We start from the raw sequence: 111,997 nt of genomic DNA, 5'->3' as shown, positions 1-111,997 counted from the left end.
ATGCCCTGCCCCATGGTGCCGGTGCCGACGACGGCAACGGGGCTGCTGAGCTCGAGTGCTGTCATGCTCGCGATCCTCCCGCACGAGGTGTCCGCCGGAGGGTGCGGGGTGCCCGGCGAGAACTTGTCCACAGGTTCGGCGGACCCTCTTGTCCCGACCGATCGTTCGGTTACTCTAGCTCTGTCCGTCTGTTCCTGCCCACTGCCCTGCCCGGCCCGTCGGCTCGACGAAGAGCCGGCACGACGAGGAGTTGGTCCGACATGGCCGCCGAACTCACCGCGCACCAGCTGATCGCCACCCACCGGCCCACCCTTGACCAGGCGCTGGAGACGATCCGCACGCGCGCGTACTGGTCACCGCACCCCGAGCACCCCAAGGCCTATGGAGAGAACGGCAGCCTGAGCCTGCCGGAGGGCAAAGCCGCCTTCGACGCCCTCCTGGGCACCCGCTTCGACCTCGACCAGCCGGGCACGGACGACTGGACCGGCGCGGAAGTCTCGCCGTACGGCCCGGAGTTGGGCATCACGTACCCCCACCCGGACATCGACACCCTGCTCCCCGCGATGCGGGCCGGAATGCGGGCCTGGCGCGAGGCGGGCGCGGAAGTGCGCGCGATGGTCTGTCTGGAGATCCTCAAGCGCATCAGCGCGCGCACGCACGAGCTGGCGCACGCGGTGATGCACACCAGCGGCCAAGCCTTCATGATGGCGTTCCAGGCGGGCGGCCCGCACGCCCAGGACCGCGGCATGGAAGCGGTGGCGTATGCGTACGTGGAGCAGGCGCGCACCCCTGACGCCGCCGAGTGGTCCAAGCCCCAGGGCAAGCGCGACCCGATCGCGCTGGACAAGCGCTTCACGCCCGTGGCGCGCGGCATCGCGCTCCTGATCGGCTGCAACACATTCCCGACGTGGAACGGCTACCCGGGCCTCTTCGCCTCCCTGGCCACCGGCAACCCGGTCCTGGTCAAGCCCCACCCCCGCGCGGTCCTCCCGCTGGCCCTGACCGTCCGCATCGCCCGCGAGGTCCTCGCCGATGCGGGCTTCGACCCGAACCTGGTGTGCCTGGCCACCGAGCGCCCCGGCGAGGGCATCGCCAAGACCCTCGCCGTCCGCCCCGAGATCAAGATCATCGACTACACGGGGTCGACAGCTTTCGGCGACTGGCTGGAGACCAACGCCCGCCAGGCGCAGGTCTACACGGAGAAGGCGGGCGTCAACACGGTCGTCGTCGAGTCGACGGACAACTACAAGGGAATGCTGGCCAACCTGGCCTTCTCCCTGTCCCTGTACAGCGGCCAGATGTGCACGACCCCGCAGAACCTCCTCATCCCGCGCGACGGCATCGCCACGGACGCCGGCACCAAGTCGTACGACGACGTGGTGTCCGACCTCGCCGCGTCGGTGAACGGCCTCCTCGGCGACGACGCCCGGGCGAACGGCATCCTCGGAGCCCTGGTCAACCCCGACGTGAAGGCCCGCCTGGAGGCGGCCGCAGGAATCGGTGAAGTCGCCCTCCCCTCACGGGAGATCGCCAACCCGGAGTTCCCGGACGCCGTGGTCCGCACCCCGGTGATCGTGAAGCTGGACGGCGCGAAGCCGGACGCCGAAGCGGCCTACTTGAGCGAGTGCTTCGGCCCCGTCTCCTTCGCCGTGGCGGTCGACTCGGCGACGGACGCGGTGGAGCTGCTTCGCCGCACGGTGCGCGACAAGGGCGCGATGACGGTCGGCGCGTACACGACGTCGGACGAGGTGTCGGAGGCCGTTGAGGAGACCTGCCTCGAGGAGTGCGCCCAGCTCTCCTTGAACCTCACGGGCGGCGTCTATGTGAACCAGACGGCGGCGTTCTCGGACTTCCACGGCTCGGGCGGCAACCCGGCGGCGAACTCGGCGCTGTGCGACGGCGCGTTCGTGGCCAACCGGTTCCGCGTGGTGGAGGTGCGCAGGGACGCCTGAGGCCCGGCGGCGGGTTCAGGCCTCCGCGCCCGGAGGCCTGCCCGCCGACCAGTGGAAGAGCGTCATCCCCACGCTGGTCGCCAGGTTGTAGCTGGAGACCTGGGGCCGCATCGGCAGGGACACCAAGTGATCGGCGCGGGCTCGCAGTTGTGCGGACAGGCCGCTGCGCTCGGACCCGAAGGCCAGCACGGCGTCGTCCGGCAGCTTCAGACCGCGGATGTCCTCGCCCTCCGCGTCGAGTGCGAACACCGGCCCCGGGGGCAGCTCGGCGACGTCCATCCGCTCGACGGCCGTCGCGAAGTGCAGGCCCGCGCCACCGCGCACGACCGTGGGGTGCCAGGGGTCGAGCGTGCCGGTCGTGACGACCCCGGTCGCCCCGAATCCCGCCGCGAGCCGGATCACCGCCCCGGCGTTCCCCAGATTGCGCGGATCGTCGAGGACGACGACCGGAGCGGTCCTCGGCACCCGCGCCAGCGCCTCCAGATTGGCCGTCCGCGAGGGACGTACCGCGAGCGCGGCCACACCCGTCGGGTGCAGACGCGGCACAAGAGCCCGCAGCTTGTCGTCGGGAACCTGCACGAGGAGCGCGTCGAGGGCGTCCCGCACATCCGGCGCGAGCTCGTCGGCAAGGGTGAGGACGGCGGTCCTGTCGCCGGCCAGCGCCGCCGGGATCCGCGCCCCGAACCGCAGGGCGTGCTTGATGGCGTGAAAGCCGTCGAGCAGCACGGACGTCTCGGCGAGGCCCCGCCAGGCGCGCACGGCATCGCCCGAGCCTGCCACGTCATCCGCGTACGTCCCTGTCATGAAGGGAAGCCTACGCGCGCGTGCTCGGCTGCTTCCGGGGCCGCTTCGGCCTCCGCCACCCGCTGCGCCGGCACCGTGCCACCCCGGGAAAAGACGGCTCCACGCGCGCGTGCCGCCCATCCGCCCATGCGCCGCAGGAACGACGTCGGCAGGAACACCGCGTCGGCCGCGATCATCGCCAGCGAGAAGAACGGAAGACCGAGGATGACCGCGATGACCGCGTGCTCGCAGATCATGGCGGCCAGCAGGACGTTCTTGACCCTTCTGTTGAAGAGGGTGAAGGGGAAGGCCACCTGCACGGCGACCGTTCCGTACGTCACCAGCATGATCATGAGGCCGTGTGACGCGAGCAGATCGGAGAGCGCGGGCCAGGGGGAAAAGGAGTCGAGGCGCAGCGGGTAGTAGACGGCCGTGCCGTCCTGCCAGCGGCTTCCCTGGATCTTGTACCAGCCCGCCGTCGCATAGATCAGACACGCCTCGACCATGATCACGAGCAGTGCGGCGTTGTGCGCGAGCTTGGCGACGACATCGAGCAGCAGCCGCGCCTCGCCGCCGGGCGCGCGCCGTCCGACGGCCCACCACAGTCCCTGGATCAGCCACAGCCCCCAGAAGACAAGGAGCCAGCCGCCGCTGAGCTCCCCCATGAACGTCACCACGGAGAGGCCGAGGCCCAGGACCCACCACAGCACGGGACCGACCCGGTCGACGGGCTCCGCGGGGCCGTCCGCCTCCACGGCCGCACCACCCGCACGCGCGCGTGCTGCGCGCCGGGCGTCCAGGGACCAGACCTGGCCGCAGCGCGTGAAGACCAGATAGGTCGCCATCAGATGGATGACGTTGTCTCCGCCGTCCCCCATGAAGATGGAGCGGTTCTGCAGCGAGAGCACGCCGATCATGAAGAGCACGGACGTCGTACGCGTGCGCCAGCCGAGCAGAAACAGGGCGCTGCTGATGACGGCGACGGCGTAGACGACCTCGAACCAGAGGCGGCCGTCGGACCACATCAAGGCCGTGAAGGCCTCGTTGTTCGCGATGAGCTGCTGGGCCATGTCCCAGTTCCACGGACCGTCGGGCCCGTACAGCTCCTCGCGATGGGGGAACTCACGCAGCAGGAAGAGCAGCCAGGTGGCGGCGAAGCCGATACGGATCACGGCGGTCTGGTAGGGCCCGAGCGCCGATCCACTGACGTGGCCGATACCGCGGGCGAGCTGGGAGCCGAAGCGATGGATCAGGCGTCCTCCGGTCATCGGGCGTCCTCCGGGTCCTTGGCCAACGGCATGTCCTCGGAGATCACGGACGACCACGGAAGCAGGCGGAACGCCGGTTTGGCGGCGACCTTCTCGTCGCTCCACTCCGGGGCCGGCACGTTGGTGGTCCTGGAGCGGACCTGGACGCGCTCGATGGCGTCTCCCTTGCCGATGGACTCCGCACGGTCGACGCGCAGCAGCGCGATGCGGTGGAGGTAGCGCTCGGAGAGCTGACCGCGCAGGCCGCTGGGACGATTCTGCGCGTCGTGCGATCCGACGTAGAAGTCCCAGGCCCTGCGCAGCTCGTTCTGCTGGGTGTGGCTGGGCAGCAGATTGCCGTCGATGGCGGCACTGTCCTGCGCGGAGAGGTCGTACCAGCGGGTGGTCCGGGTGGTCCCCGCCTCCGTGCGGATCTCGGCGCGGGCCTGCACTGCGATGTTCTGCTGCATCGGGTTGGGCGCGAAGAGCTTCCAGTTCTGCTCGAACTCGGGGTAGATCCAGTCGTCGACGACCTCGCCGTGCTGCTTGGTCATCGTGTTCGCGGGGGCGACGTGCAGAAAGAGCATCGCGACGTGGACGCAGACCGTGGCCACGACGATCACCAGCGCGAGGACCGCCGCGATCTGATAGCGCGGCGAGAGCGCGGCGATTCCGGCGGGGGCGCCGGTGGGTGGTGGGGTCGACGGCTCGCTCGCGCTGTTGTCGTTCGCGTCCATGTGGCCCCGATTCCCGATCCCGCACCGTGATGCGTCCGCTGGTCCGCCCGTCCCACGGCTCACTACCGCCCGCTCCGCACCGGAACGGTACTCAGGCCTGCCCGCCAGGCACAGCGTCCGTGAAGTTATCCACAGGGTTGACACCTTATGGCGCTGAGCCGCACCATTGAATTCAACGAACCGAACGATCGGTCGGTAGCTAGCTAGAGGTCGAGGGGACCGCGATGGCGACAGCAGCCGAGCACCAGACGGCCCGGTCCGCTCCGGGCGGGCCCGGGGCGGACGCCGCGAGCACAGCGGCGTACGAGTCCGCGTTCGACGCCGCGGTCGCGGCCGACGAGCGGATCGAGCCCCGCGACTGGATGCCGGACGCCTATCGCGCGTCGCTGGTCAGGCAGATAGCGCAGCACGCCCACTCCGAGATCATCGGCATGCAGCCGGAGGCCAACTGGATCACGCGTGCCCCGTCCCTGCGGCGCAAGGCGATCCTGATGGCCAAGGTGCAGGACGAGGCCGGACACGGCCTGTATCTGTACAGCGCGGCCGAAACGCTCGGCACGGGCCGTGACGAGCTGCTCGACAAGCTGCACTCGGGCCGCCAGAAGTACTCGTCGATCTTCAACTACCCAACTCTGACCTGGGCCGACGTGGGCGCGATCGGCTGGCTGGTGGACGGCGCCGCGATCACCAACCAGGTCCCCCTGTGCCGCTGTTCGTACGGCCCCTATGCCCGCGCGATGGTGCGGATCTGCAAGGAGGAGTCGTTCCACCAGCGTCAGGGGTACGAATCACTGCTCGCCCTCAGCCGCGGCACCGAGGCCCAGCACGCGATGGCCCAGGACGCGGTGAACCGCTGGTGGTGGCCGTCCCTGATGATGTTCGGCCCGCCCGACGACGAGTCGTCGCACTCGGAGCAGTCGATGATCTGGAAGATCAAGCGCCACTCGAACGACGAGCTGCGCCAGCGCTTCGTGGACATCTGTGTCCCCCAGGCCGAGTCCCTCGGCCTCACCCTCCCCGACCCGGATCTGTCCTGGAACGAGGAGCGCGGGCACCACGACTTCGGCCCGATCGACTGGACGGAGTTCTGGGCGGTCCTCAAGGGCAACGGCCCCTGTAACGAACAGCGGATCACCCAGCGCAAGAGCGCTCACGACGAGGGCGCGTGGGTGCGTGAGGCAGCGGCGGCGTTCGCCGCCAAGCACGGGGAGGCGAAGGCATGAGCAGCTCGACCGACTGGCCGCTGTGGGAGGTGTTCGTGCGCTCCCGCCGCGGACTCTCGCACACCCACGCGGGCAGCCTGCACGCGCCGGACGCGGAGATGGCCCTGCGCAACGCCCGCGATCTGTACACGCGCCGCAGCGAAGGCGTCTCGATCTGGGTCGTCCCCTCCACGGAGATCACGGCCTCCTCGCCCGACGAGAAGGACTCATTCTTCGAGCCTGCGGGCGACAAGCCCTACCGCCATCCGACCTTCTACGACATCCCGGAGGGGGTGAAGCACCTGTGACCGCACCCGTTTCCACGACCACCGCCGCCACGGCCATCGCCCTGGGCGACGATGCGCTGGTGCTCTCGCACCGCCTCGGGGAGTGGGCGGGCCACGCTCCCGTCCTCGAGGAAGAGGTCGCCCTCGCGAACATCGCCCTCGACCTGCTCGGCCAGGCCCGCATCCTGCTCTCGATGGCCGGCGACGAGGACGAGCTGGCGTATCTGCGTGAGGAGCGCGCCTTCCGCAACCTCCAGCTGGTCGAGCAGCCGAACGGCGACTTCGCCCACACCATCGCCCGCCAGCTCTGCTTCTCCACGTACCAATCCCTGCTGTACGGGCAGTTGGCGAGCGGGGACGGCGCGTTCGCGCCGCTGGCTGCGAAGGCGGTCAAGGAGGTCGCCTACCACCAGGACCACGCCGAGCAGTGGACGCTGCGGCTCGGCGACGGGACGGCCGAGAGCCATGAGCGCATGCAGCGCGGGCTCGACGCGCTGTGGCGGTTCACCGGGGAGATGTTCCAACCGGTGGAGGGCCTCGGCGAATCCGACGGCGTCAGCTGGGCAGCGTTGCACGAGGGTTGGACGGAATCGGTGACCGCAGTCATCGAGAAGGCGACGCTGACCGTGCCCTCCGGTCCCCAGGAAGGGGCCTGGACGGCGGGCGCGGGCCGCCAGGGTCTGCACACCGAGTCCTTCGGGCGAATGCTCGCCGAGATGCAGCATCTGCACCGCAGCCACCCGGGGGCGTCATGGTGACCACGCCGACCGCAGCCGAGATGCCCACCGCCCTGGAGGAGGAGCTCCTGGCCCTCGCCGGATCGGTGCCCGACCCGGAGTTGCCCGTGCTCTCCCTGGCCGAGCTCGGCGTGCTCCGCGGCGTCCATGTCCGCGCACCGGGCAAGGTCGATGTCGAGCTGACCCCCACCTACACCGGCTGCCCGGCCATAGAGACCATGACCGCCGACATCGAGCAGGTCCTGCACGAGCGCGGGATGGCAGAGGTTTCGGTCCGCACGGTGCTCTCTCCCGCCTGGTCGACGGACGACATCAGCGCCGAAGGCCGCCGCAAGCTGGCAGAGTTCGGCATCGCACCCCCGCGCCCGCACAGCACCGGCGGGCCCGGTACCTCCGGGGGTCCTGTCCCCCTCACCCTCTCGGTCCGCTGCCCGCACTGCGGCTCGACCGACACCGAACTGCTCAGCCGCTTCTCGTCGACGGCCTGCAAGGCGCTGCGCCGGTGCGTCTCCTGCCGTGAACCGTTCGACCACTTCAAGGAGTTGTGATGGCACGCTTCCACCAGCTCCGGGTAACGGCGGTCGACCAGCTCACCGACGACTCCGTGGCGCTGACCTTCGACGTGCCTCCTGGCCTGCGCGAGGAGTATCGCTACGACGCGGGTCAGCACCTGGCCGTGCGCCGCTTCGTCGACGGCAACGAGATCCGGCGCACGTACTCGATCTGCGCACCGGCGCCGGACCCCGAGGTCCCCGAGGGGCCCCGCACCCTGCGCGTCGGGGTGCGGCTCGTCGAGGGCGGCGCCTTCTCGACGTACGCAATGAAGGAAGTCGCCGTCGGCGACGAGCTGGAAGTGATGACCCCGGCCGGCCGCTTCACCCTGGAACCGGCGCCCGGGCGGTACGCGGCGATAGTGGGCGGCAGCGGCATCACACCGGTGCTCTCCATCGTGACGACGCTTCTCGCGCGCGAGCCGGACGCCACGTTCTGTCTCATACGGAGCGACCGCACGGCGGCGTCGACGATGTTCCTCGAAGAGGTCGCCGACCTCAAGGACCGCTGGCCGGACCGGTTCCAGCTGGTGACGGTGCTCTCCCGGGAGGAGCAGCAGTCGGGGCTCGACTCGGGCAGGCTCGACGAGGAGCGGCTCGGCAGCCTGTTGCCGGCGCTGCTGCGCGTCGAGGAGGTCGCGGGTTGGTTCCTCTGCGGTCCGTTCGGTCTGGTGCAGGGTGCGGAGAGAACTCTCCGCGGCCTCGGTGTGGCGCGGCAGCGCATCCACGAGGAGATATTCCACGTGGACGACGGCCTCGCGACCCCGGCCGTCCCCGCCACGGCCCCCGCGCACAGCACCGTGACGGTCACCCTCGACGGACGCTCCGGCACCTGGCCGGTGCGCGACGGGGAGTCCCTGCTCGACACCGTGCTGCGCAACCGCGCGGACGCGCCTTACGCCTGCAAGGGCGGCGTGTGCGGGACCTGCAGGGCCTTCCGGGTATCGGGCGAGGTGCGGATGGACCGCAACTTCGCGCTGGAGCCCGAGGAGACCGACGCCGGCTATGTCCTGGCCTGCCAGTCGCATCCCGCCACGGACACGGTGGAGCTGGACTTCGACCGCTGATTGGCCCCGCTGCGTCTCCGCGCCTTCGCGGCGCCCGGAGTGGTCCCTCACTGTTCCCTTCCCGTAGAACCTGTTCTATCTTGACGACCCGTCAGAAACGACGGCACGTCGGTCGGCCGGTGCGCGGAGGGACAAGCAGTGGACTTCACCTTCACCGAGGAACAGCAGGCGGCCGTCGAGGCGGCGAAGGCGGTCTTCGCCTCCGTCGCACCGGACGGAGTGCCCAGTCCCGCCCTCACTCCGGGAGCCGTGGCCGAGGACTTCGACCGCGCGCTGTGGGCCAAGCTCGCCGACGCCGACCTGCTGAGCCTGCTCCTCGACCCGGAGTACGGCGGCGCGGGCCTGGACGCGATCGCCCTCTGCCTGGTCCTGCGCGAGTCGGCGAAGGTGCTCGCCCGCGTCCCGCTCCTGGAGAGCAGCGCGGCCGCGTACGCCGTACAGACCCATGGCAGCGAGGAGTTGAAGCGGCGCATCCTCGCCCCGGCGGCCCGCGGTGAGCTGGTCCTGATGGTCGCGGCGAGCGGGCGCACGGGGCACGACCCCGCCGAACTCGCCGTCACCGCACGGCGTGACGGCGACGCCTGGCTGCTCGACGGCGTCCAGACGGCCGTGCCCTGGGCACAGAACGCCGACATCGTCGTGGTGCCCGCCCACACGACCGGCGGCCAGTCCCTGCTCGCCCTGATTCCGCGCGCGCACGAGGGCCTCACTCTCGGAGAGCAGGTCTCCACGAGCGGGGAGCGGCTCGGCGAGCTCCGCCTGGACTCCGTGCGGATCGGCGCCGCCGATGTCATCGCGGCGGACGGGGCCTGGGACCGGCTGCGCGATCTGCTCGCCACCGGCACCTGCGCGCTGGCTCTCGGTCTCGGCGAGGGCGTGCTGCGGATGACCGGCGAATACACCAGCAAGCGGGAGCAGTTCGGGTTCCCTGTCGCCACTTTCCAGGCCGTGGCCGTGCAGGCGGCCGACCGCTATATCGACCTGCGCGCGATGGAGGTCACCCTCTGGCAGGCCGCCTGGCGCATCAGCACCGGTGCGAGCGGCGCCCTGCCCGCCACGGGAGACGTGGCCGTCGCGAAGATCTGGGCCTCCGACGGCGTACGGAGGGTGGTGCAGACGGCACAGCATCTGCACGGCGGCTTCGGCTCCGACACCGACTACCCGCTGCACCGCTATCACGCCTGGGCCAAGCAGCTGGAGCTGTCCCTCGGCCCGGCTGCGGCGCACGAGGAGGCCCTGGGCGACCTGCTGGCCGCCCACCCCCTCGGCTGAGGCTTGAGCCGCTGACCAGCCCGGAGGGCTAGATCACTGTGCCCGGCTGGCCCTTCTCGTCGACGACGGGCCGGCCCGAGGCCTCCCAGACCTGCATGCCACCGTCGACGTTCACCGCGTCGATCCCCTGCTGGATGAGGTACATGGCGACCTGCGCCGAGCGTCCGCCGGACCGGCAGATCACGTTGACCGTGCCGTCCTGCGGCGCGGCCTCGGTCAACTCGCCGTAGCGGGCGACGAAGTCGCTCATCGGGATGTGCAGCGCGTCCGCGGCGTGACCCGCCTGCCACTCCTCGTCCTCACGGACGTCCAGCAGAAAGTCACCGCTCGCGAGATCGTCGACGACGACGGTGGGCACCTGAGAACCGAAAACCATGTCCCCGACGCTACCCGAAGCCCCGCGCAGTCGAAGCCCCGCACGGTCAACCGCCTAGGCCGTGAGCCGCGCCAGCTCCGCCTCGCGCTCGGTGACCTGCGCGAGCAGCTGCTCGGCGATCTCGTCGAGCAAGGTGTCCGGGTCGTCCGGCGCCATCCGCAGCATCGAGCCGATCGCGCCCTCCTCCAGCTCACGGGCGACGACGGAGAGCAGCTCCTTGCGCTGGGCGAGCCACTCGAGGCGTGCGTAGAGCTCCTCGCTGCGGCTCGGCCGCTGCGCCTCGGGCACCGGCCCCGCGGCCCACTCCGCGGACAGCTCCCGCAGCAGGGGCTCGTCCCCACGGGCGTACGCGGCATTGACCCGCGTGATGAACTCGTCGCGGCGGGCGCGCTCCTGGTCGTCCTGCGCCAGGTCGGGGTGGGCCTTGCGGACCAGGTCGCGGAAGAGCTTGCGGGCCTCGTCGCTCGGCCGCACCCGCTGCGGCGGCCGCACCGACTGATCGGTCAACATCGCGGCAGCTTCCGGGAAGAGCCCGTCGGTGTCCATCCAGCCGTGGAACAGCTCCTCGACGCCCGGCATCGGCATGACCCGCGCCCGCGCCTCGTCCGCCTTGCGCCGGTCCTCCGGGTCACCGCTGCGGGCCGCCAGGGCCTCGGCGATCTCCGCGTCCAGTTCGTCCAGGCGCGCGTACATCGGGCCGAGCTTCTGGTGGTGCAGCCGGGAGAAGTTCTCCACCTCGACCCGGAACGTCTCGACGGCGATCTCGTACTCGATCAGCGCCTGCTCGGCCGCCCGCACGGCCTTTTCCAGCCGGTCCTCGGGCCGCCCATCGGCCCCTTGCCCCGGCTCCCCGCCAGAAGCCCCCTCAGGAGCTCCGCGGTCGGCATCGGCGGACTCGGGATCAGGTGTCTCAGGCTGCGTCGGCTCGGCTTCCGGGGTCGTCACCTGCCCAGCCTAGGTCACCGCGGAACCGCCCGAGCTGCCACGGGCCGCATCCCCCCGCATCCCTTCCCCGCCCTTCCACTCCCCTCCTCAGCCGTCACGTCCTCACCCGTCACGCCCGAGATCACACGCCCGCCTCCGCGACCACACGCCCCTCCTTGACCGCACGCACCAGCTCCGCGTGATCCGCCTCCGTCCGGTCCGCGTACGCCACCGCGAACCGCGCCACCGCCGCGTCCAGCTCGTCGCCCTTGCCGACGTACCCGGCGATCAGCCGCGGATCGGCGCTGTGCGCATGGGCGCGAGCCAGCAGGGCCCCGGTCATCCGCCCGTAGTCGTCCAGCTGGTCGGCCGCGAGCTCCGCGGGGTCCACGCTGCCCTTGCGGTTCCTGAACTGCCGTACCTGGAAAGGCCGTCCGGACACGGTGGTCCATCCAAGGAGGAAGTCACTCACCACCTGCATCCGCTTCTGCCCGAGCACCACCCTGCGACCCTCGTGCGCGACCTGGGGCACGTCGAAGCCCGCCGCGGGCAGATGCGGGAGCAGCACCGAGGGCCGCGCCTCCTTGACCTGGAGCACCAGCGGCTCGCCCCGGTGGTCGAGCAGCAGCACCACGTACGACCGCAGGCCGACGCTTCCCGTGCCGACGACGCGGAAGGCCACGTCCTGGATCGCGTACCGAGCGAGCAACGGCAGCCGGTCCTCGGCCAGCGTGCCCAGATACGTGCCGAGCGCCGACGTCACTTCGGCGGCCTCCACGTCCGGTATCCGCCGCAGCACCGGAGGAGCGTCTACGAAGCGCCACCCCGCGGGAGAGCCGTCCTCGCCCCCGACCCGCTCCGTGGACTTCGCGGCGAACTTGGCGCTCGTGTTCTGCCGGGCCTTCTCGGAGACCCGCTCCAGGGTGCCGAGGAGGTCCCGGGCGTCCGTGTGCGAGACGAGCTCCTCGTCCGCGATGGCGTTCCACGCGTCGAGCGACGGGAGCTTGGCGAGCAACCGCATCGTGCGGCGATAGGCCCCCACCGCATCGAAGGCCGCCTCCTCGCAGGCGTCCTCACTCGCCCCGGCCTCGCGCCCCGCGAGCACCAGCGAGGCGGCGAGCCGCTTGACGTCCCACTCCCAGGGGCCGTGCGCCGTCTCGTCGAAGTCGTTCAGGTCGATGACCAGCCCGCCGCGCGCGTCCGCGTACAGACCGAAGTTCGCCGCGTGCGCGTCACCGCATATCTGGGCGCCGATCCCGGTCGCGGGGGTGCGCGCGAGGTCGTACGCCATGAGTCCGGCGGACCCGCGCAGGAAGGCGAAGGGCGTCGCGGCCATCCTGCCGATCCGGATGGGCGTCAGCTCGGGCAGCCTGCTGCGGTTGGACTCCTCGACGGCGGCGACCGGGTCGGGCCGCCCTTCGTCCTCGGCGAACCACGCGTGCGAGGCGCGGCTCACCCGCTCCCGCAGCGCCTTGCCCTCCCGCTTGGGCGAGGCCGGTGACGGCCACCGGGCGAACCCGTCCACCTGCGGCAACCTCGCCCCACCGGACCGCACCCCACCGGACCGCACCTCGCCGGACCGCGTCCCACCGGTCTCCGCCACGACCATCGCCATTGCCTCGCCCCCGCATGCCCCGTGTCCAGGCGTCGCCCCCACGGACATCGCCTGGCCAAGACGGTACAGCCGGGCGCCGATCGGCGTCAGAGCCTGTGGATAACCCCCGCCGCGTCCCTCTCCTCCGCCGAGTCGGCACCACTGTCAGCACGGTCACCACGGTAGGGAGCCATGGAGAGCCCGTCCGGCTTGACCGTGACCAGTGCCTGCGGCTTCGGCGCGGTCGAGGTAAGGGCGAGGCGGGGCCAGATCTGCCGGACCGTGGCCAGGATGATGAGGAGTTCGGTCCAGGCGAAGGCCTCGCCGACGCAGTTGCGGCGGCCGGCACCGAAGGCCAGGAACGCACCGCGGGTGGCGGCGTCGGGCCGTCCGGACCAGCGGTCGGGGTCGAAGCGCTCCGGCTCGGGAAAGACCGACGGGTCGTGCTGGTGGAGGTACGGGCTGTAGATCACGTCCGCGCCCTCGGGGATGCTGTGCCCGCCCAGGGTGACCGTGCGCGTCGCGGTTCTGGTGACCAGCCAGGCCGGGCCGTACATCCGCATCGACTCCTGCAGGACGGCGCGGCTGTAGGGGAGCTGGTCGAGGTCCTCGTAACGAAGGGGACGGTCTGCGCAGACCGTGTCCAGTTCCTCGAGCATCCGGCGCCCGACCTCGGGGTTCTTCTCGATCTCCACCAGCGCCCAGGCCAGTGTGGTGCTGGTCGTCTCGATCGCCCCGGTGAGCAGGGTGATGGCCTCGTCCTGGAGCTGGCGCCGGGGCAGCGGACCGGTGTCCGGGTCATCGGCCGTGAGAAGGGTGTCGAAAAGGCCCGTGTCCGCCTGCCCCGCCGCGTGCGGGCACCCCGCCGCCTGAGCGCTTCCCGAGTCCAGGGAGTCCCTTCCCGAGGCCGGGGAGTCGCCGAGGCCCAGTGCGGCGGCCCGGTGGTCGATGGCCTGGTCGATGAGCTCGCGCAGCTGCGCGACCCGCTGGGCGTGCGCGCGGTTGGCGGGCAGCGGCAGCCGGGTGACCCAGCCGGGAAGGATGGTCTGCCGGATGGTCCCCTGCATGATGGGCGGCATCAGCGCGATGAAGTCACGCTGCAGGTGAGCGGGCAGGTCCGCACCGAACAGGGCGGTGAGGAACGCCGCGAGGGTCAGCTCCGTCATGTCGGCGAGCGTGTCCCGGGACTCGCCCTCCGCCCATCCCTCGACGATCTCCCGCACCTGCTCGATCATCGTGTCGCCACGGGTGGCGATGTGCGCCTTGTTGAACATCGGCTGCATGAGACGGCGGTTCTTCATATGGGTGTCGCCGTCGGCGACCGTGGCGAGCCCGTCACCGAAGAACACCTTCAGCGCGTCGATGATCCGCCCGCCCTTGGCGAAGCTCGTCACGTCGGTGACCAGCACTTCCTTGGTGAGGGCCGGGTCGGTGACCACGTAGGCGGGGGTGCGGGCGAGCTGTATTCGCACCACCTGACCGTGCTCGCGCAGCGAGTTCATGAACTCCAACGGCCGCTGCTTCAGTTGAAGACCATGGCCGATCAGGGGAAGCGCTCCGGGGGCGACGGGAGTGGGGGTGGGCGACATCGCGCGTGTACTCCTTGCAGGGGCTGGCAGGGCGCCCGATGCATGCCCACGGCCGATGTGAACGAATCCGCTTGATCGCGATCACTGCGTCACAGCGCCGGCGGCCGATTCCGCTGATGAATCCCGACCTCACAGCAACAGAACCCCGATCGTGAGATAGCTCACCGCCGGGGCCCTGCCGAGTCAACGTCCGGGCCACAGCCCGCCCGTAACGCGAGAAGCGGGCCCCCACCAGGACTTTCATCCTGATGGAGACCCGCTCCACATGGTGCGCGAGGGGGGAGTTGAACCCCCACGCCCTTTCGGGCACTGGAACCTGAATCCAGCGCGTCTGCCTATTCCGCCACCCGCGCATGGGTGTCTGTCTTTGGGCCTCTCACTTGCGGTGCGAGCGCCTGCCGACATCCAGAAGATTAGCACGGTGCCCAGGGTGGATTCACATCCCTATTCGGGGGCACCTGCCCTGGTGGTCCGGACGGATCGCGGGTCGGCCGTCCGACTTCGGCCGGACCCGGCGATGGTCCGCAGCCGGGTGCGGGACACTGGTTTGAGGCCCCCTCTACGATCCCTGATAGAGGAGTCCGGAAGGATCCCGGAACCCTGGTGCGGGCATGCCTTGTGAGAGGCGACACTCATCGACTGGGCGGACAGGGGGAACCAGCCGATTTCCCGGCGCGTGGATACGATCAGTAAGCAGTACCAGGATGACTACGACGGAGGAGGTGCCCCATGGGAGTCATGAAGAAGTTCGAGCAGCGACTCGAAGGTCTGGTCAACGGCACCTTCGCCAAGGTGTTCAAGTCCGAGGTCCAGCCCGTCGAGATCGCCGGCGCTCTGCAGCGCGAGTGCGACAACAACGCGACGATCTGGAACCGCGAGCGGACGGTCGTCCCCAATGACTTCATCGTGGAGCTCAGCGCGCCCGACTTCGAGCGTCTGAGCCCCTACTCGGGGCAGCTCGGCGACGAGCTCTCCGGGATGGTGCGCGAGTACGCCAAGCAGCAGCGCTACAGCTTCATGGGGCCCATCAAGGTCCACCTGGAGAAGGCCGAGGATCTCGACACGGGTCTGTACCGAGTGCGCAGCCGCACGCTCGCGTCCAGCACCTCGCAGACCCCCGAGCGCGCCCCGGCAGCACCCGCAGCACCCTCAGGACCGGGCCCCGCGGACCGCAGACCCCCCGCGGGCGGTGGCTACGGCTACCCGCAGCAGCCCTCCAGCGCTCCCCCCATGCCCGCGGCCCCGCCCCCCGGCGGACGCCAGGGCGGGCCCGCGCCGGTGCCGAACCGCCCCCAGGGGCCCGGCGCCGGGCCGCTTCCGGGTGCGCAGGTGCGGCGCTGGATCGAGATCAACGGCAATCGCCATCAGATCTCCCGCCCGACGCTGGTGCTGGGTCGCAGCACCGACGCCGATGTGCGGATCGACGACCCCGGCGTATCGCGCCGGCACTGTGAGATCCGGACCGGAACGCCCTCGACGATCCAGGATCTCGGGTCTACCAACGGCATCGTGGTAGACGGGCAGCACACCACCCGCGCTACGCTCCGCGACGGCTCGCGGATCGTCGTGGGCCAAACCACCATCGTTTACCGGCAAGCCGAAGGGTGAAGCGGGGGCAATGTCAGAGCTGACCCTGACGGTCATGCGGTTGGGTTTCCTAGCCGTTCTGTGGCTGTTCGTGATCGTGGCCGTCCAGGTCATCCGCAGCGACCTGTTCGGTACGCGTGTCACGCAGCGCGGCTCGCGCCGCGAGAACGCGCGACCGCAACAGGCCGCCCGCCAGCAACAGCAGGCCGCGCCGCCGGCCCAGCGCCAGCAGCAGGGCGGTGGCAGGCAGCGCCGTGGCGCTCCCAGCAAGCTGGTCGTCTCCGAAGGCATCCTCGCGGGCACGACGGTCGCCCTGCAGGGCCAGACGATCAGCCTGGGCCGGGCGCACGATTCGACGATCGTGCTGGACGACGACTACGCGTCCAGCAGGCATGCCAGGATCTACCCGGACCGTGACGGCCAGTGGATCGTCGAGGATCTCGGGTCCACCAACGGCACGTATCTGGACCGGACCCGACTCACCACCCCGACGCCCGTTCCGCTGGGCGCGCCGATCCGCATCGGCAAGACCGTCATCGAGCTGCGGAAGTAGTACGACAATGAGCGAGCGGAGCGAGCGAGCCGAAGCGGCTGTCCAGGGACTGGACGCCGGCGCGCTCCCGACCGGAGGGTGGGCACCGTGCGGATGTACCCGGAGCCGACGGGCGAGGTGCGCATGAGTCTGTCTTTGCGCTTCGCCGCCGGATCGCACAAAGGCATGATCCGGGAGGGGAACGAGGACTCCGGTTACGCCGGTCCGCGTCTCCTCGCGATCGCCGACGGCATGGGGGGCCAGGCCGCGGGCGAGGTCGCGAGCTCCGAGGTGATCTCGACGCTCGTCACCCTCGACGACGACGTACCGGGATCGGACATCCTGACGTCGCTCGGCACGGCCGTGCAGCGCGCCAACGACCAGTTGCGCCTGATGGTCGAGGAGGACCCCCAGCTCGAGGGCATGGGGACGACCCTGACCGCCCTGCTGTGGACGGGGCAGCGCCTCGGCCTCGTACACGTCGGCGACTCGCGTGCGTACCTCCTCCGGGACGGTGTTCTCACGCAGATCACCCAGGACCACACCTGGGTGCAGCGCCTCGTCGACGAGGGCCGGATCACCGAGGAAGAAGCCACCACCCACCCGCAGCGCTCCTTGCTGATGCGCGCGCTTGGCAGTGGCGAGCACGTCGAACCGGACCTCTCGATCCGTGAAGTCCGCGCCGGCGACCGGTACTTGATCTGCTCCGACGGTCTCTCCGGTGTGGTCTCGCACCAGACGATGGAAGACACCCTCGCGAGCTACCAGGGCCCCCAGGAGACCGTGCAGGAGCTGATCCAGCTCGCGCTGCGCGGCGGTGGCCCCGACAACATCACGGTGATCGTCGCCGACGTCCTGGACATCGACAGCGGCGACACCCTCGCGGGCCAGCTGTCCGACACCCCCGTGGTCGTCGGCGCGGTCGCCGAGAACCAGCTCCAGGCGCAGGACGACGGCGCCATGCAGACCCCCGCGGGCCGCGCGTCCGGCCTCGGCCGTCCGGTGCCGCCGCAGCCCTCCGGAGGCGGCTTCGGGCCCCCCGGGAGCGGTGACACGACGGGATACGTTCCCGAAGGGAACTTCGGCGCGTTCAGCGACGAGGACTTCGTGAAGCCCGGCGGCGGCCGCAAGTGGCTCAAGAGATCTCTCTACACGGTGCTGGCCCTCGCGGTCGTCGGAGGCGGCCTCTACGGGGGCTACCGCTGGACGCAGACGCAGTACTACGTAGGCACCAAGGACAAGCACGTCGCGCTCTATCGCGGCATCGACCAGGACCTTGCCTGGGTCAGCCTGTCGAAGGTGGAGAAGGACCACCCCGAGATCGAACTCAAGTACCTGCCGCCGTACCAGCGCAAGCAGGTCGAGGCGACCATCGCCGAGGGCAACCTCGACGACGCCCAGAGCAAGATCGAGGAGCTGGGCCTGCAGGCCTCCGCGTGCGAGAAGGACGCGCAGCGCCGCGAGGCAGAGCGGGAGAACGCCAAGCCCGGCGAGGGCGAGGCGGGCGGCGCGACCGGCCTGGCCGCCAAGGCCCCGACCGACGATCCGACCGACCCGGCGGACCCGGACGGCAAGAACAGCACGACCGACAAGAACAAGTCCAAGACCGCACCGACTCCCACACCCGGCCCCAGCCTCTCCGAGGATGAGAAGAAGCTGGTCCCGCTGTGCGGTAAGCAGTAAGCAGCCGTTGGGGGCCTTTGCACACCATGAGCAGTAGCACTACACACACGTCGACCATCGGCGCGATCGGTGCGCCGAGCCGGCGCAACACCGAGCTCGCGCTCCTTGCGTTCGCTGTCGTCATCCCGCTGTTCGCCTACATCAACGTGGGCCTCGCGCTCGACGGCGAGCTGCCCTCCGGCATGCTCGGCTACGGCTGCGGTCTCGGACTGCTCGCGGCGGTCGGTCACATCGTGGTGCGCAGGTTCGCCGCGTACGCGGACCCGCTGCTGCTGCCGCTCGCGACGCTGCTCAACGGTCTCGGCCTGGTCGTCATCTGGCGCCTGGACCAGTCGGAGAAGCTGCAGCAGCTCGCCAAGGCCGCGACGGGCACCTTCAACCCCTCCGCGCCCAAGCAGCTGATGTTCTCCGCGATCGGCATCGCGCTCTTCGTGGGCGTACTGCTGCTGCTCAAGGACCACCGCGTCCTGCAGCGCTACACGTACATCTCCATGGCCGGGGCGCTCGTCCTGCTGCTGCTTCCGCTCGTGCCGGGCCTCGGCATGAACGTCTTCGGCGCCAGGATCTGGATCAGCGTCGCCGGATTCTCCATCCAGCCCGGTGAGTTCGCGAAGATCGTCATCGCGATCTTCTTCGCCGGCTATCTCATGGTGAAGCGCGACGCCCTCGCCCTGGCGAGCCGCCGCTTCATGGGCCTGTACCTGCCGCGCGGCCGTGACCTCGGTCCGATCGTCGTGGTCTGGGCCATGTCGATCCTGATCCTGGTCTTCGAGACCGACCTCGGTACGTCGCTGCTGTTCTTCGGCATGTTCGTCGTGATGCTGTACGTCGCCACGGAGCGCACCAGCTGGATCGTGTTCGGCCTGGTGATGTCCTCCGTGGGCGCCGTGGGTGTGGCCACCTTCGAGCCGCACGTCAAGCAGCGCGTCGACGGCTGGCTGAACCCGTTCTCCGACACCGTCCTGGCACAGAGCGACCAGATCGCCCAGTCCCTGATGGCGTTCGGCTCCGGCGGCGTGCTCGGCACCGGCCTCGGCCAGGGCCACTCCGACCTGATCGGCTTCGCCGCCAACTCCGACTTCATCCTCGCCACCTTCGGCGAGGAGCTCGGCCTCGCCGGCGTCATGGCGATCCTGCTGATCTACGGTCTGATCGTGGAGCGCGGTGTCCGCACGGCGCTCGCCGCCCGCGACCCGTTCGGCAAGCTTCTGGCGATCGGCCTGTCCGGCGCCTTCGCCATCCAGGTGTTCGTCGTCTCCGGCGGCGTCATGGGCCTGATCCCGCTGACCGGTATGACCATGCCGTTCCTCGCGAACGGCGGTTCCTCCGTGATCGCCAACTGGGCCCTGATCGGCATCCTCATCCGCATCAGCGACACCGCACGCCGTCCCGCCCCGGCGCCCGCCCCGAACCCCGACGCCGAGATGACCCAGGTGGTCCGACCGTGAACAAGCCCCTGCGCCGGATCGCGATCTTCTGCGGGCTCCTCATCCTCGCCCTGCTCGCCCGGGACAACTGGCTGCAGTACGTGCAGGCCAACTCCCTGTCGGAGCACGAGCTGAACCGCCGCGTCCCCATCGAGCGGTACGCCCAGCCGCGCGGCGACATCATCGTCGACGGCAAGGCGATCACCGGGTCCAAGGAGACCAACGGCGACGACTTCAAGTACAAGAGGACGTACAAGAACGGGCCCATGTGGTCCCCCGTCACCGGCTTCGCATCGCAGCGCATCGGCGCCACGCAGATCGAGTCCATCGAGGACGGCATCCTCACCGGCAATGACGACCGGCTCTTCTTCACCCGCAGCCTGGACATGATCACGGGCAAGAAGAAGGAGGGCGGCAACGCCGTCACAACCCTCAACGCCGCCGCGCAGAAGGCCGCGTACGACGGTCTGAAGGGCCGCGGCAAGGGCGCCGTCGCCGCGATCGACCCGTCCACGGGCGCGATCCTGGCGCTGGCCTCCGCTCCTTCGTACGACCCGTCGGACTTCGCGGGCAACACGAACAACGAAGCCGAGCTCTTCCAGAAGCTGGACAAGGACAAAGACCAGCCGATGCTCAACCGCGCGCTGCGCGAGACGTACCCGCCCGGCTCCACCTTCAAGGCGGTCACCGCGGCCGCCGCCCTGGAGCACGATCTGTACGACGACATCGACTCGCCCACCAAGTCCCCGCTGCCCTGGACGATGCCCAACACCCAGACCGAGCTGAAGAACGAGGGCAACATCCCCTGCAAGAACGCCACGCTGCGCGAGGCGCTGCGGGTGTCCTGCAACACCGTCTTCGGCAAGGTCGGCTCGGACCTCGGCAAGGACAAGATGCTCGAGACGGCCGAGAAGTTCGGCTTCAACGAGGAGCAGTTCGTCCCGGTCCGCTCGAACGCCTCCGTCTTCCCCAAGGAGATGGACAAGCCGCAGACCGCGCTCTCCTCCATCGGCCAGTTCGAGACGGCCGCGACGCCGCTGCAGATGGCCATGGTCGCCTCCGCGATCGCCAACGACGGCACGCTCATGGAGCCGTACATGGTCAGCGAGCTGCAGGCGCCGAACCTGGACGTGATCGAGAAGCACGCGCCCAAGAAGATGAGCCAGCCGCTCTCCGAGGAGAACGCGCAGAAGCTCCAGGACATGATGCAGACCGTCGTGAACGACGGCACCGGCACGAACGCCAAGATCCCCGGCGTCACCGTCGGCGGCAAGACGGGTACGGCCCAGCACGGCGTCGACAACAGCGAGAACCCGTACGCCTGGTTCATCAGCTACGCCAAGACCGATTCCGGGTCGCCGGTGGCCGTCGCCGTGGTGGTCGAGGACAGCGCCGCCAGCCGTGACGACATCTCCGGTGGTGGTCTGGCCGCCCCCATCGCCAAGGACGTGATGAAGGCGGTTCTCGACAGCAAGAAGTGACCCCCGTCACGGCCTCTCCACATCAGTGCACGTTGCGATACCGGTCCTGTATCGGGTGACGGTCGCGGCCGGGTCACGTAAGGCGAGCCGGGTACGGTATGCCCGGACAGCACACCGCCGGACCACACAAGGGTGCGGTCGGGACTGACGGAGAGGGCTGGATTAGCTATGGAAGAGCCGCGTCGCCTCGGCGGGCGGTACGAGCTGGGCCAGGTGCTCGGCCGAGGCGGGATGGCGGAGGTTTACCTCGCGCACGACACCCGCCTCGGACGCACCGTGGCGGTGAAGACGCTGCGCGTTGACCTCGCGCGCGACCCGTCATTCCAGGCCCGGTTCCGCCGCGAGGCCCAGTCGGCCGCCTCGCTCAACCATCCTGCGATCGTCGCGGTCTACGACACCGGCGAGGACTACGTGGACGGGGTCTCCATCCCGTACATCGTGATGGAGTACGTCGACGGCTCCACCCTGCGGGAGCTCCTGCACTCCGGGCGCAAGCTGCTGCCCGAGCGCGCCATGGAGATGACGATCGGCATCCTCCAGGCCCTGGAGTACTCGCACCGCAACCAGATCGTCCACCGCGACATCAAGCCCGCGAACGTCATGCTGACGCGCAACGGCCAGGTCAAGGTCATGGACTTCGGCATCGCCCGCGCCATGGGCGACTCCGGGATGACGATGACGCAGACGGCCGCGGTCATCGGCACGGCGCAGTACCTCTCGCCGGAGCAGGCGAAGGGTGAGCAGGTCGACGCCCGCTCGGACCTCTACTCGACGGGCTGCCTGCTCTACGAGCTCCTTACCGTGCGGCCCCCCTTCGTGGGCGACTCCCCGGTCGCGGTGGCCTACCAGCACGTACGCGAGGAGCCGCAGGCCCCGAGCGTCTTCGACGGCGAGATCACGCCCGAGATGGACGCGATCGTCCTGAAGGCCCTCACCAAGGACCCGGACTACCGCTACCAGTCGGCCGACGAGATGCGCGCCGACATCGAGGCCTGCCTCGACGGCCAGCCCGTCGCGGCCACCGCCGCCATGGGCGCGGTCGGCTACGGCGGCGGCCACCCGGACGACCAGCAGACGGCCATGCTCCGCCCGCAGCCCGGCGGCGCCCAGACGTCGATGATGCCGCCGGTCGGCCCGGACGACGGCTACGACGATCATTCACGCCGCCGCCAGAAGAAGAGCAGTACTTCTACGGTGCTGCTGGTGCTGGCGGGGCTGCTTGTCCTTGTCGGCGCGGTCCTGATCGGGAAGTGGGCGTTCACCGGGGGCGGTGGCGGCAGCGATTCGATCAAGGCGCCGAATTTCGTGGGTGAGGAGTTCAAGGAGGCCAAGACGCAGGCCGGAAACGTCGACCTGGAGCTCGCGATCTCGGAGCGCAAGCCCTGCGCGAAGTACCCGAAGGGCGAGATCTGCTCCCAGGACCCGGGCGCCAACGCGACGGTCGACAAGGGCGACACCATCAATGTGGTCGTGTCGACGGGTGCGCCGAAGGTTGCGGTACCGAACGTCATCGGTGACAACATCGAGGACGCCACTGAGGAGCTCGAGGGCCCCAAGTACCGGTTCAAGGTAGTTCCCGAGCGGGTGGAGTCCCCTCGGCCCGTGGGCGAAGTCCTCGATCAGGACCCAGTCCTCGGCACCGAGGTGCAAAAGGGCAGCACGATCACCCTTGAGGTCGCCAAGGCGAAGACGCAGATCCAGGTCCCGGACGTCACCGGCCTCGACTACGAAGCTGCCGAGAAGCGGATCACGGGTGAGGGCCTCGTACCCAAGCGTGAGGACGTCGCCAGTGACAGCGTGGAAGAGGGCAAGGTCATCCAGACTTCCCCGGCTGCCGGCACGAATGTCGACGACGGCTCGACGGTCACCGTCCAGGTGGCCAAGGCCGCCGAGCAGGCCACCGTGCCCGCGCTCACCGGCCAGAAGCTCAAGGACGCCCGTAAGGCCATCGAGGACGCCGATCTGACGGTGGGCACCATCACAGGCCCGCAGGACGACGACGCCCTCGTGGTCCTCTCCCAGCCCACGGCCAATGAGCAGGTCCCGCCGGGCACGGCGATCAACCTGACCACCGCGGGCGGCGACCAGGGCAACGGCGGAGGCAACGGCGGGGAAGACGACGGAGGCGGCCTCTTCGGAGGCGGCACGGGCTTCTCCCGCAGCGAAGAGGACTGAACGCCACCTCTACGTAGGCACCTCGTAGATACGAAAGAGCCCCGGACACCAGTGGTGTCCGGGGCTCTTTCGTACGCGGGTGCTTCGGTACGCGGCGGCTAGTCGGCCAGCTCAGCCGGCGGCGTCCGCTTGTTGTCGACCTTCTCCACACGCTCCAGCTCGCCCCACACGATGTAGCGGTAGTTGGAGGTGTAAACGGGCGTGCACGTCGTCAGGGTGATGTAGCGGCCCGGCTTCTTCGCGCCCGATTCCTTGGGGACCGGGTTCAGGACCTTCACGTTGTACTTCGAGGTCTCGGGGAGGGTCGCGTAGACCTTGTAGACGTACCACTTGTCCCGGGACTCGTAGACGATCGCGTCGCCCTCCTTGATCTTGTCGATCTTGTGGAACTTCGCGCCGTGCCCGTCGCGGTGCGCGGCCAGCGTGAAGTTGCCCTCCTTGTCCTCGGGGAGGGCCGACTTGATCGGGTCTTCGTAGTAGCCCGCGACTCCGTCGTTGAGGGTCTTGTTGCTGGTCCCCTTCTTGACCAGGACCTCGCCGCCGCCCATCGCGGGTACGTGCAGGAAGCCGATGCCGTCCTTGGTGTTCAGGTTCCCGGGGCCGCCCGCCCAGCGGTCGCGGACCCTGTCGCCCTGCTTGTGCGCCTCGCGGTCGGCGACCACGTTCGTCCACCACAGGGAGTAGACGACGAAGAGGCCGAGCACCAGGCCCGCGGTGATGAGGAGTTCACCGAAGACGCTGACCGCCGTGGCGATCGGGCCGCGGCCCCGCGGCCGCGGCGCGGGCGCCTCGGCCTGCTTCTCGTCGTGGTCGGCGTGGTCGGTCGTCGCTGCCACTGGATCTGCCCCGTTCTCACCGTGCTAGTTGACGAGCGCGCTCGGCTTTCCCTTGCTGCGCGGCCGTTCCTCGACCATCTTGCCCCAGACGATCATTCGATACTTACTCGTGAATTCCGGGGTACAGGTGGTCAGTGTGATGTACCGGCCGGGTTTGGTGAAGCCCGAGCCCGGCGGAACGGGGCCGATCACACTCGTGTTGCCGGGACTCGTCTGCGGCAGGATGCTCGCCATCTTGTAGACGAAGTACTTGTCCTGCGTCTCCACGATGATGGGATCGCCCGGTTCGAGCTGATTGATGTAGCGGAACGGTTCGCCGTGGGTGTTGCGGTGCCCGGCGACCGCGAAGTTGCCCTGCTTCGCGTCCGGCATCGGGGTCTTGGTGCCGCCCTCGTTGTAGTGGCCGACCATGCCGCGGTCCAGGACCCCCGCTTTTTCGATGCCCTCGGCAATCGGCACGACCACGTCGAGGCGGGGGATGTGGAGCAGCGCGAAGCCTTGCCCGGGTTCAAAGGCGCCCGGCTTGCCCTTGCCCTTCGCCCACTCCTCCTGGAGGTCGTTGGCGGCGCCGTTGGCCTGCTGGTGGGCGCGGATGTTCGTCCACCACAGCTGGTACGTGACGAAGAGCAGCATCAGGACGCCGATGGTGATGAAGAGTTCGCCGACGCCCCGGCTGATCACCGTGCCCGCGGAGGGCTTCCGCGCGCGCTCGGCGCGACGGGCCTCGACGCGGGAGAGGGGGGCGGCGGACTCGGCTCTGGAGGCGGCCGACGTGGTGCCCTTCTTGGCGGCCTTGCGGCGGGCGGCCCGGCCTCCTGTGGGGCGCTCCGGCTCTCGCTCTGGCTCTGGCTGCGGCTCTGGCTCGACTATTCGCCGAGTGTCCGCCGTGCGCAGGCCCACCGTCTCATCGTCGAGCGGCGGCTGGGGCTGCGGCTGACGCTGCGACTGCGGGGCGTACGCGCCGTACAACTCCTCGTACGTCGGTTCCCGCGCAGGCTCCGGCTCCGGCCGCTGCTGCGCCCCGTACCAGTCACGGGCGTAGCCCTGAGGGTCGTACCACTCCGGCTCAGGGAACTGCGGCTCCGGCTCCGGGGCGGGCTGACCGCTGCGGAACCACGGCGACGGATGCTGCCCCGGCAGCGGATCCGTCAGCGGATCGGCGAGATGGTCGACTGCCGCCGCGAACGCCCCGGGCTCTTCGAACGATCCCTGCTCCTCGTACGACGCGTACTGCTCGTCGTACGGAACTCCGGAGGAATCGCGCTCGGGGCGCAACGCGGTCACGCCGTGGCCCTGCCCACCACCGGGGCAAGACCGCTCGACCGACCGACCGCCCCCTTGTCCCCGCACTCGACCAGCCAGTTGGCGAGCATGCGGTGGCCGTGCTCGGTGAGCACCGACTCGGGGTGGAACTGCACGCCCTCGACCGGCAGTTCACGGTGGCGCAGGCCCATGATGATGCCGTCCTCCGTGCGCGCGGTCACCTCGAGCTCGGCCGGCACCGTGGCCGGTTCGGCGGCGAGCGAGTGATAGCGCGTCGCGATGAACGGCGACGGGAGACCGGCGAAGACACCCTTGCCCTCGTGCACGACCGGGGACGTCTTGCCATGCAGCAACTCCGGCGCACGGTCCACCACTCCGCCGTACGCGACCGCCATCGACTGCATGCCGAGGCAGACGCCGAAGACGGGCACACCGGTGTCGGCGCAGTGGCGCACCATGTCGACGCAGACGCCCGCCTGCTCGGGGGTGCCGGGTCCTGGCGAGAGCAGGACGCCGTCGAAGCCGTCCTGCGCGTGCCGCAGTTCGACCTCGTCGTTGCGCAGGACCTCGCACTCGGCACCCAGCTGGTACAGGTACTGGACGAGGTTGAAGACGAAGCTGTCGTAGTTGTCGACCACGAGGATGCGGGCCGGGCGTCCGTCGATGCTCACTGGCCGTCCACCGTCACATCGTTGAAGGGGAGAAGCGGCTCGGCCCACGGGAAGACGTACTGGAAGAGCACGTAGACCACCGCGAAGACGAGCACCAGCGAAAGCAGTGCCCTTACCCATGCGTTTCCCGGCAGATGCCGCCAGATCCAGCCGTACATGCCGTCCCTTCCGTAGCCGTACGGCACCAGACTAACGGCGCAGTGCCTCCGGTTTCCCGGCCTCGACGGGCTGGGTGGCATCAAGGTGTGCCCAGACGATCAACCGGTGGCTGTGGCCCCACTCTGGCTCACAGGTCGTAAGAGTGAGGTAACGGCCCGGCCCCTTGTACCCGGACTTGCGGGGAACCGGATCGATGACGCCGATGTCGCCGGGCAGCGTCTTCAAGGGCTTGTTGTCGATGCGGTACGTGAACCAGGTCGTGCCGTCGGTCAGCACCACAGGGTCATTGGGGCGCAGCTTCGGGAAGTCCTTGAAGGGGTCTCCGTAAGTGCGGCGGTGGCCCGCCACGGAGAAGTTCCCCTTCTGGCCGAGCTGAGCGGTGTCTCCGTAGTGACCGAGTCCCTTCTTGAGTACGTCGGTGCCCGTGCCCTGGAGCACCGGCTTGTTCCACGTGAAACCAAGCCGCGGGATGTACATCACGGCGAAGGGCTTGCCCTCTTCGTAGGGAGCGGGCTTCTTCGGGGACGCCGAGTCCGAAGACTCATCGTCCGTACGCGTCGGCACCGAACCCTGCGCCCACTGGTCCTGGAGCTTGTCGATCTGGCTGTCCATGGCGTTGTCGGCCTTCACGCCGGTCCAGAACAGGACGTACACCACGAAGAGCACGATCAACGTACCGATGGTGATGCACAGTTCGCTGAACGTCCTCAACAGCACTCGCACCGACACCGGACGGTCCCTCCCCGGGTGCTACTCCACGGGCTTCGCGTAGTGGAGATCCACTGTGCCCGAGTAGCCGGGAAGAGTCACCGCCCCGTCGTCGTCGACTTTCCAGCCGAGGCCGTAGGCATTCACGTACAGCATGTAGTTCTGGATCTCCGGGGAAGCGGAGAGCGCCGTCCTCAGCTTCTCCGGGTCGCCGACCGCGGTCACCTTGTACGGAGGTGAGTAGACGCGGCCCTGGAGGATCAGGGTGTTGCCCACGCAGCGAACGGCGCTGGTGGAGATGAGCCGCTGGTCCATGACCTTGATGCCCTCGGCGCCGCCCTGCCAGAGGGCGTTCACCACGGCCTGCAGGTCCTGCTGGTGGATGACGAGGTCGTTGGGCTGGGGCTCGGGGTAGCCGGGGAGTTTGGCGGTGGCGCCGGGCGGGGCGTCGGTGAGGGTGACGGAGACGGCCTCGCCGCTGACCTTCTTGGTGCCCGCGTTCTTCTCCAGGGCCTTCAGCCGGGCGTCGTCGGCCTTCGTGCCGCCGTTGTCACGCTCCGCGAGCGCCTCGACGTCGTCACGCAGCGAACCGTTGGACTCGTCCAGCTCGCCGTTCTTGTGGCTGCGCTCCTGGATGAGATCGGAGAGCTTCAGGAGGGACGCATCCGTACGGATGTTCGTACCCTTGGCAGTATTGAAGCTGGTGAAGAAGATGAGGCCCGCGAGGGCGAAGACGGCAGCCGTCAGCAACCGGACCGGCCGCCAGCGGGGGCGACGACCCTGACCTGTGGGGGAGTCGGCAGAATTGCTCAACGTACCCTTATCTCCTTCAGCGCCGCGGAAGCACTACGCTAACGGACGCCCGGGGGAGGGCTCAGCTCCCCGTATCGACAGGAGAGACCCTCGTGCCGAAGTCACGGATCCGCAAGAAGGCCGACGATTACACGCCGCCCGCGGCGAAGAAGGCGACCAACATCAAGCTGACCAGCCGTAGCTGGGTGGCCCCGGTGATGCTGGCGATGTTCCTCATCGGGCTCGCCTGGATCGTCGTCTTCTACGTCACCGACGGCAAGCTGCCGATCGAACCGCTGGGCAACTGGAACATCGTGGTCGGCTTCGGCTTCATCGCCGCGGGGTTCGGCGTCTCCACGCAGTGGAAGTAGCGCGGTCCGCGCTGCCTCCGCACCGCATTCCCCGGCGGCGAGAGCAAGCCTTGCCCTGAGTTATCCACAGCGCTATCCACACTGGGGAAAAAGAAAGACGATCTGTGGATAACCCACTCGGTGTTGACGCCGGTGTGACTGCCCGATCGCCATGCAAGCCGCCGCAGGCCCCTTGTCCTTCCTGGGAAAACCCAGGTCAGCGACAAGGGGCACTGTTGTTCCCCACAGCATGCACAAGATCCGCCACACGCTGTGGACAACAGTGAGCGGGACGCACTGGCTCAGACGAGGAACGCACAGGCTCAGACGAGCTGAGCGGTCCTGACGACCACGGCGGCCAGGACCACGAGCAGCACCGCGGCGCAGGTCCCCCACTGCACGAGCGCCCGCCGCTCACGGGGCGCGTGCACCATCCCGTAGGCGATTGCGACACCGGCGACCAGACCGCCGACGTGCGCCTCCCAGGCGATGCCGCTCCAGGTGAAGGTGAACAGCATGTTCAGCGCGAGGAGTGCGATGACCGGGCGCATGTCGTAGTTGAGGCGCCGCATCAGGACGGCGGTCGCGCCGAGCAGACCGAAGATCGCCCCGGATGCGCCGAGCGAGGCCTGGCTCGCGTCCGCGACGACATAGGTCAGGGCGCCGCCGGCCAGGCCGGAGAGCATGTACAGGGCGAGATAGCGGGCGCGGCCGAGCGCCGCCTCCAGCGGACCCCCGAGCCACCACAGGCCCAGCATGTTGAACGCGATGTGCCAGATCTCCTGGTGCGTGAACATCGACGTGACCAGGCGGTACCACTGGCCCTCGGCGACGCCGTCCTCCGCGACGAAGGGGTACGGAGGCCACTCGCCGACCAGGACCAGCTCGTTCACCAGGCGGTCGCCGACGGCGAGGACCGCGATGAACACCGCCACGTTGAGGCCGAGCAGGATCTTGGTGATGAGGCGCGGGTCGGCGGCGATCGAGCCGCCCGCGATCGTACGCGGCTGGTTCGCCGCGGGCGCGTGACCGGTGCCCGAGCCCTCGCGCACGCACTCGGGGCACTGGAAGCCGACCGAAGCGCTGATCATGCACTCCGGACAGATGGGCCGCTCGCAGCGGGTGCAGCTGATGCCTGTCTCGCGGTCCGGGTGCCGGTAGCAACCGGGCAGGTGCTGCGCGTCCCGCGGCCCCTGCGGGCTGCCTGGTGCCTGATCCATGGGGTCCCCTCAATCTCCGTACGAAGGCACAGCGCGCCCACGCGTGCAACGCACCGCCCCGCCCTTCCTTACGGATGGGCGGGGCGGTTTGGTTCCCTGGCGGGTACGCCGAGGTCAGGCGCCGCGGGTCTCGATCACCACGGACTCGATGACCACGTCGCTGACCGGGCGGTCGGTGCGCGGGTTGGTCTGCACCGCCGCGATCTCGTCGACGACCTTCTGGCTCGCCGCGTCCGTGACCTCACCGAAGATCGTGTGCTTGCGGGTCAGCCAGGCGGTCGGCGAGACCGTCACGAAGAACTGCGAGCCGTTGGTGCCGGGACCGGCGTTGGCCATGGCAAGGAGGTACGGCTTGTCGAAGGCGAGGTCGGGGTGGAACTCGTCCGCGAACTCGTAGCCCGGGCCGCCCGTGCCATTGCCCAGCGGGTCGCCGCCCTGGATCATGAAGCCGCTGATCACACGGTGGAAGATCGTGCCGTCGTAGAGCCGGTCCGAGGTCTTCTGACCGGTCTCAGGGTTGACCCACTCACGCTCGCCCTGGGCGAGTTCTACGAAGTTCTTGACCGTCTTCGGCGCGTGGTTGGGGTGCAGGAGCACCTCGATGTCGCCGTGGTTGGTCTTCAGGGTGGCGTAAAGCTGCTCAGCCACGATCTGCCTTCCGTTGTCTTCTGTGACGCTCCGATCCTCGCACGGACCGGATTGCGACGAGTAGCCGCCGACTGGGCGCGCACAGAAGCGATCCGTGGCATTGTCGGCCAAGAAGTCTCCTTGTCCTGATTTGATCAAATTGATCAGATTGATCGAACTTCTCGCTTGACCCGGATGCCCGCCCTCTCATGCCTGAGGGTCACCCGGAAGGCATGATCCCTGAAAGGGTGGAAAGGTGACATACCTATACGCCACCGAGGAGGAGGATCCCGTGACCCGCATCGACAGCGTGCGCGCCGCGACCGGCTCGGCCAAGGACAGCGTCCGGCACGCCGCGGAGGCGGTGGCCCCCTACGCCGGCACGGCCAAGGACCAGGCCGCTCACTACGCCCACGATGTGCGCGTAAGGCTGGCGCCCAAGGTGTCGCAGGCCGCGCATCAGGCCGCCGAACAGGCCCGTGTGCAGTACGACGCCCACCTCGCGCCCCGCGTCGAGCAGGCGCGTACGCATGTGCCGCCGAAGGTCGACCACGCCGCGCACGAGGCCGCCGTCCGTACGCGCAAGGCCGCCAAGCAGACGCGGAAGGCCGCCCGGCAGGCCGCCGAGTACTCGAAGCCGCGGATCGAGAGCGCCGTGGCCGCGGCCCAGCCCGTCCGTGACGAGGCCGCGTCCCGCGGTGCGGCGGCGATCGCCGCGCTGCGCGGTGACATCTCTCCCAAGGAGATCCGGCGTCTTGTCCGCAAGCACGAGCGCCGGGCCCGCGCCGGGCGCCTCGCCAAGGGTGTCGTCGTGTTCGGCCTCCTCGCGGGTGGTGCGATCGCCGCCTGGAAGTGGTGGGACAAGCAGGCCAACCCGGACTGGCTCGTCGAGCCGCCCGCCGCGACAGAGGTCCCGGACAACGCCCCGCTGGCCTCGGTCGACGGAAGCGACCGGCAGTCCCTCGACCCCGAGGTGCAGGCCAAGCAGGCGGAGGCGGAAGCCGCGGAGCGCGACGAAAAGCGCTGATCCGCGCCGCGGAACCGCCGTAAGAAACCGCAGAAACGCCGTAGGGCGGGAACCCCAGCTGGGGTTCCCGCCCTACGGCGTTCGGCTGTGGAGCCTAGGAGATTCGAACTCCTGACATCTGCCTTGCAAAGGCAGCGCTCTACCAACTGAGCTAAGGCCCCGAAAACGATGCGTCAGCCGGAAGGAACTCCCTCCGGTGAGCAACGCAGACCAGAGTACCGGGTCTCCCCCCGGATCTCGCAAAAGGATTGGGGGTCCCGGTGAACGACCACGCTCCGTAAGATGCTCGGCGTGGTTCGCGGCAGCGAACCGCGGTTTATGGGGAAGCGATGGGGAGACGCAATGGACGCCGCACAACAAGAGACAACCGCGAGAGCACGGGAGCTCCAGCGGAACTGGTACGGAGAGCCGCTGGGGGCGCTCTTCCGCCGTCTCATCGATGATCTGGGCCTCAACCAGGCACGCCTCGCCGGCGTCCTCGGTCTGTCGGCGCCCATGCTGTCCCAGCTGATGAGCGGACAGCGCGCCAAGATCGGCAACCCCGCGGTCGTCCAGCGCGTCCAGCTCCTCCAGGAGCTCGCGGGCCAGGTCGCCGACGGCAGTGTGAGCGCCGCGGAGGCGACCGACCGCATGGACGAGATCAAGAAGTCCCAGGGCGGCTCCGTACTGACCAACACCTCCCAGTCGACGACGAGTTCGGGTGCTCCGACGGTCAAGCGCGTGGTGCGCGAGATCCAGTCGCTGCTGCGTTCCGTGGCGGCGGCCGGCGACATCATCGATGCGGCGGACGCCCTCGCCCCGACCCACCCGGAACTGGCAGAGTTCCTCCGGGTGTACGGCGCCGGACGCACCGCGGACGCGGTCGCCCACTACGAGGCGCACCAGAGCTGAGCCGTCGGCCGGGCCACCGGGCGGCCCGGAGGGGGAGCGATGCGCGACCATGGGTGAGGTCTTCGCCGGCCGGTACGAACTGGTCGACCCGATCGGACGTGGGGGAGTCGGCGCGGTCTGGCGCGCCTGGGACCACCGGCGGCGCAGATATGTGGCCGCCAAGGTCCTGCAACAGAGCGACGCGCACACGCTGTTGCGCTTCGTGCGGGAACAGGCGCTCCGGATCGACCACCCCCATGTGCTCGCGCCCGCCAGCTGGGCCGCCGACGACGACAAGGTCCTGTTCACCATGGCCTTGGTCGCCGGCGGCTCGCTGGCGCATCTGGTCGGGGACTACGGCCCGCTGCCGCCCCACCTGTCGTGCACGCTGCTCGACCAACTGCTCGCAGGCCTTGCCGCTGTGCACGACGAGGGGGTCGTGCACCGTGACATCAAGCCCGCCAACATCCTGCTCGAGGCCACCGGAGTCGGGCGTCCGCATCTGCGGCTCTCCGACTTCGGCATCTCGATGCGCCTGGGCGAGCCACGGCTGACCGAGACCAACTATGTGGTGGGCACGCCCGGTTACTTCGCGCCCGAGCAGATGATGGGTGCCGAGCCGGACTTCACCGCCGATCTCTTCGCCGTCGGCCTGGTGGCGCTGTATCTCCTCGAGGGGGCCAGGCCGGACTCCAAGGCGCTGATCGAGCACTTTGCCGCGCACGGCACGCCAGGGGCCCCACAGGGCGTCCCGGAGCCGCTGTGGCAGGTCGTCGCCATGCTGCTGCAGCCGGATCCGCAGGCGCGGTTCCGCACGGCCACCGGTGCGCGCAAGGCGTTGGCCTCGGCCGCCGAGCTGCTTCCCGAGCCGGGGCCCGACGACGAGCTGGTGGAGGTCTTCGACCAACTCGGCCCGCTCCCCCTGGGGTTCGGCCCGGACGGTCCGCTCACGCCGGCCCGCGGCGCGGCGCCACAGCCGGGTCTCGCCCCGTCCCCCGTACCGCCCCCGCACCCTCCTGCGCCGGACACGGGCAGCTCGTCGGGGACCGGAGGTTTCCACCTGCCGCCACCGCCCGATGCCCCGACGCCACCGCCGCAGGCGCCTACGCCGCCGCCGTTCGACCCCACACCGCCGCCTCTCCTCCCCACGCCACCGCCATCGCCACCGGCAGCCGCACCGACTCCGTCGGCGGAGCACGTACTGCTGGGACAGCAGTCGGCATCGCTGGGGCAACAGCCGACACCACAGGAACAGCAGCGGGGACAGCAGCCGGGGCACCAGCCCGGGCAGCAGCTGGGGAAGCAGCCACAGCCCCCGCAAGACCGGCCCCAGTACGCGGCACAGCCTCCGCAGGCGCCCCCACATCAGCCCACGCATCAACCCCCGCACGATCCCTCCCCCCACCAGGCTGCCGCGGCTCAAGACCCCTCACGGGCCATGACGGCCGCGGTGCACGGGACATACGCCCCTACTCATCCATACACCGCTCACGTCCCGCAGGTTCCGCTCCAGAGCCGACCAGTTCCGCAGAGGCGGCCGGGACCACCCGCAAAGGTGGCGATCCCGATGCTGCTCGCCGCACTGGCGTGCTTCGCGGTGGGCATCTGGGCCCTGACCCAGACCTGATGCGCGCCGGGCTCGGCGCCGGGGCTCAGCGCCCCAGCCTCTCCGGCCGCCCCACGCAGCGCTCACACCGCCCCAACTACCAAGCCGGTGGCGGCCCGTACTGCGAAGACGCCCCAGTCCCCGCTCCCGCCCTCGCGGATGAAGCAGCGGCCCGCCGCCGAGCGACCAGCGTCCACACGCCGAGCACGGCGAGCAGCACGGCACCGCCGCCGAATCCCCCGGCGGCGACCAGCTTCATGCCGTCGCCGCCCCCGGCCCCGGCCTCGTCCCCGGCGGCCGTCCTGCCGCTCGCCGCGGCCTCCTCGTCCTGGCCGGAGACGCTGAACTCGTCCGCGGGCCGTGCCGATCCGGCGTAAGCGGGCCCCGCCTTGGCCGCGCCCTTGACGCCGACCCGCAACGTCAGATCCAGCGGGTCCTTGCCGAACTGCCCGGCGACCTGCGGGTTGAGATGGACCGAGAGGTAGTACCAGCCGGCGAACCGCATCCCGGCCACGTCGTCGATGGGCGAATAGCGGTTCTCGTACGCGACCGGGGCCAGCGCTTCCAGCGCGGTGGACTTCTGCTTGCCGTCGTACGCCGTGTCCACGTCGTCGACCCGGGCGCGTACGGGATTGGAGAGCGACATGACGAGCGCCGACGTCACATACTCGTCCCCACCCTCGCTCGAACTGCCCAGCTCGGCACTGGCGGAGACCTGCTGCCCCCAGTCGACAGGCACCCGGTAGAAGAGCGTCTGCCCTGGCTTGATCCGGTCGCCCCAGACTCCCGTCCGCAGCGCCCGGGCGTCGTTGAAGCTCGTGCCGCCCGCACGCCGTTCACGCTCACCGCCCGGTGGCACGGGCGAGGCGGAGTTCCAGGACTCGGGCGGCGTCGTGGGAGCGTCCTTGGTCACACCCGGCTCGGAGACGACGCGGAGCTCCGTGCCCCAACTCTCCGCCGAGGATCCGGGATCGCTGTTCCGCTCGACCACTACGTAGTACGTGCCCGCCGGCTTGCACCGGTTCTCGTCGGGGCCGATCGTCCGCACCGCCCAGGCGGTGATGGGCCGCGGGCTCTGCGACGTACCGAAACGCGCGTCTCCGGAGTCGCAGTCATTGCCGTCCGCGTCCTGCAGGGACACCTCGATGCCGTCCCCGTAGGCGACCTTGGATCCGAGCCCCGGAACAGCGGTGGCCGAGACGTACACGCTCTCCGTGGCGTCGAGTTCGAGCCGGTAGTAGAGCTTGCCCCCGCGCGCGATGGCGCTCTTGTACGTCGATCCTGGCGTCAGTGCCGTACTGCCCGTGCTGCTCGTCGCCCCGTCGACCGCAACGGCCTTGTCGGCGTAGGCGTACGGCGCCGGCGACCCCGCCGCCGCGGCCTGTCCCGGCAGCGCCGCCACCGCGCACAGTGCCGCCCCCGCGGCCAGCGTCGCCCGGCCTCTGCCCAGCCGCCCCATTGGATGCCACCCCTCCCCGGAGACCCAGTCGTCCCGGCGACTCATTCCCGCGCGAAGCCCCGACAATCTTTGCTCACGCAAGGAACGGACTTGCATAAGCAAATCAACATCCCCAGAAGCCCGCCCTCACTGAAATCGGACAGCACAAGGCCCCGGCCGCATCAGCGACCGGGGCCTTGTGAAGAGACTGTTGTCGATACTCACGAACCCGTGGGCACGGAGTCAGTCGCCTCCGTCCACAGATCCTGCTCGGCGCGATCCGCCTGGATCTGGCGGTACACGAGGAGCCCGCCGATGGCGGCCAGTGCGACCAGGAGAAGCTTCTTCACCGCGCGACCTCGTCTTTCTTGACGTAAGGGACCTCTGGAGCCCGACTATACACACCGATCGATACCGATCGGTGACCTGGATCCACCCCAACTGCCGCACCGAACACAGCAGTAGAAACGGACCCGGCCGCTCCGGCCACCTCTCCGGCCCGCTGTGACATTCGCCGCTCCCGGCCTCATTTCAGGCCCCTCCCGGGCCCCTTCCGGGGCCTTTTCGGCCATCCGGGTGGTGTTCATCAGAACATCGACGCGCCACGGGCGTCGGTCCACCACTCTCGGCCCCGCATACACATCATGAGGAAAGTACGCAAATCGCCCGACCCGAAAGTGAGACGCCGTGACCCGCACCAAGGCCATGAAGCTGTGGACCACCCTCATCACCGCCTTCCTCGCGCTCTTCGCCGCGCTGGGATTCACCACGACGGCCACGGCGGCCACGGCGGCCACGGCGCCGGCACAGCAGGCCACGGAATCCTGCGAGACCGCCAGGACCTTCCCCGCAGCACTGGCGGCCCACTGGCTACTCGCGGTCGAACGGTCCTTGCCACCCACGATGAAACAGCGCATCCGCGCCGAGGCACACGGATCGTCTCCCGGCTGCAGGCACCTGACCACGAACGACACCGAGACGGGCCGCGAGACCGAAGCCCAACCACGCGACCTGGCCGCGGAGCCGTAACCCCAACGGCAGCCAAGCCCCTCAGCACCACTGAACCATCAGCACCACAGCCTCACCACAGCACCAAAGACCCCCGGCCGGTTTCAGCCGGGGGTCTTCGCGTCTCCGCGACCGACAAAGCCGGCCAACCTCAGAGTTATGAGGATGACGCGCTTCGTCACGGGGTGTTCCCATCTGACGACCTGGGGCGAACAGATCCGCGACGACAACGCCCGGCTCAACTGCAAGGTCAGCGACACCGCGAAAGACGGCGAGGCCCGCGAGAACCCCGACGGCTCCTACGGGGCCATCAGGTTCCAGGTGTGCCGGACGCGCCCCTTGTGGGACTCGTGCAGCACCGAAGCCGTCTTGAATCTCTGAGCCTGCATGACGGGAACGTGTGGGGACACGTGAGCCACCGAACGCCAAAGACCCCCAGCCGCTATCGACTGGGGGTCTTCGTGTCTGTGGGGCTAACAGGATTTGAACCTGTGGCCTCATCCTTATCAGGGATGCGCTCTAACCAACTGAGCTATAGCCCCGCCGCGCTGCGGTGTGTCCCGCGCGCTGACCTCTGAAGATTAGCGCACGTCCGGGCCAGTCCCAAAATCGATAGCTCCGGGGCCCCGGAACGGGCGACCGGAGGGGCTACTCGTCCTCGGCGAGCGTCAGCTCGACGCCGCCCACGAAGCCCGCGGAGAGGTTGTAGATGAACGCGCCGAGCGTCGCGAGGGCCGTGGCCAGGACGACGTCGATGACCGCGATGATCGTCGTGAACATCAGCACGCGCGGCAGGGACAGGAAGGACTGCAGGTCGAAGCCGTTGGACTCGTTCGAGCCCGTCGCCTCGGAGATCGTGCCGCCCACCGTCGAGAAGACGCCCATGGCGTCCATGACCATCCACAGCACGGCGGCCGCGACGATCGTGCAGATGCCGAGCGCGATGGAGAGCAGGAAGCTGACCTTCATCACCGACCACGGGTCGGCCTTGGCCACCCGCAGCCGCGCCTTGCGCGTACGCGGCGTCGTGCGTGCCCCGGTGCGGGGCCGCCGCACAGAGCCCGTCTGGGAGCCCTGCTGATACGCCTGCGGCGGGTGATACGGCTGGGAAGCCTGCTGCTGGGGCTGACGCTCCCCGGGCAGCGCACCCGCCGCTCCCTGCGCCCCGCCCGCGTACGCACCGTCGTACTGCGCGGACGTAGCGGACTGAGCGGGCTGCGGCCCTCGGGTGTCCGTCACCGTTCCCCCCTGGGATCCATGAGACTCGTCGGAGTCGTGAGAATCAGTGGCAGAGCCACGGACACCGTCTGTACCGGCTGAGCCGGTTCCACTTGCTCCGGCGCCCGTGGCTCCACTCACGATGACTCTCTCCTTGCGCTACTCGGCCGTGGACTCCGTGCCCTCGTCCGTACCGACGGCCGGCTCGCCGTCGGCCGATTCGTCGACGATGTCGCCGTCGACTTCCTCCGCCTCGCGCCCGGCCTCGGCATTACGAGCGATACCGACCACGGCATCGCGCTTGCCCAGGTTGATCAGTTGGACGCCCATGGTGTCACGGCCCGTCTCCCTGACCTCGTTGACTCGCGTACGAATCACACCGCCGCCCAGGGTGATGGCGAGGATCTCGTCGGTCTCCTCCGTCACCAGCGCGCCCACGAGTTCGCCGCGGTCCTCCACGATCTTGGCGGCCTTGATACCGAGGCCGCCGCGACCCTGGACGCGGTACTCGTCGACGTTGGTGCGCTTCGCGTACCCACCGTCGGTTGCGGTGAACACGAACGTACCGGGCCGGACGACATTCATCGAGAGGAGCTGGTCGCCGTCGCGGAAACTCATTCCCTTGACGCCCGAGGTCGCGCGGCCCATGGGACGCAGCGCATCGTCCGTCGCGGTGAATCGGATCGATTGGGCCTTCTTGCTGATCAGCAAGAGATCGTCCTCGGCCGATACGAGCTCGGCCCCGATCAGTTCGTCGTCCGAACCGTCGTCCGTCTCGCGGAGGTTGATGGCAATGACACCACCGGAGCGAGGCGAGTCGTAGTCCTTGAGCGACGTCTTCTTTACGAGGCCGCCCTTTGTGGCGAGCACCAGGTAGGGCGCGGCTTCGTAGTCACGGATCGCCAGGATCTCGGCGATCTGCTCGTCCGGCTGGAAGGCGAGCAGGTTCGCGACGTGCTGGCCGCGGGCGTCGCGTCCGGCGTCGGGGAGTTCGTACGCCTTCGCCCGGTACACCCGGCCCTTGTTGGTGAAGAACAGCAGCCAGTGGTGCGTCGTCGACACGAAGAAGTGGTCGACGATGTCGTCTTCCTTGAGCTTCGTGCCGCGGACGCCCTTGCCGCCGCGCTTCTGCGAGCGGTAGTCGTCCGTCTTGGTGCGCTTGACGTAGCCACCGCGCGTGATCGTGACGACGATGTCCTCTTCGGCGATCAGGTCCTCCATGGACATGTCGCCGTCGAAGGGCACGAGCGCCGAGCGACGGTCCTCGCCGAACTTGTCGACGATCGCCGCGAGCTCGTCGCTGATGATCTGGCGCTGCTTCTCGGGCGAGGCCAGGATCGCGTTGTACTCGTTGATCTTCGCCTGGAGGTCGTCGTGCTCGGCGACGATCTTCTGGCGCTCCAGGGCGGCGAGTCGGCGCAGCTGCATCTCGAGGATGGCGTTGGCCTGGATCTCGTCGATCGAGAGCAGGCCCATCAGGCCCTCGCGCGCGATGTCGACGGTCTGGCTGCCGCGGATGAGCGCGATGACCTCGTCGATCGCGTCCAGCGCCTTGAGCAGGCCGCGCAGGATGTGCGCCCGCTCCTCGGCCTTGCGCAGCCGGAACTTCGTACGCCGGACGATGACCTCGACCTGGTGCGTGACCCAGTGCCGGATGAAGGCATCCAGCGAGAGGGTGCGCGGCACGCCGTCGACCAGGGCCAGCATGTTGGCGCTGAAGTTCGACTGCAGGTCGGTGTGCTTGTAGAGGTTGTTCAGTACGACCTTGGCGACCGCGTCCCGCTTCAGGACGATGACCAGGCGCTGGCCGGTGCGCGACGACGACTCGTCGCGGACGTCGGCGATGCCGCCGACCCTGCCGTCCTTGACCAGGTCGGCGATCTTCTGCGCGAGGTTGTCGGGGTTGGTCTGGTACGGGAGTTCGGTGACCACCAGGCACTGGCGGTTCTGGATCTCCTCGACCGCGACGACCGCGCGCATCGTGATGGAGCCGCGGCCCGTGCGGTACGCCTCCTCGATGCCCTTGCGGCCCACTACTAGTGCGCCGGTCGGGAAATCGGGGCCCTTGATGCGCTCGATCAGAGCGTCGAGCAGCTCCTCGTGCGAGGCCTCGGGGTGCTCGAGCGCCCATTGCGCGCCCGCCGCGACCTCGCGGAGGTTGTGCGGCGGGATGTTGGTGGCCATGCCGACCGCGATGCCCGCCGAGCCGTTGATCAGCAGGTTCGGGAAGCGCGCCGGCAGGACCGTCGGCTCCTGGTTACGGCCGTCGTAGTTGTCCGTGAAGTCGACGGTGTCCTCGTCGATGTCACGGACCATCTCCATGGCCAGCGGCGCCATCTTGCACTCGGTGTAGCGCATGGCGGCCGCCGGGTCGTTGCCCGGAGAGCCGAAGTTGCCGTTGGAGTCCACCAGCGGCATCCGCATCGACCACGGCTGGGCGAGGCGCACCAGGGCGTCGTAGATGGAGGAGTCGCCGTGCGGGTGGTACGTACCCATGACGTCGCCGACGACGCGGGCACACTTGTAGAAGCCCTTCTCGGGGCGGTAGCCGCCGTCGTACATCGCGTACAGGACGCGGCGGTGGACGGGCTTCAGACCGTCGCGTACGTCGGGCAGCGCGCGGGACACGATGACGGACATCGCGTAGTCGAGATACGAGCGCTGCATCTCCGTCTCGAGCCCGACGGGCTCGACACGCATGCCCACGCCGGGGACGGCGGGCTCCGCTTCGGGCGTCACAGGGGTGTTCTCGTCGGCCATTGCTGGTCAAAGTCCTTTCGAGGTGCGGCTTGTACGGGCCGACTCAGATGTCGAGGAAGCGAACGTCCTTGGCATTGCGCTGGATGAACGAGCGCCGTGCCTCGACGTCCTCGCCCATCAGCACCGAGAAGAGGTCATCGGCCTGTGCCGCGTCGTCCAGGGTGACCTGGCCGAGCACGCGGTGCTCCTGGTCCATGGTCGTGACGCGCAGCTCCTCGGCGTTCATCTCGCCGAGGCCCTTGAAGCGCTGGACCGAGTCGTCCCTGACGCGCTTGCCGGCCTGTCGGCCGAGCTCGATCAGGGCGTCGCGCTCGCGGTCCGAGTACGCGTACTGGAAGTCGTCACGGGTCCACTTGATCTTGAAAAGCGGCGGGCGCGAGAGGTACACGTGCCCGGCCTCGACCAGCGGCCGCATGAAGCGGAACAGGAACGTCAGGAGCAGCGTGTTGATGTGCTGACCGTCGACGTCGGCGTCCGCCATCAAGATGATCTTGTGGTAGCGGAGCTTCTCGATGTCGAAGTCCTCGTGCACACCGGTGCCGAACGCCGAGATCAGCGCCTGGACTTCCTGGTTGTGCAGGATCTTGTCGACGCGGGCCTTCTCGACGTTCAGGATCTTGCCTCGGATGGGCAGGATCGCCTGGTACATCGGGTCACGGCCGGACTTCGCCGAACCACCGGCGGAGTCACCCTCGACGATGAAGATCTCGCACTTCGTCGGGTCGTTCGACTGGCAGTCGCTCAGCTTGCCCGGCAGCGACGCCGTCTCCAGGAGCCCCTTGCGGCGGGTCAGGTCGCGCGCCTTGCGGGCGGCGACACGGGCCGTGGCGGCCTGGATGCCCTTGCGGATGATGTCCGCGGCCTCGTTCGGATTGCGGTCGAACCAGTCCGTGAGGTGCTCATGGACGACCTTCTGCACGAAGGTCTTCGCCTCCGTGTTGCCCAGCTTGGTCTTCGTCTGGCCCTCGAACTGGGGCTCGCCCAGCTTCACCGAGATGATCGCGGTCAGACCCTCGCGGATGTCCTCACCCGTGAGGTTGTCGTCCTTCTCGCGGAGCAGCTTCTTGTCACGCGCGTAGCGGTTCACCAGACCCGTCAGCGCGGCCCTGAAGCCCTCTTCGTGCGTACCGCCCTCATGCGTGTGGATCGTGTTCGCGAAGGAGTACACGCCCTCGCTGTACTGCGAGTTCCACTGCATCGCGATCTCGACCGAGAGGAGGCGCTCCTTGTCCTCGGCCTCGACGTCGATGACGGTCGGGTGGATGACCTCGCCCTTACGGGAGTTGAGGTACTTCACGAAGTCGACGATGCCGCCTTCGTAGAAGTACGTCACCGTGCGGGCCTCGGCGGCCTCGTCATCGGTCGCCTCGGCCGAGTCCGCACCCGCGGTCGCCTTCGCCGAATCGCGCTCATCAGTGAGTTTGATAGTCAAACCCTTGTTGAGGAACGCCATCTCCTGGAAGCGCCGTGCCAGCGTCTCGAAGGAGTACTCGGTGGTCTCGAAGATGTCGCCGTCGGCCCAGAAGGTGACCGACGTGCCGGTCTCCTTAGTGGCTTCGTGCCGCTCGAGCGGCGCGGTCGGGGCGCCGCTCTTGTAGTCCTGCGTCCAGCGGTAGCCGTCGGTCTTGATCTCGACGGAGAGCTTGGTCGAGAGCGCGTTCACCACGGAGACACCGACGCCGTGCAGACCACCGGAGACCGCGTAGCCGCCGCCGCCGAACTTGCCGCCCGCGTGGAGCACGGTGAGCACGACCTCGACGGCCGGCTTCTTCTCCACGGGGTGCATGCCGACCGGGATGCCTCGGCCGTTGTCGATCACGCGCACGCCGCCGTCGGCGAGGATCGTGACGTCGATCGTGTCCGCGTGGCCGGCCAAGGCCTCGTCGACGGAGTTGTCGACGACCTCCTGCACCAGGTGGTGCAGGCCACGCTCACCGGTCGAGCCGATGTACATGCCAGGTCGCTTGCGGACCGCGTCCAGACCCTCGAGGACGGTAATCGCGCTGGCGTCGTACGCCGTGGCTGAGGCCTCGGCGGTTCCTGCCAGGGCCTCGGTGGACGGGATGTTCTCGTTGGGGTTGCCGGAATCGGCCACGAAGCGCCCTTTCTGGCACAGCACAAGCCAAGCACCCGGCGGTGGCCGGAGCGGCTGCGTCGTTCAGCGATAGTCAGCGTTGCTCGGTGCGTCCCACAAGTGGGGCGGGATTAGCTTCCAGTCTACCGGTAGCGCCGACAGTGATGGGGGTTTGCCGGTACCTGAGTCCGCATGTGCCGTCCTGAACCGGCCGCGACCGACTCCCCATATGCGGCCCGGGGCTCTAAGAGGCTCACAGCGGCACTCAGCGCTTCGGGGTGTCAACCTTGAGCTACCGCCGGAAACGGCCTCAGCCGTAGGTGTCCCCGGGGCCCGTGCTGCCGGGGGCGCGCAGGGGTCCGAAGCGGCGTGCGGGGCCACCGGGACCGAGCACTTTGATGAGGCGTACGGTGCCGTGCCCCAGGTCCTCGTTGAGGCGCGCGACCAGCTGCGGGGCGAGCAGGCGCAGGTTCGTCGCCCAGGCCGTGGAGTCGCACTGAACGGTCAGGACACGCTCGTTCTCGTCGTACCGCTGGGGTACGCAGTGCTTGGCCAGGTCGTCGCCGACGATCTGCGGCCAGCGGCCCATCACCCCGCCGACCGCGGCCGGCGTCTCCCAGCCGCGCTCGGTGATCAGACGGTTGATCGCGGAACCGAGCGGCAACGGGTCGCGGCCGTCGGCGCGCGCGCCGGAGCGAAGTCCGCCGCGCCGGGCCTGCTTCTTCTGCTGCGCGGCGTCGCCACGCGCGCGTGCCTGTTCCTTGGCGGCACGGAGGGCGACCCGGGCGAGATCGACACCGGACGGCTCGGGCGTCTTCGGCGTGTCCTTCGGCGCGTCCTCGGGGGTGCCCTTGGCGGGCTCTTCGGCGCTCACGCGCGCTCCACCGCGCCGTCCGACACCGTGTACCGCGTGCCGACCAGCACGCCCGGTACGTCGTCGTCCACCGCGGCCGTGACCAGGACCTGCTCGCCCGGCGCCACCAGCTCGGCAAGCCGCTCCCTGCGGCGCGCGTCGAGCTCGGCGAAGACGTCGTCCAGGACGAGCACCGGCTCGTTGCCCTCGGCCCGCAGGAGGTCGTACGAGGCCAGGCGCAGCGCGAGGGCGTACGACCAGGACTCGCCGTGGCTCGCGTACCCCTTGGCCGGGAGCTGGCCCAGCTTCAGGAGGAGGTCGTCGCGGTGCGGGCCGACCAGCGTCACGCCCCGCTCGATCTCCTGCTTGCGGACCTCTTCGAGGGCGGCGATCAGCTGCTCGTACAGGGCGTCGCGGGTGTGGCCATCGCCCGGCGCCGACGGCTTGTACTCCAGCGCGACGGGGCCGCCGCCGGGTGCCAGCTGTTCGTACGCCTTGTCGGTCAGCGGCTGCAGCGTGGCGATCAGGTCGAGCCGCTGTGCAAGCAACTCGGCGCCCGCGCGGGCGAGGTGCTGGTCCCAGACGTCGAGCGTCGACAGGTCCATGGAGCGCCCGCCGTGCCGCCGCGCGAGGGCCGCCGACTTCAGGAGGGTGTTGCGCTGCTTCAGTACGCGGTCGTAGTCGGACCGCACGCCCGCCATGCGCGGGGAGCGCGCCGTGATCAGCTCGTCGAGGAACCGCCGGCGCTCACCGGGGTCGCCCTTGATCAGCGCAAGATCCTCCGGCGCGAAAAGGACCGTACGGACGATCCCCAGCACGTCGCGCGGTCTGACCTGCGAGGACCTGTTGATCCGGGCGCGGTTCGACTTGCCGGGATTGAGTTCAAGCTCGACCAGCTGGGACCGCTCGCCCTGGGTGACAGCGGCCCGGATGACGGCGCGCTCGGCACCCATGCGCACCAGCGGCGCGTCCGACGAGACGCGGTGGCTGCCGAGCGTGGCGAGGTAGCCGACCGCCTCGACGAGGTTCGTCTTGCCCTGGCCGTTGGGTCCCACAAACGCGGTGACGCCCGGATCGAGAGGGACCTCGACCCGGGCGTACGAGCGAAAGTCGGCCAGCGACAGATGCGTGACGTGCATGGTTGGCGCCGACCTCCCCCGGCAAGCCCGGCTTAAGCGCACAGGCTGTGGATTACTTCTTCTCGACCGCGTGGCCGCCGAACTGGTTGCGCAGCGCCGCGATCATCTTCATCTGCGGCGAGTCCTCCTGACGCGAGGCGAAGCGCGCGAAGAGGGACGCGGTGATCGCGGGCAGCGGCACGGCGTTGTCGATCGCCGCCTCCACGGTCCAGCGGCCCTCTCCGGAGTCCTGCGCGAAGCCGCGCAGCTTGTCCAGGTGCTCGTCGTCGTCCAGAGCGTTGACCGCGAGGTCGAGCAGCCAGGAACGGATGACCGTGCCCTCCTGCCAGGAGCGGAAGACCTCACGGACGTCGGTGACCGAGTCCACGGCCTCGAGGAGCTCCCAGCCCTCGGCGTAGGCCTGCATCATCGCGTACTCGATGCCGTTGTGAACCATCTTGGAGAAGTGGCCGGCGCCGACCTTGCCCGCGTGCACCGAGCCGAAGTCGCCCTCGGGCTTGAGGGCGTCGAAGATCGGCTGGACCTTCGCGATGTTCTCGGCGTCGCCGCCGTACATCAGCGCGTAGCCGTTCTCCAGGCCCCAGACGCCGCCGGAGACGCCGCAGTCGACAAAGCCGATGCCCTTGGCGGCGAGCTCCTCGGCGTGCTTCTCGTCGTCCGTCCAGCGGGAGTTCCCGCCGTCCACGACGACGTCGCCGGGCTGCAGCAGCTCGGCCAGCTCGTCGACGGTGGACTGGGTCGCGGCCCCTGCCGGGACCATCACCCACACGACCCGCGGGCCCTTGAGCTTGCCCACAAGCTCATCGAGGCTGTGGACATCCGCGACGTCCGGGTTGCGGTCGTATCCGATGACGGTGTGGCCTGCGCGGCGGATGCGCTCGCGCATGTTGCCGCCCATCTTGCCGAGGCCGACGAGACCGAGCTCCATCAGTGGTTCCTTAAGTAGCGATGTGGCGTGGAGGCACCTTCGTACCCGCGTCCGAGCCTACGCCCGGACCCTCGCTCACACCTGTGGGCTCAGCCGCTCAGACGTACAGGCATGATCAGGTACTTGTACGCCTCGTCAGCCTCGGCATCCAGGGCCGGCTTGCCGCTCAGGAGCGCGGGCTTCGTCGACGTCGTGAACGACAGCTGAGCGACCGGGGAGTCGATCGCGCTCAGGCCGTCGAGCAGGAACGTCGGGTTGAAGGCGATCGAGATGTCGTCCCCGTCGAGCTGGGCGTCGACCCTCTCCACAGCCTGTGCATCGTCGCTGGAACCGGCCTCGAGGATCAGCACGCCCTGCTCGAAGCTGAGCCGCACCGGGGTGTTCCGCTCGGCCACCAGGGCCACACGCTTGACGGCCTCCACGAAGGGGGCGGTCTCGATGACGGCGATGGAGTTGAACTCCGTCGGGAACAGCGTGCGGTACTTCGGCAGGTCGCCCTCGAGCAGCCGCGTCGTCGTGCGCCGCCCGGCCCCCTCGAAACCGATCAGGCCCTCACCGGCACCAGAGCCCGACAGCGCGAGCGTGACCGTGTCACCGCTGGTCAGCGCCTTGGCGGTGTCCTGAAGCGTCTTGGCGGGCACCAGGGCGACCGCGGACGCCTCGGGGTCCTCCGGCTTCCACAGGAACTCGCGGACCGCGAAGCGGTAGCGGTCGGTCGAGGCCAGGGTGACCGTGTCGCCCTCGATCTCGATGCGTACGCCGGTCAGCACCGGAAGCGTGTCGTCGCGGCCGGCCGCGATCGCGACCTGGTTGGCGGCGGCGGCGAAGACCTCACCCGGGACGGTGCCCGTGGCGGTCGGCATCTGCGGCAGCGCGGGGTACTCCTCCACAGGAAGTGTGTGGAGTGTGAATCGCGAGGAGCCACAGACCACCGTGGCCCGCACACCGTCTGTGGAGATCTCCACCGGACGGTTGGGCAGGGCGCGGCAGATGTCGGCGAGCAGTCGGCCGGATACGAGGACCGTGCCCTCCTCGTCGACCTCGGCGTCGACGGACACCCGCGCCGAGACCTCGTAGTCGAAGCTGGAAAGGCTCAGTGCGCCTTCCTCGGCCTTCAGCAGCAGGCCCGCGAGGACAGGCGCCGGTGGCCGGGCCGGGAGGCTGCGCGCCGCCCACGCCACCGCCTCCGCGAGTACGTCGCGTTCCACCCGGATCTTCACTTAGCCGCCCTCCTGCTGTTGCTGGCACTGGGGACCAGTCTGACGCACCGCACTGACAGTGGGTGCCCGTCGGGGTCAAGTCGTGACGAGCGGCGCCGGAGGTCCGGAGAGCAAGTTGTGCACAGGACCCCCTTCCAAGCGAATTCCCCGGTGACTCCAAGTGGGAGTAGTAGTAGGGCCTGTGGAAACCGTGGATAACCGTGAATCCGCAGGTCAGCACCGGTTTTTTATCCACTGCGCCTGTGGGCGGGACCGGTGGACAACCGGGGGTTTCTGTGGACGGGCGGAAGTTACACACACACGATGCACAGGCAAGGGGTACTTCTCCCCAGCACTGTCCCCAGCTTTACCCACCTTCCCCACAGGCCAACCGACCCCCTTGGTGTGACGCCTTTCACTCGGCACGGTGACAGGGCGCGTTGTGTTGCCGAACAGTGGACAGCGGTGTGGAGAAGCTGGGGAAAGCTGGGGACAACCGGCCCGTGCCTGTGGGCGGCCGGTGGACAACGTCATGCACACCCTGTGGACGAGATTTTCATCCACACCCTGTGGAGAGTCTTCGTCCACGAATCCACAGCCACCTGACCTGGCTTGATGATCCCTCAGCAGGTTCCCCTGTGGACATCATCTGGACAACTTCCCGGTCCCCAGGGTGTGGAGGAGAAAAACCCCACAGATCTGTGGAGAACAGGCCTCTCAGCAGCGGAAATCGAACAGGGCGCGTGCCCGGACGGGGTCCACGCGCGCGTGCACAGGCTGCGGACAACGGCGAAGGGCGCCCCGGAATCGTTCCGGAGCGCCCTTCGGGAGCGTGTCTCAGCGGCGCTGAGCGCGTCTGGCAGACCTCTGTCCGCCCTCTGTCAGCCGTTCTTGATGCGGTTGGTGAGCTCGGTGACCTGGTTGTAGATGGAGCGCCGCTCGGCCATCAGCGCGCGGATCTTGCGGTCGGCGTGCATCACGGTCGTGTGGTCGCGGCCGCCGAACTGCGCACCGATCTTGGGAAGCGAGAGATCCGTCAGCTCGCGGCAGAGGTACATCGCGATCTGCCGGGCCGTCACCAGGACGCGGCTGCGGGAGGATCCGCAGAGATCGTCCACCGTCAGGCCAAAGTAGTCGGCGGTCGCCGCCATGATGGCCGGCGCGGTGATCTCCGGAGAGGCGTCCTCGCCCCCAGGGATCAGATCCTTGAGGACGATCTCCGTCAGACCGAGGTCCACAGGCTGTCGATTGAGCGAGGCGAAGGCCGTGACCCGGATCAGCGCGCCCTCGAGCTCACGGATGTTGCGTGAGATGCGGGACGCGATGAACTCGAGGACCTCTGGAGGAGCGTTGAGCTGCTCCTGCACCGCCTTCTTACGAAGGATGGCGATACGCGTCTCCAGCTCGGGCGGCTGGACGTCGGTGATCAATCCCCACTCGAAGCGGTTGCGCAGCCGGTCCTCCAGGGTCACCAGCTGCTTGGGCGGCCGGTCGCTGGAGAGCACGATCTGCTTGTTCGCGTTGTGGAGCGTATTGAAGGTGTGGAAGAACTCCTCCTGCGTCGACTCCTTGCTCGCGAGGAACTGGATGTCGTCGACGAGCAGGATGTCCATTTCGCGGTAGCGCTTGCGGAAGGTGTCGCCCTTGCCGTCGCGGATGGAGTTGATGAACTCGTTGGTGAACTCCTCGGAGCTCACGTACCGCACGCGCGTGCCGGGGTAGAGGCTGCGGGCGTAGTGCCCGATCGCATGCAGAAGATGCGTTTTGCCAAGTCCCGACTCCCCATAGATGAAGAGGGGGTTGTAGGCCTTGGCGGGTGCTTCGGCGACGGCGACCGCGGCCGCGTGTGCGAAGCGGTTCGAGGCACCGATGACGAAGGTGTCGAAGAGGTACTTCGGGTTGAGGCGCGCGGTGGGCTCGCCGGGAGCCGACGCGGGGGCCGGCTGCGCGGCCAGCGGGCCGGGGGCGCCGCCGTGCACACCGTGACCGTTGCTGTGGCCGCCGCCACCCCGGTGACCGGACGGGCCGCCGGAGCCGGGCGCGGACGACGGCTCGGAGAGCTCGTGACGCTCACGCCGGTCGTGGCGGTCCTGCTGGTCCTGCCGGTCGGAGCGGTGCTGTTCGTACGGGGAGTGACTCTGCGGCGGCTGCGTCCGGTAGTCGTGCTGCGGCTGCTGGACCGGCGTCGCGTAGGGATCGCGGTCGGGGAAGCCGAGCCGGGGCTGCTGCCAGCCGTAGTCGTCCTGCTGCTGCGGTGGTTGCGGCCAGGCGCCGGGCGCGGGGCGCTGATAGTCCGGGTACGCGGGACGGGCGGTCGGCAGCTGGTCGGGCCGGGAGCCCTGGGGGTGCTCGTCCTGGTTGCGGCGGCCGTAGCCGTCGTACGCGTCGTGTCCCTGACCGGAGCCCTGGTGCGGCTCGGGCTCTTCGTAACGCTGCTGCTGGGGCTGCTGTTGCTGGCCGGGCTGTTGCTGGGCGGGGGGCGCGGAAGGGCCCACGGGTTCGCCCACCGAGTCGTCGACGGTGATGGCGATGCGGATGGGACGGCCGCACTCGCGGCTCAGCGATTCACTGACGATGGGGGCGAGCCGCCCCTCGAGCACACCCTTGGCAAACTCGTTCGGCACGGCGAGCAGTGCGGTGTCGGCGACCAGTGCCAGCGGCTGGCAGCGCTTGATCCAGCGCTCGTCCTTCGCCTCGACGCCGTGCCCACGCCCTTCCCCCAGCAGCTGTTCCAGCACTCGTGGCCACACTGCGGCAAGATCGGCAGGTACGTCAGCCACAGGGCACGCTCTCTCACGGGGTCCCACGATGGTGTGGTTCTGGGGACCGAAATCGGGATCGGCAGGGAGAAGGGAATGAATCGGAGTTTGGCCACGGTAGTCAGGGCAACGGCTGCGGTTCAAGTTGTTGTCCACAGGCTGTGCACAGTGTCTCTCTCCGACGGCCGGTTTGACCGGATGGCGTAGCCCCGCGTACCGTGACCAGGTCGAGTTGTCGATGGCTGCTGCCGCCTGCCTCCGATGGGCAAAGATCACGATCTGTGATTGTGAAGCGGTGCACTCGGTGCGTATTCGCGAGCTTCTCGTGGGCGCACGGTGACAGCCAGGCGATGTCCCGCCACTACACGATCATTTCTGGAGCCCCCGAGTGAGCAAGCGCACCTTCCAGCCGAACAACCGTCGTCGCGCCAAGACCCACGGCTTCCGCCTGCGGATGCGCACCCGTGCCGGCCGCGCGATTCTCGCGAACCGTCGTGGCAAGGGTCGCGCCAGCCTTTCCGCCTAATCGCATTAGGTCATGACGTCGTGCTGCCTACCGAGCATCGGCTGAGGCGGCGCGAAGACTTCGCGACCGCGGTACGCCGAGGACGCCGGGCCGGACGCCCGCTTCTCGTCGTCCATCTACGTAGCGGTGCAACGGACCCGCACGTGCCTGGGGAGAGCATTCCCCCGACGCGTGCGGGTTTCGTCGTGAGCAAGGCCGTGGGCGGAGCTGTCGTACGCAACGCGGTGAAGCGCAGGCTGCGTCATCTGATGCGTGACCGGGTGGCTCTGCTGCCCCCCGGTAGCCTGGTAGTCGTACGAGCGTTGCCCGGCGCGGGCGACGCCGACCATGCACAGCTGGCCCGAGACCTGGATGCCGCTCTTCAGCGGCTGCTGGGAGGGGGCGCTCGATGAAGTACCCACTGCTGGCTCTGATCAAGCTGTATCAGTGGACGATCAGTCCGCTGCTCGGCCCGGTGTGCAAGTACTACCCGTCGTGCTCCCGCTACGGCTACCTGGCCATCGACCGGCACGGTGCGATCAAGGGAACGGCGCTCACTGCCTGGCGCATCCTGCGGTGCAATCCGTGGTCGCTCGGTGGTGTCGACCACGTCCCGCCGCGCAAGCGTCCGCGGTGGCACGAGATGCTGCGCGCCAAGTGGCGCGAACGCAAGGGCGGGCCCTCCGCCGCTGGCGTGCCCTCCGGGGAGATCTCCCCCCAGACCCCGAGCCCGGCCGCCGAGACCCCGTCCCATGCTCAAGGAGCCTGATTAGTGGACACGATTGCCAGTCTGTTCAGCTTCATCACGACACCCGTTTCCTGGGTCATCGTCCAGTTCCACGCTGTGTACGGGAAGATTTTCGGTCCCGACACGGGCTGGGCCTGGGGCCTGGCCATCGTGTCCCTGGTGATCTTGATCCGTATCTGTCTGATCCCGCTCTTCGTGAAGCAGATCAAGGCGACTCGGGCGATGCAGACGCTGCAGCCCGAGATGAAGAAGATCCAGGAGCGCTACAAGAGCGACAAGCAGCGCCAGTCCGAAGAGATGATGAAGCTGTACAAGGAGTCGGGTACCAACCCGCTCTCCTCGTGCCTTCCCATCCTGGCGCAGTCGCCGTTCTTCTTCGCCCTGTACCACGTGCTCAACAGCATCGCGACCGGCAAGACGATCGGTGTCATCGACGAGGGGCTCCTGGAGAGCGCGCGTAAGGCGCACATCTTCGGTGCCCCGCTCGCCGCGAAGTTCACCGACAGCGCCGACAAGGTCGCCTCGCTCAACGCCTCGCTGACGGACGTCCGCGTCGTCACCGCGATCATGATCATCCTGATGTCGGCGTCGCAGTTCTTCACCCAGCGCCAGCTGATGACGAAGAACGTGGACACGACGGTCAAGACGCCGTTCATGCAGCAGCAGAAGATGCTGATGTACGTCTTCCCGATCATGTTCGCCGTGTTCGGCATCAACTTCCCCGTCGGTGTCCTCGTCTACTGGCTGACCACCAACGTGTGGACCATGGGCCAGCAGATGTTCGTGATCCGCCGGAACCCCACTCCGGGCTCCAAGGCCCAGGCCGCGTTCCTCGAGCGTCTGCAGAAGCAGGTCACGCACCACAAGAAGGTGCGGGGTCGTGGCAACACGAACGTCATCAAGGCGATCGTCGCCAAGGGCCGTGACCGCAACGAGTTCGAGCGCAAGTTCATCAACGGTCTGACCAAGGCGGGTCTCGCGGCCCAGACCGACGGCTCCGTGGTCGAGGGCGAGAGCCCGGTCGCCACCGCGACCGAGGACGGCGCTCCGGCCGCCGGTGGCGGTGCCCCCAAGCGGCAGCAGCCCAAGCGGCAGAGCAAGTCGCAGCGCCAGTCCGCGGCCGCGCACGGCACGGCCAAGTCGGAGGGTGACGCGGACTCGGACGCCAAGACGTCGCTGGAGAAGACCAAGGACGAGCCCGAGGACGCCAAGCCCAAGGCCGGGGGCGGCAAGTCCGGGTCAGGTAACGCACGCCAAGCCAAGTCGGGGCAGCGCAAGGGCCAGCAGCGGCCCAAGCACCCGTCCAAGAAGTAGAAGGAGTCCATCCCGTGACGGAAGGCACCACCGCCCCCGCCGAAGCCGAGGCCGGCGACACTCTCACCCGCCTTGAGCAGGAGGGCGAGATCGCGGCGGACTACCTCGAGGGTCTGCTGGACATCGCCGACCTCGACGGCGACATCGACATGGACGTCGAGGCCGACCGCGCCGCTGTCTCGATCATCAGCGACTCGAACAGCCGCGATCTGCAGAAGCTCGTCGGCCGTGACGGTGAGGTTCTGGAGGCGCTCCAGGAGCTGACGCGTCTCGCGGTGCACCGTGAGACCGGCGACCGCAGCCGGCTGATGCTGGACATCGCGGGCTACCGCGCCAAGAAGCGCGAGGAGCTCTCCGAGCTGGGCGCCAAGGCGGCGGCCGAGGTGAAGAGCTCCGGTGAGCCGGTGAACCTCAAGCCGATGACGCCGTTCGAGCGCAAGGTCGTGCATGATGCGGTCAAGGCCGCCGGTCTGCGCAGCGAGTCGGAGGGCGAGGAGCCGCAGCGCTTCGTCGTCGTGCTTCCCGCCTGATCGCACGTCGTTCTCCCGGCCCCGTCTGTTCGCAGGCGGGGCCGGTCTTTGTCAGCCTGATAGTCAGCCACCCCAGTGCGGTACGGAAGGACGGTCCCCGTGACGGAGGCAGCGGAGCTCCCGCCAGCGCCTGAGCAGGCCCGGGCAGTATTCGGTGAGCGCTTCTCGGACGCGGTCCGATACGCGGAGTTGCTGGCCGACGCGGGAGTGCAGCGCGGCCTGATCGGCCCGCGCGAAGTGCCCCGGCTGTGGGAGCGGCACCTGCTGAACTGTGCGGTGCTCTCCGAGGTCGTGCCCGAGAACGTGACGGTCTGCGATGTCGGCTCGGGCGCGGGACTGCCGGGCATTCCGCTGGCCCTGGTCCGGCCGGATCTGAAGATCACGCTCCTTGAGCCGCTGCTGCGTCGCACGAACTTTCTCACCGAGGTCGTCGAGCTGCTCGGCCTCGATCATGTGACGGTCGTGCGCGGCCGCGCCGAGGAGGTTCTCGGCAAGCTGCCCTCGGTCCATGTGGTGACCGCGCGCGCCGTGGCGCCGCTGGACCGGCTCGCCGCCTGGGGCGTGCCCCTGCTGCGTCCGTACGGAGAGATGCTGCTCCTCAAGGGCGACACCGCCGAGGAAGAGGTCAAGGCCGCGGGGGCCGCTCTGAGCAAGCTCGGCGCGGTGAACACCTCGGTCCTTCACGTCGGAGAGGGCGTCGTGGACCCGCTGTCCACCGTGGTGCGGGTGGAGGTCGGCGAGAGCCCCGGCGGCGTACGCTTCGCCGCCAAGCGGGCCAAGGCGGCGCGCACGGGACGGACCCGGCGTCGTCGCTGATCGATGCCGCTGCCACACGGGGGCGGCTACGTCGTAGTTGATCCGTCCTGACGACGAGCCGTACTCCACAAAACATGCCAAACGTACGCATACCGGGGTGTCGCGGCTGCGGCACCCCGGCTGCCGTGCATCGTGTTTCACGTGAAACGTCGCTCACTGCTGCATGGCATCATCAGTCGCGGCCGCGCTGCTGAACCTCGCGACCGTCGTCCGCTCGGATCCCTCGATAAGGGCACCGAGTTGTCCACAGAGGTGGATTCGTCCACAGAAGACCGGGCCTCGCTGGTTCACGACCCTCAAAGCATGGGAGGCTCTGTTCATTGCGAGCCTGAAGTCGAGGAGAGTGAATCCTTGCGGTCCGACGCCAACATCGCGGGACCGATGACCGATCCGGTCCCCGGTCCCCGTACCGAGTCGGCGGGGGAGGATGTTTCACGTGAAACACCGAGCCCGATGGACGACACCCCTATCGGTCGTGCTGCCCAACTGGCGGTGGAAGCCCTTGGCCGCGCAGGCGAGGGCCTGCCGCGACCTGAGCAGACACGCGTCATGGTGGTCGCCAACCAGAAGGGCGGAGTAGGCAAGACGACGACAACCGTCAATCTCGCCGCTTCGCTCGCTCTGCACGGTGCGCGCGTCCTGGTCATCGACCTCGACCCGCAGGGCAATGCCTCCACGGCTCTGGGGATCGACCACCACGCCGAAGTGCCGTCCATCTACGACGTGTTGGTGGAGAGCAAGCCGCTCTCCGAGGTCGTGCAGCCGGTGCCTGATGTCGAGGGTCTGTTCTGCGCCCCCGCCACGATCGATCTCGCCGGTGCGGAGATCGAGCTGGTGTCGCTGGTCGCGCGGGAGAGCCGGCTGCAGCGGGCGATCCAGGCGTACGAGCAGCCGCTGGACTACATCCTCATCGACTGCCCGCCGTCGCTCGGTCTCCTGACGGTCAACGCCCTGGTGGCCGGTGCGGAGGTCCTGATCCCCATTCAGTGCGAGTACTACGCACTGGAGGGCCTTGGTCAGCTCCTGCGTAACGTCGACCTGGTGCGGGGCCACCTCAACCCCCATCTGCATGTCTCGACGATCCTGCTCACCATGTACGACGGCCGGACCCGGCTCGCCTCACAGGTGGCGGACGAGGTGCGCAACCACTTCGGCGAGGAGGTGCTGCGGACGAGCATTCCCCGCTCGGTCCGTATCTCCGAGGCGCCGAGTTACGGACAGACCGTGCTGACCTACGATCCGGGGTCGAGCGGTGCCCTCTCGTACTTCGAGGCGGCCCGGGAGATCGCGCTCCGCGGCGTCGGCATTCGCTACGACGTACAGCACGCCCACATGGGCGCTCAGAATGACCAGCACAGCACGACGGAGGGGTTGCAGTGAGCGAGCGACGGAGAGGGCTTGGCCGTGGCCTCGGCGCCCTGATCCCTGCGGCCCCGACGGAGAAGTCGGGAGCCCAGGCCGCGGGTGGGGCTTCGGCCTCCCCCGCAGCAGTACCGGTGCTCACCGCCGAGCGGGGGGTGGCGGCCGCGAAGGTGGCGGCGCTCCCGCAGAGCTCCGTTTCACATGAAACGCAGGAGCCACCGAAGGGGACGGTCGAAGCCGCGCCGGAGAGCCCGGTCGGCGCGCACTTCGCCGAGCTGCCGCTCGACTCCATCACGCCCAACCCGAGGCAGCCGCGTGAGGTCTTCGACGAGGACGCCCTCGCCGAACTCGTGACCTCCATCAAGGAGGTCGGGCTTCTCCAGCCCGTCGTCGTACGGCAGGTGGGGAGCTCGAGCTACGAGCTCATCATGGGCGAGCGGCGCTGGCGTGCCTGCCGTGAGGCGGGACTCGAGCGCATCCCGGCGATCGTCCGCGCCACGGACGACGAGAAGCTGCTCCTGGACGCACTGCTCGAGAACCTGCACCGTGCGCAGCTGAACCCGCTGGAAGAGGCCGCCGCCTACGACCAGTTGCTCAAGGACTTCAACTGCACGCACGACCAGCTGGCGGACCGGATCGGCCGTTCGCGCCCGCAGGTCTCCAACACGCTGCGTCTCCTTAAGCTGTCGCCGGCGGTTCAGCGCCGGGTCGCCGCCGGAGTGCTGTCCGCGGGCCACGCTCGCGCTCTGCTCTCCGTCGAGGACTCGGAGGAGCAGGACCGCCTCGCGCACCGGATCGTCGCCGAGGGCCTCTCGGTGCGGGCCGTCGAAGAGATCGTGACCCTCATGGGCTCGCGGCCGCAGAGCGCCCCGAAGTCCAAGGGGCCGCGTGCGGGAGCTCGGGTGTCGCCGTCGCTGACGAACCTCGCCACCCGCCTCTCCGACCGGTTCGAGACTCGTGTACGGGTGGACCTCGGTCAGAAGAAGGGCAAGATCGTCGTCGACTTCGCTTCGCTGGAGGACCTGGAGCGCATTCTGTCGACGCTCGCCCCGGGCGAGGGTCCGGTCCTGAGGAACGGACTCGCCGAGGACGCCAGCGAGGGAGACGGCTCGGAGGACGGAGAGGCCTGAGCCTCATCAACCGTGCTCTGAGAGCGGGCCGTGTCCGGTGTGTACCGGAACACGGCCCGCTCTTTGCTTTCTTACGGTATCGATGCAATCGCATCGTGGATACGATGCGTTCGGGTATGGCGCATCCAGCTGACGGCACCTCATTGGGGAGGCGGGGGCCATGCGATCGGTGAGCCGCACCGGACTGATGACCGCGGGCCTTGGGCTGGGAGCGGTCGGCGGATTCGTCGGCAGCCTGCTGAAGGAACGGAGCGCTCTGACTGCCGCCCGCGATGCCGCTGGCGAAGGAAGTGAGGAACCGCCTTCATGGGGCGTCGGCTCGTACCGCTCACGCTGGACAACCTCCCGGACCTTCCCAAGCGCTGCCGGTCGTGCGTCTTCTGGGAACTGGACCCGGTCAGCGGCCAAGCCGCGGTAAAGGCCGGCACGCCAGAGCTGGAGAAGGAAGCCTGGATCTCCGCCGTGCTGCTGGAGTGGGGTTCCTGCGGCCGCGTCGTCTACGTCGACGAGGTGCCGGTGGGCTACGTCCTGTACGCACCTCCGGCGTACGTGCCCCGGTCCACCGCCTTTCCCACAAGCCCCGTGTCGCCGGATGCCGTGCAGCTGATGACCGCCTGGATCATGCCGGACTATCAGGGTCAGGGGCTCGGTAGGGTGATCGTCCAGACGGTCGCCAAGGATCTCCTGCGCCGCGGCTTCAAGGCGATCGAGGCCTTCGGCGACGCCCGCTGGGAGAAGCCCGCCTGTGTGCTGCCCGCGGATCATCTGCTGGCGGTGGGCTTCAAGACGGTCCGCCCGCATCCCTCGTACCCGCGGCTCAGGCTTGAGTTGCGTACGACGCTGTCCTGGAAGGAAGACGTCGAGATGGCGCTCGACCGACTGCTCGGCGCGGTACAGAAGGAGCCGGTGCTCCGACCGCTCTGAGTGCACCCCTGTCATGCGAATGGGCCAACCCCGGAGGGTTGGCCCATTCGTGTTTCACGTGAAACAACGTCGCGTGGCGGCCGGCGCTCGTCGGTCGGCGCCTGCCACTCATCGCTCGTTACTCGGAGATGAAGTCCGCAAGGTCGCGCTCGAGAGCAGCCTTCGGCTTGGCGCCGACGATGGTCTTGGCGACCTCGCCACCCTGGTACACGTTCAGGGTCGGGATGGACATGACGCCGTACTTGGCGGCGATGCCCGGGTTCTCGTCGATGTTGAGCTTGACGATCTCGATCTTGTCGCCGTGCTCGGCCGCGATCGCCTCGAGGGACGGGGCGATCTGACGGCACGGACCGCACCAGGCGGCCCAGAAATCCACCAGGACGGGCTTGTCGTTCTTGAGGACGTCTTCCTCGAAGGAAGCGTCGGTCACGTTCTTCAGGGGGGTGCCGGCCACGGCGGGCTCCTTAACTTGGTGGGGCGGTGGGGAAGAAGAGATGTCAGACGGTGGCTGCCGCGGTCTCGCTGTCCGTGAGGGCAGCGAGGAAGCGCTCGGCGTCCAGCGCGGCGGAGCAGCCGGTGCCGGCTGCCGTGATCGCCTGGCGGTACGTGTGGTCGACGACGTCACCGGCACCGAAGACACCGGTCAGGTTCGTCCGCGTCGAGGGCGCCTCGACCTTCAGGTAGCCCTCGTCGTCCAGCTCGAGCTGGCCCTTGAAGAGCTCCGTACGCGGGTCGTGGCCGATCGCGATGAACAGACCCGTCACCGGCAGCTCGGAGGTCTCACCCGTCTTGAGGTTGCGCAGCGTCAGACCGGAGAGCTTCTGCTCGCCCTTGATCTCGGCGACCTCGCTGTCCCAGACGAACTTGATCTTCGGGTCGGCGAACGCGCGGTCCTGCATCGCCTTGGAGGCACGCAGGCTGTCGCGGCGGTGCACGATCGTCACGGACTTGGCGAAGCGCGAGAGGAAGGTCGCCTCCTCCATCGCGGTGTCGCCGCCGCCGATCACGGCGATGTCCTGGTCCTTGAAGAAGAAGCCGTCGCAGGTCGCGCACCAGGAGACGCCGCGGCCGGAGAGCGCGTCCTCGTTCGGCAGACCGAGCTTGCGGTGCTGGGAGCCGGTCGTCACGATCACGGTCTTCGCGCGGTGCACGGTGCCCGCCGTGTCCGTCACGGTCTTGATCTCGCCGCTCAGGTCGACAGCGATCACATCGTCCGGAACCAGCTCGGCGCCGAAGCGCTCGGCCTGGGCCCGCATGTTGTCCATGAGCTCGGGGCCCATGACGCCGTCCTGGAAGCCGGGGAAGTTCTCCACCTCGGTGGTGTTCATGAGCGCACCACCCGCGGTGACGGCGCCCTCGAACACCAGCGGCTTCATCGACGCGCGTGCGGTGTAGAGCGCCGCCGTGTAGCCGGCGGGCCCGGAGCCGATGATGATCACGTTACGGACGTCGGTCACGGCTTGATTCCTCGTCTCTGGAGACTGCTGCGTACTGCTGGTGGGTGCCTGTCTCAGGTCTCTCACCCCACCCAACGGATCCTACGGGGCTTGCATTCCCGACGTGTCCGGGCGCACGTAAGCATGTCAGGGACGACGGCATGCCCTTGCATGACCGCGCTCCTCTTGCTGGTGCGGTGAGAGATCAGGGCCGGGCGTAGGAGTCCGTCAGCAGGATCTTGCCCGCGGCGGCGGACGACGACGGCTTGTCGGTGCACGTCGCGTCGATGACGTACGCGGAGACCTTGGTGCTGTCGGAGTCATGGGACGCAACGACGAGGTAGGCATCCTTCCCCTTGTACGTGCCTTCCTCAGCGGCGATCGGCGTCCTCGCGCCGAGGCCTCGCTGGACACACTCCGGCACCGAGACCGCCGCCTCACGCATCGGTGAGTTCTCCTTCGGGGACTCCGGGCTCGATCGCACGTCGAAGGACGGCTTGCCGCCGTCGGTCTCCGCGGCCGGGTTCTTGGCGAGGAGGTCGGTCACTTGGCCCTTGAGTTTGTCCTCGGAGAAGGCGTGCGCGGAGGCGGGGTGCTCCGACGTGGTGCCGGCGGTGCCGCCCGAGCCGCCGCCCAGGTTCTGCATCAACAGCGATCCGAGGCCGATGGCGGCGGCCGTGACGACGGCCCCTAGCACCGCAGTGCGCCGACGTCCGCCCCGGAACCGGCTGCGGCGTCCAGGGCCGGTGGCCGCGCGGGGGTGTCCGGCGGGCCGGTCGGCGGACAGGCCGGGGGCGGAAGCGGGCGTCGGCTCGGCGGAGACGGGCGATGTTTCACGTGAAACACGCGTGCCGGGTGACGCGGTGTCGGGAGCATCGGTCTCGGACACGAGGGGGTCGGACACGAGTGGGTCGGACGTGACGGTCTCAGGCATGACGGACTCGGGCGTGAGCGACTCAGGCGTGATGGAGTCCAGCAGCGCCTCCGCCGCCAGCGCCGCGTCGATGCGCCCGGCGACATCGGCGGGCATCCGCGGCGGCCCCGGCAGCGTGCCGAGCATGCCGCGGATCTCCTCCAGGGAGGCGTAGACATCGGCGCAGAGCTCGCAGTCATCCAGATGCCGCCGCACGTCGAGGGTGCGGGCAGGGGGGAGCAGTCCCTCCGTGAGGTCGGAGATCTCAGCGACTTCTGGGTGCCCGGCCGAGTCGGTCGTGGTCGTCACGCTCGCCCACCTCCGCCCTTCACAGCAGCTGAATCGCTTGGTCCCGCTTCCCGTGGCCCCGCTGCAGGTGGGACGGATGTCCCCTGCGTCCGGTTCCTTCCCGGGTCCGGCTTCTTGCCGTTCTGGTCCTCGCCGCCGTCTCCGCTCGGCGTACGGGTCTCCGTACGCAGGTGGGTGAGCAGCGGCAGCAGTCTGGCTCTGCCGCGCGCACAGCGGCTCTTCACGGTGCCGGTGGGCACATCGAGCACGCGTGCCGCCTCGGCCACCGGATAGCCCTGCATGTCCACCAGGACGAGGGCGGCGCGCTGGTCGTGCGGCAGCGTGCCGAGGGCCTCGATGAGCTGGCGGTGCAGATCACCCCGCTCGACGGGGGCCGACGCCGACTCGTGCGGTTCGAGGAGCTGCTCGAGGCGTTCGGTGTCGTCGATGGGGGAGGTCTTCCGCGAGGCCGCCTTGCGCGCCCGGTCGAGGCAGGCGTTCACCGTGATCCGGTGCAGCCACGTCGTGACGGCGGACTGACCTCGGAAGGTGTGCGCGGCGCGATAGGCGGAGACCAGAGCGTCCTGGACGGCGTCCGCGGCCTCCTCGCGGTCCCCCAGCGTGCGCAGGGCGACCGCCCACAGGCGGTCGCGATGGCGCCGCACGAGCTCACCGAAGGCGTCCTTGTCGCCGGCCACATGGCGGGCCAGGAGGTCCTGGTCGCTCATCTCGCCGTGCGTGGTGTCATCCACCGTCGAACCCCCTCCCCCCGGTGAGCCCAGTCCCTCAGTCCGTGAACTTCACGTCCGTAATGGCCTGCTTGTACCCCGCGCTGCTGAACTCATCACGGGGCGAGTTCGGTACATCGGTCAGCCAGACGAGCACGTACTGCGTCTTGACCGGCTTCTCCGACTTGACCTTCAAGCTGTTGCCGGTGGTCCTGGCCGTCCCGATCTCCTTCATCGCCCTGAGCGGCGTCGAGGAGGACATCGAGTCCGTGGCGTACAGCTTGACCGTCGTGTGGTCGCCGACATAGCGGAGCCCGATCGACGCGGTCGACACGTCCTGCTCCTTGCCGAGGTCGTAGACGATACCGACGCCCGGCTTGAAGGGCGCGAGCGGTGGACCTTCTATGAAGCTCTTGCTCCGCCAGTACGTCGAGTCGTCACCGTCGTACGTATTGGGGACGCCTTCAGGGTTCTGCGCGTCGCCCTTGGCGACGTACTCGTCGGCGTCCTTGATCTTGATCGGCTTCCCGGGCTTCGGCTTGTTCTTGTCGCCGTCGTCGGAGGTGTCCGTCGAGCCGGGGTCGTCGTTCTTCCCCCGGTCCATGAGCGCGTCCGCCAGCTGCCAGCTGCCGAGGCCAAGGGCCGCGATGAGGAGCGCCGACACGGCCCACTTGAGGGCCTTGCCCGTACGGCTCTGCAGCGGGGGCGGTGGGGTCGGCACCGGCTGGGTGGCGCCGGGACGGGCCGCGGGGCGGCCGTAGGTGCCCTGCTGGTACGTCGTGCGCTGGTACTCGGGCGGTGCGGTGAACGCGGGCTCCGGAGGGCGGATGCGGGGCATCTCGCCGATGGCCTTCACCAGCTCCTCCGGCGTCGTGCACGGAGGCTCCTGGCGGGAGGCGGTCGCACCCTCGTTGACGAGCGCGCGCATCGCGAGCTCGGAGAGGCCCCTGTGCACGCCCGCACGCACCTGGTCGGGGGCGATCAGGCCGACGCCCTTGGGCAGCCCTGAGAGGCCGTACGCGTCGTCCTCGTAGGGCCAGCGCTGGGTCAGCGAGGCGTACAGCAGCGCGCCGATGGCCTCCGTGTCCGTGCGCTGCGGGGTGTCCGAGCTGATGCCTCGCAGCGCGGCGTTCACGGCGAGGCCGCGGATGCGGTACTGGCCGCTCGACGTCCTGAGGACGGCGCTCGGCGTCAGCCGCAGGTGGGCGAGGCCTTCGCGATGGGCGGCAGCCATGGCCTGGGAGACCTGGCTGACGAGCTGGTACGCGTCGTGCGCCTCAAGAGGCCCCGCGGCCAGCAGTGCGGTGAGTTCCGTGGCATCCGGCAGCCACTCGTGGACGACGTAGACGAGGTCGTTCTCCTCGACCGCGTCCAGGACGTGCACAAAGCGGGGATCGCCGAGCAGCGCCGACGAGCGGGCCGCGGCGAGTACCGATCGTGCCCGTGGATGGTCGGCGGGCAGCAGATGTACGCCGACGGCCCGGCGGAGTTTCTCGTCCACCGCGCGCCAGCTGCTGAAACCGTCCAGACGGGTGACGCACTCTTCGAGTCGATAGCGTCTTGCGAGCTTGTGACCGCTGTGCAGCTCTGGGGGTGATGCCGCCCCCGAGCTCGTGGGCTCGCCGGTCTCTGCTGCGCCTTCTTCTGCCGTTTCCCGCTCCCGGGTCTGGGCCACCCCGTCGGCCGTGGCCTGTTCCGCCTTCGCGGTCAGCGGCTCATCGCCGCTGTTGTCTGCCACGTCGACGGCAGCCGTGCTCCGTTCCGCCACCGTCGTTCCTGCCTCCCCATCCGTTGCGCTTCGTCAGACGCCAAAGCCAATTGTGCCCACAGTCCGGCGCTATGCACGACACGCGGTGGCCGGTGATGGTTGTGCGAACCCCCCGAACTCATCGTCCGAGACGGCCGCGCACCATCCCGACCATGGAGTTGAGCTCCGCGATCCGCATGCGCTTCGCGGCGATGAAGAAGACGCCGAGCAGCACCGCACCACCCACGATCAGCGCCGCCAGCGAGCCGAGGACGCCCTGACCGAGCCCCTGAGTGACGGCATACGCGGCGGCGCCGCCGAGCAGCGCTCCGGGCAGCGAGGCGATGCCGAGACGGGCGTACGTACGCAGGACGTGGGCGCCGTCCAGGTCGCCGCCGAGACGCTTCCGCAGCCGCTGCCAGGCGACGCCCACGCCGATGGCGTAGGCGAGGCCGTAGATGGCGGCCATGCCCGTCACGGCCCAGCGGGTGGGCAGCAGGAAGTAGCAGGCCGTGGAGGCGGCGGCATTCACGGCGGCGACGATGACCGTGTTATAGAAGGGCGTCCGCGTGTCCTCGTAGGCGTAGAACGCACGCAGCACGACGTACTGCACGGAGTAGGGGATCAGGCCGAGGCCGAAGGCCATCAGCATGTAGCCCATGTTCGTGGCCTGGGCACTGCCCGAGGAGCCGAAGATCAGCGTGCACATCGGGATGCCGAGCGCGACGAATCCGAAGGAGACGGGCACGATCGCGACCGCTGTCGTGCGCAGGCCCTGCGAGACGTCGTCGCGGACCGAGCCGGTGTCGCCGTCCTGTGCCGAGCGGGAAAGGCGGGGCAGCAGGGCCGCCATCAGGGAGACCGTGATGATCGCCTGAGGGAGTCCCCAGATGAGCTGGGCGTTGGCGTAGGCGGCGAAGCCGATGCCGCTCGTGGAGGGCAGGTCGACCGTGGCGGCGGTGGCCAGTTGGGTGACCACGAGGGCGCCCGCCTGGTTGGCGAGCACGAACAGGATCGTCCACTTGGCGAGCTTGGCAGCCTTGCCCAGGCCGTGGCCCTTCCAGTCGAAGCGCGGACGCAACTTGAATCCGGTCTCGCGCAGGTAGGGGATCATCGCCAGGGCCTGGACGACGAGACCGAGCAGGACACCGACGCCGAGGAGCCGTTCGGCCTCCGGCGGGATGCTGGTCACGGTCATGCCGGACGACGCCGACGATCCGTAGACCCAGATGAACATGCCGAGCGTGGCGATGATGACGATGTTGTTGAGGACCGGCGTCCACATCATCGCGCCGAACTTGCCGCGCGCGTTGAGGATCTGGCCCATCACCACGTGGATGCCCATGAAGAAGATCGAGGGCAGGAAGTAGCGCAGAAGCGTGGTGCCGACCTCGGTGGCCGCCGGGTCGTTCGCGACCGGCACGGACATCACCCGCACCAGCTGCGGAGCCAGCACGATGCCCAGGACGGTGAGTACGCCGAGCGCCACCATGACGAGGGTCAGCAGGCGGTTGGCGTACGCCTCGCCGCCGTCCTCGTCCGTCTTCATGGAACGCACCAGCTGCGGTACGAACACGGAGTTGAGGCCGCCGCCGACGGTGAGGATGTAGATCATCGTCGGGATCTGGTAGACGACCTGGAAGGTGTCACCGAGCAGCCCGACGCCGAGCGCCGAGACGATCAGGGCGGAGCGGATGAAGCCGGTGAGACGCGAGACGAGCGTGCCCGCGGCCATCACCGCACTGGACTTCAGCAGGCTCGACGCGCGGCCACCGCTGCTCGACTTCGGGGCGGGCGCCGGAGCCGGGGCTGCCGGGGCGGGGACGCCCGGCGGCTCGGGCGGGTGGTAGCCATCGGGCTGCTGGTAGCCGTCCTGGTTGCCCTGGGGGTAGCCGTCCTGAGGGTAGCCGCCGGGCTGCTGGTAGGCGGCGCCCTGCGGTTCGCGGTAGCCGCCCGGCTGCTGGTCGCGGAAGAGGTGGGCGAAGGCGTCCGGCTCGTGGTGCTCCTCGCCGGCCTGGGTGACCAGGTCGTCGACGCCCACGAACTGGGTCGTACGGGCGTCGTCGCCGTACGGAAGGTGCCGGGTCGGACCGTCCGGCTCGGGGGCCGGGGTCTGGGCCCACACGCGGGGGTCCGGCGCGTGCTGAGGGGATGGCGGCTGAGCGTAGAGCGGCTGCGGGTCCTGGTAGTAGCCGGGGGGCGGCGGGGGGTGCGCGGCGCGGTCGTACAGCGCCTCGGTCACCGGGTCCTGGGCGCTGAGGTCCTGCGCCCGGTAGGGGTCCTGGTCGTAGGCGTCCTGGAGGTACACGTCCGGGGCAGGCTGCGGTGGCATCTGCCCGTTCTCAGGGGGGCCTGAACCGCCCGCGCCCTGGCCACGGTCACCGTCGTACGGCGCGTTCATGGATACCCCACCTCATCGTCCCCGGGCCCACCGGCCACGACATCGCTCAACGGTCCACTCTCTCACCCGTGTCCGACGGGTCGGTGCTTTCCGGAGCGGTGTCCGGTGTCGGGTCACTCGGCTGCTCGGGGTGGTCGTCCCCGGACTCGGTGCCGGACTCGCCGTCCGGGCCGTCGTCGGGGCCGCCCGCCGCGGCCTCCTCGGCCTGCTTCCGGGCGGCGCGCTTGCGCTGGGTGTACATCCGGAACCCGGCGAGCACGAGGAGCAGGACGCCACCCGCGATGACGAGCATCACGGTGAGGGTGATCTCGGTGACGTTCACGTCGAAGCGGACCGGGTCGCCGTACGGCTGACCGTCCTCGGTGTAGAGCTGGGCGTAGACCGGGACCGGGCCGTTGGCGTTGGCGGTCGTGGTGAACTTCACCGACTGGGCGTGGCCTCCCGCGATCTTGACCGGCTGTTCCCAGTAGGCCTCGCCGCCGATCTTCAGTCGCGTGGGGTTCTCCGACGTGAGGCGCAGCACCATGTGATCGACGCCCTGGACCAGGTTGTTCTGGACGGTCACCGGGATCGTGGCGCTGCGGCCCGAGAGCTTCGCGTCGGACTTCTGGATCAGCCTCACCTGCTGGGTGAGCGTCGTCAGGTAGTTCTGCACGCCCCGGCGGAACCCGTCCGCCTCCCCGGCCCGGCCACGCCACGACGTGGACATCTCGCGGTCTATGGCCCTCCCGAAGGGAGTGATCACGCGGTCGGGCTCGCTGAGGATCGTCTTGAAGCGGTTGAGCTTGTTCTGGGTGTTCTGGATGTCCTGGAAGGCCGACTTCGGCAGCTCCTGCTTACGGAGCGACGCCGGGTAGGAGCCGGCCGACGGCACCCTGGTCGTGGCCGCCGGGTCCGGCTTGGCCTTCGCCGCCGCCGTCAGGTCCTGCGGCTCCGACCAGCGCTCGTCGGAGAGGGCGGTGAGCGCCTTCGCCATCGACTGGGCCTGGCTGGCGGTCGGCATGCGCTGCGGGGCGACGACGATGCTCCGCTGCTTGTCCGGGGCCTGCAGGGTGACCATCAGGCTCTGGGCGAGGAACTTCTGCACGGCGAGCGTGGAGTTCTCGGCCCCCGTCATGTCGCCCTGGAAGGCGGTGGAGAGGCCGGCGTCGGCCACTACGGCGGTCGTGCCGCCGCCGATGGGCCGCGCGGCGTTGGGCGTGTACGTCAGCCCGTCGGTCTCGCGCAGGCTGTCGCTGCGGGCGATCACCGTGTGGGCGCCCGCGGAGGTGGAGACGTCGACGACCGACGGGTCGAGCGCGCCGTTCACCGGCCAGGCGAAGTCCGACCGCGGCTTGACGTGGAGGATGGACTCCACGGCCAATGACCCCGCATCGGTGGCATCCTTGAGCTGGCCGAGGGACCCGCTGACCGTCTTGCCGTTGTGGGCGAGCGAGGCAAGGTCTGGGTCGGCGAAGGGCAGTGCGACGACCTTCTGGTCCTGCACGGTCTGCTCGAGGTCGTTCAGCCACTGCTTGGCGACCGCCTGGCTCCTGCCCGCCGTGGTCGTCCTGCCGTCGGCGGTCTGCACCCGGTAGCTGCGGGTCATCGCGTCGACCGAGGCCAGCAGATCGGGATCGATGACCCAGGTGACGTCGAGCTTGCGGCCCAGCGACAGCATCTGGTCGAGGCGGCCGCCCGGGGCGATCTCCTTGGCCAGGTCGTCGTCGGTGAACACGGGCGTCTGCTGCTCGTCCGAGCCGGTCTCCGCCGTGAGGTGCGAGGTGGAGATGAGCGGCCACAGATAGGTCGTCTTCGTCTTCGTGTCGGCGTCCTCCGCCTGCCACGGCAGGAAGGTCCGCTCGAAGCCGAGCACCTGGGACCACGGCTGGGTCGATGTCCGGCCGGTGAGGGAGACACCGAGCTGGTAGACGCCGTCGATGTCGAGGTCCAGCGCCTTGACCGGCACGGAGATGCTGAAGTCCTGGCGGACCCCGGGGGCCAGCTTGGAGACCTTCTCGACGTACTTGCCGCCGACCTCGGCGCCGTCGGCCCCCGGCTGGTAGCCGGTGCGCTTGGCGGCGGCGTCGATCTGGCTCCGGCCGTTCAGGGCAGTGCCGAGGCGCAGGCCGACCTCGGCTCTGGTCACCGTCTGCTTGCCGTTGTTGGTGACGGTGCCGGAGACGGTGACCGTGTCGTCTTCCGTCGGAGCGGTGGGGGTCAGCGAGTTCAGCGAGACGTCGACGGTGCTGGAACCGGTGGCCTTGGCCGCCGCGCCGGGCACGGCGGCATCCGCGACCGGCGCCGCAGGAAGCTGCAGCACACCGGTCAGCAAAGGGGCCCCAGCCAGCAGCGCTGCCGTGCGCCGCAGCCACCGGCGGGCAGGTGAGGGACTGGTCCCCGGGAAGTCTGCCGCCTCGGCCACGCGTTGCCCGTCCTCGTCGTCGTCAGTGGTCGTCGGTTGTGCGTCCACGCATGGTAACGAGGTGCGCTGTGGCGAAGTGCCGCGGACTGCTCCACATGATCGGAAGACCTGGCCGGGGAGGGGCGCGCGGGGCTGGAGCGGCCCGGAAAACCGGGCGGCCGGGGGTGCGCGGGCCACGTACCCTTTTCTGTTGTGCCGAACGCCAATGAAGAGAATCCCAGCGCACTGAGCCAGGTGCAGCGCCGCGCGGTCAGTGAACTACTGCGCGTATCCCCTGTCGCGGACGACCTTGCCCGCCGTTTCCAAGAGGCTGGGTTCTCCCTTGCCCTGGTCGGCGGCTCGGTGAGAGACGCGCTCCTTGGCCGGCTCGGCAATGACCTGGACTTCACGACCGAAGCCCGCCCCGAGGACGTACTGAAGATCGTCAGGCCGTGGGCGGATTCGGTGTGGGAGGTGGGGATCGCCTTCGGCACGGTCGGCAGCCAGAAGGACGGCTACCAGATCGAGGTCACCACGTATCGCTCCGAGGCGTACGACAGGACCTCGCGCAAGCCCGAGGTGTCCTACGGCGACTCCATCGAGGAAGACCTCGTACGTCGTGACTTCACCGTGAACGCGATGGCGGTGGCGCTCCCCGAGAAGGAGTTCATCGACCCGCACGGCGGCCTTGAGGACCTCTCCGCGTGCGTCCTGCGCACTCCTGGCACCCCGGAGGACTCCTTCTCCGACGACCCGCTGCGGATGATGCGGGCCGCGCGGTTCGCCGCGCAGCTGGACTTTGAGGTGGCTCCGGACGTCGTCGCCGCGATGAAGGCGATGGCCGAGCGCATCGACATCGTCTCCGCCGAGCGCGTACGTGACGAACTGAACAAGCTGCTCCTCTCGCCGTACCCGGCAAAGGGACTGGCTCTACTTGTCGACACAGGCATCGCCGAGCACGTTCTCCCGGAGCTTCCGGCGCTACGTCTCGAGCGTGACGAGCACCACCGCCACAAGGACGTCTACGACCACTCGCTGATCGTCCTCGAGCAGGCGATGGCGCTGGAGGAGCACGGCCCGGACCTGACGCTGCGGCTCGCGGCCCTTCTGCACGACATCGGGAAGCCGCGGACGCGACGCTTCGAGGACGACGGCCGGGTCTCCTTCCACCACCACGAGGTGGTGGGCGCCAAGATGACCAAGAAGCGGATGACGGAGCTCAAGTACTCCAACGAGCTCGTGAAGGACGTCTCCCGCCTGGTGGAGCTGCACCTGCGCTTCCACGGCTACGGCACGGGCGAATGGACGGACTCGGCGGTACGCCGCTATGTACGTGACGCGGGCCCGCTCCTGAGTCGACTGCACAAGCTGACCCGGTCGGACTGCACGACGCGCAACAAGCGCAAGGCGAGTGCGCTGTCGCGCGCGTACGACGGCCTTGAGGAGCGCATCGCCCGCCTCCAGGAACAGGAGGAGCTGGACTCGATCCGCCCCGACCTGGACGGCAACGAGATCATGCAGATCCTGGACGTACGACCGGGTCCGGTGATCGGCCAGGCCTACAAGTTCCTGCTGGAGCTGCGGCTCGAGAACGGGCCGATGGAGCGGGATGCGGCGGTCGCGGCGCTCAAGGAGTGGTGGGCCGCGCAGGAGTGAGGTGGGGTTCGGTGCGATGTTTCACGTGAAACATCGCGCCAGGTCCGGACATACGAAGCCGGGTCCGGACACGCGAAGGGGCACTGTTTCACGTGAAACAGTGCCCCTTCGCAGATGCTGCTACTTGTTCTTCAGGCAGAGCACCACGTCGTGGCCGCGGCCGGTCTGGTAGTAGGAGACCTCGGTCCCCTTGACCGCTTCGCACTTGCTGACGCTGCTCGTGTCATCGAACTTCTCGATGACCTCGAACTCGGCGTCGCTCGAGGAGCAGTCGGTGTTCTCCAGGTCCGGCGCGGACTGCGTGCCCTTGTTGTGCAGGCAGTCACCGACAGCGGTGGTCTCTGCGTCGCTCTTGCCCAGCTGCCACTTGACGACAGCGATGATGACAGCGAGAACGACGAAGCCACCGATGCGCAGCAGGAGCTTCTTGCTGCGACCGCCGCTCGGAGCGGCCGGAGGCGGAACCGGCGCCCCCTGGTTGTACGGCGGGTAGGGCTGCTGCGGAACGGTGGGCTGGCCCGGCTGGCCGGGGTGCGGCTGCACGCCCTGGCCGTACGGATTCTGGCCCTGGGGCGGAGTAGTCACTTGGGGGTCCCCCTCGAACGAGAGCGCGATGGCGCGGATACGACGTCCGTAAGTTATAGGGGCGCGGTGGGATCTCTGAAGTCCAGAGGGGCTCTGTGGCATTGATGTGACACTTACTGCGCGTCAAATCTGGCCATAGCAGTAGCAATTGCTGCGTAGATAACGGCGACCGTGACCACCAGCGGAACCGATCGACCGTCAGGCGGCAGTATCAGGGCCGCCACTCCCGCCGCGGCGACGAACGCGACGTTGAACAGGACGTCGTAGACGGAGAAGATCCGGCCACGGAAGCCGTCGTCCACCTCGGACTGCACCACCGTGTCCGTGGCGATCTTCGCACCCTGGGTCGTCAGGCCCAGGAGGAACGCGGCGATGAGCAGGGGGACGGCCTCGAAGGGCAGGCCGAGTGCCGGTTCCAGGACCGCCGCCGCCCCGGCGCAGGCGACGATCCAGCCGCCGGGGCCAAGGCGGTTCACCGCGGCGGGCGTCACCACCGCCGCCATGAAGAAGCCCGCCCCCGAGATCGCCACGGCGAGGCCAAGGAGGGCGAGCCCGTCGGACTCCGTGGACGACCAGGCGTATCGGCAGAGCATGAGGACCATGACGGACAGGGCGCCGTAGCAGAACCTCATGAGGGTCATGGCGAGCAGTGCGCGGGCGGCGGGACGCCGCTGCGACAGATGCCGCACGCCGGCCAGCAGATCCCGCGCCGTACCGGAGAGCGCCGCGCCGAGGCGTGGCTGGACCAGCTCCGGGTCCGGGCCGAGGAGTTCACGTGCCATGCGCAGCGAGGCGAGCGCCGCGCAGAGGTACAGGGCGGCCCCGAGCAGGACGACGGCCGCGTCCGAGTCGGAGACGACCAGGCGTACGGAGAACGCGAGGCCGCCGCCGGCGGTGGCGGCGAGCGTCCCGGCGGTGGGTGAGAGGGAGTTGGCCATGACCAGGCGATCGGCGTCGACCACGCGCGGCAGCGCCGCCGAGAGCCCGGCGAGGACGAACCGGTTGACGGCCGTGACACAGAGCGCGGAGGCGTAGAACAGCCAGTCCGGCACGCCGCTCAGCATCAGCACCGCCGTCACCGAGGCCAGCGCCGCCCGCAGCAGGTTGCCGTACAGGAAGACCTGGCGGCGCGGCCAGCGGTCGAGGAGCACGCCGGCGAACGGGCCGATCAGCGAGTAAGGGAGGAGGAGCACCGCCATCGCGGCGGCGATCGCGCCGGGCGAGGTCTGCTTCTCCGGCGAGAAGACGACGTACGAGGCGAGCGCCACCTGATAGACGCCGTCGGCGCCCTGGGAGAGCAGCCGCACGGCGAGCAGGCGCCGGAAGTCCCGCAGGCGCAGCAGTACGCGCAGGTCACCGACGACACCCATGGGGCACAGCCTCACATACGAGGAGGGTCCCCGGGCGGATTGCCCGGGGACCCTCAACACGAGTGCGACAGCTGAGCTTTAGCGCTCGACCTCGCCCTTGATGAACTTTTCGACGTTGTCGTACGCCTCGTCGTCGAAGTACTGCACCGGCGGGGACTTCATGAAGTACGAGGACGCGGAGAGGATCGGGCCGCCGATGCCGCGGTCCTTGGCGATCTTCGCGGCGCGCAGGGCGTCGATGATGACACCCGCCGAGTTCGGGGAGTCCCAGACCTCGAGCTTGTACTCCAGGTTCAGCGGGACGTCGCCGAAGGCACGGCCCTCGAGGCGGACGTACGCCCACTTGCGGTCGTCCAGCCACGCCACGTAGTCCGACGGGCCGATGTGGACGTTCTTCTCGCCCAGCTCGCGGTCCGGGATCTGCGAGGTGACGGCCTGCGTCTTCGAGATCTTCTTGGACTCGAGGCGGTCGCGCTCGAGCATGTTCTTGAAGTCCATGTTGCCGCCGACGTTGAGCTGCATGGTGCGCTCAAGACGGACACCGCGGTCCTCGAACAGCTTCGCCATCACACGGTGCGTGATGGTGGCGCCGACCTGCGACTTGATGTCGTCGCCGACGATCGGGACGCCCGCCTCGGTGAACTTGTCGGCCCACTCCTTGGTGCCGGCGATGAAGACCGGGAGAGCGTTGACGAAAGCGACCTTGGCGTCGATGGCGCACTGCGCGTAGAACTTCGCAGCGTCCTCGGAACCCACGGGCAGGTAGCAGACGAGGACGTCGACCTGCTTGTCCTTGAGGATCTGGACGATGTCGACCGGGGCCTCGGCGGACTCCTCGATGGTCTGGCGGTAGTACAGGCCCAGGCCGTCGTAGGTGTGGCCGCGCTGGACGGTGACGCCCTTGTTCGGCACGTCGCAGATCTTGATGGTGTTGTTCTCGCTGGCGCCGATGGCGTCCGAGAGGTCGAGGCCGACCTTCTTGGCGTCCACGTCGAAGGCGGCGACGAACTCGACATCGCCGACGTGGTAGTCGCCGAACTGGACGTGCATCAGGCCCGGGACCTTGGTGTCCGGGTCTGCGTCCTTGTAGTACTCGACGCCCTGGACCAGCGAGGCGGCGCAGTTGCCCACGCCGACGATGGCTACGCGAACCGAACCCATTCCGGTTGCTCCCTGTGTGATCTGTGTATTCCGGATGAAACCCTGCGGAACGCGGGGTCTCACTTGGCGGTGTCATCGGACGGATCCGGCGGCGGGTTCTCGTCCCGCCGCCGGGGCAGGCCGCCCGACTCCCCAGATGTGCTGTCTTGCCGAGCAGAGCCGTCCGGGGCGGACCGCTGTTGGTCCCGCCCCGCCCGCTCGCTCTCGATGAGCTCGTTCAGCCAGCGCACTTCGCGCTCCACGGACTCCATTCCGTGCCGCTGCAGCTCAAGCGTGTAGTCGTCCAGGCGCTCCCGGGTGCGGGCCAGGGAGGCGCTCATCTTCTCCAGACGCTCCTCGAGGCGGCTGCGACGCCCCTCGAGCACCCGCATGCGTACGTCCCGCGAGGTCTGCCCGAAGAAGGCGAAGCGGGCGGCGAAATGCTCGTCCTCGTACGCGTCGGGGCCGGTCTGCGAGAGCAGCTCCTCGAAGTGCTCCTTACCTTCCGCCGTCAGCCGATAGACGATCTTGGCGCGGCGCCCGGAGAGCGGAGCCGCGAGAGCGTCTTCGGGGGTGCTCCCCGTTTCCTCGATCAACCAGCCGTTGGCGACCAGCGTCTTGAGGCAGGGGTAGAGCGTCCCGTAGCTGAAGGCGCGGAACACTCCCAGTGACGTGTTGAGTCGTTTGCGCAGCTCATAGCCGTGCATCGGAGACTCGCGCAGCAGGCCGAGCACGGCGAACTCGAGGATGCCGGAGCGTCTGCTCATGTGTCGCCTCCCGTCTGCCAGCGTCTGTCTGCACGGTCTTTATGCCGAGCTGATGTATCGACTCGATACATCGAGACGATAGAACGGCCCTCCTCGCGGGGCAAGAGGGGAAACGGTGAACGGCGTCACATCACCGATTCGTAGGAAGTAACTTGCCTGTTTTGGGGTGAACTTCGGCCCTAAGAGGGTTTTGACGGTGCGTAGTCTGTGCGCCATGCAGACCGCCGGGAACCAAGTGACGCCAGAGGGCGTCGTCGTCCCTGGTGTAGTGCGGATGAGCGCCGGGATGGGCGCATCCGTACTTCGGGGGGACCGGAAACCAGCCGCCGTTTCCAGGCGCGGACATCTGCGCCTGCCCGAGGAGTAATCGTTCGATGAGCGAGCACCGTCGCAAACCGCCGCAGCCGCAGGGCGGCGGACGCGCCGCGACCAGACGCGGCGTCTCCGGCGAGTCGTCGGGCCGCCGCGCGGCACCGCGTGGCGCCACTGGATCGCCCACTTCCTCAACCGGCTCGTACGGATCAGGTGACCCCGGTGACGGGGACCGTTCCTACGGCGGCCGGGCAGAAGCCCGTCGCGCGGCGCAGCGCAGCGGTGCCGTCGGCGCGGGCGGCGGTCGCCGCAGGGCGGCCGACGGGTCCGGTGCCGGCCGCTCGGGCGGTGGTGGCGGCGGCCGGCGCGGTGGGCCCGGCGGGCCGGCCGGGCCGGGTCGCGGCAGGGGCCGCGGCGGTCAGGGGCCCGCCAAGAAGCGGTTCATCGACTACCCGCGCGCGAACAAGCAAGGCGTGCGGCGCTGGGTCCCGTCCTGGCGTCTTGTCACCGGCCTGTTCATCGGTTTCCTCGGCAGCCTGATGGCGGTCGCCGGAATCGCGTACGCCCTGGTGGAGGTGCCGAAGGTCGACGAGGCCGCCAAGGCACAGAACAACGTCTACTACTGGGCCGACGGCAAGCAGATGGTCGCGACCGGTGGCGAGACGAACCGCCAGATCATCGACTACGAGAAGATCCCCAAGGCGATGCGGACCGCCGTCATCTCGGCGGAGAACAAGACCTTCGAGGACGACAAGGGCGTCGACCCCATGGGCATCACCCGTGCCCTGGTCAACATGGCCAAGGGCGGGGAGACGCAGGGTGGCTCCACGATCACTCAGCAGTACGTGAAGAACGCGCGCCTCAACGACCAGTCGCAGACGGTCACGCGTAAGTTCAAAGAGCTCTTCATCTCCATAAAGGTCGGCCGGACGGTCCCCAAGGAAGAGATCATGGCGGGGTATCTCAACACCGCCTACTACGGCCGCGGTGCCTACGGCATCCAGGCCGCGGCCCACGCCTACTTCAACAAGGACGCCACCGAGCTGAACCCCAGCCAGTGCGCGCTCCTCGCGACGGTCCTCAAGGGCGCCACGTACTACGATCCCGCCGGCTCCCCCGAGGTCGACCCTGCTGCCACGCACGACGCGAACACCGCACGGGCCACGAAGCGGTGGAGGTGGATCCTTGACGAAGAGGTCAAGGACGGCCACCTGACCGCCGCGGAACGGGGCAAGTACAGGAAGTTCCCGAAGCTGCAGAACCCGCGGTCCAACGCCCAGCTCGGCGGTCAGATCGGTTACCTGGTCGACCTGGCCAAGGCGTACGTGATCAACAACAGCGACGGCAAGATCACGGCCAATGACCTCCAGCAGGGCGGCTACGAGATCCACACGACCTTCGACAGGACGAAGGTCAAGGAGCTCGAGAAGTCCGTGGAGAAGGTCCGCAAGGCGAAGATCAAGCCCAAGTTGCGTAAGGAGAAGGACACCCACGTCCAGTTCGGTGGCGCCTCGGTGAACCCGAAGGACGGCGCGATCGAGGCGATCTACGGCGGTGAAGACGCGACCAAGCACTTCACCAACAACGCGGACCAGACCGGTGCCCAGGTCGGATCGACGTTCAAGCCCTTCGTGCTGGCGGCCGCCTTCAAGGACGGTAAGCGCGCCAAGGAGGGGCCGGAGATCCAGGACGCGACCCAGCGCACCATCGTCAACCCCAAGAGCCTCTACAGCGGCAAGAACAAGCTCAAGATCGAGAAGTACGACGGCACCGTCTGGACGGACCGTGAGGGCAAGGAATGGCTGCAGACCAACGACGGTGACGCGTCCTACAACGCCCCGAGCTACCAGATCGACCTCCGCGAGGCGATGCGGGAGTCCGTCAACTCGGCCTATGTGCAGCTCGGCATGGACGTCGGATTGGACAAGGTGAAGGAGGCGGCCATCGCCTCCGGCCTCAAGGAGAACAGCCTGGCCAGCGCCAATTACCCGTCCTTCTCTCTCGGTACGTCCTCTCCGAGCGCGATCCGCATGGCCGGCGCGTACTCCACGTTCGCTTCCAGCGGCAAGCAGAACGAGCCGTACTCGGTCAAGGAAGTCGAGCACAAGGGCAACACCGTCTTCGAGCACGAGTCGCAGACCAAGAGGGCCTTCGACCCGGAGGTCGCCAACAACGTCACCGACGTGCTCAGGACCGTCGTCGAGAAGGGCACCGGCACCTCGGCCCAGCTGAGCGGCCGCCAGGTGGCGGGCAAGACCGGTACGACCGACGGCAACAAGTCGGCCTGGTTCGTCGGCTACACCCCGCAGCTGTCGACGGCGATCAGTATGTACCGCCTCGACGACAACGAGGGGAACAAGAAGCGCGAGTTCCTGGAGATGTTCGGCACGGGTGGCGAGGAGAAGATCCACGGTGCCTCGTTCCCCGCGCAGATCTGGAAGGACTACATGGAGCAGGCCCTCAAGGGTGAGCCCGTGAAGAACTTCCGCGTGCCGACTCCGATCGGTGAGGTCGTCGGCGAGACCCCGCCGCCGAGCCCGACTCCTACGGAGACCGAGGAGCCGGAGGAGTCGCCGTCGCCGACCCCCACGGATACCGGGCCGTCCGAGAGCCCGTCGGGCAGCCCCGATCCCGGTGAGTCCTGTGCCGACTGGGACTGGCAGTGCAGCAACAACGGCGGTGGCGGGAACGGCGGGACCACCGATGGCAGCACCGGCGAACCGTCACCACCGGTCACAGAAGAGCCGACCGACGGTGGAGGAAACAACGGCAACGGCAATGGAGGCATCTTCGGAGGCCCGACCGGCTGACCGAGGAACCCCGCGTGCGTGTTTCACGTGAAACGCACTGTTTCACGTGAAACACGCAGAGCCGATCATGAAGAGGGCCGCCACACCCCTACGGTGTGGCGGCCCTCTCCGTGTTCTCAGGCGCGTACGGCAGGATGTGCGGCATGCCCAGTGCAGAAACGACGCGCACGAGCGTGCACCAGCCCTCGAGCGGGCGGCAGCCGGAGCCCGTACGGCCGACCAAGGAGGATGAGGTCGCGGCGGCCGGCAGCGAGCTCATCGGCGGGCCCATCGGCCGCAGAGTGCTGTACGCGGCCACCTGGTGGACTCCCGTACATGTCATCGCGCTCGTGGCCATCGGGATGTTCGCGCTCGGCATGGTGCAGAAGATGCCGTGCTACGACGGCGCCTGGTTCCAGGGCGCGAGCTCGCAGTACACGCACGCCTGCTACTCCGACATCCCTCATCTCTACCAAGGGCGCGGCTTCGCCGACGGGCTCGTGCCCTACTTCGACAAGCTGCCCGGCGACATGGAGTACCTCGAATACCCGGTGCTCACCGGTGTGTTCATGGAGGTGGCCTCCTGGCTGACACCGGGCAGCGGCAGCATCCAGCACCAGGAGAAGTTCTACTGGATGGTCAACGCCGGGATGCTGATGGCCTGCACGGCGGTCATCGCCGTCTGCGTGGCCCGCACCCACCGGCGCCGCCCCTGGGACGGCCTGCTCGTCGCCCTGGCGCCCGCCTTCGCGCTGACGGCCACCATCAACTGGGACCTGTTCGCCGTCGCTCTCACGGCCGCCGCGATGCTGATGTGGGCACGCAAGGGGATGCTCTCCGCGGGCGTCCTGCTCGGCCTGGCGACCGCCGCGAAGCTCTATCCGGCGCTGCTGCTCGGCCCGCTGCTCATCCTGTGCTGGCGGGCAGGGCGCTGGCGGGCCTTCTGCGTGACGGCCGGCGCCGCGGTGGGTGCCTGGCTCGTGGTGAACCTGCCGGTGATGATCGACCACGATGCCTCGGGCTTCCACATCCGTGAGGGCTGGGCGAAGTTCTACACCTTCAGCCAGGAGCGGGGCGTCGACTTCGGCTCCTTCTGGCTGATCCTCTCCCAGCGCATGGACGAGCCGCTGTCCACCGACACGGTCAACACCCTCGCCACGGCCCTGATGCTCCTGGCCTGCCTGGGAATCGGCGCCCTCGGCCTGACCGCGCCGCGCCGCCCGCGCTTCGCGCAGCTGGCCTTCCTGGTGGTCGCCGCGTTCATCCTCACCAACAAGGTCTATTCGCCGCAGTACGTCCTGTGGCTGATCCCTCTCGCCGCGCTGGCCCGGCCGCGCTGGCGGGACTTCCTGATCTGGCAGGCCTGCGAGGTCGCGTACTTCCTGGGGATCTGGCTGTACCTCGCGTACACGACGAGCGGGGATGCCCACAAGGGACTGCCGACCGAGGGCTACCAACTGGTCATCATGATCCACCTGTTGGGGACGCTGTACCTGTGCGCCATGGTCGTACGGGACATCCTGATGCCCGAGCGGGACCCGGTGCGGAGGTCCGGCGACGACGATCCGTCGGGAGGCGTCCTTGACGGTGCGCAGGACGTCTTCGTCCTCGGGCAGGCGGCCCATCCGCCGCGGCACGCGGTGCACTCCACGGAAAGGCCCGTCGTGCGGTGGGGGTCGACGACGACCGATATTTCGCCCTGAGCGAACGGGTACATCAGAAGGGCCGGGCGCGAGAACATCGCGCCCGGCCCTTCTGCGTGTGATCAGCTACGTGTGATCAGCGATCGACGATGCGGTCGAACTGCGTGGTGGTGTGCCGCAGATGGGCCACCAGCTCCTCGCCCACCTTCGGCTCCTGCGCGTCCGACGGCACGAAAAGGATGGAGACCTGCATGTGCGGCGGCTCGGCGAACCAGCGCTGCTTGCCGGCCCAGACGAACGGCGACAGGTTGCGGTTGACGGTCGCGAGGCCCGCACGGGCCACGCCCTTCGCCCGCGGCACCATGCCGTGCAGCGCCTTCGGGGCCTCCAGGCCCACGCCGTGCGACGTGCCGCCCGCGACGACGACCAGCCAGCCGTCGGACGCGACCTTCTGCTGGCGGTAGCCGAAGCGGTCACCCTTGGACACCTGCGTGACGTCCAGGACGGCACCGCGGTACTGGGTGGCCTCGTGATCCCCCAGCCACAGATGGGTGCCGATGCGCGCGCGGAACCGCGTCTGCGGGAACTGCTGCTGCAGGCGCTGGAGTTCATTGGCCTTGAGGTGGCTGACGAACATCGTGTGCAGCGGAAGCCGGGCCGCCCGCAGCCGGTCCATCCAGCCGATGACCTCCTCGACGGCGTCCGAGCCGTCCGTGCGGTCCAGCGGCAGGTGGATCGCGAAGCCTTCGAGCCGTACGTCCTCGATGGCTGCGTGCAGCTGCGAGAGCTCCTGCTCGCTCACGCCGTGCCGCTTCATCGAGGACATGACCTCGATGACGACGCGGGCGCCCACGAGGCCGTGTACGCCGTCCAGGGACGACACGGAGCGGATGACGCGGTCGGGCAGCGGCACGGGCTCCTCGCCCCGCCGGAACGGGGTCAGGACCAGCAGATCGCCGCTGAACCAGTCCTTGATCCGGGCGGCTTCGTAGGTGGTGCCGACAGCGAGGACGTCGGAGCCGAAGCGCGTCGCTTCCTCCGCGAGGCGCTCGTGACCGAAGCCGTAGCCGTTGCCCTTGCAGACCGGGACGATGCCCGGGAACTGCTCCAGCACGTGCTTGTGGTGTGCCCGCCAGCGCGCGGTGTCGACATAGAGCGTGAGCGCCATGGCCGGATCCCGGAACCTTTCTCGTGGCTGCGGTGTATCAGAGGTATGAAGACTATTTGTGGTTGTGCCTGGGGCCAGGGTGGCCGTCGTAGCTGTGTGAATTGTGCCGGGTCCGCGCGGTCAGCGACGCGACATGTAGATGTCGAGCGCCTTGTGGAGCAGCTTGTTGAGCGGGAAGTCCCACTCGCCGATGTACTCGACCGCCTCTCCACCCGTGCCCACCTTGAACTGAATCAGTCCGAAGAGGTGGTCCGTCTCGTCCAGAGAGTCGGAGATGCCCCGCAAGTCGTAGACGGTGGCGCCGAGCGCGTAGGCGTCGCGGAGCATCCGCCACTGCATCGCGTTCGAGGGCCTGACCTCGCGGCCGATGTTGTCCGAGGCGCCGTAGGAGTACCAGACGTGACCGCCGACGACCAGCATCGTCGCCGCGGAGAGATTCACGCCGTTGTGCCGCGCGAAGTACAGCCGCATGCGGTTGGGGTCCTCGGAGTTGAGGGTCCGCCACATCTGCTGGAAGTAACCCAGCGGCCGCGGACGGAACTTGTCGCGGACCGCGGTGATCTCGTAGAGGCGCTGCCATTCGGCGAGGTCCTCGTAACCGCCCTGGACGACCTCGACACCGGCCTTCTCGGCCTTCTTGATGTTGCGCCGCCACAGCTGGTTGAAGCCCTTGAGGACCTCGTCCAGCGAGCGGTTGGCCAGCGGCACCTGGAAGACGTAACGGGGCTGTACGTCACCGAAGCCGGCCCCGCCGTCCTCGCCTTGCTGCCAGCCCATGCGGCGCAGCCGGTCGGAGACCTCGAAGGCGCGCGGCTCGATGTGCGAGGCCTCGACGTCGCGCAGCCGCTTCACATCAGGGTTCTGGATGCCCGACTTGATCGCGGGCGCGTCCCAGCGCCGGATGACGACCGGCGGGCCCATCTTCACGGAGAAGGCGCCCTGCTGCTTCAGATGCGCGAGCATCGGCTGCAGCCAGTCGTCCAGGTTCGGGGCGTACCAATTGATGACCGGGCCCTCGGGGAGGTACGCGAGATAGCGCTTCAGCTTGGGCAGTTGGCGGTAGAGCACCAGGCCCACGCCGACCAGCTGACCGGTCCCGTCGTCGAACCAGCCCAGGTTCTCCGAACGCCATTCACTCTTCACATCCGCCCATGCCGGGACCTGGCAATGACTCGCCGACGGCAGGCTCTGGATAAACGCCAGATGCTGCTCGCGACTGATGGTCCTCAGGGTCAGACTCATTCGGGGCGCTCCTCGGGCTGGTGTGTCCCCATGGGTACAGGGGCTCCGGCTCTCGCGCCGAAGCCTACTGTGCCCCGCGAGCGCCCCGTCTGGGCGTATGGAACCTCGGCCCCCGGCCTATGGGTGGCGGGGGTGCCGAGGGGTGGTCACCAGAGGCCGCCGAACAGGCCGCCGTGGGCCATGCCCAGGAAGAATCCGACCGCCGACGCACCGAGACCGACGATGAGGCCGAAGCGCTCGCGGGTCGTCTCGGAGACGAACTGTCCCCACGCGGCCGTACCGATTCCCACCAGGCCGGTCCAGGAGCTGAGCAGATGGAGGTTGTGGAACTGCGCGGAGATGAAGGCGATCGCACCGAGGATCAGCGTCACGCCAAGCAGCGTGTCCTGCAGTGGATGGGCCTTGCCATCTGTGGCGAAGAGAGAGCCGGCGGTGTTTCGTCGCAATGCCTGTGCCATGGGGCACCTCCTGCGGAAGGCGGCGCATCGTAGCGCCATACACACCCGATGTGTACAGATTCTGCCCGTCGGCGGCCGGATTTCAACCGGAAGCCATGGTGCGGGTACTCTGTACCGTCTGCACCGGTGTCTGCCCAGGCCCCTGGCAGGGTTCCCGCTCGGTTTCTGATCGGGGAGCCCGATTGTCAGTGGCTGCCGATACCGTTGCGTACGCATCACGACCCTCCTGCCACGGAACGACCGTGGCCGCTGAGTCCAAAGGAGGTGGGTTCCACATGCGTCACTACGAAGTGATGGTCATCCTCGACCCCGATCTCGAGGAGCGCGCTGTCTCCCCGCTGATCGAGAACTTCCTCTCCGTCGTCCGTGAGGGCAACGGAAAGGTTGAGAAGGTCGACACCTGGGGCCGTCGTCGTCTCTCGTACGAGATCAAGAAGAAGCCCGAGGGCATCTACTCGGTCATCGACCTGCAGGCCGAGCCTGCGGTCGTCAAGGAGCTCGACCGCCAGATGAACCTGAACGAGTCGGTCCTCCGGACCAAGGTCCTCCGTCCCGAGACCCACTGAGCTTCCCAGCTCAGCGGTACTCGGGTTTCGAGTAGCAGCAGCAAAAGCAGCCAGCAGCAAACCCGCCGAGAGGTTCCCCCATGGCAGGCGAGACCGTCATCACGGTCGTCGGCAATCTTGTCGACGACCCCGAGCTGCGCTTCACCCCGTCCGGTGCGGCGGTCGCGAAGTTCCGTGTCGCGTCCACTCCCCGCACCTTCGACCGTCAGACCAATGAGTGGAAGGACGGCGAGAGCCTCTTCCTCACCTGCTCGGTCTGGCGTCAGGCGGCGGAGAACGTCGCTGAGTCGCTTCAGCGAGGCATGCGCGTCGTCGTGCAGGGCCGGTTGAAGCAGCGGTCCTACGAGGACCGCGAGGGCGTCAAGCGCACGGTCTACGAGCTGGACGTCGAGGAAGTCGGCGCCAGCCTGAAGAACGCCACGGCCAAGGTCACCAAGACCACCGGTCGCGGCGGCCAGGGTGGATACGGCGGCGGTGGCGGCGGCCAGCAGGGCGGCGGCAACTGGGGCGGCGGCTCCGGTGGCGGTCAGCAGCAGGGTGGCGGCGGTGCTCCCGCCGACGACCCCTGGGCGACCGGTGCGCCGGCCGGCGGCGGCCAGCAGCAGGGCGGCGGCGGTGGCTGGGGCGGAAGCTCCGGCGGCTCCGGCGGCTCTGGCGGCGGCTACTCGGACGAGCCCCCCTTCTAGGCCGAAGGGCCAGGGGTGGGCCGTACCCACACTTCTTGATCACACAGGAGAAACACCATGGCGAAGCCGCCTGTGCGCAAGCCTAAGAAGAAGGTCTGCGCATTCTGCAAGGACAAGGTCACGTACGTGGACTACAAGGACACGAACATGCTGCGGAAGTTCATTTCCGACCGCGGCAAGATCCGTGCCCGCCGCGTGACCGGCAACTGCACGCAGCACCAGCGTGACGTCGCCACGGCCGTGAAGAACAGCCGTGAGATGGCGCTGCTACCCTACACGTCCACCGCGCGATAAGGGAAGGGTGACCGACTAATGAAGATCATCCTCACCCACGAGGTCACTGGCCTCGGCGCTGCTGGCGAGGTCGTAGACGTCAAGGACGGCTACGCCCGCAACTACCTGATCCCGCGGAACTTCGCGATCCGCTGGACCAAGGGTGGCGAGAAGGACGTCGAGCAGATCCGTCGTGCTCGCAAGATCCACGAGATCGCGACCATCGAGCAGGCCAACGAGATCAAGGCCCAGCTCGAGGGCGTCAAGGTCCGTCTGGCCGTTCGCTCCGGCGACGCCGGTCGTCTCTTCGGTTCCGTCACCCCGGCCGACATCGCTTCGGCGATCGCGGCTGCCGGTGGTCCGAAGGTCGACAAGCGCCGTGTCGAGCTGAACGCGCCGATCAAGACGCTGGGCGCCCACGCGACGTCCGTGCGTCTGCACCCCGAGGTTGCCGCCAAGGTCAACATCGAGGTCGTCTCCGCCTAAGCACTGCGCTTGGCAGAGTTGAACGAACATGTGGGGCCGCACCCTTCGGGGTGCGGCCCCACATGTTTCACGTGAAACGGGTCAGCGTCGTGAAACGGCTCAGCGTGTGGCGCCCGTGACGATCCAGCGGCCCGAGCGGGATCGCAGCCACAGGGTGATCATCCGTACCGTCATCATGAGCATCATCGCTCCCCACAGGGCGGTCAGGCCACCGCCGAGGGTGGGCACCATGAGGGCGATGGGGACGAAGACGGCGAGCGTGGCCAGCATGGCCCAGGCCAGGTAGAGGCCGTCGCCTGCTCCCATCAGGACGCCGTCCAGGACATAGACGATGCCGCAGATCGGCTGGGCGATGGCCACCACCACGAGGGCGGGCAGCGCCGCGTCCTCGACGGCCGCGTCACTCGTGAACAGCGGGATGAACAAGGGCCGGGCCAGGACGACCAGGGCGCCGAGCACAACCCCCGATGCGATGCCCCACTGCACCATCCGGCGGCAGACGTCACGCGCGCCCTGGGCGTCGTTCGCTCCCAGATAGCGGCCGATGATCGCCTGGCCGGCGATGGCGATGGCGTCGAGAGCGAACGCCAGCAGGTTCCACAGGGACAGGATGATCTGGTGGGCGGCCACATCGGCGTCGCCGAGGCGGGCGGCCACCGCGGTCGCGAACATGAGGATCGCCCGCAGCGAGAGCGTACGGACGAGAAGGGGTGCGCCCGCTTGGGCGCAGGCCCTGATCCCTGCGGCGTCGGGGCGCAGTGAAGCGCCGTGGCGTCTGGCTCCGCGTACGACGACGAAGAGGTACACGGCGGCCATGGCGCACTGGGCGATGACGGTGCCCCAGGCGGAACCGGCGATGCCCAGGCCGGCGCCGTACACGAGGCCCACATTGAGGACGCCGTTGGCGACGAAACCGCCGATGGCGACGTACAGCGGGGTCTTCGTGTCCTGCAGGCCGCGCAGGACACCGGTGGCGGCGAGCACGACGAGCATGGGCGGAATGCCGAGCGAGGAGATGCGGAGGTACGTGATCGCGTACGGGGCGGCGGTGTCCGATGCGCCGAAGAGTTCGACGAGCGCGGGTGCGGTGGGCAGGACGACGGCGATGACGGCGGCGCCGAGCAGAAGCGCCAGCCAGATGCCGTCCATGCCCTGGCGTATGGCGGCCTGGAGATCTCCGGCGCCGACCCGTCGGGCGACGGCGGCTGTGGTGGCGTAGGCAAGGAAGACGAACACGCTCACGGCGGTGGTGAGGAGGGCCGAGGCGACGCCCAGACCGGCCAGTTGCGCGGTGCCGAGATGGCCGACGATGGCGCTGTCGGCCATCACGAAGAGAGGCTCGGCGACGAGTGCGCCGAAGGCGGGGACGGCGAGTGCGATGATCTCTCGGTCATGCCGTCGCCGTGCGGCCTTGGGTGCCGCGGGAGCCTGTGTCATGGGCACCAATGTAATCTTCCACAGGTAAGAGATGCAACGACTAAAGGACCCTTACTTGGTCTTCGGTGGGACGCTCTGTGGCGCACTGTTTGTCGCGATCTTGGTCCGACTGGGGAAGTTTTTCTTCTGCACAGCCGGTGGACGGGAACGTTGCAGGTCAGCGCCGGTTTGTGGAGAGGGCTGAGGGCTTGTTCACAGGGCTGTCCACCGGGCCGTGCACAGGTTTTGCGGGGTTCTCCACAGCATCGCGCCCGTCATCCACACCGCCTGTGGATAACCAGATTGGCTGACGGTGGCCACGGGCCTACCGTGGTCCGGCGCCCCCCTCGTCTTCCGACTGCGGTAACCCGGTAAATCCGACGCGTCAGAACCGGAGTTGGGCGACTCATTTGTCAGTGGCGTGCCGTAAGAAAGAGGGGCACGGCGAGGTCCGCGCGGCGGACGGGAGGAGGTGGCCCGGTGAGTATTTCCGAGCCTTTGGACGACCCCTGGGCCGACAGCGGTCCCAGCGATCGTCTGCCCGCCTCCCGGCGCCGTGACGGCGGCCGTGGCCGCGACGAACAGCATGAGCGGGGCCGTGAAGGTGGCGGCTGGGACGGCGGCGGCACCGCCTTCGAGCGCGTACCGCCGCAGGACCTCGACGCGGAGCAGTCGGTGCTCGGCGGCATGCTCCTGTCCAAGGACGCCATCGCCGATGTCGTCGAGGTCCTCAAGGGCCATGACTTCTACCGGCCCGCGCACGAGACGATCTACACCGCGATCCTCGACCTGTACGCGAAGGGCGAGCCGGCCGACCCGATCACCACCGCCGCCGAGCTCACCAAGCGCGGCGAGATCACCAAGGTCGGCGGCGCCCCGTATCTGCACACACTGGTGCAGACGGTGCCGACCGCGGCGAACGCCGAGTACTACGCGGAGATCGTCCACGAGCGCGCGGTCCTGCGCCGCCTCGTCGAGGCAGGCACCCGCATCACGCAGATGGGATACGCGGCCGACGGCGACGTCGACGAGATCGTCAACAGCGCCCAGGCCGAGATCTACGCGGTCACCGAGCAGCGCACCAGCGAGGACTATCTGCCGCTCGGCGACATCATGGAGGGCGCGCTCGACGAGATCGAGGCGATCGGATCGCGCAGCGGCGAGATGACCGGTGTGCCGACGGGCTTCACCGACTTCGACTCGCTGACGAACGGCCTGCACCCGGGCCAGATGATCGTCATCGCGGCCCGTCCCGCCATGGGTAAGTCCACGCTGGCCCTCGACTTCGCGCGGGCCTGTTCGATCAAGCACAACCTGCCCAGCGTCATCTTCTCCCTGGAAATGGGGCGCAACGAGATCGCGATGCGTCTGCTCTCCGCGGAGGCCCGCGTCGCGCTGCACCACATGCGGTCCGGCACGATGACCGACGAGGACTGGACACGTCTCGCGCGCCGCATGCCCGAGGTCTCGGCCGCCCCCCTCTACATCGACGACTCCCCGAACCTGTCGATGATGGAGATCCGCGCCAAGTGCCGCCGTCTCAAGCAGCGCAGCGACATCAAGCTCGTGATCATCGACTATCTGCAGCTGATGCAGTCCGGTGGTTCGAAGCGCGCCGAGAGCCGCCAGCAGGAGGTCTCGGACATGTCGCGAAACCTGAAGCTGCTCGCCAAGGAACTCGAAGTCCCGGTCATCGCGCTCTCGCAGCTGAACCGTGGCCCCGAGCAGCGCACGGACAAGAAGCCCCAGGTCTCCGACCTGCGTGAATCCGGATCGATCGAGCAGGACGCCGACATGGTCATCCTGCTGCACCGTGAGGACGCGTACGAGAAGGAGTCCCCGCGCGCGGGCGAGGCGGACATCATCGTGGGCAAGCACCGTAACGGCCCGACGGCCACGATCACGGTCGCCTTCCAGGGCCACTACTCGCGCTTCGTGGACATGGCGCAGACGTAAGCTCCGTCTGTAGGGGAGACCAGCGCGTGGGTGCTGCTGCTCAGCGCCTCGTCTCGTACCTGGTCAGGATCACGCCGCAGGGAAGCGTCCGCGTCTCCACCAGGTTCAGGTTCACCCAGTTGTCCAGCGCGGTGAAGAACGGCGTGCCGCCGCCCACCAGGACCGGCGCGGTGGCCAGCACGTACTCGTCGATCAGCCCGGCCCGCATGGCCGCCCCGGCGAGCGTCGCGCCGCCGATGTCCATCGGGCCGCCGTCCTCGGCCTTGAGCCGGGTGATCTCGGCGACCGCGTCGCCGGTGACCAGGCGGGTGTTCCAGTCGACCTTGTCGATCGTCGAGGAGAACACCACCTTCGACATGTCCCGCCAGCGGCGCGCGAACTCGATCTCCGCCGGGGTGGCGTTGGGCTGCTGGTCGCCGGTCGGCCAGTAGGAGCTCATCGTCTGCCACAGCTTGCGCCCGTACAGCGACAGGTCGGTCGCCTGCAACTGGTCGGACCAGAACTGGAACAGCTCGTCGCTCGGCACGCTCCAGCCGATGTCGTCGCCGGGCGCGGCGATGTAGCCGTCCAGGGTCAGGTTCATGCCGTAGATCAGTTTCCGCATGGCGCCAGCCTTCCGTGGGTCGGTCTCACGCGTACAGACCGGCGCGGCGCGGGAAACTCATCGGTGCGCGATCTGAGCTTGAGACAACAGAGAACCAGCAGGTCACAGAAGATCGACATGTCATCGGCGGTGAGACCCTACAGTCAGCCAAAGATCTCTGGCTCCGCGTCAGTTTCCCTTCCACGCTCCGCGGATGACCTTGGAATGGGAACAGGTAATCGTTCACTCCTCTGACGATGAGTTCGAGATCCGCCCGGAGCCGAATCGCCTGCCGGGGCTGGAATTCGTCCAGAACAACCCACGGCTGATCACCCTGGCCGATACAGACCCCGAAGGCAATGAGTTCTGTGTCCTTGGCCAGCGGCGTCAGTAACCCTCTACGGGCGGCTCGGCCGCTGAGAACCCGCAGTCAGGCCAAGTCCCGCACGGCGTCGCCGAGGAGCGAGATGCCATCGGCGATGTCGGTGGCGGTGGGGGCGGCGTAGCCCAGGACGAGGCCCGGGCGGTGCGGGCGTTGGCCGTGCCAGGACAAGGGCTGGACCTTCACGCCGCGCAACAGGGCCGCCGCGGCGAGGTCGGTGTCGCGGAACCCGGCGTCGAAGGTGATCGTCAGATGCAGTCCGGCAGCGGCGCCGTGCACGACGGCGTCCGGCAGCTGGGTCCTGATCGCGGCGATCATCGCGTCCCTGCGGCGGCGATGGCGCCCGCGCAGGAGACGCAACTGGCGTTCCAGCCCGCCGGATTCCATCAGCTGGGCCAGGACGAGCTGCGGCAGTACGGCGCTGCCGAGGTCGGCGAAGCGCTTGGCGGCGACGAGAGCGTCCCGGTGCCGGGGCGGCGCGATCGCCCAGCCGATGCGCAGCGCCGGAGCGAGCAGCTTGGACACGCTCCCGGCGTACAGGACATGCTCGGCGAGCAGGGAACGCAGGGCGGGGACCGGGGCGCGGTCGTAACGGTGCTCTGCGTCGTAGTCGTCCTCGATGATCAGCCCGTCGCGCTCCGTGGCCCAGCGCATCAGCGCGCGCCGTCGGCGGCCGCCGAGCACGACGCCGGTCGGGAACTGGTGCGCCGGTGTCAGCAGGACGGCCGGAGCGCCCGTGGTCTCCAGTGCGTCGACGCGGATGCCGTCGGCGTCGACCGGGACGGGCGGGGTGTCGAGGCGTGCATTGCGCAGATGCTGGCGGGCGCCGAGCGCGCCGGGGTCCTCCACGGCCACCGCGCGGATCCCGTCGTCGTGCAGGACCCGACCGAGCAGCGTGAGGGTCTGACCCGTGCCCGCGGTGACGACGATCTCGTCCGGATCGGCGCGGATGCCCCGGCTGCGGGCCAGCCAGTGGGCCAGGGCGACGCGCAGTTCCCGGGCCCCGCGCGGGTCTCCGTATCCGAAGGCGGAGGCCGGGAGTTCCTTGAGTACGGTGCGTTCGGCGCGGAGCCACGCGGTGCGCGGGAACGCCGCGAGATCGGGCACGCCGGGAGAGAGGTCGATCCGGGCCGGTGCGGCCCGCAGCGCGTCGAAGATGTCCGTGCCGGGCGCGGCGGCGAAGAGGGTGCCCGGCGGAGGATGCGGCTGCGTGTGTGCCTCCGGCCGGACCGTGACGGGTGCGGCGACCACCACGGTGCCGTTGCGCCCCCGCCCCGCGACATGTCCGTCCTCGCTCAACCGCTGGTACGCCTCGGTGATCACGCCGCGGGACACGCGCAGTTCGCCCGCCAGGGTCCGGGTGGCGGGCAGTCTGCTGCCCACCGGCAGGCGGCCGTCCGCTATCGCGAGACGCAGGCGCCGGGCCAGCCAGTCCGCGCGCCCGCCGGGCGGGGCATCGCCGATGTTCAGCTGGAGGAAGTCGGTTCCTGAGCCGTTCCCCTCGACGATGCCGGCCTCGGGGGACGGCACTATGGACTGGTCAGCATCATGGTCATTGGACCTGTTCACCGGGCCATAGTGACAGCAGGCTGAAGTCATGCACATAACGACCACGAATCCCACGACCTCATCTCCCGGCATCCTCCCGGGAGTTGACTACGTCCACGGATACTCGGACCGCGAGGCCCGCAGGCTCGGTGATCAGGCGGACACCCTCGCCGCGCTGCTGCACGAAGGCACGGCGTATCCCGCGGGCAGCCGCGTCCTGGAGGTCGGCTGTGGGGTCGGCGCACAGACCGTCCACCTGGTCGACTCAAGCCCCGGGGCGCACATCGTCGCCGTCGACCGCTCGGCGGAGTCGCTGGCACAGGCCCGCGCCCGCGTCGAGGCCCACGCGCCCGGTGCGAATGTGACGTGGTGCCGCGCCGATCTCTTGGATCTTCCTTTCGCGGATGCCGAGTTCGACCACATCTTCGTGTGCTTCGTCCTGGAGCACCTGGCCGCTCCCCGGCGCGCCCTCGCCGCACTGCGGAGGCTGCTGCGACCTGGCGGGAGCCTCACCGTGATCGAGGGGGACCACGCGTCGGCGTTCTTCCACCCGGACAGTGCCTACGCCCGCGCGGCGATCGGCTGCCTGGTCCAGTTGCAGGCGGACGGTGGTGGGAACGGCCTGATCGGGCGGGAGCTGCTGCCTCTGGTCGCGGATGCCGGATACGACGACGTCCGGGTGCGGGCGTGCACCGTCTACGCGGACCGGACCCGTCCCGCGTTGGTCGACGGCTTCACGCGCAGCACGTTCACCGCCATGATCGAATCCGTCAGGGAGGACGCGCTGGCCGCGGCGCTCATCACCGAGGCGGACTGGGACCGCGGGATCGCCGATCTGCGCAGGACCGCGGACGACGACGGGACCTTCCACTACACGTTCTTCAAGGCCACGGGTACGCGCACCGCGTAGCCGCGGTGGCGGAATTCGCTCGACGCGCGGCCTCTCCAAAGGTGGACTAGGGCCATGACATCACCCCGTGAAGAGCTGCTGCCCACCACCCGCCGAGCCTTGCTGCACCGCGTCGCCACCGCTCAGGCGGAGGGCCGGGCTCCCTCGCTCGTCGCCTCGGTGCTCAGGGACGGCGAGTTGGTGTGGACCGAGGGCCGCACCTGCGTCGAGGGACACGCGCCGGACGAGAACGTCCAGTACCGCATCGGCTCGATCACCAAGACCTTCACCGCCGTCCTGGTGATGCGGCTGCGCGACGAGGGCGCCCTTGACCTCTCCGATCCCCTGGAGAAGCACCTTCCGGGCACGGCCGCGGGCGACGTCACCATTGCGGAACTGCTCGCGCACACCAGCGGGTTGGCGGCCGAGACCCCCGGGGAGTGGTGGGAGCGTACGCCGGGTTCTCAGCGCCCCGAGCTGGAGGACGTACTCGGCGAGCAGCCTTTCAAGCACCCCACCGGTCGCCGGTTCCACTACTCCAACCCCGGCTATACGCTGCTCGGTTCGCTGATCGAGGCGCTGCGGGGCGATTCCTGGGAAGCCGTGCTGCGCCGCGAGATCCTGGAGCCGCTGGGCCTGGACCGTACGAGCGCACAGCCGCAGGCGCCGCACGCGGGCGGCTGGGCCGTCCATCCCTGGGCGGACGTGATGATGCCCGAACCCGCAGAGGACCTGGGCCTCATGGCACCGGCCGGACAGCTGTGGTCCACGACCGCGGATCTGGCCCGCTTCGGTGCCTTCCTCCTGGCGGGCGACGACCGTGTCCTGTCCGCCGATTCGGTACGGGAGATGAGGACTCCGGCAGCGCCCACGCCGCCGGGGGACTGGAACTCGACGTACGGGCTCGGTGCGCAAGTCCTCCGGGTGGACGGACGCACCCTGGTCGGGCACGGGGGCTCGCTGCCGGGATTCATGGCCGGGCTGTGGGCGATCGAGGAGGACGGTCTGGTGGCGGTCACGCTGACCAACTGCACCTCCGGTCCCGCCGTGACGTCGCTGGCCGCCGAGCTGCTCCTGATCGTCGCCGAGGCCGAGCCACGCATCCCCGAGGCGTGGCGGCCGCTGCCCGAGCTGGATGAGGCCCTGCTGGAGCTTGCGGGGCCCTGGCACTGGGGGACGAACACCTTCGTGCTGCGGCCGGCGGCCGATGGGGCGGTCGGGCTTGCGCCCCTCGCCGGTGGCGGCCGAGGCTCGCGGTTCCGGCCGAACGGCGACGGCACCTGGACCGGGCTCGACGGCTACTTCGCGGGGGAGATCCTGCGGGCGGTGCGGCGGCCGGACGGGTCGGTGAGCCATCTCGACCTCGGCTCGTTCTTCTTCACGCGGGAGCCGTACGACACGGGTGCTCCCGTGCCGGGCGGGGTGGACCCGGAGGGGTGGCGCGGACTTCCCCGGTAGGAGCTCGGTGGGACTTCTCCCATAGGAGCCCGGTGGGGGGGGGGGGTGGGAAGGGACAAACAACGCCCAACCGGGCGACCACAAGCAAGGGGTTGAATAGAAGGGGGATGGTGACAGACAGCAGCACCTCGGGGCCGCCGCTCCCGCCCGGCGGCGCCGGCCGGCCACCAACCCCCCGCGCGCCGCGGGGTGCGGCGCGCCCACCCCCACCCCCCCCCCCCCCCCACCGGTACGACACATCAATGGCAGTGTCAGAGCTGCAGCTTGAAGCCCACATGCGATGCCGTGAACCCGAGCCGCTCGTAGAAGCGGTGGGCATCGGTGCGAGTGGCGTCGGAGGTCAGCTGCACCAACTGGCAGTTCTGGCGCCGGGATTCCTCGATGGCCCACTCGATGAAGCGGGTGCCGAGGCCGCTGCCGCGCTCATCGGCGTGGATGCGTACGGCCTCGATGATCGACCGGGTGGCCCCCTTCCGGGACAGCCCGTGAATGATCGTGAGCTGAAGGGTGCCGACGACGCGTCCTTCGCGTACGGCGACGACCTGGTGCTGGTTCGGATGGCCGGCCAGTCGCTCGTACGCGGCGAGGTACGGCGTGAGGTCGTCCGGCGACTCGCGATTGTTGCCCAGCGAGTCATCGGCGAGCATCTCCACGATGGCGGGGATGTCGTCGGCCACGGCCGGGCGTATCTCAAGATCTCCCATGAGCCGCAGCCTATGCGGCCACCTGCCGGTCGGTCAGTCCTTACGCCGGTACGCGCACCGCTTCCACTGCCCTGACCAGCGGCGCGAGCTCCGGTTCCAGTGCCGCCGCGTCGAGCGCCTCGCGCAGCGCGGTGTCATTGGTGGGACGCGCCTCGGCGAGCAGCGCGGCGCCCGATTCGCTGACGTCCGTGTAGATGCCCCGGCGGTCGGTCGGGCACAGATAGCGGGCGAGCAGCCCGCGGTCCTCGAGCCGGGTGACCAGGCGTGTGGTGGCGCTCTGGCTGAGCACGACGGCGTCGGCGACCTGCTTCATCTGCAGGTGGCCGCCCTCTCCGTCGTGCTGCCTGCTGAGGACGTCGAGCAGGGAGTACTCGCGCACGCTCAGGCCGTGCTCGGCCTGCAGGGCGCGCTCGATGTGGGTCTCGATCTTCCCGTGGAGCAGGGAGAGCGCGCACCAGCCCTGCGCAAGGGCGGTCAGTGCGGGGTCCGTCGCTGTCATGGCTCTTGTTCCTCCGTCCCGGAGCGGCTGAAACCAGGATAGTGCACGTACGCAATATCCAGCGGTTGCAAGTAACCCGCGTCTGCAACTATTGTGGACGCAAGCTAAGCGCACCTGCAATCGTCTTGGAAGGTAGAACCATGCCTCTCGCGCTACTGGCCCTCGCGATCGGGGCCTTCGGAATCGGGACCACAGAGTTCGTGATCATGGGACTGCTCCCTGAGGTCGCGGGTGACTTCGGCGTCTCCATCCCCACGGCCGGTCTCCTCGTCACCGGCTACGCACTCGGCGTCGTCCTCGGCGCTCCCCTGATGACCGTCCTCGGCACCCGAATCTCGCGCAAGCGGATGCTGATGATCCTGATGGGCCTGTTCATCGCGGGCAATCTGCTCTCCGCCGTGGCCCCGGTCTTCGGCGTGATGCTGGCGGGCCGCGTCGTCGCCTCGCTCGCCCATGGCGCCTTCTTCGGCATCGGTTCGGTCGTCGCGGCCGAACTGGTCGCACCGGAGAAGAAGGCCGGAGCGATCGCCATGATGTTCACGGGCCTCACCGTGGCCAATGTGGTCGGTGTGCCGCTCGGCACGCTCGTCGGGCAGACCCTCGGCTGGCGGATCACCTTCGCCATCGTCGCCGGGCTCGGCGTCATCGGCCTCGCGGGCATCGCCAAGCTGGTGCCGGACCTGCCCAAGCCCCAGGGCGTACGGCTGCGCCACGAGCTGGCCGCGTTCCGCAACGTACAAGTACTGCTCGCCATGGCGATGACGATCCTCGGCTTCGGCGGTGTCTTCGCGGCCGTCACCTACCTCGCGCCGATGATGACGGACGTCGCGGGCTACGCGGACTCCTCCGTGACCTGGCTGCTCGTCCTCTTCGGCCTCGGCATGGTCGCGGGCAACCTGATCGGCGGGAAGTTCGCGGACCGCGCGCTGATGCCGCTGCTCTACATCTCGCTGAGTGCGCTGGCCGTCGTGCTCGCCCTCTTCACCTTCACCGCGCACAACAAGATCGCGGCAGCCGTGACCATCGCCCTGATCGGCGCCCTGGGCTTCGCGACCGTGCCACCGCTGCAGAAGCGGGTGCTCGACCAGGCCTCCGGCGCGCCCGCACTCGCCTCGGCCGTGAACATCGGCGCCTTCAACCTCGGCAACGCCCTCTCGGCCTGGCTCGGCGGCATCGTGATCTCCGCCGGCCTCGGCTACACCGCCCCGAACTGGGTGGGCGCGGTCCTCGCGGGCTCCGCGCTCGTCCTGGCCGTCCTCTCGGCGGTCCTCGAGCGCCGCTCGTCCGCCCCGAGCCTGGTCGTTGCGGGAGCGGCCCCGCTGGAGCAGCCGACACCCGTCCACCACTGACCCCACCCCCCATACCCCCCCGCACAAGCACCACCGCACAAGGAGAAGAACCCCATGAGCACCACCGCCACCGCTGTCGCCCCGCTGACCATCCAGGACGCCGAAGCGCTCGTCTCCACGGCCCACCGCGCGGCCGAGGCCGCCGGTGTCACGGTCAGCGTCACAGTCCTCGACGCGGGCGGCCACCTGCTGGCCTTCCGGCGCGACGACCGGGCCGTGCTGATCTCCGGAGAGACCAGCACCCGCAAGGCGTACACGGCCCTTCAGCTCAACGCCCCGACCGCCGACCTCGTCGACCTGGTCAAGCCCGACGGCCCCTTCCACACCCTGCCCACCGCCCTCGACCGGCCGCTGCTCTTCATCGCGGGCGGCATCCCGGTCCACCGCGACGGCCGACTGATCGGCGCCATCGGCGTCGGCGGCGGAGCGCCCGAGCAGGACTACGGTTTCGCGACGGCGGCCGTGGAGGCCCTCGCGTAGTACGTCACCGTGCGGTGGCCGCGTACTCGCCGCTCAGCCGGCCGCCACCGTCAGCGGCGCGAAGCGACGCGACCAGTCGCCGGGCAGCTCGGGGATGCCGTACGTCATCACGGCGTTGAAGGCGACGGACTCCAGACCGCGTTCCTTCACCCAGGCGAGCAGCTCTTCATGGCGTACGTCGATGTCGGTGCGCAGCGGTCGGTCCGAGCCGGCGGCGAGGGAGCCGATGAGGGCCTTCGCCGTGTCCGTGTCGCGGGCGATCAGCGGGCCGATGACGTGGGTCTCCATGTTCGGCCAGGCGCCCGCGTAACCGGTGATCTCGCCATCCGCCTCCGCGACCCGCAGCTGGTCCACGAAGGCCGGAAGGCGGGTGATCATGTGCGTTCGGTCGAGCCCGAAGACCTCGTGGTCGAGCCGGAGGATCGCGGTCAGGTCCTCGGCGGTGGCCGGCCGGGTGGCGACATCGGGCAGCGGGCCGTCAGCGGTGAACCGGCCGCGGACCATCTCGGCGCGGCCGGTCGTCTTGAAACCGAGCTCCTCATAGAGAGGGCGGCCGTTCGGCGTCGCGTGGAGGGTGAGCGGGGTGGTGCCGGCCTCTTCGACGATCTGGCGCATGAGGCGGCGGCCGATGCCCTGTCGTGCGTGCCGCTCGGCGACGAGGACCATGCCGATCGCTCCGAGGCCCGGGCGTTCCTGTGGCCCGTACTCGGTCACCACGCAGGCGGCGATGAGGCCGCTGCCGTCGGGGTCGTCGATGCCGTGGCCCGTACCGGCCGAGAGCAGCAGCCCCCATTTGTGGTCCTCGCGTGGCCAGCCCCGGTCCTGGGAGAGGTCGGCGCAGGCGGTGACGTCGCGGAGGGTCAGCCGGCGGATGGGCAGTGCGGAGAGGGAAGGTGTCGACACTCGGGTCAGGCTGTCTGACGCACGTCCCTGGCGTCCACCGGTTTGTGGGCAGAAGCACGCTGGTTCCGGCCACGTTGCTTCCGGCCACGGCGGGTCAGACCCCAGGGCTTGAGCACCGAGACGACCGTCATGAAGAGATAGGCGCTCAGGGAGACGACGGGCCCGGCGATCAGGTCGGTCGGATCCGTCACCGGGGAGCCCGCGGCCACGGTGGCGACGGTGTCGTTGATGCCCGGACGCAGCGCGAAGGCCGATAGGGCGGTGGTGGCCAGGGTCAGCCAGAACTTCGTATAGACCCAGCGGTGCCTGGCGAGTCCCCAAGGTGTTCCGAGGGAGAGCAGCAGACCGCTCAGCAGCGTGAGCAGGGCCAGGGGGAGCACCAGCCAGTCCGCGAAGAGCTTCATGGAACGGGCGGCGGCTTCGGTGGTCGCGGCGGAATCCGTGGTGATGGCGGCGAAGGCGAGCGCGAGCAGCCCGAGCGTGAGCCCGAGCCAGCCCGCGGCGGCGGCTACGTGGACGACGAGGGTTCCCCGGCGGGCGGGGCGGCTTAGTTTCACGTGAAACACGGTGCCGGGAACGGCGGCCGAAGGCGTCTGACAGCGGGAGTAACCGTGGCTACTAGCCTCGGCGTACGTGCCACGCCTTCGGGCATTCTCAATGCCGCCGCCAAGGTGAAGATCGCGGACCGGCTCTGTGAAGAGTTCGGGGTGGGCGGGTCCGATTGCATCGCATATGGCGACTCGCGCTCGGACCTTGACTTGTTGGGGGCGGTGCCGGTTTTGGTCGCCGTCAATGCGGATCAGTGGCTGGTTGGGCTCGCTACCCACTCTTATGTCGGGCGGGATCTGCGTAAGGCGTATGAATTGGTGCGCCGCGCCCGGTAATTGGGGCAATTGGCAGGCGTGGTCTGCTGAATTCCAAGTGAAGGAAGGCGGACTTGTGCGCCGGACGGCTGCCGGTATGGTCGACTCCGGTTCGTGCCGGGTGTATCTCTGCGCACCCCTGGGGGGCACGGGCGGAGGTCGACGCAGCCTAACGGGGCGAAGAGATCGAAGACCTGAACTTTCGGTTATGCGGCCGGCGCGATGGCGATGGATGGGACGCTGCGGGGGAGATGACTGCGGCCAATGTCACATTCCCTCCCTACTTGTCCGTAGGGCCCGGAATCCGAGGTTCAATGCGGGCACACGGGGCGGCGAGACGGAGCGGGGAAAGCAAGCAGCTTCCTACAGGGAAGTGCGCGGACCGACTGAGAGATGTTCGAGGCGAGGCACAGCATGGACTCTCCGACCACCACGTCGGCGGGCAACGGCACTTCCGGCGACGACGGGGGTGGAGGCGGCTGGTTCACCCCACGCAAGGCGCCGCAGCGCCCGGAGGACGGCGAGGCGTCGCGTCCCGCGGCCGATGAGTCCGAGGCCCCCGAGGGCCGCCGTGTGGCGTCGATACGCCCCCTGAACAGGCCCGCCGCGGGGCCTGTCCCCGCGTCCCCCGCAGCGGAACCCGCCGCGCCCGTGGAGCCCGCACGCGACTCCGGGCCCCGGCCCGTGACCGAGGAGCGAATAGCGGCCGCCCCCGAGCAGCGGGAGCCCGTCCGGGACGCGGTGGGAACGGCCACGGAGGCACCCCGTCCGGAGCCTCGCCTGGAGCGTGTGCCGGAACCGCGCCAGAGGCCGGAAGCCACGCCGCAGCCCGAGCCACAACTCCAGCCGCAGGCAAGGCCCGAGCCGCAGTCGAGCCCCGAGCCGCAGGCAAGGCCTGAGCCGCAGGCGAGGAATCAGCCGCAGCCGAGGCCCGAGCCCTCCCCCCAGGGATCCCCCGACGCGATCCTCGTGCAGCGCACCATGGCCGAGATCGGCCCCGTGGCCGACAAGGTGACCTCGTACTTCTACGCGCTGCTCTTCACCCGGCACCCCGATCTGCGGCCCCTCTTCCCGGCCGCGATGGACACCCAGCGCGACCGGCTCCTGAAGGCGCTGCTGACCGCGGCCGAGCACATCGACAACACCGCTGTGCTCGTCGCGTATCTGAAGAACCTCGGCCGCGGCCACCGCAAGTACGGGACGCAGCCCGAGCACTATCCGGCGGTCGGCGAGTGCCTGATCGGCTCGCTCAGCCGGTACGCGAGCGCGGTCTGGGACGACGAGACCGAAGCCGCCTGGGTCCGGACGTACACGACGATCTCCCAGGTCATGATCGACGCGGCGGCCGCGGACGAACTGCGCGCCCCCGCCTGGTGGTTCGCCGAGGTCGTCTCGCACGACCTCAGAACGTCTGACATCGCTGTCGTCACCGTCCGGCCCGACCAGCCCTATCCCTTCCTCGCCGGGCAGTACACGAGCATGGAGACGCCCTGGTGGCCGCGGATCTGGCGGCACTACTCGTTCGCTTCGGCGCCGCGCTCCGACGGGCTGCTCTCGTTCCATGTGAAGGCCGTCCCCGCGGGCTGGGTGTCCAACGCCCTGGTGCACCACGCCCGCCCCGGTGACGTCATGCGGCTCGGCCCGCCCGCCGGTTCGATGACGGTCGACCACACCACCGACAGCGGACTGCTCTGTCTGGGCGGCGGCACCGGCATCGCCCCCATCAAGGCGCTCGTCGAGGACGTCGCCGAGCACGGCGAACGCCGGCCCGTGGAGGTCTTCTACGGCGCCCGCACCGACCACGACCTGTACGACATCGACACGATGCTGCGGCTCCAGAAGACCCATCCCTGGCTCGCGGTCCGCCCCGTCGTCGACGACCACGCGCAGTTCCCGGACGCCGTGCGCGAGTACGGACCCTGGAACGAGTACGACGCCTACCTCTCGGGTCCGCCCGGCATGATCCGCAGCGGTGTGGACGCCTTGCGTGACGTAGGCATCCCGGCCGGCCGGATCCGCCACGACTCCGTCGAGGAACTGGTGGCCGCGGGCGACTGAGCCCCAGGAGATCAGCCCAGATCAGGCGCGTGCATCGCGCGTACGCCCTCGATGTTGCCGTCCAGGTAGTGCCGCAGAGACAGCGGTACGAGATGGACCGAGGCGATCCCGACGCGGGTGAAGGGCACGTGGACGATCTCGTACTCGCCGCACGGCTTCTCCACCTCGGGGCCGTGCCGCAGGGAGGCGTCCATGGACTCCAGGCGGCAGACGAAGAAGTGCTGCACCTTCACACCGGTCGCGCCGCCGTCCTCGCCGATGTGCTCGACGGTGTCCACGAAGCAGGGCACCACGTCGCAGATCTTGGCGCCGAGCTCTTCGTGAACCTCGCGATGGAGCGCGTCGACGACGGTCGCGTCCTCCGCCTCCACGCCGCCGCCCGGAGTGACCCAGTACGGATCGACGCCGGGCTTGGTCCGCTTGATCAGGATCAGGTCGTCGCCATCGAGCAGAACGGCGCGTGCGGTGCGCTTGACCACGGGTCGGACGGTCATGGGAGAAATGTGGCCCGGACTGTTCCACGTGAAACATCGCGAACCAGACGGAGACCCCCTCAAGCCCAGTCGACGGCAGCACGCAGCAGCCACTCGTGCGCCCGCGCGATGTGCGGCATGGCCAGCGTGCCGGTGCGTACGACGAGGAAATAGGTGCGCAGCGGGGGCACCGCCGGGTCGTGCAGGGCCACGACCTCGCCACTTTCCAGGGCGGGCGCGCACAGATAGCGCGGCAGTACGGCGAGGCCCGCACCGGAGGCGGCGCAGGCGAGCACCGCCCGCAGGTCGGGCACGATGACGGCGCCCGATGCCGCCGGACGGGTGTCGAAGACGGCGGCCCAGTAGCGGGCGACCAGCGGCAGCGACTCGTGCACCTCGACCACCGGCAGGTTCTCGAGGGCGGACGCGCCCTTCCGCCGCAGCTTCCCGGGGCCGATACGGGCGGCCCAGCGTGGGCCCGCGACCAGGACATGCTCCTCGTCGCAGAGCGGTGTCGCGGTGAGCAGGGCGCCGCGGGGCCGGGCCGTGGTGATGGCCAGATCGTGGTGCCCCGCGGAGAGCCCTTCGAGGACCTCCTCCGCGTTGCCGAACGAGGCGCGCAGCGCGAAGCCCTGGCCGTCCTGCCCCGTCAGCGCGGTGAGGGCGGGCAGCGCCAGGGCGGCCGTGAACTCCGGCGGCCCCGCGAGGTGGAGCGTGCGTACCGAAGAATCCTCGTCGAGCCCGGTCTCGGCGATCTCCACCAGGGCGTCGAGATGTGGGGCGGCCTTGTGGGCGAGTTCGTCCCCGATGGTCGTGGGGGTCACGCCGCGCGCCTGGCGCAGGAACAGGGGGCGGCCCAATTGCCGTTCGAGGGTGCGTATCTGGGACGTCACGGCGGGCTGCGACAGGCCGAGCAGGGCGGCGGCGCGCGTAAAGGAGCCGGCCCGGTGCACGGTGACAAAGGTGCGCAGCAGGGCCAGATCCATGGCAGCGCCCTCCCCTCCAGGCCCCTGGGCCGCGCCCAACTATAAATATGTCGATAGGTCTCTGTCGCTACTGTGATTGGACACTGACACAGAGTCAACTAGCCTTGTTCGCGCGGTTCTTCGCGCGCAGAACCGGGACGGTCCGAGCCACGAGGGGGGAGGCTCGGGCCGTTCGTTGTGCGTAGCGGGGTACTAGCCGGGGGCCGGCAGGAGCACCGGAACCGGTCAGTTCGCCGGCTCTGCGGACGCGGCCGCCTCGTCTGTTTCGACGAGTGCCCGCAGCACGTCCGCCACCAGATCCTCGGGATCCTCTGCGCCGGCGGAGAAGCGGACGAAGCCCTCGGCGACCGCGTCCCCGCCCCAGCGGCCGCGCCGCTCGGCGGTGGACCGTACGCCGCCGAAGCTCGTCGCGTCGTCCACCAGGCGCAGCGCGTCGAGAAAACGGTCGGCACGCGCGCGTGAGGGCAGAGTGAACGAGACCACGCACCCGAAGCGCCGCATCTGCTGCGAGGCGATCTTGTGCGAGGGATCGTCGGACAGCCCCGGATAGCGAAGGCCGGTGACCTCGGCGCGGCCGCGCAGGGCCTCGGCGACGGCCAGGGCATTGGCGTTCTGCCGCTCGGCGCGCAGTTGGAGCGTGGCGAGCGAGCGGTGCGCGAGCCAGGCCTCCATCGGGCCCGGAATCGCCCCGACGATCTTGCGCCAGCGCTTCACGGACGCGGCCAAATCGGCGTCGCGGCAGGCGACGTACCCCAGAAGGATGTCGCCGTGACCCGTGAGCTGCTTGGTGCCGCTGGCCACGGAGAAGTCGGCGCCGAGGTCCAGGGGACGCTGGCCCAGCGGCGTGGCCAGGGTGTTGTCGACCGCGACCAGGGCGCCACGCGCGTGTGCCGCGTCGGCGAGGCGCCGCACGTCGCACACGTCGAGGCCCGGGTTGGAGGGGGTCTCGATCCACAGCAGCTTCGCGCCGTCCAGGACGTCGAGCTGGGCGTCACCGCCGGTCGGGGCGGTGCGCACCTCGATGCCGTACGCGGCGAGCTGCTCGTGGACCAGGGGCAGCGCTTGGTAGCCGTCGTCCGGCATGACCACCACGTCGCCGGCGCGCAGCTGCGAGAAGAGCACCGCGGAGATCGCGGCCATCCCGGAGGCGAAGACCAGGGTTTCGACGTCGTCGCCGGAACTCGGCGCCTCCAGCTCGCCGATGGCGCGCTCCAGGAGCGTCCAGGTCGGGTTCTCGTCGCGCCCGTAGGTGTACGGCCCCGTGGGGTCGCCCGGCAGGTGGAAGTGCGCCGCGAAGACCGGGCCCGGCAGCGTCGGCTCGTGTTTCACCGGCTCGGGGAGACCGGCCCGCACTGCTCTCGTGCCGTCGCCGATCCCTGAGCCCGTTCGTGAGTCCGTTCCTGCGGCTGCTCCCGCGGTTCGTGCGGAATCCGTCATGCCGCCCGCCCTTCCATCGCTTCGCGTACGGCGTCGAGGAGACCGTCGCTCGCCGCCTCCACCATTCTCAGGCACGCGTCGAAGCCGTCGTCGTCGCCGTAGTACGGGTCGGGGACGTCCAGGCCGGTGGCGGCGGGGTCGTACGAGCGCAGCAGCCGCACCTTGTCCGCGTCCGCGGAAGTCGGCGCGAGATGGCGCAGCGCACGCAGGTGGCCGGCGTCCAGGGCGATCACCAGATCGAGGCGCGGGAACCAGGAGACCTGGAAGCGCCGCGCCACATGATCGCTCTCGTAACCGGCTGCCTCCAGGACGGAGACGGTGCGCGGGTCGGCGCCGTCTCCCTCGTGCCAGCCGTCGGTGCCCGCGCTCTCCACCCGGACCAGGCCGCCGAGTCCGGCCTCGTCGACCCGCGCGCGGAAGACGGACTCGGCGATGGGCGACCGGCAGATGTTGCCGGTGCAGACGAAACACACGGAGAAGGGCAGGGGCATCGGGCGGGCTCAGTCCTTGTCGTCGGGCAGGACAACGTTCATCGCCCAGGACACGACCGAGATGATCAGGCCGCCCAGGACGGCGGTCCAGAACCCGTCGACGTGGAAACTCACGTCGAACTTGTCGGCCAGCCACGACGTGAGCAGCAGCATCAGGGCGTTGACCACGAGGGTGATCAGACCCAGGGTCAGGATGAACAGCGGGAAGGTGAGGACCTTCACGATCGGCTTGACCAGGAAGTTCACCAGGCCGAAGAGCAGGGCGACGACGATCAGCGTGCCGGCCTTCTTGCCCGTGCTGTCGCCGGTCAGAGTGATCTTGTCGAGCAGCCATACGGCGACGGCCAGGGCCGCCGCGTTGGCGATCGTCTTGACTACGAAATTCTTCATGTGTCTGATCGTGGCAGACGTAGGGCCGGAGCGGTCGGCCCGCGATCAGTGGCGAGGGGCGTACACGGACGATGAAGGCATTCCGACTGGACGAGCTGGAGGCGGAGCGCGCCGCGAACGACGGTGCGTATCTGCAGTTTCTGCGTGAGCGGAACATGTCGGTCGGGCTGTACGCGCTCGATGCCGGGGAGTCCGACCCCCAACTGCCCCACCAGCAGGACGAGGTGTACATGATCGTCAGCGGTCGGGCATCGATCACCGTCGGCATGGAGACCACCCAGGTCGCGCGGGGCAGTGTCGTGTACGTGCCCGCGGGCGTGGCCCACAAGTTCCACCACATCAGCGAGGACCTGCGCGTCCTGGTCGTCTTCTCGCCGCCGGAGGGCTGATTCCCGTCGCCGGAAGGCTGATCCGCTCCGTCGCAGGGCTGACTTCTCGGGGCCGGGACCTCGGGGTTCCCTAAGGGACGGATCAGGGGAGGACAAGGGATCCGAGGCCCCCGTCGAGGCCTTCGCCGCCCTAGCATCGAATGCAGGAAGTCAAGGATGCAGAGACGCAGAGATGCGGAGATGCAAAGACGAGCAGAGAGGTAAGGACGATGGCAGCACAGGAGTTCTTCTCGGGATTGCCGTGGTGGGTGAAGTGGATCGCGGTGCCGGTCATCGCCCTGGTCGTGTTCGGCAGCGTGATAGCGACCGTTGTCGGATTCGTCGTCGGCCTGTTGTTCAAGGCACTGATTTTCGTCGCGCTGGTCGGTGGACTCATCTACGTCGTACGGAAGTTCATATCGGGCTCGGCCTCGTCACGCAGCGATTGGTGACTTCCGGCAACAGTTCCCTCGGGCGGGGGAAGTTTCCCCGCAAGGGGTCTCGGGTCGGTGTCCAGCGATTAGAGTCCGAAATCCGGCGCGGGGTCCGCTCCGCGCGCGGGCGCAATGCGCTTCCTCCCGTGTGACCCCGGGCACGGGCAGACACCCCACGCGCTTCGGGAGTGAACCTTGGCCACCGTCGACGCCGCCGCACCCTCAACTGCCGCCCCGCCGACCCTCATCGGCTCCGTGCAGCGGGCGACGCGTCTGCTGGAGGCAGCCGCCGCGCATGAGGGCGGGGCGCCCGCCAAGCAGTTGGCCCGTGAGTCGGGGCTCGCGCTTCCCACGGCCTATCACCTGCTGCGCACCCTGACGCACGAAGGCTATCTGCGCCGGGAGAAGGGCCTGTTCGTGCTCGGCGAGGCCGCCGAGCGGCTGAGCGCGAGTGGGGCGCGGCAGAATCGTCGCGGCATGATCAGCGAGGCCTTGGCGCACTGGCGCGACGCCATCGGCGTACCGGTCTATTTCGCCGTCTACCGCGAGGGCGAGATCGAGATCGTGGCCGTCGCGGACACGCCCGGGAATCCGGCCGTCGAAGAGTGGGCGGACTTCCGCGAGACCGGTCATGCCCATGCGATCGGACAGTGCCTGCTCGGCCAACTCGACGACGAGCAGCGCAAGGACCATCTCGACCGTCACCCGGTGCAGTCGATCACGCGGTACTCGGTCCGTGACAACCGGAGCTTCCTGCGCCGCCTGGACGCGATGGGTCGGATGAAACCCGTGGTGGAGCGGCAGGAGTACGCGCTGGGAACGGTCTGCGCCGCCATTCCGATCACGGCGGGCAACACGGCTGCCACGATGGCGATTTCCGTTCCCGCCTATCAAGCCGACCGACTACTGCCCGCAGCCGACAGGTTGCAGAATGAGATCGGAAAGCTACTAGGGACACTCGCCTTCTCTATCAGCATCTGAAAACTCACTCCTTGTGATCTGATGTGTACGTTAAGCAAGATGCCATGGGTGTCAGGGAGTTGGTTCCTGGCCAGTCGAGGTTTAGCGACGGGGTAGGCGGGCGATGCGCGAGCGAGAGTCGGTACAGGCAGAGGTCATGATGAGCTTCCTTGTTTCCGAGGAGCTGTCGTTTCGCATTCCGGTGGAGCTGCGCTACGAGACCGGAGATCCCTATGCCGTCCGGCTGACCTTCCATCTCCCCGGCGACGCTCCTGTGACCTGGGCGTTCGGGCGGGAGTTGTTGATCGACGGGGTGGGCAGGGCGTGCGGCGACGGGGATGTGCGCATCGCGCCCACCGATCCCGAGCTGCTCGATGAGGTCCTCATCAGGCTTCAGGTCGGCGGTGACCAGGCGTTGTTCCGGGTGGGGATCCCGCCGCTGCTCGCGTTCCTCGACCGTACGGACAAGTTGGTGCCGCTCGGGCAGGAGCGGGCGCTCGCCGACTTCGAGACGCACCTGGACGAGGCGTTGGACCGGATCCTCGCGGAGGAGCAGAGCGCGGGCTGACCTCTGGGGGCAACGGGCACAGCCGGATGGCAGATTGGTGCATTTCGCGGCATTGCCCTGGGGGCTCGGCGCCGACCAGCTCCCGGTTCCTGTATCCCGGCTCACCGCTCACCGCTCGCCGCTCGCCGCTCACTGCCACCGCTCACCGCTTGCGGCGTCGGCCCCCGCCTCCGCCGCGGCGCTGCTTGGCGGCAGCGGGAGCCGAGGGAGCCGGGGTGGCCGACGCAGGGGCGGTGCCTCCGGTGCGGTCGGCCGAGACGACCAGGGCGGCCAGTGCCGTCGTCACCGGGACCGAGGCGACCAGGCCGATCGAGCCGATCAGGGTGCGCACGATCTCCTCGGCCACCAGCTCGCTGTTGGCCACCGTGCCCACGCTGCTCTGCGCGATCGAGAAGAGCAGGAGCAGCGGCAGCGCGGCGCCGGCGTACGCCAGGACCAGGGTGTTGACCACCGAGGCGATGTGGTCGCGGCCGATGCGGATGCCCGCACGGTAGAGGCCGCGCCAGCCCATCGTCGGGTTGGCCTGGTGCAGTTCCCAGACCGCCGAGGTCTGCGTGACGGTCACGTCGTCGAGGACACCGAGCGAGCCGATGATGACGCCCGCGAGCAGCAGACCGCTCATGTCGATATCCGGATAAAGGCCGTGGATCAGGCCGGTGTTGTCGTCCGTGTTGCCGCTCAGCGATGCCCAGCCGATGAAGAACGAGCCGAGCAGCCCGATGAGGAGGAGCGAGATCAGCGTGCCGAGCACCGCGACCGACGTACGGGCCGTGAGTCCGTGGCACAGGTAGAGCGCGATCAGCATGATCGCGCTGGCCCCGACCACCGCCACCACCAGCGGATTCGAACCCTGCAGGATCGCGGGCAGGATGAAGAAGGTCAGGATGAGGAAGCTCAACGCCAGCGCCACCAGAGCCATGACGCCGCGCATCCGCCCCACCAGGACGACGACGAGGGCGAAGATCCCGGCGAGCAGCGCCATGGGGACCTTGCGGTCCACATCGGTGACCGAGTACTGCAGCGCCTCCGGGGCCTTGGGCTCATAGGCGACCACCACCTGCTGGCCCTCGCTCAGCTGCCGAGGCGAGTCCGGCTGGACGATCTCGGTGAACGTGCGCCCCTTGTCCTTGCCGCTGGTCACCTCGACCGTCGCCTTCTTGCACATGCCCTCCGCGCGCGACTGCGCGGTCTGGCCCTCGGCGGTGGAGGTGTCCCCGGTGGGCGGCGGCTGCGAGGCGTTCACGTCCTTGCAGGGCAGCTCCTGCACCTTCGTCACCGTCGCCGACTCGGTCTGCCGGTCGAAGCCGACCCCGGTGCGCTCATGGCCCGGCGCACCGCCGGGCCAGAGCACGACGAGACCCACGACGACCGCGGTGGCGAAAGGAATCAGCACCGCGGCGATGACCTTGCGCAGATGCTTGGAGACGGGCGCCGCCGGGCCGTGGCTGTGCGAGTGCCCATGCCCGCCCCCGCCCCCGTGCCCGTCACCGCCTCCATGCCCGCCCCCGGGCGGGTTCGAGAAGGGCGGCTGAGACGGCGGCTCGGAGGGCGGCTCGGACGGCGGGCGGGGCGGCGGCTCTGTGGTGGTCACTGCCCGATCATCGCAAGAACGGAGGGGGCCCTCTGTTCAGCGCGCCCGATATGACGCTAGCGTGGGGGCACCTTTGCAAACGCGGGAGCTCGGAGCACCGGGCTGAGAGGGCGCTGACCTCCGTACGAAACGGCACGAACCGTGCCGGAGCAGTACGGAATCCGCTGCGTCGACCGCCGAACCTGTTACCGGGTAATGCCGGCGTAGGGAGTAGGTCTCATGACCACATCGGACGCACGCACGCCTGCCTCGACGCAGAACCAGAGCGACGAGGCAGGGAAGTCCATCGGCTGGCACAAGGCGTACGTCGAGGGCTCACGCCCCGATCTGCGCGTGCCGGTCCGCCAGGTGCACCTCACCAATGGCAAGGCCGTGACCCTGTACGACACTTCGGGGCCGTACACCGACGAGTCCATCGACACCGACGTCCGCAGGGGTCTCGCACCCCTCCGCGAGAACTGGATCATCGCCCGCGGCGACACCGAGGAGTACGTGGGCCGCCCGCCCCGTCCCGAGGACGACGGCATCAAGCACACCTCGCCCCGCGGCGGGCTGAAGAACCTCGACGCGGTCTTCCCCGGCCGCCCCCGCCAGCCGCGCCGCGGCCGTCAGGGCCAGGCGGTCACGCAGCTCGCGTACGCGCGTCGCGGCGAGATCACGCCCGAGATGGAGTTCATCGGGATCCGCGAGAACCTCGACCCCGAGGTCGTGCGCGCGGAGGTCGCCGCGGGCCGCGCGGTGATCCCGGCCAACGTCAACCACCCGGAGATCGAGCCGATGATCATCGGCAAGAAGTTCCTGGTGAAGGTGAACGCCAACATCGGCAACTCCGCGGTCACGTCCTCCATCGAGGAGGAGGTGGACAAGATGACCTGGGCCACCAAGTGGGGCGCCGACACGGTCATGGACCTGTCCACCGGCCGCAACATCCACACCACCCGCGAGTGGGTCCTGCGCAACTCCCCCGTCCCCATCGGCACCGTGCCGCTCTACCAGGCCCTGGAGAAGGTCGACGGCCAGGCCGAGGCGCTGACCTGGGAGATCTACAAGGACACGGTCATCGAGCAGGCCGAGCAGGGCGTGGACTACATGACGGTGCACGCGGGTGTGCGCCTTCCGTATGTCCCGCTCACCGCGCGCCGTAAGACCGGCATCGTCTCGCGCGGCGGCTCGATCATGGCCGCCTGGTGCCTGGCGCACCACAAGGAGAGCTTCCTCTACGAGAACTTCGAGGAGCTCTGCGAGATCCTCGCGGCGTACGACGTGACGTACTCGCTCGGCGACGGCCTGCGGCCCGGTTCGATCGCGGACGCCAACGACGAGGCGCAGTTCGCCGAGTTGAAGACCCTCGGGGAACTCAACACGATCGCCAAGCGTCACAACGTACAGACAATGATCGAGGGCCCCGGTCACGTCCCGATGCACAAGATCAAGGAGAACATCGACCTCCAGCAGGAGATCTGCGAGGAGGCGCCGTTCTACACGCTCGGCCCGCTGACCACGGACATCGCACCCGCCTACGACCACATCACTTCCGGCATCGGCGCCGCGATGATCGGCTGGTGGGGCACGGCGATGCTCTGCTACGTCACGCCCAAGGAACACCTGGGCCTGCCGAACAGGGACGACGTGAAGACGGGCGTGATCACGTACAAGATCGCGGCGCACGCGGCGGACCTCGCCAAGGGGCACCCGGGCGCGCAGGACTGGGACGACGCGCTCTCGGACGCGCGCTTCGAGTTCCGCTGGGAGGACCAGTTCAACCTGGCCCTCGACCCGGTCACCGCACGGGAGTTCCACGACGAGACGCTGCCCGCCGAGCCCGCGAAGACGGCGCACTTCTGCTCGATGTGCGGGCCGAAGTTCTGCAGCATGAAGATTAGCCAAAGCATCACAGAGCAGTTCGGCGGGACTGCGGCTGCGGAGGCGACTGCTGAGGAGGTCGCTGAGGGGATGCTCCAGAAGTCGAAGGAGTTCGCGGCGAGCGGGAATCGTGTCTACCTGCCTATGGCGGACTGAGTAGACAGCACTGGACGGGCTCGCGGTTCATAGGGAGTCGCGAGCCTGACGTGTAGCTGGGCGACTCGACTCACGGCGTTAGCCGATGTTGCTTGTCGGTGCGTGCCCCGCACCGTCGTTCGGTGCGGGGCACGTCTGTGTTCTCCGGGATCAACGGGAGCGGCTGTCGCGCTTCTTGTGATTCCAGCGAGACCGCCACCAAGCCAGCCGGTCGGCTGTCACCTGAGCGGCGGCTCTCAGTTCGCGAGGCTTCTCCTGGCTTCGTAGCGTGGTGATGTCCGCTACGGAGGAGGCACCATGCCAGTGAGTGAGCCGCCTGAGGGCGGGCCCCCACCGAGCGGTCCTCGGCAGGGGACACCGGGTGATGACCGTCCCGCTTCTGGGCAGTGGGCGTCTCCCGCTGGGCCGCCGCAGAAGAAGCAGCGGGGTCGTGCCTGTCTCTGGGGGTGCGCTGGCGCCCTGGCCGTGGTGATCGTCATTGTCGTGGTTGTGCTGGTGATCGCGGTGGGGGGTGACGACGATGGCACGACGCCTGCGCCTACTGACACCGTCACCGAGAAGACGCCGCAGGAACCCCAGGGCGAACGAGCGGACCTAATCAGCTTCCAGCTAGACGACCGCTCAGAAGCCGGGCTCACCAATATCTGGCTCGTTTGGACGATCAAGAACAGCAGCAGTGAGAAGTCCAACTACTCATGGGATTGGGAGGCGGTCGATGCCAGCGGCACCCGACTGGCGAACGGCTCTCAACTTGATACCAACGTGCAGCCCGGCCAGACCACCCGGGGTGAGTACCCCACCACGCTCAAGAGCGTAAAGGGCGTCAAACTCAACATCACCAGCTTCAACCGCACTACCAGCAACTGAGCAGGTTGACTTGATGACGCGATAGCTGCCGATGCCAAGGCAGCGTGCGCCCTCGCTGACCAGCCTCCGAGAGCACAGCAGCACCGCAAGACTGCGCCGAGCTAACCGCCCCTCGTTTCGTTGCCCTTCCCCCGATACCGTCGAGGGCGTGTCCGGCGGCGCTGGGTTGGTCACCCGTAGGCGTGCGTCGGTTGATCGCGCGCGACTAGGGGAGCTGGTTCGGGCATGGCGGTTGACGCTGCTTGGGGTTCGGCAGAGGGGTTTACGTCGGCGGGAGCGACGCGGGTCATGGGCGCCGCGTGCCGGGCTGCGGGGCTTGACGACAGGGGCGCGGAGCTGATCCGCCTCGGGGAGAACGCGCTGTTTCGGCTGGCCTCCGCGCCGGTGATCGTGCGCGTGGCCCGGGGGGAGGAATGGCTACCGAAGGCGCGGACCGAAGTGGCTGTCTCGCGGTGGCTGGGAGGCGAAGGGTTCCCGGCGGCGCGGGTAATTGAGGACCTAGAGCAGCCGGTCTTGATCGACGGTCACCCCGTGACGTTCTGGCATCTGATCGTTGAGGGGGACCGGAAAGCCACGTATGGGGAGCTGGGTGGCATCCTGCGGGATCTTCACTCCCTGTCGGTCCCAGGTGGTCTTCAACTGCCGTCGTTCGAGCCCTTCGACAAGCAGGAGCTGCGGCTCAACCGGGCCGTTGTCCCGGAGGATGACAAGACGTTCCTTCGGAAGCGGTGGCGGGAACTGCGCGACAAGTACGCGGAGCTGCGGTTCGAGACGCCAAAGGGGCCCGTTCACGGCGATGCCCACGTGCAGAACCTCATGGTGAATGATCAAGGGCAGGTGATCCTGATCGACTTCGAGGCCTTCTGTTTCGATCACCCTGAGTGGGACCTGATGGTGACCTCCGTAGAGCACCACAGCCTTGGGTGGCAGACCAACGAGCAGTACGCCGACTTCGTGGCCGCGTACGGGCGGGACCTGTACGACTGGGAGGGGTACGAGACGCTGCGGGGCCTGCAAGAGTTCGGCATGACGACGTGGCTGATGCAGAACGTGCGGGAGGACGAAGCGACCGCGGCTGAGTACCGGCGGCGCATCGCAGGGCTGCGGAACGACGATGGGCCTAGGGACTGGCGTCCTGATGGCGCCTGGTAGGTGCCGTTACTCGTCCTCCAGGCAGGCGAGAGCGTCGTGCACTTGGTCGTTGAAGGCGGCCACGGCCGGATTGGCTGCATGGGCGCTGACCTCCGCCTGGAAGTCGGTGACGTAGCGCTGGAAACGAGCAGACTGGAGGGAGTCGCCCCCCTCGACCGCCAGGCTTGCGGTGGTGACAGCTGCCTCCAGCTCACCGTTGAGTAGCTGGCTTTGGGCGAGCACCATGCGGCAGAACCCCAGGGTACGGGCGTACTTCGGGTCGGTGTCGTTCACTGCGCGTTGTGCGTGCTCGACGGATTCCCGGCGCATCTTGAGGTCACGGAAACAGTGGCAAAGCTCGCCCATCAGTTCCGCGGAGTCGAAGTAGCTGATCCACTCGGGGTCTTCGGCTGTGTCGGCACGCTCGAAGTGACGTTCTGCCTCGTTCATGGCGCGGCCTGCGCCGATTGAGTCGCCAGCGTTGGAGAACGCGCGGGCTTCCATGGCCGAGTACATCGCCATGGCGCGCGGTGTGGCCTTCCCCTTGGCGCCCTCGACGGCGGCGCGGGCAAGCTGGATGGACTGGGCGTGGTTGCCCAGGTAGTTGGCCTGGTGGCTGAGGTTGCCCAGAATGCGGGCGCCGAACATGCGGTCGTCGATGACCTGGGACAGACGCAGGGTGGATGTCAGGTAGCGGTGCGCGAGGCGGTGGTTCCCGGAGTCGTACGCGGTCCATGCCAGGAGCTGCGAGATCTCGGATGCGGCGCCGAACAGGGCCGTGCCTACTCGCTCGCTGTAGCTGGTGCTGAGCAGCGGTAAGACCTCGTGGCGGAAGTAGTGGCGCAGGGCCTTGTGGCCGTGGCCGCCGCCGAACTTAAAGTCGAGCTGCATGAACATGTCGGCGGCTGTGCGGATCGCCTTGACGTCACGCATGCCGACGCGTTGGGAGGCGGGCCTGTCAGCCTGGATGCCGTCGGGGCGGGCAACCATCCATGACAGGACGGCGGAGCTGAGATCGGCGTCCGCGATGATCAGTTGTCCGCTCGACGGTGTCTCAGGTCGCTCTTCGGCCAAGCCGTCCAGCATCGACAGCACATCGGGCACGGTGCCGGGATAGCCGATCTGCTGCGGTGCCGACGGCTCCGGCGGGCCGAAGAATCCGAGATCGCCGGGGGTGATGCGGCGGCCCAGTTTGGCGGTGAGGACATCCGCCGCGATGGCCGCCGTCTGTGGCTGGATGCCAGCGCCGTCGCGCCACCGTTGCACGGAGACGTGCGTCGTGCCGAGATTCCTACCGCGTTGTTCGGCGGCGTCCCGCATGCGTTTCGCGAGGCCTTTGTTCGAGACCTTCGCTTCGTCCATGACTGCGATCAACTGCGCGTTCGGCTCTCGGCTCATGCTCCCCTGCCAACCCGAGAATGACGGCGAATATTCATCGTGGCACAGCCCACGGACATCAGGGGGTTCATTGGTGAACCCCCTTTGCATTTGCCGGTGTTCACGTGAACCCCCTGGTGAACGCTCCCGGTGTGCTCGCCCGCATCGTTCACTGTCTGGCACGGAACGACGGGCTACAGGGCCTGTCGGCAGTCGGGAGGGGACGCGATGGATGCTCGGCAGAGCAAAGCCAGAGCGAACACCCCGGTGGCGGCCACGCCGCACGATGCGGTGCACGATTCGTCGATCGGCCACTTTCGGGCGCTGACGCTCTTCGCTGAGTCCACGGGAACGGTGCGCGCCGCACGCGACATGGTGCGGTCCTGCCTCCAGGACTGGGGACTTGGCCACATGGTCGATGACGTCCGGCTCGTCGTCTCGGAGCTGGTCGGCAACGTCGTGCACCACGCGGTGCCGGACGACTGCCTGTCGCAACCCGGTGGCGCTCGACGCGTCGATGTACTCGTGAAGGTGTGGCCGGACTGGCTGTTCATCGGTGTTGTGGATGAGGACTCGTCCCCGCCTGATCTTCCGGCAGGTGAGTTCGTCTCGCCGGAATTGGTGGGCGAGTTCGCGGAAGCTCTGCTGCCGGACCGTGGGCGCGGGCTGCTGATCGTTCAGCAGCTGGCCGACGCGGTGTGGTGGTCGTCCAACGAACTGGGCGGCAAGACCGTGTGGTGCCGCTTCGACCTCGACGCGGCGACGTAGAGGCGTCCGGTTCTTCGTCCTACGTGGGCTCCCACGCGATCGGGAGGTGGACGACGTACCGGCGGCGCGGCCGAGTCGACCACTTCGGCCGCAAGGGGCGCGGTCCCTCGTCTCACTCCGGGGGCTCCCCTCCCGTAAGAGGGACCGCGCTTCACAACCGAATACCGAGACCGGACCACCCCCGCGCCGGGAAGCAACCGGGGTGGCCCGGCAGGGGACGCAGCGGTCCCCGGTGCCTGATGGTACCGGGGACCGCTGTGCTGCATTTCGGCCCAAGTACAAGGAAGTTGATGATCCGTTACCTAGATCAGGGGCTGAGGTGGACAGGGTGACTGGCGCGGGTGAGGACTGGGTGAGCGACGGTCTTGGTGTCGCGGGCGCGGACTTCGGTCTGTGGGTGTCCGGCGTCGACTACGTAGCGGGCTGGCGTGATGCGCGGGAGGCTGCGGACCGGCTGAACCGAGTGCTCCTCGGAGCAGGGTTCGAGCTGTCGCAGGTGCGGGCGGTCGCGTCGACGGATGAGGTCGGGCGCGGGCTCGTGAGGGTGGCGGGGTGGCCGGACGCGGTGGGGCGGCTCGCCGGGCTCCTGGACGTGGTCGCGGACGGCGACGGTGGTGCGGCGTGAGGCGGGTTTTCGCTGGTGAGCGCCGCGCGTGGGCACGTCGCCGGCCGCAGAGACTTTGGGCGGTAGCTGCCATGGGGCGAGTGAACAGGGGGCCTTACGCTCGCCCGGCGAATCGGGCAGGTACTGGACCTGCCCGCTGGTGTGCCCGATTGGCCCCCTGTTCTTCGAGGCTCGCCCCATGGGAGCTGCCTAAAGTCTCGGAGGCCGTCGACCACCAGCCACGCGGGCCCCTGCCCGAGCCGTCCGGGCGACGTCTCGACTCCTTGGGCGCGCTGCGGTTCAGGGCGCCGGGTGACCGGCCGGGACCGGCGGCCACGCCGCACGCCCGGCCGGGGCGCCCGAGCTGCCCGGCGCGCCGCAGGCGCGCCCTTGAGGAAGTGAAGAAAGATTCGACCGATCTACGGCTCTCAGGCACGGCCGCGCCGCGCGGGCTCCTTGTCGGCGGTGATCCGGTAGGCGAGTTCGGCACGGTCCGCGCCGGTGCGGAGTTCTTCGAGGAGCAAGGGGCGGTCGTTGGTGCCGTGCGTGACGCGGGCGACGTGCAGGATCGGTGTCGCGTCCGGCAGTCGGAGTGTGGACCGCTCGTCGGGGAGCGGCATGCGGGCGCGGACCGTCTCGGACCACCACAGCTTGTGCCCGACCTGCGTCATGATCTCGTACGCGGCCGTAAGGGTCGGTCCTGGCGCCTCGCCGAAGACCGGGACGTCTGCGGCGATCGCGAACGGGGTCAGCATGCGGTGCATGGCACGCGTTCCGCTGGCCGGGTCGACGAGCAGCCGGTCACAGACGAACAGGTCCTCTTCGGTGTCGAGTCCGAGCAACTGGCCAGTGGCCCTCGTGGTGCGCGAGCGGTATGCGGTCACCTCGGCCTCGTCCCACTCGGAGCCGTCCGGCGTCGTGAACCGGCCCTTGGCGGTACGGCTGACACGGCGCTCGATGGTGACGGCGGGCTGGCCGTCGGAGCGTACGAAACTCCCTTTGCCGTGGCGGACCTCGATCAGGCCCTCCGCCCGCAGAGTAGCGACCGCGTTTCGGACGGTCGGGCGGGAGACCTGGTAGCGCTGGATGAGCTGGGCCTCGGAGGGGAGCGGGGCGCCGGGCTCGAACTCGCCCGAAAGGATCGCTTCCCGGATCGCGGCGGCAACCTGCTGGTAGAGCGCTCCGGGGCGTTGGATCTCCGTCATCTCAGCACCTTCGGGTTGAAGTCGTAGGCACGTCGTACGCGCGACGTCACTCGTCAGCATAAGTAGTTGACCCCTAGTGCTGCGTTCCTGTTTGGGCGGGTATATGTGCTGGTAGCGGGGCAGATTCGGATGCTCGGGGCGGGTGCTGAGCGATGGTCTTGTGGGC

107 protein-coding genes, 3 tRNA genes, 1 pseudogene and 1 riboswitch (1 of these 112 cut by a window edge) are annotated in these 111,997 nt (G+C 68.8%); of the genes and pseudogenes, 53 read left to right on the top strand and 58 right to left on the bottom strand.

The genetic code is table 11. The features are described from left to right. Positions 1–65, bottom strand: the 5' portion of a protein-coding gene (locus AB0O76_RS30970) for a 3-hydroxyacyl-CoA dehydrogenase (protein ID WP_365497651.1). Its footprint begins 1,447 nt before the window's first position; only the first 65 of its 1,512 coding nucleotides appear in the window; it begins with the start codon at positions 63–65; its stop codon lies beyond the left edge, outside the window. Between the two features lie 195 nt (positions 66–260). Between AB0O76_RS30970 and paaN the strand changes: the two genes are divergently transcribed. After that, a complete protein-coding gene (gene paaN, locus AB0O76_RS30965) occupies positions 261–1,952 on the top strand; it encodes a phenylacetic acid degradation protein PaaN (protein WP_365497648.1) in 1,692 nt (563 codons plus the stop codon). A 15-nt stretch (positions 1,953–1,967) separates the two neighbouring features. Here the strand turns inward: paaN and AB0O76_RS30960 are convergent, their stop codons facing one another. The 3 genes from AB0O76_RS30960 to AB0O76_RS30950 are packed head-to-tail and all read right to left on the bottom strand — an operon-like array spanning position 1,968 to position 4,719. Then, positions 1,968–2,756: an RNA methyltransferase gene (locus AB0O76_RS30960; protein WP_365497645.1), complete on the bottom strand. Its 789-nt coding sequence runs from the start codon at positions 2,754–2,756 to the stop codon at positions 1,968–1,970. Further along, on the bottom strand, positions 2,753–4,003 hold the full coding sequence (locus AB0O76_RS30955; RefSeq protein ID WP_365497642.1) for an HTTM domain-containing protein: 1,251 nt from the start codon (positions 4,001–4,003) through the stop codon (positions 2,753–2,755). The genes AB0O76_RS30960 and AB0O76_RS30955 overlap by 4 nt, the downstream gene beginning before the upstream one ends. After that, complete coding sequence (locus AB0O76_RS30950) at positions 4,000–4,719, bottom strand: DUF5819 family protein (RefSeq protein WP_365497639.1); 720 nt, start codon at positions 4,717–4,719, stop codon at positions 4,000–4,002. The genes AB0O76_RS30955 and AB0O76_RS30950 overlap by 4 nt, the downstream gene beginning before the upstream one ends. A gap of 224 nt (positions 4,720–4,943) precedes the next feature. Here AB0O76_RS30950 and paaA point away from each other — a divergent pair, with 224 nt between their 5' ends. The 6 genes from paaA (at position 4,944) to AB0O76_RS30920 (ending at position 9,835) form a co-directional block, all read left to right on the top strand. Further along, positions 4,944–5,942, top strand: a complete 999-nt coding sequence (paaA, locus tag AB0O76_RS30945; RefSeq protein WP_365497636.1) for a 1,2-phenylacetyl-CoA epoxidase subunit PaaA — start codon at positions 4,944–4,946, stop codon at positions 5,940–5,942. Next, positions 5,939–6,229 (top strand): 1,2-phenylacetyl-CoA epoxidase subunit PaaB, encoded by a 291-nt coding sequence (paaB, locus tag AB0O76_RS30940; RefSeq protein WP_135336541.1) that lies wholly within the window; start codon positions 5,939–5,941, stop codon positions 6,227–6,229. The genes paaA and paaB overlap by 4 nt, the downstream gene beginning before the upstream one ends. Next, positions 6,226–6,966: a 1,2-phenylacetyl-CoA epoxidase subunit PaaC gene (paaC, locus tag AB0O76_RS30935; RefSeq protein ID WP_365497631.1), complete on the top strand. Its 741-nt coding sequence runs from the start codon at positions 6,226–6,228 to the stop codon at positions 6,964–6,966. The genes paaB and paaC overlap by 4 nt, the downstream gene beginning before the upstream one ends. Continuing rightward, positions 6,960–7,493 carry a 1,2-phenylacetyl-CoA epoxidase subunit PaaD gene (gene paaD / locus AB0O76_RS30930; protein WP_365497628.1) on the top strand — a complete coding sequence of 178 codons (534 nt, stop codon included), beginning with the start codon at positions 6,960–6,962 and terminating at the stop codon, positions 7,491–7,493. Before paaC ends, paaD begins: the two co-directional genes overlap by 7 nt. Next, positions 7,493–8,563, top strand: a complete 1,071-nt coding sequence (locus tag AB0O76_RS30925; protein WP_365497626.1) for a 2Fe-2S iron-sulfur cluster-binding protein — start codon at positions 7,493–7,495, stop codon at positions 8,561–8,563. Before paaD ends, AB0O76_RS30925 begins: the two co-directional genes overlap by 1 nt. Before the next feature lie 138 nt (positions 8,564–8,701). Next, positions 8,702–9,835, top strand: a complete 1,134-nt coding sequence (locus AB0O76_RS30920) for an acyl-CoA dehydrogenase family protein (RefSeq protein WP_365497623.1) — start codon at positions 8,702–8,704, stop codon at positions 9,833–9,835. A 28-nt stretch (positions 9,836–9,863) separates the two neighbouring features. On the opposite strand, the gene AB0O76_RS30915 is transcribed toward AB0O76_RS30920, so the two are convergent. The 5 genes from AB0O76_RS30915 to AB0O76_RS30895 all read right to left on the bottom strand — a co-directional run bounded on the left by AB0O76_RS30915 (position 9,864) and on the right by AB0O76_RS30895 (position 14,671). Next, positions 9,864–10,211: a rhodanese-like domain-containing protein gene (locus AB0O76_RS30915; protein WP_365497620.1), complete on the bottom strand. Its 348-nt coding sequence runs from the start codon at positions 10,209–10,211 to the stop codon at positions 9,864–9,866. 54 nt (positions 10,212–10,265) lie between these two features. Further along, on the bottom strand, positions 10,266–11,156 hold the full coding sequence (locus AB0O76_RS30910; RefSeq protein ID WP_365497617.1) for a J domain-containing protein: 891 nt from the start codon (positions 11,154–11,156) through the stop codon (positions 10,266–10,268). Between the two features lie 121 nt (positions 11,157–11,277). Beyond that, the gene (locus AB0O76_RS30905) at positions 11,278–12,744 is read right to left on the bottom strand and encodes a DUF2252 domain-containing protein (protein WP_365497861.1); all 1,467 of its coding nucleotides are present in this window, start codon (positions 12,742–12,744) and stop codon (positions 11,278–11,280) included. A 92-nt stretch (positions 12,745–12,836) separates the two neighbouring features. After that, a complete protein-coding gene (locus tag AB0O76_RS30900; protein ID WP_365497614.1) occupies positions 12,837–14,318 on the bottom strand; it encodes a cytochrome P450 in 1,482 nt (493 codons plus the stop codon). A gap of 266 nt (positions 14,319–14,584) precedes the next feature. Beyond that, positions 14,585–14,671: transfer RNA gene (locus tag AB0O76_RS30895), tRNA-Leu, on the bottom strand. On the opposite strand from AB0O76_RS30895, the gene AB0O76_RS30890 reads away from it, so the two are divergent. The 7 genes from AB0O76_RS30890 to pknB all read left to right on the top strand — a co-directional run bounded on the left by AB0O76_RS30890 (position 14,628) and on the right by pknB (position 23,203). Continuing rightward, a complete protein-coding gene (locus AB0O76_RS30890) occupies positions 14,628–14,735 on the top strand; it encodes a DUF3649 domain-containing protein (protein WP_365497858.1) in 108 nt (35 codons plus the stop codon). The genes AB0O76_RS30895 and AB0O76_RS30890 overlap by 44 nt on opposite strands. 312 nt (positions 14,736–15,047) lie before the next feature. Next, positions 15,048–15,926: a DUF3662 and FHA domain-containing protein gene (locus AB0O76_RS30885; protein ID WP_365497611.1), complete on the top strand. Its 879-nt coding sequence runs from the start codon at positions 15,048–15,050 to the stop codon at positions 15,924–15,926. Positions 15,927–15,936: 10 nt separating this feature from the next. Continuing rightward, positions 15,937–16,458, top strand: a complete 522-nt coding sequence (locus AB0O76_RS30880) for an FHA domain-containing protein (protein WP_135332252.1) — start codon at positions 15,937–15,939, stop codon at positions 16,456–16,458. 123 nt (positions 16,459–16,581) lie between these two features. Then, positions 16,582–18,120, top strand: a complete 1,539-nt coding sequence (locus AB0O76_RS30875) for a Stp1/IreP family PP2C-type Ser/Thr phosphatase (protein ID WP_365497608.1) — start codon at positions 16,582–16,584, stop codon at positions 18,118–18,120. A gap of 26 nt (positions 18,121–18,146) precedes the next feature. Continuing rightward, positions 18,147–19,568, top strand: a complete 1,422-nt coding sequence (locus AB0O76_RS30870; RefSeq protein WP_365497605.1) for an FtsW/RodA/SpoVE family cell cycle protein — start codon at positions 18,147–18,149, stop codon at positions 19,566–19,568. Further along, positions 19,565–21,028 (top strand): penicillin-binding protein 2, encoded by a 1,464-nt coding sequence (locus AB0O76_RS30865; protein ID WP_365497602.1) that lies wholly within the window; start codon positions 19,565–19,567, stop codon positions 21,026–21,028. Before AB0O76_RS30870 ends, AB0O76_RS30865 begins: the two co-directional genes overlap by 4 nt. 168 nt (positions 21,029–21,196) lie before the next feature. Further along, positions 21,197–23,203 carry a Stk1 family PASTA domain-containing Ser/Thr kinase gene (pknB, locus tag AB0O76_RS30860; protein ID WP_365497599.1) on the top strand — a complete coding sequence of 669 codons (2,007 nt, stop codon included), beginning with the start codon at positions 21,197–21,199 and terminating at the stop codon, positions 23,201–23,203. 98 nt (positions 23,204–23,301) lie between these two features. On the opposite strand, the gene AB0O76_RS30855 is transcribed toward pknB, so the two are convergent. The 6 genes from AB0O76_RS30855 to AB0O76_RS30830 are packed head-to-tail and all read right to left on the bottom strand — an operon-like array spanning position 23,302 to position 27,653. Then, on the bottom strand, positions 23,302–24,039 hold the full coding sequence (locus tag AB0O76_RS30855; RefSeq protein ID WP_365497596.1) for a class E sortase: 738 nt from the start codon (positions 24,037–24,039) through the stop codon (positions 23,302–23,304). 24 nt (positions 24,040–24,063) lie between these two features. Beyond that, a complete protein-coding gene (locus AB0O76_RS30850; protein WP_365497593.1) occupies positions 24,064–25,323 on the bottom strand; it encodes a class E sortase in 1,260 nt (419 codons plus the stop codon). Further along, positions 25,320–25,967, bottom strand: coding sequence for an aminodeoxychorismate/anthranilate synthase component II (locus AB0O76_RS30845; RefSeq protein WP_365497855.1), 648 nt, complete (start codon positions 25,965–25,967; stop codon positions 25,320–25,322). The genes AB0O76_RS30850 and AB0O76_RS30845 overlap by 4 nt, the downstream gene beginning before the upstream one ends. 2 nt (positions 25,968–25,969) lie before the next feature. Beyond that, positions 25,970–26,212: a hypothetical protein gene (locus tag AB0O76_RS30840; protein WP_266864422.1), complete on the bottom strand. Its 243-nt coding sequence runs from the start codon at positions 26,210–26,212 to the stop codon at positions 25,970–25,972. After that, on the bottom strand, positions 26,163–26,855 hold the full coding sequence (locus tag AB0O76_RS30835) for a class E sortase (RefSeq protein ID WP_365497852.1): 693 nt from the start codon (positions 26,853–26,855) through the stop codon (positions 26,163–26,165). The genes AB0O76_RS30840 and AB0O76_RS30835 overlap by 50 nt, the downstream gene beginning before the upstream one ends. Before the next feature lie 27 nt (positions 26,856–26,882). Next, a complete protein-coding gene (locus AB0O76_RS30830) occupies positions 26,883–27,653 on the bottom strand; it encodes a DUF881 domain-containing protein (protein WP_365497590.1) in 771 nt (256 codons plus the stop codon). 92 nt (positions 27,654–27,745) lie between these two features. Between AB0O76_RS30830 and crgA the strand changes: the two genes are divergently transcribed. Next, the gene (gene crgA, locus AB0O76_RS30825; protein WP_365497587.1) at positions 27,746–28,003 is read left to right on the top strand and encodes a cell division protein CrgA; all 258 of its coding nucleotides are present in this window, start codon (positions 27,746–27,748) and stop codon (positions 28,001–28,003) included. Positions 28,004–28,305: 302 nt separating this feature from the next. Here the strand turns inward: crgA and AB0O76_RS30820 are convergent, their stop codons facing one another. Continuing rightward, positions 28,306–29,202 carry a rhomboid family intramembrane serine protease gene (locus AB0O76_RS30820; protein ID WP_365497584.1) on the bottom strand — a complete coding sequence of 299 codons (897 nt, stop codon included), beginning with the start codon at positions 29,200–29,202 and terminating at the stop codon, positions 28,306–28,308. Positions 29,203–29,316: 114 nt separating this feature from the next. Further along, a complete protein-coding gene (locus AB0O76_RS30815; protein ID WP_365497581.1) occupies positions 29,317–29,850 on the bottom strand; it encodes a peptidylprolyl isomerase in 534 nt (177 codons plus the stop codon). A 271-nt stretch (positions 29,851–30,121) separates the two neighbouring features. Here AB0O76_RS30815 and AB0O76_RS30810 point away from each other — a divergent pair, with 271 nt between their 5' ends. Then, positions 30,122–30,856 carry a DUF5324 family protein gene (locus AB0O76_RS30810; RefSeq protein WP_365497578.1) on the top strand — a complete coding sequence of 245 codons (735 nt, stop codon included), beginning with the start codon at positions 30,122–30,124 and terminating at the stop codon, positions 30,854–30,856. An 88-nt stretch (positions 30,857–30,944) separates the two neighbouring features. On the opposite strand, the gene AB0O76_RS30805 is transcribed toward AB0O76_RS30810, so the two are convergent. Next, positions 30,945–31,017, bottom strand: a tRNA-Ala gene (locus AB0O76_RS30805). Between the two features lie 181 nt (positions 31,018–31,198). Here AB0O76_RS30805 and AB0O76_RS30800 point away from each other — a divergent pair. Together AB0O76_RS30800 and AB0O76_RS30795 are read left to right on the top strand one after the other, a co-directional pair. Then, entirely contained in the window at positions 31,199–31,747 is a 549-nt protein-coding gene (locus AB0O76_RS30800; RefSeq protein WP_266864442.1) for a DNA-binding protein, read from the top strand. 49 nt (positions 31,748–31,796) lie between these two features. After that, complete coding sequence (locus AB0O76_RS30795; protein ID WP_365497575.1) at positions 31,797–33,353, top strand: serine/threonine-protein kinase; 1,557 nt, start codon at positions 31,797–31,799, stop codon at positions 33,351–33,353. Between the two features lie 76 nt (positions 33,354–33,429). On the opposite strand, the gene AB0O76_RS30790 is transcribed toward AB0O76_RS30795, so the two are convergent. Together AB0O76_RS30790 and AB0O76_RS30785 are read right to left on the bottom strand one after the other, a co-directional pair. Then, positions 33,430–34,791: a hypothetical protein gene (locus AB0O76_RS30790; protein ID WP_365497572.1), complete on the bottom strand. Its 1,362-nt coding sequence runs from the start codon at positions 34,789–34,791 to the stop codon at positions 33,430–33,432. Positions 34,792–34,991: 200 nt separating this feature from the next. Beyond that, a complete protein-coding gene (locus AB0O76_RS30785) occupies positions 34,992–35,120 on the bottom strand; it encodes a DLW-39 family protein (protein ID WP_003999697.1) in 129 nt (42 codons plus the stop codon). Between the two features lie 337 nt (positions 35,121–35,457). On the opposite strand from AB0O76_RS30785, the gene AB0O76_RS30780 reads away from it, so the two are divergent. Both AB0O76_RS30780 and AB0O76_RS30775 read left to right on the top strand, forming a co-directional pair. After that, a complete protein-coding gene (locus tag AB0O76_RS30780) occupies positions 35,458–35,799 on the top strand; it encodes a DUF6344 domain-containing protein (protein ID WP_365497569.1) in 342 nt (113 codons plus the stop codon). Positions 35,800–35,943: 144 nt separating this feature from the next. Continuing rightward, positions 35,944–36,159 (top strand): hypothetical protein, encoded by a 216-nt coding sequence (locus AB0O76_RS30775; protein ID WP_365497566.1) that lies wholly within the window; start codon positions 35,944–35,946, stop codon positions 36,157–36,159. A gap of 87 nt (positions 36,160–36,246) precedes the next feature. Here the strand turns inward: AB0O76_RS30775 and AB0O76_RS30770 are convergent. The 9 genes from AB0O76_RS30770 to dnaA form a co-directional block, all read right to left on the bottom strand. Next, a tRNA-Ile gene (locus tag AB0O76_RS30770) sits at positions 36,247–36,320 on the bottom strand. Between the two features lie 106 nt (positions 36,321–36,426). Beyond that, positions 36,427–37,137, bottom strand: a complete 711-nt coding sequence (locus AB0O76_RS30765; protein ID WP_365497563.1) for a DUF3566 domain-containing protein — start codon at positions 37,135–37,137, stop codon at positions 36,427–36,429. Positions 37,138–37,155: 18 nt separating this feature from the next. Beyond that, positions 37,156–39,756: a DNA gyrase subunit A gene (gene gyrA / locus AB0O76_RS30760; protein ID WP_365497560.1), complete on the bottom strand. Its 2,601-nt coding sequence runs from the start codon at positions 39,754–39,756 to the stop codon at positions 37,156–37,158. Between the two features lie 43 nt (positions 39,757–39,799). Beyond that, positions 39,800–41,875, bottom strand: a complete 2,076-nt coding sequence (gyrB, locus tag AB0O76_RS30755; protein ID WP_365497557.1) for a DNA topoisomerase (ATP-hydrolyzing) subunit B — start codon at positions 41,873–41,875, stop codon at positions 39,800–39,802. 265 nt (positions 41,876–42,140) lie between these two features. Further along, complete coding sequence (locus tag AB0O76_RS30750) at positions 42,141–42,704, bottom strand: DciA family protein (RefSeq protein WP_365497554.1); 564 nt, start codon at positions 42,702–42,704, stop codon at positions 42,141–42,143. Then, positions 42,701–43,822 (bottom strand): DNA replication/repair protein RecF, encoded by a 1,122-nt coding sequence (gene recF / locus AB0O76_RS30745; protein WP_365497551.1) that lies wholly within the window; start codon positions 43,820–43,822, stop codon positions 42,701–42,703. Before recF ends, AB0O76_RS30750 begins: the two co-directional genes overlap by 4 nt. A gap of 52 nt (positions 43,823–43,874) precedes the next feature. After that, a complete protein-coding gene (gnd, locus tag AB0O76_RS30740) occupies positions 43,875–44,750 on the bottom strand; it encodes a phosphogluconate dehydrogenase (NAD(+)-dependent, decarboxylating) (RefSeq protein WP_365497548.1) in 876 nt (291 codons plus the stop codon). Between the two features lie 89 nt (positions 44,751–44,839). Then, on the bottom strand, positions 44,840–45,970 hold the full coding sequence (gene dnaN / locus AB0O76_RS30735) for a DNA polymerase III subunit beta (protein ID WP_135332056.1): 1,131 nt from the start codon (positions 45,968–45,970) through the stop codon (positions 44,840–44,842). A gap of 860 nt (positions 45,971–46,830) precedes the next feature. After that, positions 46,831–48,729: a chromosomal replication initiator protein DnaA gene (gene dnaA / locus AB0O76_RS30730; RefSeq protein WP_365497545.1), complete on the bottom strand. Its 1,899-nt coding sequence runs from the start codon at positions 48,727–48,729 to the stop codon at positions 46,831–46,833. A gap of 367 nt (positions 48,730–49,096) precedes the next feature. Between dnaA and rpmH the strand changes: the two genes are divergently transcribed. The 9 genes from rpmH to AB0O76_RS30685 all read left to right on the top strand — a co-directional run bounded on the left by rpmH (position 49,097) and on the right by AB0O76_RS30685 (position 56,037). Beyond that, on the top strand, positions 49,097–49,234 hold the full coding sequence (rpmH, locus tag AB0O76_RS30725; RefSeq protein WP_006381191.1) for a 50S ribosomal protein L34: 138 nt from the start codon (positions 49,097–49,099) through the stop codon (positions 49,232–49,234). 20 nt (positions 49,235–49,254) lie between these two features. Beyond that, positions 49,255–49,626 carry a ribonuclease P protein component gene (rnpA, locus tag AB0O76_RS30720; RefSeq protein ID WP_266864461.1) on the top strand — a complete coding sequence of 124 codons (372 nt, stop codon included), beginning with the start codon at positions 49,255–49,257 and terminating at the stop codon, positions 49,624–49,626. Continuing rightward, entirely contained in the window at positions 49,623–49,982 is a 360-nt protein-coding gene (yidD, locus tag AB0O76_RS30715; protein ID WP_135332059.1) for a membrane protein insertion efficiency factor YidD, read from the top strand. The genes rnpA and yidD overlap by 4 nt, the downstream gene beginning before the upstream one ends. Before the next feature lie 3 nt (positions 49,983–49,985). Next, positions 49,986–51,275, top strand: coding sequence for a membrane protein insertase YidC (gene yidC / locus AB0O76_RS30710; protein ID WP_365497541.1), 1,290 nt, complete (start codon positions 49,986–49,988; stop codon positions 51,273–51,275). Positions 51,276–51,289: 14 nt separating this feature from the next. After that, entirely contained in the window at positions 51,290–51,805 is a 516-nt protein-coding gene (locus AB0O76_RS30705) for a R3H domain-containing nucleic acid-binding protein (RefSeq protein WP_363270319.1), read from the top strand. A gap of 99 nt (positions 51,806–51,904) precedes the next feature. Then, on the top strand, positions 51,905–52,621 hold the full coding sequence (gene rsmG, locus AB0O76_RS30700; RefSeq protein ID WP_135332062.1) for a 16S rRNA (guanine(527)-N(7))-methyltransferase RsmG: 717 nt from the start codon (positions 51,905–51,907) through the stop codon (positions 52,619–52,621). A gap of 303 nt (positions 52,622–52,924) precedes the next feature. Then, positions 52,925–54,001 carry a ParA family protein gene (locus AB0O76_RS30695; RefSeq protein ID WP_266864468.1) on the top strand — a complete coding sequence of 359 codons (1,077 nt, stop codon included), beginning with the start codon at positions 52,925–52,927 and terminating at the stop codon, positions 53,999–54,001. Next, complete coding sequence (locus tag AB0O76_RS30690) at positions 53,998–55,113, top strand: ParB/RepB/Spo0J family partition protein (RefSeq protein WP_365497536.1); 1,116 nt, start codon at positions 53,998–54,000, stop codon at positions 55,111–55,113. Before AB0O76_RS30695 ends, AB0O76_RS30690 begins: the two co-directional genes overlap by 4 nt. Before the next feature lie 306 nt (positions 55,114–55,419). Further along, positions 55,420–56,037, top strand: coding sequence for a GNAT family N-acetyltransferase (locus AB0O76_RS30685; protein ID WP_266864471.1), 618 nt, complete (start codon positions 55,420–55,422; stop codon positions 56,035–56,037). A gap of 118 nt (positions 56,038–56,155) precedes the next feature. Here the strand turns inward: AB0O76_RS30685 and trxA are convergent, their stop codons facing one another. The 7 genes from trxA to AB0O76_RS30650 all read right to left on the bottom strand — a co-directional run bounded on the left by trxA (position 56,156) and on the right by AB0O76_RS30650 (position 65,954). After that, positions 56,156–56,491: a thioredoxin gene (gene trxA / locus AB0O76_RS30680; RefSeq protein ID WP_365497533.1), complete on the bottom strand. Its 336-nt coding sequence runs from the start codon at positions 56,489–56,491 to the stop codon at positions 56,156–56,158. Positions 56,492–56,534: 43 nt separating this feature from the next. Beyond that, a complete protein-coding gene (gene trxB / locus AB0O76_RS30675; protein WP_365497530.1) occupies positions 56,535–57,494 on the bottom strand; it encodes a thioredoxin-disulfide reductase in 960 nt (319 codons plus the stop codon). Between the two features lie 184 nt (positions 57,495–57,678). Continuing rightward, positions 57,679–58,695, bottom strand: a complete 1,017-nt coding sequence (locus AB0O76_RS30670) for a hypothetical protein (RefSeq protein WP_365497528.1) — start codon at positions 58,693–58,695, stop codon at positions 57,679–57,681. Continuing rightward, positions 58,692–59,426 carry an RNA polymerase sigma factor SigM gene (sigM, locus tag AB0O76_RS30665; protein WP_365497525.1) on the bottom strand — a complete coding sequence of 245 codons (735 nt, stop codon included), beginning with the start codon at positions 59,424–59,426 and terminating at the stop codon, positions 58,692–58,694. The genes AB0O76_RS30670 and sigM overlap by 4 nt, the downstream gene beginning before the upstream one ends. 34 nt (positions 59,427–59,460) lie before the next feature. After that, positions 59,461–61,170 (bottom strand): protein kinase family protein, encoded by a 1,710-nt coding sequence (locus AB0O76_RS30660; protein WP_365497521.1) that lies wholly within the window; start codon positions 61,168–61,170, stop codon positions 59,461–59,463. A gap of 118 nt (positions 61,171–61,288) precedes the next feature. Further along, positions 61,289–63,550 carry a murein biosynthesis integral membrane protein MurJ gene (murJ, locus tag AB0O76_RS30655; RefSeq protein ID WP_365497518.1) on the bottom strand — a complete coding sequence of 754 codons (2,262 nt, stop codon included), beginning with the start codon at positions 63,548–63,550 and terminating at the stop codon, positions 61,289–61,291. A gap of 46 nt (positions 63,551–63,596) precedes the next feature. After that, entirely contained in the window at positions 63,597–65,954 is a 2,358-nt protein-coding gene (locus tag AB0O76_RS30650; protein ID WP_365497849.1) for a DUF6049 family protein, read from the bottom strand. A gap of 192 nt (positions 65,955–66,146) precedes the next feature. Here AB0O76_RS30650 and AB0O76_RS30645 point away from each other — a divergent pair, with 192 nt between their 5' ends. Then, on the top strand, positions 66,147–67,589 hold the full coding sequence (locus AB0O76_RS30645; RefSeq protein ID WP_365497515.1) for a CCA tRNA nucleotidyltransferase: 1,443 nt from the start codon (positions 66,147–66,149) through the stop codon (positions 67,587–67,589). Positions 67,590–67,709: 120 nt separating this feature from the next. On the opposite strand, the gene AB0O76_RS30640 is transcribed toward AB0O76_RS30645, so the two are convergent. The 4 genes from AB0O76_RS30640 to AB0O76_RS30625 form a co-directional block, all read right to left on the bottom strand. Next, the gene (locus AB0O76_RS30640) at positions 67,710–68,174 is read right to left on the bottom strand and encodes a hypothetical protein (protein WP_365497512.1); all 465 of its coding nucleotides are present in this window, start codon (positions 68,172–68,174) and stop codon (positions 67,710–67,712) included. Positions 68,175–68,287: 113 nt separating this feature from the next. Beyond that, a complete protein-coding gene (locus AB0O76_RS30635) occupies positions 68,288–69,544 on the bottom strand; it encodes an MFS transporter (protein WP_365497509.1) in 1,257 nt (418 codons plus the stop codon). Between the two features lie 78 nt (positions 69,545–69,622). Further along, the gene (locus AB0O76_RS30630) at positions 69,623–70,705 is read right to left on the bottom strand and encodes an inositol-3-phosphate synthase (RefSeq protein ID WP_360775687.1); all 1,083 of its coding nucleotides are present in this window, start codon (positions 70,703–70,705) and stop codon (positions 69,623–69,625) included. A 59-nt stretch (positions 70,706–70,764) separates the two neighbouring features. Continuing rightward, positions 70,765–71,451 (bottom strand): PadR family transcriptional regulator, encoded by a 687-nt coding sequence (locus tag AB0O76_RS30625; protein WP_365497505.1) that lies wholly within the window; start codon positions 71,449–71,451, stop codon positions 70,765–70,767. A gap of 374 nt (positions 71,452–71,825) precedes the next feature. Between AB0O76_RS30625 and AB0O76_RS30620 the strand changes: the two genes are divergently transcribed. After that, a complete protein-coding gene (locus tag AB0O76_RS30620) occupies positions 71,826–74,573 on the top strand; it encodes a transglycosylase domain-containing protein (RefSeq protein ID WP_365497502.1) in 2,748 nt (915 codons plus the stop codon). Positions 74,574–74,707: 134 nt separating this feature from the next. After that, positions 74,708–76,255 (top strand): glycosyltransferase 87 family protein, encoded by a 1,548-nt coding sequence (locus tag AB0O76_RS30615; RefSeq protein WP_365497846.1) that lies wholly within the window; start codon positions 74,708–74,710, stop codon positions 76,253–76,255. A 76-nt stretch (positions 76,256–76,331) separates the two neighbouring features. Here the strand turns inward: AB0O76_RS30615 and AB0O76_RS30610 are convergent, their stop codons facing one another. The 3 genes from AB0O76_RS30610 to AB0O76_RS30600 all read right to left on the bottom strand — a co-directional run bounded on the left by AB0O76_RS30610 (position 76,332) and on the right by AB0O76_RS30600 (position 79,063). Then, on the bottom strand, positions 76,332–77,363 hold the full coding sequence (locus AB0O76_RS30610) for an alanine racemase (RefSeq protein ID WP_266864492.1): 1,032 nt from the start codon (positions 77,361–77,363) through the stop codon (positions 76,332–76,334). A 120-nt stretch (positions 77,364–77,483) separates the two neighbouring features. Then, entirely contained in the window at positions 77,484–78,605 is a 1,122-nt protein-coding gene (locus AB0O76_RS30605; protein ID WP_365497499.1) for a peptidoglycan bridge formation glycyltransferase FemA/FemB family protein, read from the bottom strand. Between the two features lie 146 nt (positions 78,606–78,751). Next, positions 78,752–79,063: a hypothetical protein gene (locus AB0O76_RS30600; protein ID WP_365497496.1), complete on the bottom strand. Its 312-nt coding sequence runs from the start codon at positions 79,061–79,063 to the stop codon at positions 78,752–78,754. 275 nt (positions 79,064–79,338) lie between these two features. Here AB0O76_RS30600 and rpsF point away from each other — a divergent pair, with 275 nt between their 5' ends. From rpsF to rplI, 4 genes are all read left to right on the top strand, one after another. Continuing rightward, positions 79,339–79,629, top strand: coding sequence for a 30S ribosomal protein S6 (gene rpsF / locus AB0O76_RS30595; protein ID WP_006604399.1), 291 nt, complete (start codon positions 79,339–79,341; stop codon positions 79,627–79,629). 80 nt (positions 79,630–79,709) lie between these two features. Beyond that, positions 79,710–80,315 (top strand): single-stranded DNA-binding protein, encoded by a 606-nt coding sequence (locus tag AB0O76_RS30590; RefSeq protein WP_135331198.1) that lies wholly within the window; start codon positions 79,710–79,712, stop codon positions 80,313–80,315. A gap of 57 nt (positions 80,316–80,372) precedes the next feature. Further along, positions 80,373–80,609, top strand: coding sequence for a 30S ribosomal protein S18 (gene rpsR, locus AB0O76_RS30585; RefSeq protein ID WP_003949403.1), 237 nt, complete (start codon positions 80,373–80,375; stop codon positions 80,607–80,609). 18 nt (positions 80,610–80,627) lie between these two features. Next, positions 80,628–81,074, top strand: a complete 447-nt coding sequence (gene rplI, locus AB0O76_RS30580; RefSeq protein ID WP_365497493.1) for a 50S ribosomal protein L9 — start codon at positions 80,628–80,630, stop codon at positions 81,072–81,074. 99 nt (positions 81,075–81,173) lie between these two features. Here the strand turns inward: rplI and AB0O76_RS30575 are convergent, their stop codons facing one another. Beyond that, positions 81,174–82,511 carry an MATE family efflux transporter gene (locus AB0O76_RS30575; RefSeq protein ID WP_365497491.1) on the bottom strand — a complete coding sequence of 446 codons (1,338 nt, stop codon included), beginning with the start codon at positions 82,509–82,511 and terminating at the stop codon, positions 81,174–81,176. Between the two features lie 459 nt (positions 82,512–82,970). Here AB0O76_RS30575 and dnaB point away from each other — a divergent pair, with 459 nt between their 5' ends. Further along, positions 82,971–84,446 carry a replicative DNA helicase gene (dnaB, locus tag AB0O76_RS30570; protein ID WP_135331201.1) on the top strand — a complete coding sequence of 492 codons (1,476 nt, stop codon included), beginning with the start codon at positions 82,971–82,973 and terminating at the stop codon, positions 84,444–84,446. Between the two features lie 40 nt (positions 84,447–84,486). Here dnaB and AB0O76_RS30565 read toward each other — a convergent pair whose 3' ends face one another. Then, on the bottom strand, positions 84,487–85,050 hold the full coding sequence (locus AB0O76_RS30565; RefSeq protein ID WP_266358395.1) for a dihydrofolate reductase family protein: 564 nt from the start codon (positions 85,048–85,050) through the stop codon (positions 84,487–84,489). Between the two features lie 193 nt (positions 85,051–85,243). Between AB0O76_RS30565 and AB0O76_RS30560 the strand changes: the two genes are divergently transcribed. After that, the gene (locus AB0O76_RS30560) at positions 85,244–85,423 is read left to right on the top strand and encodes a hypothetical protein (RefSeq protein ID WP_365497488.1); all 180 of its coding nucleotides are present in this window, start codon (positions 85,244–85,246) and stop codon (positions 85,421–85,423) included. Between the two features lie 36 nt (positions 85,424–85,459). Here AB0O76_RS30560 and AB0O76_RS30555 read toward each other — a convergent pair whose 3' ends face one another. Further along, positions 85,460–86,941: a PLP-dependent aminotransferase family protein gene (locus tag AB0O76_RS30555; RefSeq protein ID WP_365497843.1), complete on the bottom strand. Its 1,482-nt coding sequence runs from the start codon at positions 86,939–86,941 to the stop codon at positions 85,460–85,462. 67 nt (positions 86,942–87,008) lie between these two features. Between AB0O76_RS30555 and AB0O76_RS30550 the strand changes: the two genes are divergently transcribed. Then, entirely contained in the window at positions 87,009–87,869 is an 861-nt protein-coding gene (locus AB0O76_RS30550; protein ID WP_365497486.1) for a methyltransferase domain-containing protein, read from the top strand. 54 nt (positions 87,870–87,923) lie between these two features. Further along, positions 87,924–89,306, top strand: coding sequence for a serine hydrolase domain-containing protein (locus tag AB0O76_RS30545; protein WP_365497484.1), 1,383 nt, complete (start codon positions 87,924–87,926; stop codon positions 89,304–89,306). 251 nt (positions 89,307–89,557) lie between these two features. On the opposite strand, the gene AB0O76_RS30540 is transcribed toward AB0O76_RS30545, so the two are convergent. Both AB0O76_RS30540 and AB0O76_RS30535 read right to left on the bottom strand, forming a co-directional pair. Then, positions 89,558–90,010 carry a GNAT family N-acetyltransferase gene (locus AB0O76_RS30540; RefSeq protein WP_365497482.1) on the bottom strand — a complete coding sequence of 151 codons (453 nt, stop codon included), beginning with the start codon at positions 90,008–90,010 and terminating at the stop codon, positions 89,558–89,560. A gap of 40 nt (positions 90,011–90,050) precedes the next feature. Further along, a complete protein-coding gene (locus tag AB0O76_RS30535) occupies positions 90,051–90,509 on the bottom strand; it encodes a MarR family transcriptional regulator (protein ID WP_365497480.1) in 459 nt (152 codons plus the stop codon). Positions 90,510–90,649: 140 nt separating this feature from the next. Between AB0O76_RS30535 and AB0O76_RS30530 the strand changes: the two genes are divergently transcribed. Both AB0O76_RS30530 and AB0O76_RS30525 read left to right on the top strand, forming a co-directional pair. Then, entirely contained in the window at positions 90,650–91,858 is a 1,209-nt protein-coding gene (locus tag AB0O76_RS30530) for an MFS transporter (protein WP_365497478.1), read from the top strand. A gap of 54 nt (positions 91,859–91,912) precedes the next feature. Then, positions 91,913–92,338 (top strand): heme-binding protein, encoded by a 426-nt coding sequence (locus tag AB0O76_RS30525; RefSeq protein ID WP_365497476.1) that lies wholly within the window; start codon positions 91,913–91,915, stop codon positions 92,336–92,338. Between the two features lie 33 nt (positions 92,339–92,371). Here AB0O76_RS30525 and AB0O76_RS30520 read toward each other — a convergent pair whose 3' ends face one another. Next, entirely contained in the window at positions 92,372–93,241 is an 870-nt protein-coding gene (locus AB0O76_RS30520) for a GNAT family N-acetyltransferase (protein ID WP_365497474.1), read from the bottom strand. A 5-nt stretch (positions 93,242–93,246) separates the two neighbouring features. Continuing rightward, positions 93,247–93,798: a DUF2269 domain-containing protein gene (locus AB0O76_RS30515; protein ID WP_365497472.1), complete on the bottom strand. Its 552-nt coding sequence runs from the start codon at positions 93,796–93,798 to the stop codon at positions 93,247–93,249. 84 nt (positions 93,799–93,882) lie between these two features. Between AB0O76_RS30515 and AB0O76_RS30510 the strand changes: the two are divergent. Further along, positions 93,883–94,125, top strand: a pseudogene (locus tag AB0O76_RS30510) (hydrolase); the annotation flags it as partial. Between the two features lie 393 nt (positions 94,126–94,518). Beyond that, positions 94,519–96,162 (top strand): globin domain-containing protein, encoded by a 1,644-nt coding sequence (locus AB0O76_RS30505; protein ID WP_365497470.1) that lies wholly within the window; start codon positions 94,519–94,521, stop codon positions 96,160–96,162. Positions 96,163–96,173: 11 nt separating this feature from the next. On the opposite strand, the gene AB0O76_RS30500 is transcribed toward AB0O76_RS30505, so the two are convergent. The 5 genes from AB0O76_RS30500 to AB0O76_RS30480 form a co-directional block, all read right to left on the bottom strand. Then, positions 96,174–96,656: an NUDIX hydrolase gene (locus AB0O76_RS30500; protein ID WP_365497468.1), complete on the bottom strand. Its 483-nt coding sequence runs from the start codon at positions 96,654–96,656 to the stop codon at positions 96,174–96,176. Positions 96,657–96,715: 59 nt separating this feature from the next. Next, positions 96,716–97,621, bottom strand: coding sequence for a LysR family transcriptional regulator (locus tag AB0O76_RS30495; RefSeq protein WP_360777123.1), 906 nt, complete (start codon positions 97,619–97,621; stop codon positions 96,716–96,718). Positions 97,622–97,846: 225 nt separating this feature from the next. After that, positions 97,847–99,058, bottom strand: a complete 1,212-nt coding sequence (locus AB0O76_RS30490) for a cystathionine gamma-lyase (protein ID WP_365497466.1) — start codon at positions 99,056–99,058, stop codon at positions 97,847–97,849. After that, positions 99,055–99,543, bottom strand: a complete 489-nt coding sequence (locus AB0O76_RS30485) for a low molecular weight protein-tyrosine-phosphatase (protein WP_365497840.1) — start codon at positions 99,541–99,543, stop codon at positions 99,055–99,057. Before AB0O76_RS30485 ends, AB0O76_RS30490 begins: the two co-directional genes overlap by 4 nt. A 15-nt stretch (positions 99,544–99,558) precedes the next feature. Then, positions 99,559–99,939 carry a phage holin family protein gene (locus AB0O76_RS30480; RefSeq protein ID WP_365497464.1) on the bottom strand — a complete coding sequence of 127 codons (381 nt, stop codon included), beginning with the start codon at positions 99,937–99,939 and terminating at the stop codon, positions 99,559–99,561. Positions 99,940–100,010: 71 nt separating this feature from the next. Here AB0O76_RS30480 and AB0O76_RS30475 point away from each other — a divergent pair, with 71 nt between their 5' ends. From AB0O76_RS30475 to AB0O76_RS30460, 4 genes are all read left to right on the top strand, one after another. Then, positions 100,011–100,328, top strand: coding sequence for a cupin domain-containing protein (locus tag AB0O76_RS30475; protein ID WP_266864536.1), 318 nt, complete (start codon positions 100,011–100,013; stop codon positions 100,326–100,328). 209 nt (positions 100,329–100,537) lie between these two features. Beyond that, a complete protein-coding gene (locus AB0O76_RS30470; RefSeq protein WP_365497462.1) occupies positions 100,538–100,759 on the top strand; it encodes a DUF5326 family protein in 222 nt (73 codons plus the stop codon). 237 nt (positions 100,760–100,996) lie between these two features. Beyond that, positions 100,997–101,722 (top strand): IclR family transcriptional regulator C-terminal domain-containing protein, encoded by a 726-nt coding sequence (locus AB0O76_RS30465; RefSeq protein ID WP_365497837.1) that lies wholly within the window; start codon positions 100,997–100,999, stop codon positions 101,720–101,722. Positions 101,723–101,825: 103 nt separating this feature from the next. Further along, the gene (locus tag AB0O76_RS30460; RefSeq protein WP_365497460.1) at positions 101,826–102,269 is read left to right on the top strand and encodes an SsgA family sporulation/cell division regulator; all 444 of its coding nucleotides are present in this window, start codon (positions 101,826–101,828) and stop codon (positions 102,267–102,269) included. A 142-nt stretch (positions 102,270–102,411) separates the two neighbouring features. Here the strand turns inward: AB0O76_RS30460 and AB0O76_RS30455 are convergent, their stop codons facing one another. Next, positions 102,412–103,860: a YibE/F family protein gene (locus AB0O76_RS30455; protein ID WP_365497458.1), complete on the bottom strand. Its 1,449-nt coding sequence runs from the start codon at positions 103,858–103,860 to the stop codon at positions 102,412–102,414. 71 nt (positions 103,861–103,931) lie between these two features. After that, a riboswitch (TPP riboswitch) is annotated at positions 103,932–104,087 on the top strand. Here AB0O76_RS30455 and thiC point away from each other — a divergent pair. The 3 genes from thiC (at position 104,080) to AB0O76_RS30440 (ending at position 107,898) form a co-directional block, all read left to right on the top strand. After that, positions 104,080–105,879 (top strand): phosphomethylpyrimidine synthase ThiC, encoded by a 1,800-nt coding sequence (gene thiC, locus AB0O76_RS30450; protein ID WP_365497456.1) that lies wholly within the window; start codon positions 104,080–104,082, stop codon positions 105,877–105,879. Its footprint overlaps the riboswitch before it by 8 nt. A 468-nt stretch (positions 105,880–106,347) precedes the next feature. Beyond that, the gene (locus AB0O76_RS30445; protein WP_365497454.1) at positions 106,348–106,746 is read left to right on the top strand and encodes a hypothetical protein; all 399 of its coding nucleotides are present in this window, start codon (positions 106,348–106,350) and stop codon (positions 106,744–106,746) included. A gap of 225 nt (positions 106,747–106,971) precedes the next feature. Then, the gene (locus AB0O76_RS30440) at positions 106,972–107,898 is read left to right on the top strand and encodes an aminoglycoside phosphotransferase family protein (protein WP_365497452.1); all 927 of its coding nucleotides are present in this window, start codon (positions 106,972–106,974) and stop codon (positions 107,896–107,898) included. 6 nt (positions 107,899–107,904) lie between these two features. Here AB0O76_RS30440 and AB0O76_RS30435 read toward each other — a convergent pair whose 3' ends face one another. Beyond that, positions 107,905–109,275 (bottom strand): sporulation protein, encoded by a 1,371-nt coding sequence (locus AB0O76_RS30435; RefSeq protein ID WP_365497450.1) that lies wholly within the window; start codon positions 109,273–109,275, stop codon positions 107,905–107,907. Between the two features lie 207 nt (positions 109,276–109,482). Here AB0O76_RS30435 and AB0O76_RS30430 point away from each other — a divergent pair, with 207 nt between their 5' ends. Both AB0O76_RS30430 and AB0O76_RS30425 read left to right on the top strand, forming a co-directional pair. Beyond that, entirely contained in the window at positions 109,483–110,022 is a 540-nt protein-coding gene (locus AB0O76_RS30430) for an ATP-binding protein (RefSeq protein ID WP_365497448.1), read from the top strand. Between the two features lie 328 nt (positions 110,023–110,350). Further along, positions 110,351–110,647 carry a hypothetical protein gene (locus AB0O76_RS30425; RefSeq protein ID WP_365497834.1) on the top strand — a complete coding sequence of 99 codons (297 nt, stop codon included), beginning with the start codon at positions 110,351–110,353 and terminating at the stop codon, positions 110,645–110,647. Between the two features lie 407 nt (positions 110,648–111,054). Here AB0O76_RS30425 and AB0O76_RS30420 read toward each other — a convergent pair whose 3' ends face one another. After that, positions 111,055–111,831 (bottom strand): GntR family transcriptional regulator, encoded by a 777-nt coding sequence (locus AB0O76_RS30420; RefSeq protein ID WP_365497446.1) that lies wholly within the window; start codon positions 111,829–111,831, stop codon positions 111,055–111,057. Positions 111,832–111,997: the final 166 nt, after the last annotated feature.

Source organism: Streptomyces sp. NPDC086554, assembly GCF_040686095.1.
GTDB lineage: Bacteria > Actinomycetota > Actinomycetes > Streptomycetales > Streptomycetaceae > Streptomyces.
The sequence above is the reverse complement of the archived record's forward strand: the minus strand, read 5'-3'. Positions and strand labels throughout refer to the sequence as shown.

What these genes read in the sequence shown, in the direction of transcription:
- AB0O76_RS30500 (WP_365497468.1), bottom strand. Translation starts at nt 96,656, where the DNA reads ATGACCGTCCGACCCGTGGTCAAGCGCACCGCACGCGCCGTTCTGCTC.
- AB0O76_RS30870 (WP_365497605.1), top strand. Translation starts at nt 18,147, where the DNA reads ATGAGCAGTAGCACTACACACACGTCGACCATCGGCGCGATCGGTGCG.
- murJ (WP_365497518.1), bottom strand. Translation starts at nt 63,550, where the DNA reads ATGAACGCGCCGTACGACGGTGACCGTGGCCAGGGCGCGGGCGGTTCA.
- AB0O76_RS30525 (WP_365497476.1), top strand. Translation starts at nt 91,913, where the DNA reads ATGAGCACCACCGCCACCGCTGTCGCCCCGCTGACCATCCAGGACGCC.
- AB0O76_RS30630 (WP_360775687.1), bottom strand. Translation starts at nt 70,705, where the DNA reads ATGGGTTCGGTTCGCGTAGCCATCGTCGGCGTGGGCAACTGCGCCGCC.
- AB0O76_RS30530 (WP_365497478.1), top strand. Translation starts at nt 90,650, where the DNA reads ATGCCTCTCGCGCTACTGGCCCTCGCGATCGGGGCCTTCGGAATCGGG.
- AB0O76_RS30575 (WP_365497491.1), bottom strand. Translation starts at nt 82,511, where the DNA reads ATGACACAGGCTCCCGCGGCACCCAAGGCCGCACGGCGACGGCATGAC.
- AB0O76_RS30535 (WP_365497480.1), bottom strand. Translation starts at nt 90,509, where the DNA reads ATGACAGCGACGGACCCCGCACTGACCGCCCTTGCGCAGGGCTGGTGC.
- AB0O76_RS30550 (WP_365497486.1), top strand. Translation starts at nt 87,009, where the DNA reads ATGCACATAACGACCACGAATCCCACGACCTCATCTCCCGGCATCCTC.
- AB0O76_RS30475 (WP_266864536.1), top strand. Translation starts at nt 100,011, where the DNA reads ATGAAGGCATTCCGACTGGACGAGCTGGAGGCGGAGCGCGCCGCGAAC.
- gyrA (WP_365497560.1), bottom strand. Translation starts at nt 39,756, where the DNA reads ATGGCCGACGAGAACACCCCTGTGACGCCCGAAGCGGAGCCCGCCGTC.
- rpsR (WP_003949403.1), top strand. Translation starts at nt 80,373, where the DNA reads ATGGCGAAGCCGCCTGTGCGCAAGCCTAAGAAGAAGGTCTGCGCATTC.
- AB0O76_RS30625 (WP_365497505.1), bottom strand. Translation starts at nt 71,451, where the DNA reads ATGAGCAGACGCTCCGGCATCCTCGAGTTCGCCGTGCTCGGCCTGCTG.
- AB0O76_RS30885 (WP_365497611.1), top strand. Translation starts at nt 15,048, where the DNA reads ATGGGAGTCATGAAGAAGTTCGAGCAGCGACTCGAAGGTCTGGTCAAC.
- AB0O76_RS30900 (WP_365497614.1), bottom strand. Translation starts at nt 14,318, where the DNA reads ATGTCGCCCACCCCCACTCCCGTCGCCCCCGGAGCGCTTCCCCTGATC.
- AB0O76_RS30950 (WP_365497639.1), bottom strand. Translation starts at nt 4,719, where the DNA reads ATGGACGCGAACGACAACAGCGCGAGCGAGCCGTCGACCCCACCACCC.
- gnd (WP_365497548.1), bottom strand. Translation starts at nt 44,750, where the DNA reads ATGGAGCTCGGTCTCGTCGGCCTCGGCAAGATGGGCGGCAACATGCGC.
- AB0O76_RS30505 (WP_365497470.1), top strand. Translation starts at nt 94,519, where the DNA reads ATGGACTCTCCGACCACCACGTCGGCGGGCAACGGCACTTCCGGCGAC.
- AB0O76_RS30800 (WP_266864442.1), top strand. Translation starts at nt 31,199, where the DNA reads ATGGACGCCGCACAACAAGAGACAACCGCGAGAGCACGGGAGCTCCAG.
- AB0O76_RS30955 (WP_365497642.1), bottom strand. Translation starts at nt 4,003, where the DNA reads ATGACCGGAGGACGCCTGATCCATCGCTTCGGCTCCCAGCTCGCCCGC.
- AB0O76_RS30545 (WP_365497484.1), top strand. Translation starts at nt 87,924, where the DNA reads ATGACATCACCCCGTGAAGAGCTGCTGCCCACCACCCGCCGAGCCTTG.
- AB0O76_RS30775 (WP_365497566.1), top strand. Translation starts at nt 35,944, where the DNA reads ATGACGCGCTTCGTCACGGGGTGTTCCCATCTGACGACCTGGGGCGAA.
- paaA (WP_365497636.1), top strand. Translation starts at nt 4,944, where the DNA reads ATGGCGACAGCAGCCGAGCACCAGACGGCCCGGTCCGCTCCGGGCGGG.
- AB0O76_RS30430 (WP_365497448.1), top strand. Translation starts at nt 109,483, where the DNA reads ATGGATGCTCGGCAGAGCAAAGCCAGAGCGAACACCCCGGTGGCGGCC.
- AB0O76_RS30615 (WP_365497846.1), top strand. Translation starts at nt 74,708, where the DNA reads ATGTGCGGCATGCCCAGTGCAGAAACGACGCGCACGAGCGTGCACCAG.
- AB0O76_RS30435 (WP_365497450.1), bottom strand. Translation starts at nt 109,275, where the DNA reads ATGAGCCGAGAGCCGAACGCGCAGTTGATCGCAGTCATGGACGAAGCG.
- paaD (WP_365497628.1), top strand. Translation starts at nt 6,960, where the DNA reads ATGGTGACCACGCCGACCGCAGCCGAGATGCCCACCGCCCTGGAGGAG.
- AB0O76_RS30440 (WP_365497452.1), top strand. Translation starts at nt 106,972, where the DNA reads ATGGCGGTTGACGCTGCTTGGGGTTCGGCAGAGGGGTTTACGTCGGCG.
- AB0O76_RS30540 (WP_365497482.1), bottom strand. Translation starts at nt 90,010, where the DNA reads ATGGGAGATCTTGAGATACGCCCGGCCGTGGCCGACGACATCCCCGCC.
- AB0O76_RS30495 (WP_360777123.1), bottom strand. Translation starts at nt 97,621, where the DNA reads ATGGATCTGGCCCTGCTGCGCACCTTTGTCACCGTGCACCGGGCCGGC.
- AB0O76_RS30490 (WP_365497466.1), bottom strand. Translation starts at nt 99,058, where the DNA reads ATGACGGATTCCGCACGAACCGCGGGAGCAGCCGCAGGAACGGACTCA.
- paaN (WP_365497648.1), top strand. Translation starts at nt 261, where the DNA reads ATGGCCGCCGAACTCACCGCGCACCAGCTGATCGCCACCCACCGGCCC.
- AB0O76_RS30470 (WP_365497462.1), top strand. Translation starts at nt 100,538, where the DNA reads ATGGCAGCACAGGAGTTCTTCTCGGGATTGCCGTGGTGGGTGAAGTGG.
- AB0O76_RS30480 (WP_365497464.1), bottom strand. Translation starts at nt 99,939, where the DNA reads ATGAAGAATTTCGTAGTCAAGACGATCGCCAACGCGGCGGCCCTGGCC.
- AB0O76_RS30905 (WP_365497861.1), bottom strand. Translation starts at nt 12,744, where the DNA reads ATGGTCGTGGCGGAGACCGGTGGGACGCGGTCCGGCGAGGTGCGGTCC.
- AB0O76_RS30695 (WP_266864468.1), top strand. Translation starts at nt 52,925, where the DNA reads ATGGGAGGCTCTGTTCATTGCGAGCCTGAAGTCGAGGAGAGTGAATCC.
- paaB (WP_135336541.1), top strand. Translation starts at nt 5,939, where the DNA reads ATGAGCAGCTCGACCGACTGGCCGCTGTGGGAGGTGTTCGTGCGCTCC.
- AB0O76_RS30925 (WP_365497626.1), top strand. Translation starts at nt 7,493, where the DNA reads ATGGCACGCTTCCACCAGCTCCGGGTAACGGCGGTCGACCAGCTCACC.
- AB0O76_RS30820 (WP_365497584.1), bottom strand. Translation starts at nt 29,202, where the DNA reads ATGGATCAGGCACCAGGCAGCCCGCAGGGGCCGCGGGACGCGCAGCAC.
- AB0O76_RS30620 (WP_365497502.1), top strand. Translation starts at nt 71,826, where the DNA reads ATGAGCGAGCACCGTCGCAAACCGCCGCAGCCGCAGGGCGGCGGACGC.
- AB0O76_RS30960 (WP_365497645.1), bottom strand. Translation starts at nt 2,756, where the DNA reads ATGACAGGGACGTACGCGGATGACGTGGCAGGCTCGGGCGATGCCGTG.
- AB0O76_RS30880 (WP_135332252.1), top strand. Translation starts at nt 15,937, where the DNA reads ATGTCAGAGCTGACCCTGACGGTCATGCGGTTGGGTTTCCTAGCCGTT.
- AB0O76_RS30790 (WP_365497572.1), bottom strand. Translation starts at nt 34,791, where the DNA reads ATGGGGCGGCTGGGCAGAGGCCGGGCGACGCTGGCCGCGGGGGCGGCA.
- recF (WP_365497551.1), bottom strand. Translation starts at nt 43,822, where the DNA reads ATGCACGTCACGCATCTGTCGCTGGCCGACTTTCGCTCGTACGCCCGG.
- AB0O76_RS30685 (WP_266864471.1), top strand. Translation starts at nt 55,420, where the DNA reads ATGGGGCGTCGGCTCGTACCGCTCACGCTGGACAACCTCCCGGACCTT.
- rpsF (WP_006604399.1), top strand. Translation starts at nt 79,339, where the DNA reads ATGCGTCACTACGAAGTGATGGTCATCCTCGACCCCGATCTCGAGGAG.
- AB0O76_RS30795 (WP_365497575.1), top strand. Translation starts at nt 31,797, where the DNA reads ATGGGTGAGGTCTTCGCCGGCCGGTACGAACTGGTCGACCCGATCGGA.
- AB0O76_RS30875 (WP_365497608.1), top strand. Translation starts at nt 16,582, where the DNA reads ATGAGTCTGTCTTTGCGCTTCGCCGCCGGATCGCACAAAGGCATGATC.
- AB0O76_RS30460 (WP_365497460.1), top strand. Translation starts at nt 101,826, where the DNA reads ATGCGCGAGCGAGAGTCGGTACAGGCAGAGGTCATGATGAGCTTCCTT.
- pknB (WP_365497599.1), top strand. Translation starts at nt 21,197, where the DNA reads ATGGAAGAGCCGCGTCGCCTCGGCGGGCGGTACGAGCTGGGCCAGGTG.
- AB0O76_RS30590 (WP_135331198.1), top strand. Translation starts at nt 79,710, where the DNA reads ATGGCAGGCGAGACCGTCATCACGGTCGTCGGCAATCTTGTCGACGAC.
- yidD (WP_135332059.1), top strand. Translation starts at nt 49,623, where the DNA reads ATGAAGTACCCACTGCTGGCTCTGATCAAGCTGTATCAGTGGACGATC.
- AB0O76_RS30605 (WP_365497499.1), bottom strand. Translation starts at nt 78,605, where the DNA reads ATGAGTCTGACCCTGAGGACCATCAGTCGCGAGCAGCATCTGGCGTTT.
- AB0O76_RS30610 (WP_266864492.1), bottom strand. Translation starts at nt 77,363, where the DNA reads ATGGCGCTCACGCTCTATGTCGACACCGCGCGCTGGCGGGCACACCAC.
- AB0O76_RS30560 (WP_365497488.1), top strand. Translation starts at nt 85,244, where the DNA reads ATGACCTTGGAATGGGAACAGGTAATCGTTCACTCCTCTGACGATGAG.
- AB0O76_RS30635 (WP_365497509.1), bottom strand. Translation starts at nt 69,544, where the DNA reads ATGGGTGTCGTCGGTGACCTGCGCGTACTGCTGCGCCTGCGGGACTTC.
- AB0O76_RS30840 (WP_266864422.1), bottom strand. Translation starts at nt 26,212, where the DNA reads ATGCCACCCAGCCCGTCGAGGCCGGGAAACCGGAGGCACTGCGCCGTT.
- AB0O76_RS30915 (WP_365497620.1), bottom strand. Translation starts at nt 10,211, where the DNA reads ATGGTTTTCGGTTCTCAGGTGCCCACCGTCGTCGTCGACGATCTCGCG.
- AB0O76_RS30420 (WP_365497446.1), bottom strand. Translation starts at nt 111,831, where the DNA reads ATGACGGAGATCCAACGCCCCGGAGCGCTCTACCAGCAGGTTGCCGCC.
- thiC (WP_365497456.1), top strand. Translation starts at nt 104,080, where the DNA reads ATGACCACATCGGACGCACGCACGCCTGCCTCGACGCAGAACCAGAGC.
- AB0O76_RS30565 (WP_266358395.1), bottom strand. Translation starts at nt 85,050, where the DNA reads ATGCGGAAACTGATCTACGGCATGAACCTGACCCTGGACGGCTACATC.
- AB0O76_RS30600 (WP_365497496.1), bottom strand. Translation starts at nt 79,063, where the DNA reads ATGGCACAGGCATTGCGACGAAACACCGCCGGCTCTCTCTTCGCCACA.
- rplI (WP_365497493.1), top strand. Translation starts at nt 80,628, where the DNA reads ATGAAGATCATCCTCACCCACGAGGTCACTGGCCTCGGCGCTGCTGGC.